Annotated in this window: 93 protein-coding genes, 2 tRNA genes and 1 pseudogene (1 of these 96 running past the window's edge); 29 read left to right on the top strand and 67 right to left on the bottom strand. The window is 40.5% G+C overall.

What is annotated here, in order from left to right; all coding sequences use genetic code 11:
* From OHT75_RS09150 to OHT75_RS09125, 6 genes are all read right to left on the bottom strand, one after another.
* On the bottom strand, positions 1 to 1128 hold the 5' portion of the coding sequence (locus OHT75_RS09150; protein ID WP_264726179.1) for a methyl-accepting chemotaxis protein. The gene continues 51 nt to the left of window position 1, outside the view; 1128 of the gene's 1179 nt are visible here — the first part of the coding sequence; its start codon is at positions 1126 to 1128; the stop codon falls past the left edge of the window.
* A gap of 181 nt (positions 1129 to 1309) precedes the next feature.
* Complete coding sequence (locus OHT75_RS09145) at positions 1310 to 1927, bottom strand: transglycosylase SLT domain-containing protein (protein WP_264726178.1); 618 nt, start codon at positions 1925 to 1927, stop codon at positions 1310 to 1312.
* Between the two features lie 62 nt (positions 1928 to 1989).
* On the bottom strand, positions 1990 to 2445 hold the full coding sequence (locus tag OHT75_RS09140; RefSeq protein ID WP_264726177.1) for a hypothetical protein: 456 nt from the start codon (positions 2443 to 2445) through the stop codon (positions 1990 to 1992).
* 18 nt (positions 2446 to 2463) lie between these two features.
* Entirely contained in the window at positions 2464 to 4089 is a 1626-nt protein-coding gene (gshA, locus tag OHT75_RS09135) for a glutamate--cysteine ligase (protein ID WP_264726176.1), read from the bottom strand.
* Positions 4090 to 4275: 186 nt separating this feature from the next.
* The gene (locus tag OHT75_RS09130) at positions 4276 to 7134 is read right to left on the bottom strand and encodes a M16 family metallopeptidase (protein ID WP_264726175.1); all 2859 of its coding nucleotides are present in this window, start codon (positions 7132 to 7134) and stop codon (positions 4276 to 4278) included.
* Positions 7135 to 7192: 58 nt separating this feature from the next.
* Entirely contained in the window at positions 7193 to 7615 is a 423-nt protein-coding gene (locus OHT75_RS09125; RefSeq protein WP_264726174.1) for a YqaA family protein, read from the bottom strand.
* Positions 7616 to 7901: 286 nt separating this feature from the next.
* Here OHT75_RS09125 and OHT75_RS09120 point away from each other — a divergent pair, with 286 nt between their 5' ends.
* Positions 7902 to 9152: a dicarboxylate/amino acid:cation symporter gene (locus tag OHT75_RS09120; RefSeq protein ID WP_264726173.1), complete on the top strand. Its 1251-nt coding sequence runs from the start codon at positions 7902 to 7904 to the stop codon at positions 9150 to 9152.
* A gap of 405 nt (positions 9153 to 9557) precedes the next feature.
* Entirely contained in the window at positions 9558 to 11474 is a 1917-nt protein-coding gene (locus tag OHT75_RS09115) for a choice-of-anchor I family protein (protein WP_264726172.1), read from the top strand.
* Positions 11475 to 11765: 291 nt separating this feature from the next.
* On the opposite strand, the gene OHT75_RS09110 is transcribed toward OHT75_RS09115, so the two are convergent.
* The 5 genes from OHT75_RS09110 to OHT75_RS09090 form a co-directional block, all read right to left on the bottom strand.
* The gene (locus OHT75_RS09110) at positions 11766 to 12578 is read right to left on the bottom strand and encodes a regulatory protein RecX (protein ID WP_264726171.1); all 813 of its coding nucleotides are present in this window, start codon (positions 12576 to 12578) and stop codon (positions 11766 to 11768) included.
* A 580-nt stretch (positions 12579 to 13158) separates the two neighbouring features.
* A complete protein-coding gene (locus OHT75_RS09105) occupies positions 13159 to 15066 on the bottom strand; it encodes an HD domain-containing phosphohydrolase (RefSeq protein ID WP_264726170.1) in 1908 nt (635 codons plus the stop codon).
* Between the two features lie 310 nt (positions 15067 to 15376).
* A complete protein-coding gene (locus tag OHT75_RS09100; protein ID WP_264726169.1) occupies positions 15377 to 15865 on the bottom strand; it encodes a hypothetical protein in 489 nt (162 codons plus the stop codon).
* Positions 15866 to 15885: 20 nt separating this feature from the next.
* Positions 15886 to 16335: a hypothetical protein gene (locus tag OHT75_RS09095; protein WP_264726168.1), complete on the bottom strand. Its 450-nt coding sequence runs from the start codon at positions 16333 to 16335 to the stop codon at positions 15886 to 15888.
* On the bottom strand, positions 16332 to 16709 hold the full coding sequence (locus tag OHT75_RS09090) for a hypothetical protein (protein WP_264726167.1): 378 nt from the start codon (positions 16707 to 16709) through the stop codon (positions 16332 to 16334). The genes OHT75_RS09095 and OHT75_RS09090 overlap by 4 nt, the downstream gene beginning before the upstream one ends.
* Before the next feature lie 360 nt (positions 16710 to 17069).
* Here OHT75_RS09090 and OHT75_RS09085 point away from each other — a divergent pair.
* From OHT75_RS09085 to OHT75_RS09070, 4 genes and pseudogenes are all read left to right on the top strand, one after another.
* A pseudogene (locus tag OHT75_RS09085) lies at positions 17070 to 17298 on the top strand (IS4 family transposase); the annotation flags it as partial.
* 194 nt (positions 17299 to 17492) lie between these two features.
* Positions 17493 to 17915 (top strand): STAS domain-containing protein, encoded by a 423-nt coding sequence (locus OHT75_RS09080; protein WP_264726166.1) that lies wholly within the window; start codon positions 17493 to 17495, stop codon positions 17913 to 17915.
* Positions 17916 to 18003: 88 nt separating this feature from the next.
* Positions 18004 to 18984, top strand: a complete 981-nt coding sequence (locus OHT75_RS09075; RefSeq protein ID WP_264726165.1) for an ATP-binding protein — start codon at positions 18004 to 18006, stop codon at positions 18982 to 18984.
* Positions 18981 to 20642: a putative bifunctional diguanylate cyclase/phosphodiesterase gene (locus OHT75_RS09070; protein WP_264726164.1), complete on the top strand. Its 1662-nt coding sequence runs from the start codon at positions 18981 to 18983 to the stop codon at positions 20640 to 20642. The genes OHT75_RS09075 and OHT75_RS09070 overlap by 4 nt, the downstream gene beginning before the upstream one ends.
* Positions 20643 to 20672: 30 nt before the next feature.
* Here the strand turns inward: OHT75_RS09070 and OHT75_RS09065 are convergent, their stop codons facing one another.
* On the bottom strand, positions 20673 to 20945 hold the full coding sequence (locus tag OHT75_RS09065; RefSeq protein WP_264726163.1) for a hypothetical protein: 273 nt from the start codon (positions 20943 to 20945) through the stop codon (positions 20673 to 20675).
* 267 nt (positions 20946 to 21212) lie between these two features.
* On the opposite strand from OHT75_RS09065, the gene OHT75_RS09060 reads away from it, so the two are divergent.
* From OHT75_RS09060 to cas6f, 4 genes are read left to right on the top strand one after another with little or no spacing between them, the layout of a single operon-like run.
* Entirely contained in the window at positions 21213 to 22391 is a 1179-nt protein-coding gene (locus tag OHT75_RS09060) for a TniQ family protein (protein ID WP_264726162.1), read from the top strand.
* Positions 22391 to 24337, top strand: coding sequence for a type I-F CRISPR-associated protein Csy2 (locus OHT75_RS09055; protein WP_264726161.1), 1947 nt, complete (start codon positions 22391 to 22393; stop codon positions 24335 to 24337). Before OHT75_RS09060 ends, OHT75_RS09055 begins: the two co-directional genes overlap by 1 nt.
* Positions 24297 to 25334, top strand: a complete 1038-nt coding sequence (gene csy3 / locus OHT75_RS09050; RefSeq protein WP_264726160.1) for a type I-F CRISPR-associated protein Csy3 — start codon at positions 24297 to 24299, stop codon at positions 25332 to 25334. The genes OHT75_RS09055 and csy3 overlap by 41 nt, the downstream gene beginning before the upstream one ends.
* A gap of 2 nt (positions 25335 to 25336) precedes the next feature.
* Complete coding sequence (gene cas6f / locus OHT75_RS09045; protein WP_264726159.1) at positions 25337 to 25936, top strand: type I-F CRISPR-associated endoribonuclease Cas6/Csy4; 600 nt, start codon at positions 25337 to 25339, stop codon at positions 25934 to 25936.
* A gap of 638 nt (positions 25937 to 26574) precedes the next feature.
* On the opposite strand, the gene OHT75_RS09040 is transcribed toward cas6f, so the two are convergent.
* The 11 genes from OHT75_RS09040 to recA all read right to left on the bottom strand — a co-directional run bounded on the left by OHT75_RS09040 (position 26575) and on the right by recA (position 39855).
* A complete protein-coding gene (locus OHT75_RS09040) occupies positions 26575 to 27555 on the bottom strand; it encodes a TniB family NTP-binding protein (protein ID WP_264726158.1) in 981 nt (326 codons plus the stop codon).
* A gap of 13 nt (positions 27556 to 27568) precedes the next feature.
* A complete protein-coding gene (locus tag OHT75_RS09035) occupies positions 27569 to 29392 on the bottom strand; it encodes a transposase family protein (protein ID WP_264726157.1) in 1824 nt (607 codons plus the stop codon).
* On the bottom strand, positions 29385 to 30065 hold the full coding sequence (locus tag OHT75_RS09030) for a TnsA endonuclease N-terminal domain-containing protein (RefSeq protein WP_264726156.1): 681 nt from the start codon (positions 30063 to 30065) through the stop codon (positions 29385 to 29387). The genes OHT75_RS09035 and OHT75_RS09030 overlap by 8 nt, the downstream gene beginning before the upstream one ends.
* Positions 30066 to 30202: 137 nt before the next feature.
* The gene (locus OHT75_RS09025; RefSeq protein WP_264726155.1) at positions 30203 to 31333 is read right to left on the bottom strand and encodes a sodium ion-translocating decarboxylase subunit beta; all 1131 of its coding nucleotides are present in this window, start codon (positions 31331 to 31333) and stop codon (positions 30203 to 30205) included.
* A gap of 9 nt (positions 31334 to 31342) precedes the next feature.
* Entirely contained in the window at positions 31343 to 33121 is a 1779-nt protein-coding gene (gene oadA, locus OHT75_RS09020) for a sodium-extruding oxaloacetate decarboxylase subunit alpha (protein ID WP_264726154.1), read from the bottom strand.
* A gap of 21 nt (positions 33122 to 33142) precedes the next feature.
* The gene (locus OHT75_RS09015; protein WP_264726153.1) at positions 33143 to 33376 is read right to left on the bottom strand and encodes an OadG family protein; all 234 of its coding nucleotides are present in this window, start codon (positions 33374 to 33376) and stop codon (positions 33143 to 33145) included.
* Positions 33377 to 34485: 1109 nt separating this feature from the next.
* A tRNA-Arg gene (locus tag OHT75_RS09010) sits at positions 34486 to 34562 on the bottom strand.
* 13 nt (positions 34563 to 34575) lie between these two features.
* Positions 34576 to 34667 (bottom strand) — tRNA-Ser (locus tag OHT75_RS09005).
* 484 nt (positions 34668 to 35151) lie between these two features.
* Complete coding sequence (csrA, locus tag OHT75_RS09000; RefSeq protein WP_188840632.1) at positions 35152 to 35346, bottom strand: carbon storage regulator CsrA; 195 nt, start codon at positions 35344 to 35346, stop codon at positions 35152 to 35154.
* A gap of 420 nt (positions 35347 to 35766) precedes the next feature.
* Complete coding sequence (gene alaS, locus OHT75_RS08995) at positions 35767 to 38391, bottom strand: alanine--tRNA ligase (RefSeq protein ID WP_264726152.1); 2625 nt, start codon at positions 38389 to 38391, stop codon at positions 35767 to 35769.
* A 402-nt stretch (positions 38392 to 38793) separates the two neighbouring features.
* Positions 38794 to 39855, bottom strand: coding sequence for a recombinase RecA (gene recA, locus OHT75_RS08990; RefSeq protein WP_264726151.1), 1062 nt, complete (start codon positions 39853 to 39855; stop codon positions 38794 to 38796).
* Positions 39856 to 40182: 327 nt separating this feature from the next.
* Here recA and mutS point away from each other — a divergent pair, with 327 nt between their 5' ends.
* Positions 40183 to 42765 (top strand): DNA mismatch repair protein MutS, encoded by a 2583-nt coding sequence (gene mutS, locus OHT75_RS08985; RefSeq protein ID WP_264726182.1) that lies wholly within the window; start codon positions 40183 to 40185, stop codon positions 42763 to 42765.
* 88 nt (positions 42766 to 42853) lie between these two features.
* Here the strand turns inward: mutS and OHT75_RS08980 are convergent, their stop codons facing one another.
* The 15 genes from OHT75_RS08980 to rlmD all read right to left on the bottom strand — a co-directional run bounded on the left by OHT75_RS08980 (position 42854) and on the right by rlmD (position 57553).
* Positions 42854 to 42979: a hypothetical protein gene (locus OHT75_RS08980; protein WP_264726150.1), complete on the bottom strand. Its 126-nt coding sequence runs from the start codon at positions 42977 to 42979 to the stop codon at positions 42854 to 42856.
* Positions 42980 to 43300, bottom strand: coding sequence for a hypothetical protein (locus OHT75_RS08975; RefSeq protein WP_264726149.1), 321 nt, complete (start codon positions 43298 to 43300; stop codon positions 42980 to 42982). It abuts the gene before it with no gap.
* A gap of 116 nt (positions 43301 to 43416) precedes the next feature.
* Positions 43417 to 44379 (bottom strand): RNA polymerase sigma factor RpoS, encoded by a 963-nt coding sequence (gene rpoS / locus OHT75_RS08970; protein WP_264726148.1) that lies wholly within the window; start codon positions 44377 to 44379, stop codon positions 43417 to 43419.
* Positions 44380 to 44456: 77 nt separating this feature from the next.
* Positions 44457 to 45380, bottom strand: a complete 924-nt coding sequence (locus OHT75_RS08965; protein ID WP_264726147.1) for a peptidoglycan DD-metalloendopeptidase family protein — start codon at positions 45378 to 45380, stop codon at positions 44457 to 44459.
* Between the two features lie 32 nt (positions 45381 to 45412).
* Positions 45413 to 46048, bottom strand: coding sequence for a protein-L-isoaspartate(D-aspartate) O-methyltransferase (locus OHT75_RS08960; RefSeq protein WP_264726146.1), 636 nt, complete (start codon positions 46046 to 46048; stop codon positions 45413 to 45415).
* Complete coding sequence (gene surE / locus OHT75_RS08955; RefSeq protein ID WP_264726145.1) at positions 46045 to 46794, bottom strand: 5'/3'-nucleotidase SurE; 750 nt, start codon at positions 46792 to 46794, stop codon at positions 46045 to 46047. Before surE ends, OHT75_RS08960 begins: the two co-directional genes overlap by 4 nt.
* Before the next feature lie 29 nt (positions 46795 to 46823).
* Positions 46824 to 47888 (bottom strand): tRNA pseudouridine(13) synthase TruD, encoded by a 1065-nt coding sequence (truD, locus tag OHT75_RS08950; protein ID WP_264726181.1) that lies wholly within the window; start codon positions 47886 to 47888, stop codon positions 46824 to 46826.
* Between the two features lie 14 nt (positions 47889 to 47902).
* Positions 47903 to 48382 (bottom strand): 2-C-methyl-D-erythritol 2,4-cyclodiphosphate synthase, encoded by a 480-nt coding sequence (ispF, locus tag OHT75_RS08945; RefSeq protein WP_264726144.1) that lies wholly within the window; start codon positions 48380 to 48382, stop codon positions 47903 to 47905.
* Between the two features lie 13 nt (positions 48383 to 48395).
* The gene (gene ispD, locus OHT75_RS08940; protein WP_264726143.1) at positions 48396 to 49097 is read right to left on the bottom strand and encodes a 2-C-methyl-D-erythritol 4-phosphate cytidylyltransferase; all 702 of its coding nucleotides are present in this window, start codon (positions 49095 to 49097) and stop codon (positions 48396 to 48398) included.
* 4 nt (positions 49098 to 49101) lie between these two features.
* On the bottom strand, positions 49102 to 49404 hold the full coding sequence (gene ftsB / locus OHT75_RS08935; RefSeq protein ID WP_261297267.1) for a cell division protein FtsB: 303 nt from the start codon (positions 49402 to 49404) through the stop codon (positions 49102 to 49104).
* Positions 49405 to 49499: 95 nt separating this feature from the next.
* Complete coding sequence (eno, locus tag OHT75_RS08930) at positions 49500 to 50801, bottom strand: phosphopyruvate hydratase (RefSeq protein ID WP_264726142.1); 1302 nt, start codon at positions 50799 to 50801, stop codon at positions 49500 to 49502.
* Positions 50802 to 51075: 274 nt separating this feature from the next.
* A complete protein-coding gene (locus OHT75_RS08925) occupies positions 51076 to 52713 on the bottom strand; it encodes a CTP synthase (protein WP_264726141.1) in 1638 nt (545 codons plus the stop codon).
* 161 nt (positions 52714 to 52874) lie between these two features.
* Complete coding sequence (mazG, locus tag OHT75_RS08920) at positions 52875 to 53702, bottom strand: nucleoside triphosphate pyrophosphohydrolase (protein WP_264726140.1); 828 nt, start codon at positions 53700 to 53702, stop codon at positions 52875 to 52877.
* 41 nt (positions 53703 to 53743) lie between these two features.
* Entirely contained in the window at positions 53744 to 55948 is a 2205-nt protein-coding gene (relA, locus tag OHT75_RS08915) for a GTP diphosphokinase (RefSeq protein ID WP_264726139.1), read from the bottom strand.
* A 216-nt stretch (positions 55949 to 56164) separates the two neighbouring features.
* Complete coding sequence (gene rlmD, locus OHT75_RS08910; RefSeq protein WP_264726138.1) at positions 56165 to 57553, bottom strand: 23S rRNA (uracil(1939)-C(5))-methyltransferase RlmD; 1389 nt, start codon at positions 57551 to 57553, stop codon at positions 56165 to 56167.
* Positions 57554 to 57654: 101 nt separating this feature from the next.
* Between rlmD and barA the strand changes: the two genes are divergently transcribed.
* The 5 genes from barA (at position 57655) to OHT75_RS08885 (ending at position 65511) form a co-directional block, all read left to right on the top strand.
* Positions 57655 to 60522 (top strand): two-component sensor histidine kinase BarA, encoded by a 2868-nt coding sequence (barA, locus tag OHT75_RS08905; RefSeq protein ID WP_264726137.1) that lies wholly within the window; start codon positions 57655 to 57657, stop codon positions 60520 to 60522.
* Entirely contained in the window at positions 60515 to 61114 is a 600-nt protein-coding gene (locus tag OHT75_RS08900) for a YjaG family protein (protein ID WP_264726136.1), read from the top strand. Before barA ends, OHT75_RS08900 begins: the two co-directional genes overlap by 8 nt.
* A gap of 382 nt (positions 61115 to 61496) precedes the next feature.
* The gene (locus OHT75_RS08895; RefSeq protein ID WP_264726135.1) at positions 61497 to 62465 is read left to right on the top strand and encodes an AEC family transporter; all 969 of its coding nucleotides are present in this window, start codon (positions 61497 to 61499) and stop codon (positions 62463 to 62465) included.
* Positions 62466 to 62593: 128 nt separating this feature from the next.
* Complete coding sequence (gene recN, locus OHT75_RS08890) at positions 62594 to 64252, top strand: DNA repair protein RecN (protein ID WP_264726134.1); 1659 nt, start codon at positions 62594 to 62596, stop codon at positions 64250 to 64252.
* A gap of 71 nt (positions 64253 to 64323) precedes the next feature.
* Positions 64324 to 65511, top strand: a complete 1188-nt coding sequence (locus OHT75_RS08885; RefSeq protein WP_264726133.1) for a hypothetical protein — start codon at positions 64324 to 64326, stop codon at positions 65509 to 65511.
* A 16-nt stretch (positions 65512 to 65527) separates the two neighbouring features.
* On the opposite strand, the gene OHT75_RS08880 is transcribed toward OHT75_RS08885, so the two are convergent.
* The 9 genes from OHT75_RS08880 to glyA all read right to left on the bottom strand — a co-directional run bounded on the left by OHT75_RS08880 (position 65528) and on the right by glyA (position 72983).
* Entirely contained in the window at positions 65528 to 66025 is a 498-nt protein-coding gene (locus OHT75_RS08880) for a phosphatidylglycerophosphatase A family protein (RefSeq protein ID WP_264726132.1), read from the bottom strand.
* Complete coding sequence (thiL, locus tag OHT75_RS08875; RefSeq protein ID WP_264726131.1) at positions 66025 to 66981, bottom strand: thiamine-phosphate kinase; 957 nt, start codon at positions 66979 to 66981, stop codon at positions 66025 to 66027. The genes OHT75_RS08880 and thiL overlap by 1 nt, the downstream gene beginning before the upstream one ends.
* 87 nt (positions 66982 to 67068) lie before the next feature.
* A complete protein-coding gene (gene nusB / locus OHT75_RS08870; RefSeq protein ID WP_264726130.1) occupies positions 67069 to 67473 on the bottom strand; it encodes a transcription antitermination factor NusB in 405 nt (134 codons plus the stop codon).
* 11 nt (positions 67474 to 67484) lie between these two features.
* Positions 67485 to 67964, bottom strand: coding sequence for a 6,7-dimethyl-8-ribityllumazine synthase (gene ribH, locus OHT75_RS08865; protein ID WP_188840609.1), 480 nt, complete (start codon positions 67962 to 67964; stop codon positions 67485 to 67487).
* Positions 67965 to 68085: 121 nt separating this feature from the next.
* Positions 68086 to 69189, bottom strand: a complete 1104-nt coding sequence (ribBA, locus tag OHT75_RS08860; RefSeq protein ID WP_264726129.1) for a bifunctional 3,4-dihydroxy-2-butanone-4-phosphate synthase/GTP cyclohydrolase II — start codon at positions 69187 to 69189, stop codon at positions 68086 to 68088.
* Positions 69190 to 69269: 80 nt separating this feature from the next.
* Complete coding sequence (locus OHT75_RS08855; RefSeq protein WP_264726128.1) at positions 69270 to 69926, bottom strand: riboflavin synthase; 657 nt, start codon at positions 69924 to 69926, stop codon at positions 69270 to 69272.
* 57 nt (positions 69927 to 69983) lie between these two features.
* On the bottom strand, positions 69984 to 71120 hold the full coding sequence (gene ribD / locus OHT75_RS08850) for a bifunctional diaminohydroxyphosphoribosylaminopyrimidine deaminase/5-amino-6-(5-phosphoribosylamino)uracil reductase RibD (RefSeq protein ID WP_264726127.1): 1137 nt from the start codon (positions 71118 to 71120) through the stop codon (positions 69984 to 69986).
* Between the two features lie 30 nt (positions 71121 to 71150).
* Positions 71151 to 71600 (bottom strand): transcriptional regulator NrdR, encoded by a 450-nt coding sequence (nrdR, locus tag OHT75_RS08845; RefSeq protein ID WP_261297285.1) that lies wholly within the window; start codon positions 71598 to 71600, stop codon positions 71151 to 71153.
* Positions 71601 to 71729: 129 nt separating this feature from the next.
* Complete coding sequence (gene glyA, locus OHT75_RS08840) at positions 71730 to 72983, bottom strand: serine hydroxymethyltransferase (protein ID WP_264726126.1); 1254 nt, start codon at positions 72981 to 72983, stop codon at positions 71730 to 71732.
* A 507-nt stretch (positions 72984 to 73490) separates the two neighbouring features.
* Here glyA and ettA point away from each other — a divergent pair.
* The 4 genes from ettA to OHT75_RS08820 all read left to right on the top strand — a co-directional run bounded on the left by ettA (position 73491) and on the right by OHT75_RS08820 (position 80413).
* A complete protein-coding gene (ettA, locus tag OHT75_RS08835) occupies positions 73491 to 75158 on the top strand; it encodes an energy-dependent translational throttle protein EttA (protein ID WP_264726125.1) in 1668 nt (555 codons plus the stop codon).
* Positions 75159 to 75702: 544 nt separating this feature from the next.
* The gene (locus OHT75_RS08830; RefSeq protein WP_264726124.1) at positions 75703 to 76782 is read left to right on the top strand and encodes an efflux RND transporter periplasmic adaptor subunit; all 1080 of its coding nucleotides are present in this window, start codon (positions 75703 to 75705) and stop codon (positions 76780 to 76782) included.
* Entirely contained in the window at positions 76782 to 79904 is a 3123-nt protein-coding gene (locus OHT75_RS08825) for a multidrug efflux RND transporter permease subunit (protein WP_264726123.1), read from the top strand. The genes OHT75_RS08830 and OHT75_RS08825 overlap by 1 nt, the downstream gene beginning before the upstream one ends.
* A gap of 35 nt (positions 79905 to 79939) precedes the next feature.
* On the top strand, positions 79940 to 80413 hold the full coding sequence (locus OHT75_RS08820) for a LabA-like NYN domain-containing protein (RefSeq protein WP_264726122.1): 474 nt from the start codon (positions 79940 to 79942) through the stop codon (positions 80411 to 80413).
* Between the two features lie 265 nt (positions 80414 to 80678).
* Here OHT75_RS08820 and OHT75_RS08815 read toward each other — a convergent pair whose 3' ends face one another.
* Complete coding sequence (locus OHT75_RS08815; protein WP_264726121.1) at positions 80679 to 81104, bottom strand: OsmC family protein; 426 nt, start codon at positions 81102 to 81104, stop codon at positions 80679 to 80681.
* Between the two features lie 338 nt (positions 81105 to 81442).
* On the opposite strand from OHT75_RS08815, the gene OHT75_RS08810 reads away from it, so the two are divergent.
* Positions 81443 to 81910: a thioesterase family protein gene (locus tag OHT75_RS08810; RefSeq protein ID WP_264726120.1), complete on the top strand. Its 468-nt coding sequence runs from the start codon at positions 81443 to 81445 to the stop codon at positions 81908 to 81910.
* A gap of 5 nt (positions 81911 to 81915) precedes the next feature.
* On the opposite strand, the gene OHT75_RS08805 is transcribed toward OHT75_RS08810, so the two are convergent.
* Together OHT75_RS08805 and OHT75_RS08800 are read right to left on the bottom strand one after the other, a co-directional pair.
* Positions 81916 to 83406 carry a putative bifunctional diguanylate cyclase/phosphodiesterase gene (locus OHT75_RS08805; protein WP_264726119.1) on the bottom strand — a complete coding sequence of 497 codons (1491 nt, stop codon included), beginning with the start codon at positions 83404 to 83406 and terminating at the stop codon, positions 81916 to 81918.
* Between the two features lie 64 nt (positions 83407 to 83470).
* A complete protein-coding gene (locus tag OHT75_RS08800) occupies positions 83471 to 84313 on the bottom strand; it encodes an HDOD domain-containing protein (RefSeq protein ID WP_264726118.1) in 843 nt (280 codons plus the stop codon).
* A gap of 285 nt (positions 84314 to 84598) precedes the next feature.
* Between OHT75_RS08800 and trhP the strand changes: the two genes are divergently transcribed.
* Entirely contained in the window at positions 84599 to 85966 is a 1368-nt protein-coding gene (gene trhP, locus OHT75_RS08795; RefSeq protein WP_264726117.1) for a prephenate-dependent tRNA uridine(34) hydroxylase TrhP, read from the top strand.
* A gap of 3 nt (positions 85967 to 85969) precedes the next feature.
* Positions 85970 to 86221 carry a YfhL family 4Fe-4S dicluster ferredoxin gene (locus tag OHT75_RS08790; RefSeq protein ID WP_188840596.1) on the top strand — a complete coding sequence of 84 codons (252 nt, stop codon included), beginning with the start codon at positions 85970 to 85972 and terminating at the stop codon, positions 86219 to 86221.
* A 119-nt stretch (positions 86222 to 86340) separates the two neighbouring features.
* Here OHT75_RS08790 and ubiT read toward each other — a convergent pair whose 3' ends face one another.
* Complete coding sequence (ubiT, locus tag OHT75_RS08785; protein ID WP_264726116.1) at positions 86341 to 86841, bottom strand: ubiquinone anaerobic biosynthesis accessory factor UbiT; 501 nt, start codon at positions 86839 to 86841, stop codon at positions 86341 to 86343.
* A gap of 140 nt (positions 86842 to 86981) precedes the next feature.
* Between ubiT and ubiU the strand changes: the two genes are divergently transcribed.
* Both ubiU and OHT75_RS08775 read left to right on the top strand, forming a co-directional pair.
* Positions 86982 to 87995, top strand: a complete 1014-nt coding sequence (ubiU, locus tag OHT75_RS08780; RefSeq protein ID WP_264726115.1) for a ubiquinone anaerobic biosynthesis protein UbiU — start codon at positions 86982 to 86984, stop codon at positions 87993 to 87995.
* A gap of 9 nt (positions 87996 to 88004) precedes the next feature.
* A complete protein-coding gene (locus tag OHT75_RS08775) occupies positions 88005 to 88895 on the top strand; it encodes a U32 family peptidase (RefSeq protein WP_264726114.1) in 891 nt (296 codons plus the stop codon).
* A 403-nt stretch (positions 88896 to 89298) separates the two neighbouring features.
* On the opposite strand, the gene OHT75_RS08770 is transcribed toward OHT75_RS08775, so the two are convergent.
* Complete coding sequence (locus tag OHT75_RS08770; RefSeq protein ID WP_264726113.1) at positions 89299 to 89985, bottom strand: hypothetical protein; 687 nt, start codon at positions 89983 to 89985, stop codon at positions 89299 to 89301.
* Positions 89986 to 90458: 473 nt separating this feature from the next.
* Between OHT75_RS08770 and OHT75_RS08765 the strand changes: the two genes are divergently transcribed.
* A complete protein-coding gene (locus OHT75_RS08765) occupies positions 90459 to 91817 on the top strand; it encodes a YjiH family protein (protein WP_406682001.1) in 1359 nt (452 codons plus the stop codon).
* A gap of 590 nt (positions 91818 to 92407) precedes the next feature.
* The gene (locus tag OHT75_RS08760; protein WP_264726112.1) at positions 92408 to 92773 is read left to right on the top strand and encodes a PilZ domain-containing protein; all 366 of its coding nucleotides are present in this window, start codon (positions 92408 to 92410) and stop codon (positions 92771 to 92773) included.
* Positions 92774 to 92792: 19 nt separating this feature from the next.
* On the opposite strand, the gene radA is transcribed toward OHT75_RS08760, so the two are convergent.
* Complete coding sequence (gene radA, locus OHT75_RS08755) at positions 92793 to 94157, bottom strand: DNA repair protein RadA (protein WP_264726111.1); 1365 nt, start codon at positions 94155 to 94157, stop codon at positions 92793 to 92795.
* 217 nt (positions 94158 to 94374) lie between these two features.
* Here radA and OHT75_RS08750 point away from each other — a divergent pair, with 217 nt between their 5' ends.
* Complete coding sequence (locus OHT75_RS08750) at positions 94375 to 96765, top strand: PilZ domain-containing protein (RefSeq protein WP_264726110.1); 2391 nt, start codon at positions 94375 to 94377, stop codon at positions 96763 to 96765.
* 18 nt (positions 96766 to 96783) lie between these two features.
* Here OHT75_RS08750 and OHT75_RS08745 read toward each other — a convergent pair whose 3' ends face one another.
* Together OHT75_RS08745 and serB are read right to left on the bottom strand one after the other, a co-directional pair.
* Positions 96784 to 97695, bottom strand: a complete 912-nt coding sequence (locus OHT75_RS08745) for an alpha/beta hydrolase (RefSeq protein ID WP_264726109.1) — start codon at positions 97693 to 97695, stop codon at positions 96784 to 96786.
* A gap of 362 nt (positions 97696 to 98057) precedes the next feature.
* Complete coding sequence (gene serB / locus OHT75_RS08740) at positions 98058 to 99095, bottom strand: phosphoserine phosphatase SerB (protein WP_264726108.1); 1038 nt, start codon at positions 99093 to 99095, stop codon at positions 98058 to 98060.
* 139 nt (positions 99096 to 99234) lie between these two features.
* On the opposite strand from serB, the gene OHT75_RS08735 reads away from it, so the two are divergent.
* Complete coding sequence (locus OHT75_RS08735; protein ID WP_264726107.1) at positions 99235 to 99894, top strand: AhpA/YtjB family protein; 660 nt, start codon at positions 99235 to 99237, stop codon at positions 99892 to 99894.
* Positions 99895 to 99947: 53 nt separating this feature from the next.
* On the opposite strand, the gene deoD is transcribed toward OHT75_RS08735, so the two are convergent.
* The 12 genes from deoD to nlpI all read right to left on the bottom strand — a co-directional run bounded on the left by deoD (position 99948) and on the right by nlpI (position 115152).
* Positions 99948 to 100658, bottom strand: a complete 711-nt coding sequence (gene deoD / locus OHT75_RS08730) for a purine-nucleoside phosphorylase (RefSeq protein ID WP_264726106.1) — start codon at positions 100656 to 100658, stop codon at positions 99948 to 99950.
* Between the two features lie 102 nt (positions 100659 to 100760).
* On the bottom strand, positions 100761 to 101978 hold the full coding sequence (locus OHT75_RS08725) for a phosphopentomutase (RefSeq protein WP_264726105.1): 1218 nt from the start codon (positions 101976 to 101978) through the stop codon (positions 100761 to 100763).
* A 9-nt stretch (positions 101979 to 101987) separates the two neighbouring features.
* Positions 101988 to 103319, bottom strand: a complete 1332-nt coding sequence (gene deoA / locus OHT75_RS08720; protein ID WP_264726104.1) for a thymidine phosphorylase — start codon at positions 103317 to 103319, stop codon at positions 101988 to 101990.
* A 118-nt stretch (positions 103320 to 103437) separates the two neighbouring features.
* Positions 103438 to 104211, bottom strand: coding sequence for a deoxyribose-phosphate aldolase (gene deoC, locus OHT75_RS08715; RefSeq protein ID WP_264726103.1), 774 nt, complete (start codon positions 104209 to 104211; stop codon positions 103438 to 103440).
* Between the two features lie 325 nt (positions 104212 to 104536).
* Positions 104537 to 105373, bottom strand: coding sequence for an outer membrane protein OmpK (locus OHT75_RS08710; RefSeq protein ID WP_264726102.1), 837 nt, complete (start codon positions 105371 to 105373; stop codon positions 104537 to 104539).
* Between the two features lie 341 nt (positions 105374 to 105714).
* Positions 105715 to 106989 carry a NupC/NupG family nucleoside CNT transporter gene (locus OHT75_RS08705; protein ID WP_264726101.1) on the bottom strand — a complete coding sequence of 425 codons (1275 nt, stop codon included), beginning with the start codon at positions 106987 to 106989 and terminating at the stop codon, positions 105715 to 105717.
* A gap of 183 nt (positions 106990 to 107172) precedes the next feature.
* A complete protein-coding gene (locus OHT75_RS08700; protein ID WP_264726100.1) occupies positions 107173 to 107949 on the bottom strand; it encodes a TatD family hydrolase in 777 nt (258 codons plus the stop codon).
* A 74-nt stretch (positions 107950 to 108023) separates the two neighbouring features.
* A complete protein-coding gene (gene prfC, locus OHT75_RS08695) occupies positions 108024 to 109613 on the bottom strand; it encodes a peptide chain release factor 3 (RefSeq protein WP_264726099.1) in 1590 nt (529 codons plus the stop codon).
* A gap of 895 nt (positions 109614 to 110508) precedes the next feature.
* On the bottom strand, positions 110509 to 111876 hold the full coding sequence (locus OHT75_RS08690; RefSeq protein WP_264726098.1) for a DUF4056 domain-containing protein: 1368 nt from the start codon (positions 111874 to 111876) through the stop codon (positions 110509 to 110511).
* Positions 111873 to 112787 (bottom strand): alpha/beta fold hydrolase, encoded by a 915-nt coding sequence (locus tag OHT75_RS08685; protein WP_264726097.1) that lies wholly within the window; start codon positions 112785 to 112787, stop codon positions 111873 to 111875. The genes OHT75_RS08690 and OHT75_RS08685 overlap by 4 nt, the downstream gene beginning before the upstream one ends.
* A gap of 4 nt (positions 112788 to 112791) precedes the next feature.
* Entirely contained in the window at positions 112792 to 113670 is an 879-nt protein-coding gene (locus OHT75_RS08680; protein WP_264726096.1) for a virulence protein, read from the bottom strand.
* Positions 113671 to 114255: 585 nt separating this feature from the next.
* Entirely contained in the window at positions 114256 to 115152 is an 897-nt protein-coding gene (nlpI, locus tag OHT75_RS08675) for a lipoprotein NlpI (RefSeq protein ID WP_264726095.1), read from the bottom strand.
* Between the last annotated feature and the right edge of the window lie 191 nt (positions 115153 to 115343).

The following is a 115343-nucleotide window of genomic DNA, read 5'->3' as shown; positions in this document are numbered from 1 at the left end:
TTGTGCATTCGCACCTTGTGTTGCGACCTTCAACCCATGGGACACATCTTGGCTTAAACGGGAGATTTCATTCGCTCTTTGGTTAATGCTTTCGGTAGAAGATTGTTGCCCTTGAATGCTGTGAGTCATATTACTCGCCACATTGTCGAGTAATCTATAGGCTTCTTCAATATCTTTAAATGCTTTGGTTACACGCTGGCATTGTTCAACACTTTGTTGACTAATGCGCTGGCTTTCGCCAATCCCTGTGACGGCATTTTTAGCTTTATGTTGCAATTGTTCAACAATGGTTTGGATCTCTACTGTTGATTCTTGGGTACGATGCGCCAGAGCCCTAACTTCATCGGCGACCACGGCAAAACCTCTTCCCTGCTCTCCCGCTCTTGCCGCTTCTATCGCAGCGTTTAGGGCAAGTAAATTAGTTTGCTCGGCAATACTTTTTATCACCTCTAAAACATGACCAATTTTTAGGCTGTCATTGTTAAGTAGGCTTAAATCATCAACCATGCTCTCAATGCCGTTAGCAAAATCTGTCATGGCGGCTTGATTATCGATAGCGTCTTTATTGCCAATTTGCAGTAGTTGATGCACTTCTGCTGAGGTGGATTTTAAGTCATCGGCATTACTGGATAACTCATTTGCTGTATGAGCAATTTCTTGCAGAGATAAGGTTATTTGCGCATTTTCTTGGACACTTTTATCAACTGAATTTTCAGCATGATGCATTTGTTCCGTTAATACCTTGGCTTCTTGTTTGAAGGTTTTTGCATCGAGACGGATTTCGTCAAGCACCACTTTTAGCCCTTCAATAAACTGACTTAAATCGTTGGTAATAGTGGCAAGTTCATCGGTTTGATGATCTTTGAGCGGCGCTTCTGGGGCTTTTTCAGTATTCACAACTAATTGCAAATATTGATGTAACCTCGCCAGACGAGACTGTAAATAATGTTGGATACTCCACAACCCCACCAGCCACTGGGTAACCACTAAGCCAATCAATAATCCAATCACCGTGGTTTTACTGACATTGCTATCCAACATACTCACCAACAGTATAAATGGCACAACAATGGTTATAATGGGGGCTAACAATTTACGGTGAATCGATTTTTCAAAAGAGGTCTGCATAATAATTTTCCGATCATATTGTTATTATTGTGTAAGTCGAAACAGTTGGTAAATAACATTTTACAAATCAGTTACATTGTATCGGTAAATTAGCGGTAATTTAAAGCAATAAAAATCGATTCAAAAAAATACCACCTTACTCAGGTGATATTATGGGAATGTGAATGAGACAGGATTGGTACTAACCAAAAAATAAGCGCCATAACCAAGATGAATCAAGGTCATCTTTACAACCATGATATTGTTGAGCATAACGCTTAGCTCGGCTATCGACTTTTTGCGCCACAGGCACTAACCACTTTTTGGCTTTGTATGAGCCGCGCTTATAGCCGCCCCAACCTTCGTGATAGTTCAGATACTGATTCTTCGCATCCCATTTAGACACGCCATTTACTTTATTGGTTTTATAAATAAACCAGCCCATAAAATCCATTGCATCATCAAAATCGCTGCGACTAGACCAAGAATTACCCGTTTCTCTGACATAATCATCCCATGTTTGTGTTTTTGCCTGAGCATAACCATAGGCATCGCTTGCCCGACCGATAGGAATAAATCCCAAAAAATATTCCATTGGCGGCGCAGCATTATGCTTAAACGAACTTTCTTGGTACATCATGGCTAAGGGAACATGAACAGGCACCCCCCATTTTTCTCGGGTGTTCACTGCAGCTTTATACCATGAGCGATTTTCTTTGAAGATGGAACAAAGGTTTTCGGGTTCAGCGGGTGGAGGCGTTGCACAACCGGACAATACAATGGCACAGCATAAACTCATAATGTATATAAGCGGTTTCATAACACCTCAATAGTCAATAAAAACAAAAAGTCAGTGTCACATCAATAAGTGCATAATGCAATTTACGGCAGAGGATCTATTTCACATTGATGTGATTCTTGTTGAAAAACCACCGGTGCCCAAAAGTCACTGTTACGCCCAACGTAGATTTTATCGGTAAACATTTGCGCACCTATATGGTAACGCTGATCGGCTTCAACATTGATGGTCAGTATTTTAGTGCCCCGGGCAGACAGTGACACTTTCAATTCTGGTGAATTGATTAACTCAACCACAGTGAATTGATGTTCGCCGACCGGTAAAACATAATTTGGTCTAGAAATAACCGGCACACCGTCGAGGTGGGTGACTATGGTTCGGTAAAGGTATTGCCCAGTATCAGGCTTAAGATAAGCCGATACTGTGCCACATTGATTGGCATTATCCGATGAGGCACAACCTGATATTAAGCCAATAATCGCAATGATGGTGAAGACCACTTTTACTGACCAAGGATTATTCGAGGTTGTGTCATTCATTCAACTAACTGCCATTAATTAGGCTTTACAGCCACTGTACAATTCAGGAGAAGCCACTTCTTTAAAGTATTCTTGTAAAAATACATCAAAGTTTGGCATCGATTCCATTTCAATTTGATGTTGCTTGTTAAGTGATAACTCAGCTTCATCTTTATACTGCTGCTCGGTTTCGGGACTTAAAGGATATGTGGTTAAAAATTCATGATAATTATTGGCAAGTTGACTCACCCATACACCATGGTCCACCCCTTTGGTAATAATTTCATTCAATACTCGGCCAGATAATGTCAGGCTTGGATCATCAATGGCGGCCGCCCAATGGTTTAGCGCATTTTGATAACCATGTTCATGCTCACCATCTAACAATATCGCCAACCTCGATAAGTCTGCAAATATCTGTTTAAGCCATAGCTGTAAACTTATGTCGTTGCCATTTTGTGTTAACATTAATCCCGGTTTGCGCCCTTCAAGTACCACGGCTTTTAAATTAGCCGCAATTTCTTTTTCGCCGAGTTCATCGGTCAGTGCCGATGGTGACAACAAACAGTAAAGTAAAAACAAATCTAAAAAGCGTACTTGAGTCGCATCAATGCCTACTGGACTAAATGGATTAACATCTAAAGCACGCACTTCAATGTATTCAACTCCGGCACGCATCAAAGCTTGTGAAGGTTTTTCTCCAGCCTTAGTCACTCGTTTGGCACGGATTGGTGAGTAAAATTCATTTTCAATCTGCAAAATATTGTTATTTAGCTGGCGGTATTCGCCATCCACTTTTACGCCAATTTTTTCAAACTGCTTGGATGGCATTTTAATCGCAGCTTGAACACCCGCTAAATATTCAGGCAATGAGTTATAACTGATATTAAGCGTATCTTGTTCTTTATTGGTATAACCCAAATCACTCATGCGTAGTGAAGTGGCATAAGGTAAATACAAAGTGCCTTTACCGGTTTTTTCAAACTCAAAGTCAATGGTTTGATCTTTAACAAAGGATGAGCATAAAGCTGGAGATGAACCAAATAAGTAAGGCAACACCCAGACTAAACGGCGATAATTACGGATAAGTCCAAAGTAAGATTCTGAAATAAACTCACAGCGACTTAATGAATCTGAACGCATTTGGGGGTTGTTAGACAATTTACTGTCAAACAAACGCTGCCATAACTCAGCTGACACTGAAAAATTAAAATGCACCCCAGAAATAATTTGCATTAACGCACCATAACGATGGGTTAAGCCTTTTCGATAAAGCGTTTTCATCAGGCCTGTATTGGAGGTGCCATATTGCGCCAGAGGAATATGGTTCACATCGCCAACATAGCAAGGCATGCTAACAGGCCAAAGTTTTTGGCCGTTTAAGTTACGTACTGTATAAGCATGGGTTTGGGTTAATCCTTCCAGCAAAGTATCAATATTGTTATTTACTGGGGTAATAAACTCGAGAAGTGCTTCGCTGTAATCGGTAGTGATCCTTGAATGCGTTAACGCTGAACCCAACACATGAGGATGTAAATCTTGCGCAAGCTGGCCCTTGTCATCAATACGTAAAGCTTCACGTTCGATACCACGTAACATACCAAGTAAGGCTTTACGCCCTTCACTGTCGCCTAGTTGGTCGACGATTTCATTGAAAGATTTCAATATACTATTCTCTACTGATGGACTCGCATGATTAACAGCTAGACCCGATAATACCCGAGATTATTACCAAATTGGCAAAAAAACTGTAAACAAAAACGGCAACAGAGATTCTGCCACCGTTAACACTCACTTCTTGATACTGATATTGGGCTAAATAGGTTTAATTCAACCCAATGATTTAATGAATTAATTTATTACTTGAATTGGATATCCTAATGGGGCCAATTGCGCTTCGATTACATCTTTATCACCCACGACCAATATCACCATAGTATTGATATCCAATAGCGATTTAGCAAGTGAGTTTAATTCAGTGGTCGTAATAGCATTAATTATCTCAGCTTGTTGTTGGGTAAATTGAGGATCTAATTGATAGCGCTGAATTCTGCGAATAAACCCAGCCTTTTGGTACGGGGTTTCAAAATCCAATGCTTGGCCTTGAGTAATAGAGTTACGTAAAAAGGCTAACTCTTGTTCATTCATTCCCGTTTGTTGATAGGTTTGAATTTCTTTAATAAACTCAGCAATTGCTGCACCTGTAACATCCGTTCTCACACTGGCTGAGGCAATAAATTCACCACTATCTTCTTGGCCGCTAAACTGCGTTCTTGCGCCATAGGTATAACCTTTATCTTCGCGTAAATTAAGGTTAATGCGACTATTAAAGGCGCCCCCTAGAGGATAATTCATCAAATTAGCCTTAAAATACTCTCCGGTGGCATCGAAGGACAACGCCCGTTTACCAATATTAATTTCCGACTGGGCAGCATCCGGCTTATCAATAATGTAAATGGTGGCTGGTGCGGCATAAAGCCGTTTATTGATGGGTGATAACTTGGTTGCCTCTCCGCTCCACTGACTGAATCCACTTAACATTGGCATCAGATTATCTTTGTCTAAATCAGACACAACCACCATCTGTGCACTGCCAGCGGTATATTGTTGTTGATAAAAGGCTTTAACGTCATCAAGGGTGAGTGCTGAAAGGGATTCAACCGTACCCAGTTGACTGCTGCCCATAACGGTATTTTTACCGTACAACAGCGCTGAAAAACCATTACTCGCTAAATAGCTCGGATTGGTCATAGCCTGCTGCAAGCTTTGTAATTGTTGCTGTTTTACCCTTTCAAAATCAGCGCTATTAAAGCCTGGGGTAAATAAACGCTCTTCTAAAATAGCTAATGTTGCAGCAAGGTTTTTAGACAAACTCGATACTTGTACATAGGACTGTGAGCTTCCGGCACCAAAACTGATACTAGAACCTAACATCTCAAGCTTATGGGCTAACTCTTCAGTGGTATGTTGGGTACTCGACTCCCCCATCATAGCGGCGGTTAGCTGAGCTAAACCCGCTTTTTCCGCTGGCACCGCACGATGTCCGCCTTCAAGGTAAATCACCAGCTCAGCGGTAGGTGTTTCTTCACTTTCTGTGCCCATTACCTCGATGCCATTATTCAATGATGACGTCCAAAGGCTGGGGACAGTTAACACAGGGGCTTTGCCCACTTGTGGTATTTTTGTACGATCAAAACTTGAAACCACAGGCTTAATATCAGTCAAGCCTGTCACGGCCTGCGCAGCAACAGGCAAAACTGTCGGTGAAAAGTTATCAGCCCTTGCCACAAGCTGTGATTGACCTTCAGGCACCACACTCATCACTACTTTAGGCTTGTCCTTGATGTACTGTTTAAACACCCGCATCACATCATCTTTAGACACACTACGATAGCGTGCTAAGTCTTGGGCAACCATATTAGGATTACCGTAAAAGGTTTGATTAGCCGCTAAAGTAGACACCTTGCCACGCACGCTTTGTAAACCAAAAATAGTGTCGGCTTCAAACTGTACTTTTACTTTTTCAAGATCTTCGTCAGTTACGCCGCGTTGTTCGAACTCAGCAATGGACTCATCAATTTTAGTTTCCAGTAAAGTTAACTGACCACCTGTGGCGGGGTTGGCCAGCGCATATAACGTAAATTGACACGCCAATTCCTGACAAGGGTGTCCAACTGATGCTTGAACCGCATACCCTTCTTTCACAAGGTTTTTATATAACAAAGATGTAGGGCCACCTCCTATGATATTCGCCAGTAAATCAAGAGCAGCTTCATCAGGATGGCCTGCATAAACTGTCGGCATACCCACATATAACAAAGGTAAATGCACTTTGTCTTCCATTGATATATAACGTGTTTTATCTAACGTCACTGGCACTTTTGTAGCAGAGTCAACTTGAGGGCCTGATGGGATCTCGCCAAAGTATTGATTCACCCATACCAAAGTTTGTGACTCATCAAAATCCCCCCCTATGGTTAAGGTGGCGTTATTTGGGCCATACCATCGTTCGAAAAAGTGTTTCACATCATCTAGGGTTGCGCGGTCAAGATCTTCAGGCCAACCAATAACCGGCCATGAATACGGATGGGCCTCGGGATAAAGGGCCTGTGCAAAGCGTTCACCTAAACGGCCATAGGGACGATTATCTATCCGTTGCGCACGTTCGTTTTTAACCGTCTCCCGCTGCACCTCAAACTTTTCAGACGTTAAAGCCGGTAAAAAGAAGCCCATTCTGTCTGATTCTAACCACAACATTTTCTCTAACTGATTGCTCGGTACGGTTTCAAAATAGTTAGTTCTATCTGAGTTTGTTGTGCCGTTTAATGTGCCACCTGCTTCGGTGACTAATTTAAAGTGTTGTTCATCACCCACATGCTGCGAACCTTGAAACATCATGTGCTCAAATAAGTGCGCAAAGCCACTTCGTCCGGCAAGTTCACGTGCCGAGCCGACGTGATAAGTCACATCAACGTGCACTAATGGATCTGAAGTATCTTGATGCAAAATGACCGTCAAGCCGTTGGCGAGGCGATATTTTTTATAGGGGATGCCAATTTCGCTGTCGGTGAGTGAAACCGTTTCAATTAAACTCACACCCGCGGGCAAGCGGGCTTGAGCAGTTGTGACGTCAATAGCATTATCTGTGCTTGATATTGCACACCCTGATATTGCCGCACTGATTGCGACCGCAAGTATCCACTTTTTCAAAACACTCTCCTTGAGTTTATAAACAACCTGAATTCTGCTTACACAGATAAGTTAGGAATTAAACCGTTGCCATAAAAGCCAACACAATCAGACTATAGCGAACCGTTTTGCCCAATAGAATAAGCAATGTTGAAGGCACAACCGGTAATTTAAGCCAGCCTGCAATTAAGCACAAAATATCCCCAATTAGAGGTAACCAGGATAATAATAATGCCCATACACCAAAACGCTCGAACCAACGCAGTGAACGTTGATAATGCTTGTTTTTAAAATCATCAGGCGATTTAGCAAACCGCCCTATTCGACCTAAATAATAACTGGTTAGGGCGCCGAGCGTATTACCCACACTGGCTACGACCAATAAAGCTAACCAAGGTTCACTATTGTGTTGTAATAAACCCAGAAGTAAAACTTCTGATCCCCCCGGTAACAAGGTTGCAGCTAAAAACGCCCCAGAAAACATAACCCACAATTCAGACAAAACGTATCCTTATGATTTGCAATAATTTTTAATTTACACATGCCATTATGAATAAAGTAACCATTTAGTGAATATTTATTATTCTATTAACATTGATACATATAATTATAAGTTATATCAAATTAACGTTGTTTGTCTGTACTTGCCTCTCTAGAATGCCATTAAATTTGCTTCATCTATCGAAATAACGAGTTTGCACAAACAGCTGAAGACGGATAAGTTAACTGCAATTAGCATGTACATCAAAAAAAACTGCTGAGTCACATAATAACAATGAGATCCCCCGATGATTTTAGACACATTTAAACGTATTCCTTTTTGGCAAAAAGTATTAGCAGGCTTCATTTTAGGTACCCTTGTGGGTATGGCATTAGGCAGCTCGGCGGTGGTTTTAAAACCCTTAGGTGATTTATTCATCAGCGCGATAAAAATGCTGGTTGCGCCGCTGGTTTTTTGTGCCATTGTTGTCAGCATCACCTCTTTGGGTGGCCAAACAAATTTAACTCGGTTAAGCATGAAAACCTTAGGTTTATTTATGTTTACCGGCACGATTGCCTCATTTATTGGCCTTACCGTCGGCAGTTTTATTGATATGGGCGGCTCACTGGAGTTAGCGACCACTGAAGTGCGCGAACGCGACATTCCGGGATTTGCTCAAGTTTTACTGAATATGATCCCGGTTAACCCGTTTGCTTCTTTAGCTGAAGGTAATGTATTACAAATTATTGTGTTTGCAGCCTTGGTAGGAATAGCAATCAATACTGTGGGCGAAAAAGCGGAACCACTGAAAAAAGTCATGGAGGCCAGCTCTGAGGTCATGTTCCAATTGACTCGCATGGTACTTAAACTCACGCCTATTGGCGTTTTTGGCTTAATGGCCTGGGTTGTTGGCGAATATGGCTTAAGTACATTGCTTCCACTGGGTAAATTTATCATTGCCATTTATATCGCCGCGTTAATCCATATTATTTTTGTCTATGGCGGTTTAGTTAAATTTGCGGCAGGTTTAAGTCCGGTTAAATTTTTCCGTAAAGCGATGCCCGCACAGCTTGTGGCATTTAGCACATCATCGAGTTTTGGAACCTTACCGGCCACTACGCGTTGTAGCGCATCAATGGGAGTGTCAAAAAATTACAGCGCCTTTGTATTGCCTTTAGGCGCGACGATGAATATGGATGGCTGTGGCGGAATTTATCCTGCAATTGCCGCTATCTTTATTGCGCAAATCTATGGCATCCCTTTAGATATGACTGATTACATGCTTATTGCAGTAACCGCAACCGTGGCCTCTGTGGGCACGGCTGGCGTGCCAGGCAGTGCTATGGTTATGCTAACCGTCACCCTAGGCGTAGTGGGTTTACCCTTAGAAGGTATCGCGTTTATTGCGGCAATCGATCGCATAATCGACATGATCCGCACCGCAACCAATGTGACAGGCGACATGATGACCGCTGTTGTTATCGGTAAAAGCGAAGGTCAACTAGATATTGAGCAGTTCAATTCTGAAGAAACCCACACGGAACAAAAAACAGCTTAACCAGATTAAAAATCATCGTATTGTTTCGCACTTTTTAGTTAAACAATCAATGCCAATATCACCTTAATGATATTGGCATTTTTTTTACCTTTTGTGAGTATGAATTCAGCATACCCAATGACTGACAATCAAACTTGACCTTGAACAGCTAACAGGGCGGATTTACGCATCAATAACGGGTCTTTGGCCGGCAGCTAACATCGCTCAACCGCCCTGTCTTTGACGGTCTTATTACAAATCAATTCAACGCAGTTAGCGCAACAAAGAGTCGCTCAATGGACATTTATCATCCCGTTCTGTGGTTATTAAGAGCATACAAATGAAATATTAAGATCATTAAACTGTCACGCTTGTTCACTAAATTGTCCGCTTTATATTACAGAATTCTATTTAGGACACGAGTTTATGAAGCGACTTACTCAAGGTAAAACAACACTTTTAGTCTCTGCAATCATGACCGCAATGTTATTAACCGCCTGCAATGGTGATGACGGACAAACCGGTGTAGCAGGGACTGATGGCGTAAACGGAGTTGATGGCAGTGCAGGATTGTCAGCATTAGTCACGGTAACCGCCATTAGTGCAGGTCATGCACAGTGTCCCTTTGGTGGCCAACAAATTGAAACCGGATTAGACACCAATAGGAATGGCGTTCTAGAGTCTGATGAAGTTGATAGTTTACAAACTCAATTGATTTGTCACACCGACCTAAATAGCCTCAGTGTTGATTTAGTCGGTCGATATCAATCGGGTGTATATGGGCTTAGCGCAGCTGAGATTGTTGACTATCACCCTAGCAGCCAAAGTGCATTTGTGGTGAATGCACAAAGTGGCAAGGTTGATGTGTTAGATTTATCAACCTTAACTCAGACTCCCGCTGAAGCGGAAGCGGGTTATAGTTTAAATAATATAACCAAAAAAGCTGAATTAAATATCAGCGGTGATACCGGGGTAACGCTACTCGGTGCCGTAAATAGTGTCAGTGTATCGGGTAATTTATTAGCCACGGCAGTTGAGCGTGCTGACCTATTAGGTAATGCGACTCAAGGTAATGGTATTGTTGCCTTTTATCAATTATCAGACAGTGGATTACCCGTCTACTTATCATATGTTGAAGTGGGTGCGTTACCTGACAATGTCACTTTTACCCCAGATGGCACTGTATTGTTAGTGGCTAATGAAGGTGAGCCAAACAGCGCTTATGATGTGGATCCTGAGGGTTCTATAGCACTTATACCCATCACTAATGGTGTGCCAGCAACATCGGCTACTTTAATTGACTTTAAAGATTTTAACCTCGGCGGTGAACGTCATGACGAACTTAACCCATTAATAAAAATCAACGGCCCAGGCGCTAGCGTCGCGCAAGACTTAGAGCCAGAGTACATTGCTGTCTCTGCAGACAGTCAATATGCTTTTGTTAGTTTGCAAGAAAACAATGCTATTGCAGTGATTGATATCAAGGCGGCTAAGGTAAAAAACCTGATTGCATTAGGGCTTAAGGATTTTGGCTTGGATGCAAATAAAATAGACGCGAGTGACAAAGATGATGCGATAAACCTACAAGCTTATGCGGGTGTTTATGGCATGTATCAACCGGATACAATAGCCAGTTATCGCTGGAATAATGCTGATTTTATCGTGACAGCCAACGAAGGTGATGCTCGAGACTATGCTGGTTTTTCAGAAGAAGCTCGTGCTGCAGACCTCAGTTTAGACACTAACCACCTACAATTTGCCAGTGCACAGGATAAAACTCAACTGGGGCGTTTAAAAGTGACCACCAGCATGGGCGATGACAACAATGACGGGTTAATGGATAAAATTGTTGCATATGGTGGCCGTTCGTTTTCAATTTGGACAGCTGACGGTCAACAAGTATTTGACAGCGCAAGTGACTTTGAGCGCATTACCGCTGCGTTATTAGGGATGAACTTTAATAACAACAACGATGAAAACAAAGGTGACAGTCGCAGTGACGATAAAGGACCTGAGCCAGAAGCTCTCGCTATAGGTCAAATTGGCGCTAAGACTTATGCATTTATTGGTTTAGAGCGCCTCTCTGGATTTATGATTTACGACATCAGTAATCCTTTTGCTGTGTCGTTCGTAGATTACATTCATAACCGTAACTTTAATGCTGATTTTGTCATCGATACGGACACTGGCGATGTAACAGGGGATGCTTCAATGGCCGGTGATTTAGGTCCTGAAGGGATGAAATTTATTGCAAGCCAACACAGTCCAACAGGTTTGCCGTTACTTCTGATTGGTAATGAAGTCAGCGGTACCACTGCGGTATATCAATTACGATTGGAGTAAGATTAACTTATCGCCTGATAACAAAACGCCAAACATAATATGCTTGGCGTTTATTTGTTATCAGGCGATAAGATAGTTAATTAAGTTAAGTGAGATAGTTAAGTTTCAACAAGATATAGTGACTGGATGAGTCTTTGGCTAATCCCAGTGACAGTGACAGTCAATAAGTGTTCAAAAATTGCGAGAATTACCTACCTGATAAAAAAGCAGTTTTTTGGTAATGGGTTATTTTACTATCTAATCAATTAACGCCATTATCGAGTATTTTCACAAGCCAGAATGAGCAGATATTTATGAGGATGGGTATAACTTCATCGCTTCTTGTATTTCATCACTGTCAAACCCTTTACGGGACAAATACGCATAAGCTTTGGACTTTTCTTTGTAATCCGATAAGTTGTAACGTTTTTTAGCTAGTTGATCTTTACAGCTTTGATAGAAATCAACCTCATCTATTAACATCAATTGGTAAAGGGCTTCTTCAAAATCTGTCACATCGATCAATCGCTGTTTAAGTTCCTGCAAGATAAGGGTTTTACCTTTGCCTTTTTTAAACAATTTGATGATTTCAGCGGTTAAATCTACTTTATCAGCTTTTATCGCCAGCTTAGTGCGTAGTGTGTCACTTTCAGGATGGTGAGATAACGCATGATCGATTTCTGCGCGTGAAAATCCTTTAGTCGTCATCTGGGTATAGACTTTTTCTTTACTGGTGCCATTAAAGTTTTCGAATCGATTAAGCAGTCTTGAGGTGGCCATTTCAAAGGTATCAAGCTGTTGCTCGTGCATAACTTGCTCTATCGCTTGTTCAATATCAGCTGCTGATAGGCCGCGCCGTAGTAATTTTCGTCTTATGGCTCCGGCGCCTAATTCACTGCTAAAGGCCGACTGACAATATCGTACAGCGAAATCGAAATCCTTTTTTAAATAACCACTTTCTACCAGTCTAGCCAGTACGATATCAATCCACTGTTGATTGTCAGTTTTACGTGCTAACTTGCTGCGGATTTCATTAATGGTGAAGTCCTGCTGACCAAGATACCAATAGGCACTATTAAACACATTTTCAATAGTTTTGGCTTGACGTAATGGGGCACGCTGCATAGAAATAGATCTTCAAATAACAAACATTTTCAAACAGTGTAGCAGTTATGGCTAATGATGATTAAACAAAAAATAAGGCCAGTACATCATGTACTGGCCTTAGTTTAATTATCTCGACACACATTGCTAAATGCAGCTTCAATGTGTGGATAGATGACTTTTAATCCTGTCGAAACAACCATAAATTGATATTTACCTTTAGGTTAATTATCAGGTAGATAGCATAAAAACAACCATAAGTTGATATTACCCAATACAACCATAAATTGATAATTTTGTGAAATTGCTTTTTTTAGTATAATTTTTATCTAAGAAAGTTTCATACAAAACAAGCTATAACGACACAAACACTCAAGATAAAATGCTAATCTGAATAAATAACTCTGAACTCTCATTAGCGACAAGCGGCTTGTGTTTTTTTGTTTTATGAGAATGCGCTTCTGCTAACTGTTTGTTGAACTCCAAGATTTGGCAAATGCAGATGTTCATTGGGAAAGTCAAAAAGCTCTTTAAACTCACTGCACATAAATGGAGCGAACTATTGTATGTTAAAAAGTGATTACCCAAATTTCAGAACACTTTATATGCATTCTGGCTGTATAGATAAAGCATTAGCTAGTATCTGCCAAGTGACAATTCCACAGACTTTATTATTTGCATTCTGCACCACTAAAAAACTTTGCTCGGTTTTATCCAAAATAACTTTTGCATCATTTAAAGTGGTATCTTCAGCTACACATTGAAACTTGTGTTCCATCACCTGATGAACACGCTTGTTAAGTAAATTGCGATCAACCAAACGTTCTGCAGCAGTATTAAGAAAAGGACTGTGCCAGAAAGCCATAATATGTTTGTCTATTACACCAATTGGTAAGCGGCTTTTTTCTGATAACACAATACCTACGTCCATTTTTGCTTTTTTAAATAAGCTTTCAGCATGTTCTAACGTGTAATATTCTTCAAAAAAAACTACAGGCTGCAATGGTAGAGCAGCCAGACATTTTTCAGTTTTAATTTCATCAGTAGATAATATGTCTAAACAGTAATCAACCACTTCGGCATCAAATTCAATATCACGACCCGCTAATAATATCGATGTTAAAGCATCCATTCCTAATGCAGCTCTGTAGGGCCGATGACTAAGAACCGAATCCGCAACATCCGCTACCGCAATAATTTTCGCTTCTAAGATAATCTCATCAGAGGTTAATCCATCAGGGTAACCACTACCATCTAATCGCTCATGATGCTGTCTTATCATTTGCTGAATTGGCCAAGGAAATTCAACTTCGTCAACAATTAACCCACCTTGTACAGGGTGTTGTTTCACTAATGCGAACTCAATTTCGGACAATTTTGATGGTTTAGATAAAATCTGGCTAGGAATAGCTAGTTTACCTATATCATGGATGAGAGCCCCCAATTTGAGACCTATTAAGCAATCTTCATCCAATCCCATTTTTTCGCCAATTTCGCAACTTAATTGAGCAACAGACCTTTGATGTCTTGCTGTATAGGCGTCTTTTAATTCTAAAGCTTCTGACATAGCTCCAACAAGCTGAGCTAAAATATGGCTCATTTTTTCTTGTTGAGCTTTAATAAGTTGCGACTGTTTATCCATCCGCTTTAAGGTTCGAAGCACCTCAACTGTATGCCACATAATAGTGGCATAAACGGTTAAAGATTTGGCGTCAATAACAGTAAAAGGCTTATCTCTGTTTGCCACCCCAATTAACCCGACAAAATTTCCTCTATAAAATATCGGAACACATAAGTGACGCTTAAAAGGAAAATAACCTTGTAACGCCTTCTTACCATCAATCTCAACCATGGGCTCATTTTGAATAACGGCTTTACCTGTTTTAATTACTTCCCCCCAGACACCTTCATTAGCTGAATACGTTTGATTCGGTTTAATTGTCACATGTTTATGTGCATTATTGCTCCACGCTGTAAGCCGTACCTCTCCTTTTTTCCTACCCAAGACATGTACATAACTAATATCGCTTTGAGTCAATATAGCTGCTTGTTGAACGGAAGTTTGGATAACTTCACCAGGTTTAGCACTCAACACCGCCTCTATTTGCTGTAACCACTCATCACTAGACTGTAATGCATGATTGTAATCTGGATGAAGCTCCATCAACCATTTATCATCTAAATTAATGGGGGATAGTAATATTACCCAATGTTGATCACTCTCCTTTATCGGGCAAATTGTTACTTTATATCCTTGACCGAAATCATCAATAAAGTTTAAGTATTGAGAAGAATGACGATTTTCGAGATCAATTTTAGCAACATCTAAACTAGAAAAGCTGCGTGACAAGTGTTGCTTTAAAATGCTCGCTATAGGCTTATTAATTAATTTATAAAGTGACTCGCTCAATTTTATTAAATCAAAGCGTTCATTAATCACCCCCCAGCATAACTCCAACTCTTTGGGGAGTTCGTTTAAATTCAAAAAATTGGGTTGATGACGATTCATAAATTAGCCTTAATGAATTTTAATTTAACCTGAGATCTGGAGACAACTAACTTGTTCTTCATCAGTTGCATCTAGGGAAACTTTTAACGAGTAAAAAATGCCCATCTAGCTTTAGCTGATAGGCAAAAATTAGAAAAACTGAGAGATTCAATTAGCAAGGAGCTAATCCCACCAACGGCATTAAGCTTAGTTTAATATTAAAAAAATGCATCAAATTCATCAAGACATATCTGGATGCACTGGGTGCTTGATTTCAGTATGAGTGAAGATACATGCGATATATATATTGCATCTGTCAATTTCCTAAATTTTAACTACCACAAATAACTACAAATGTAGTGGTTATATTTATATCACCATATGGGATCTCTTGATTACTGAAAGGAATTGTTACTTCAACATCTAAAGGTTCGTTTTTATTAATAACGGTACCACCGGTCGAAAAATCAGTAGAAGTTAAATAACCGTCTACTCTCCCTGCACCAGTCAAGGTATAGGCAATTGTATCACCAGAATCTAAACCCGTCGTAGAAAATAAATTAGTTAAAACAGAATCAAGAGTAGTAACAGCCCCAAGATTAAGTGTTGTTGTCGCATCAAAATTATCATAAGCCGTTAATTGGACACCATCACCAGAAAGAGTGTCATCTAATCCGATCACACCTGAGGCATCATTCATGGTAATTCCACATACGTTTGTGATAGTTGCATCAAACGATCCATCCGCTGTTGCTGAATGAGCAGAGGTAAAACAGATGAAAACTCCAACAAATATGGGGATTAAAGTAACTTTTTTCATTTAAATATCTCCAAAATAATTTATTGTTTAAAGTGAATTTGGCCTAAATTTTTTACACGTTCAAGTTCAGCGCGTAGAGCCTGCATTTCCACTAAGTGTTGTTGCTCCATTTGTTTTAGCTCCAAATTTTTTCTGGCTATTTCTATGTCAAATAATCTATTACAATCGACTCGTTTAGGGGTGCCAAGTTGAATTTGAATACCTGCATATATGCCTTTATCACCTCCATTAGACAGATTCCCACGACTCAAGAGCCAATCTTGTTCATATGAATAATTATTGAAGTCATTATCAGTTCCGTATATACCCATAACAAAACTGGTTGTGCTATTAACTGCTTGTTCACAAGAACTGCCATCTGCAGCACGTACTTTATCTGAACCATTAGGGTTTCGGATATCAAAACGAGGCGTAGCATAAGTATTTGATGTCATGAATAAACACACCAATATAATTAGAATTGTTTTCATCGACGCTCCATTTCTATTACTGAACACACTTTAGTTTTAAAAGGAACGTCTAAATCTAAAACAGTACACATTGTTTTTACTATATGAGTACTTGGTAATACGGTAAAATCAATTAGAAAACTCACATTTTCATGTGCTTTAATTGGCGGAATGGTTCCAATGTATTTTTCATTGGTTTGTTTGTTTGTTTTTCTATCATAGTCATAGGTATAAACTTTGAAACCAGCAGCATAACGGCTATCATTTTCAACGGTAAATGAATAGGTATTGACATCTTTGTAAACGTAATGATGTTTGAATCCGGTCGGACTATGTGAATGCGCAGTAGCATGGGCTGAAAATAACATCAGTAGAGCTAAATAAAAAAATTTCATAACTATTCTCCCTTAAATCAATAAATAAATTTAAATCAGCAAAGGAAAGGTAAACACAGATACTAATATATGATTATGACCACAAAAATAGCCATTTTGCTGTTTATGATGTTGAACACCAACACCTCAAACTAGTCCTTTAGTGCAATATCAACCTAAACTAAAGTTTAGTTGTTATTTTTAACTTACCACTAAAGTCTAGTACCTATTTTTTCAAGCGCAAGGTCAATGAGCTGAGAAGAGTAAATATTTTTAACAATATTCTTGAGGCAAAACCACTTAATAAGTAAGTGATTAATTTAACTAATTCTTGGTGTGTTAATCCTGTATAGATATAACCATTAAATGTAACTAACTGTATTATATTTATTAACCGCACTGATGTTACAGCTTATTTTTTGGCTAGCAGGATTGCACGCAATACAACAAGGTTGAGACCGGCACTTTCAAGCCAATACGAACAATAAATGTCTTATCGACAGTGCGTTTAGGTATGGAGGTCATGCGAAGGCCTGATTACCCTATTTGCCCACAAGAGTTGCTTGCGGCTGGTGCGTTGCTCCTTAAACAGTTACATCAATATAGCTAGGCACTTGGCGATTTATGAGGGGATCCCTCTGAACGTAATCAGCAAACTGCGTCTCAGGGAGGGATCGAACTTTAAATTATTCCCGCCCGAAGCATATACAGTCTTCAGCCATTAGAAAATAACATTTTTTAGACAAGTTAATAATATTGAACTAGCATTAATTAGAAGTAAGTGCTGCAAAAAAGGAACATATAATGGCACCAGATAAAGTCGCATTAAGCAGAAAGCAAATTGGCGGGGAAGTACCGATTGTTGTGTCAGAGATAACCGATTTTTGTCTATATACTGGTCTTTTTGGGACGATAGACTCTGTTAGGATGCAGTCAGTTTGTGACAAATTGACAGATATAGCTGATGATAAACAAACCGATATTGTTATTATCGATTTGTTCAATGTTGAGTCGATTGATTCTGCTGTAGCTGGATACATGCTTAGATTGGGTGGAGTATTAAGATTGGTAGGCGTTACACCTATTTTTTGCGGTATAAAATCTAAGTTGGCAACAACCATGGTGGCCGCAGGGGTGAATATGGATGGCTGTATTGTCACGCATAATTTAAAGTCGGCACTGAAGCTTTCTATGGAAATGAAAGGTTACTCAATGGAAAAAAAGTAATTTATAATATTTGCTCAGGCATGGTCAAGTAATTACCTAATCGTTGGTTTATAATTCCATAAATACCATTTATAAACATGGGGTTAATATGTTGCCTGAATATGTATATATAGATACCGAAAGCGATATTATGATTTTAATCAACTTGGTTAGACATATCTCACTAGAGTTAGGATTATCGCCATTTGAGTCTAGCCTCATTGCCTCAGCATGCTCCGAAATTGCGACTAATGTGATTCGCTATGCAACTAGTGGTGTTGCTGAAGTTAAATTGACCGATAATCGCATGGGTATTGAGATTAATATTCAAGATCATGGTAGCGGAATTCCTAATCTTGAACTTGCAATGACCGATGGTTATAGCACTTTCCCTACAAAAAGTTTGGGGCTAGGATTAGGTGCGGCTAAACGGTCTTGCGATGAAATGATAATTGATACAGGACCTAAAAGCACTAGCATAACCCTTAAAAAATATCTTCCGGTTTGCCAAAATGATATTGATATTGGAGTGGTTAGTTTTCCTGCTGAAGGTGAAAGTTCAAATGGTGATGGATATTTAATAGCTAAATATGGAGGGGATAAAGTATTTGTTGCCGTGTTAGATGCCGCAGGAAAAGGAAGCAAGGCAGCTAAAAGCACTAAAATACTACTCACTTTCCTTGGGCACAATTATAAATTGCCTTTTGAACAACTCATTGAAATTGGACATGATTTTTTGCTAAAAAACAATGAGTCGCGTGGCATTGAACTAGCTTTAGTACGTATTACATCACAAAAAATAGAAACGCTATTGCTCGGTAACGTATCTGCATCAGTTAATTGCTCCAATCACTCCATACCTATACAAAATGGCAGCCTTGGTTTATCCGTACCAGAAAAAATCTATGTGAATAATTTCGAACGTCCAAAAAACTTTTCAATGTTCATGCATACAGATGGCATCATTAAAGTAGATAGCCAACAGATATTTGAACGAATGAGTAGTGCACAATCGACCGCTGAGTATATTTTTAATAACCATGCGTTAGTTGATGATGATGCCACCATTGTGATGATAAATTGTCAATGAATACCTTCGATGAAAGTGTGCATTTAAGAAAATACCTAATTGGTATTATAGGTAATGCTCCCTTTGGCATCATTACCCTATCAGTAGACGGTGAAATAGGGATGATTAATGCAGAAGCTGTGACTTTACTCGGGTTTAACAATACAGCACCGTCAAAACTTATCGACCTTAACTATGCTGACGCGTTTATACACATTTCTGAATTGGCCGATGGATACCATAAGTTTATCCAATCAAATAAGAGCGCTGGCAAAGATATCACCTACATAAAAACTGAAAAACATGTGCTGAATATTAAAATAAGAACCATGTTTAATGGTTGGCTTATTATTATTGAAAACATTACCAAGCAATATCACCTTGAAGATCAATTAAGACGCCAGGCTAGTTACGATTACTTGACATCACTTTCAAACAGACAAGCATTTGAATCGCGTCTCGAACACCTTATCAAAAAATCAATAAGTAATAAAATTAAGAGTGTTGTTGTATTTATCGATTTGGATAGATTCAAAATAATTAATGATACTGCAGGCCATACTGCAGGAGATGAGCTGCTAAAACGTATTGCACAAATATTAAAAGACAAAATTAGAGGCCGGGATTTGGTCGCAAGGATAGGAGGCGATGAGTTTGCTATTTTATTAGAAAATTGCCCATTAAAGAATGCTGAGTTACTTGTTGAAAATATTCGTAGCACAATTAACGAGCTGATTTTCATCAATGATGATAAGCCTTACGAAGTTGGAATATCTGCAGGTATTTCTGTGATTGATGGCAAGATTGATAAATTTAAAGAAATAGTGATAGCTGCTGAAAATGCTTGTCAATTAGCAAAAAATGAAGGGCGTAATCGTATTCATGTTTGCAATGCTTCAAAGGCTGAATATCAAGTTCGCATCGATCAAATACAGTGGTTGCCGAAAATCAAAAGTGCTATTTCGAACAATGAATTCGTATTATATGGGCAAAAGATTCAGCCAACTAACAGTTCAACATCTGAAGAACATTTTGAATTGCTGATCAGGCTTAAAAATGCAGATGGCACCATTACACTTCCAGATGCGTTTATCCCTCCGGCTGAACGCTATGATTTAATGCCCTTGATTGACCGCTGGGTATTAGAAACGGCCTTCAAGCTAGCTCACCCAAAAACAAGTTATTCTATCAATCTATCGGGTCAATCTCTGATGGATGACTCTTTGGCTGATTTTGTCGAAATGCTTAGGAAAAAACATAAAATAAAAGCGAGCAATATCACGTTTGAAATTACTGAAACCGCTGCTATTCATAATTTTGACGTATGTATGAAATTGTTACGTAGACTAAAAAAAGTCGGTTTTAAATTCTCTCTAGATGATTTTGGCTCAGGTTTATCTTCCTTTACTTATCTAAAAAATATGCCTATTAATTATCTAAAAATTGATGGTTCTTTTGTTAAAGGAATCGCAAACGATGAAGTATCCTATGCAATGGTTAAAAGTATGAATGAAGTAGGCCACTTAATGGGGTTAAAGACCATTGCAGAGTTTGTTGAAAATAAACAAATTTTAGAAAAATTAATAGAGATAGGGGTAGATTATGCCCAAGGTTATTATCTGCATAAACCTGAAGATATGTTAATGGCATCGCCAAGCCAGCGTCAAGGAGACACCTAGCTAAAAGGTTACATACCATAGGCATTATGTTCACAGATTCATGCCGGTTTTATGTATTAACGACTCTACATTTTGAGAACCAAAATCACTTAGCATAGAAAGAATGGCTTGTTGATAGTAAGTTAAATCATCTCGTGATGCATAACGATGAAGAAGCTTAAGATTCTTAAGAAGTTGAGCATCTCTGATTTCTGACTCCTTCAGTAGCACTAACGGAATCCCAAGTTGTTCAGCAGCATACTTTTTTGCTTGAAATTCGCGTTGAAATCGTTTGGAGTCGACAATTTCACTAAATTTAGACAATGAATCATTTAATCTATCTCATGAAATTGCCCAAGGTTCTAGTAGCAACGCCCTGTCTGATACTTACGAGAAGATGATTAATATTGTCGGTAAGTTCAAGGATGAAGCTATTGATTTAGGCTTAATTTAGATAAAAAGTGCAATAGATTAGAAGGGCTACTATGCTGAAAGTATCAATATACACAATCAACCTTAAGATGCGTGTTCAGTGAGAATTAATTGGTTATAAACGTTCGCCTCGCTAGCAAAAGGACTGAAGGTTCATTCATGTTTTTGCAAAGACCAAAGCCATTTAACGATGAAACCCTTGAAAGCTTTTTTATACGCGTAGCCAACAAAAATGGATACCGTGACATTCACCGGTTTCTGTTGGCTACAAAAAAGTTTTTACAAGAAATAAACCACCGTATGTTTAGCACTTTTCCCACAGATATCACCTTAATCAATCCTTGTTCGTCAAAAAATCATTCCACTGCTCGTACCCATAGCCTTTTGAAATTAAGTCAGCTGACTTTTAATGAACCATCAGAGCTTTTAGGTTTAGCGATAAATCGCTCATCTATAAAATTTTCGCCCGACTCTTCAGCACTAATCAGAGGCTCTGAAGTTTTCCCCAGATATATTTTACGTACAAAGCAAATACCATGCTGCCCTCTATGCTTGTCTGAGCATGGATACGCAAATTACTTATGGCATTTGTCAGGTTACGACTATTGCCATAAACACAAAATTAAGCTTATACATGAATGCCCTTGCGGAACGATTTATGATTATAGAAAAGCAGGATTATCTGGCATTTGTATAGACTGTGGTAAACCATTAGCTTTGGATAAAAGTAAAGGAGATGAAGACAAAATTGCTATTGCATCCTGGTTAGCTGGAAACGATGTTCCGCCTCTACCGAGTGTACCTGCTAGTCATCGTTGGGGAATATTGTACTGGTGGCAAAATATTACAGAGGCCAATGATGTCAAAAGCTTATTACTATTTTGGCATCATTGGCCTCAATCATTTGACGCAATTATCGATGAACGCATTCAATTTAATCTTGATTACGCTGTTGTTGAAAGGAATCAATTGAGACTAAAAGATCTACTAGGTTCTTTGTTTTATAGCTCAATCAATCTCCCTAGTAGGGATTTAAAGTCAAACTTCATTTTAAAACAGCTTTTTGATTATCTTGAAAAACATCTCTGGGAAGACTTGGGGTTATTGGCTGAACTAAGAATCAATGCATTAGATGCTTGCTTGCTGCTCAATTGTTCAATCGATCAAATTGCATCAATGGTTCAGCAAAAACTGCTCACACCAAACTGTCGAATCAACAATAAAGTACCCTTAAATGTAAGTAGTTACATTTTTAATCTAGGCGATGTTTATTGTCTCTGGTTGTCTGAATTTCAAACACCTGAGTGTAATAGATCTCATTATATCTCGAGGTGGTAATGACTACACTAAAAGAAATTATTGAAAGTAATACAGATGATCTTTCCAAGACACTAAGAAAGGCTTTTCGCCCTCTATCATCTGCTATAGACATTTCAGCAGATCCACAAACAGCATTAACAATTCTTATCAATCTAACTGACAAAGTTAATCTACATAAAAATTTGCTTAACCCCGATACATGCAAAGCTAAATTAAGAGATGAGAAATGGTGGTCAGATTGTCTTGAGACAGCATCAAATCGCCAAAGCCATAATGTCAAGTTTCCTGATATTCGCACCACTGGAGTAATAAGGGCTATCCCTATCGGTGAACTACCTCCTTTTGCCCTCTCATCTAGTAATCTCCCACAAATTGATTGGAGTTATTCTAAAAATTCTAACAATGTAAACCGTGCAGTATTCTTAACTAGCGAATTTATATGGAATGGCCAACAAACCTGCTTGGCACTCATACTTAAAGACGTTAATCACCCTCTTTGGGCAAACTTGAAAAAATTAGGATGCACTAAAAAGAGACAAACACAAACAGCAAACTACTTATCTAAAATACCAAATCAAGTAATTGAAGTTGAATTGAAGTTTAACTATTTAAAACAAATCGTCTTTCCTGACGACACTAATTCATATGTAACGTTATCTCCAGTAGCATCCCAATCACTTCAAAGCCATGTATATCAAGCTCTTGAATCTCAATACCGGCTAACAGCTAAAACTTGGTTTGATAGAGCTACCAATATGGGATGTATAGCGATGACGTGCGGTGGAGCTTTTAAAATGATAAAAAGCCTCCCAAAGATTGATAAGAGTCGCCCCCATTACGTAAAAGCGGCTCCCTATTGGTTAACTAAGTCAGTATTTAAATCTCTTAGCCTGTATGTCGAAAGTAAGCAATGGCTTCTGACTAAAAAGGATTTCAAGCAACAACTAAATATTGTTATTGATGATATTAAATCCGCATTAGGCATTTGGTTGGACCAAGTAAATTCAGATAAAAAATCTGCATCTCAGTTAGCTGAAGAACTCAACTTTGAACTGGCGTCGTCTCCATTTTCTGCAAATCTTGCATATGACGATAAGTTGACGAAACTGTTTATGCATATTTTTAATCAACTCATGATTGATAGTACACTAAGGCATTTAACATTCGACAACTCATCAAATGGTCAATATTTACTATTACCATGTCTGAATGTCAGGGCGGCATCAGCATTAAATACCCCCTATAGCATAGGGATGCCCTCTATGATGGCTTTTTTTGGGTTTATTCATGCTTTTGAGCGCAAGTTATCAGAATTTAACTCAGAATATAAAGTTGATAGTTTTGCTATCTGTATCCACTCAATTAGTTTACACAAACGCGGCCTTAGTAAAGAATCAATTCTCAAAAATAATGTAAACATTTCTCCCCCTGCAATACAGGACGAATGGCAATGTGATTTAGAAGTGAGTGTTTTGATCAAGTGCAAGACTTATCTAAATATACCTAGCACGACACTTTTTAAAATTATGCCTAAAACACTGGCTAGAGGCTCAGTGAAAATCCCGAACAATAAAATTGAAACCATAAAAACATACTCGTCTGCAAAATCTGCCATTGACGCCATAGAACAAACCAAAGGTAACTGGCTCTTACTTCACGATAAGAAAAAGCTAGAAAATATTAACGACATATTTGAAGAACTAAAAAAAGATAAAAGGTTGTTCCTAAATACAATCGGATATCACCTACTTGAATCCCCCAAAGAAAAGCAACTATCTTTGAAGGGCTACAAACATGCATTTTCCGAAAACATCTTAGCATTACTCAAAGTCGTATCACTTAGTGATAAATCCAATTTAGATAATATTTTTTGGCAATACAAATATGAGCAATCCGGCCCAAGTCTACTAACAAGGAGTAAATATGCAACTGCCTATACACCTAGCGTATCAAGCATCAATTGACCCATCTGATGTTATATTTTTAGTAGTTTGGCCGGATGGCAGTAAATCACCATTAAAGATTCATAGCCGAAAGATAAATGGCATGAAGGAAGGGATTCGTTCTGCTTATAAAGAAAATGGCGATATTGATACCACAATAAAAGCTGAACAACTCGCTGAAGGTAACATCCATGAAATTGATTTCTGCAACGTACCTTATGGAGCAAAAGCACTTGAATGCTGCTTTTCTGTATCTTTTCTTCCAAAGTTACTTGAGCCATTAAAGTGCTCAGATAATCTGGTGAAGCAGCAACTCTCTAAATTGTTCTTTCTATACCATAAGAAAATCGGCTTAAAAGAGCTCGTGAATCGTTACTTGATCAATATTTGTAATGCGAGTTGGTTATGGGAGAACCCTTCAAGAGCTTATTCAACTACCATCGAAATCTCACCCTGGCCTTGGGAGGATACCACGTTAGTTTTTGAAGAACTGAGAAAAAATTACCCTGACCCCAGCAATTATAGAGACAATATGCTCTGGAATGAGCTAGTACAACTGGTTATCAATACACTGACGACATCAAACGAACTTTGCGTTTTAGAAGTTAAAGCCACCATGCAATTTCCAACATGCGCCCCTATTCGTCCTAGCCAAGTTTTTAAAGAGTCAACAAAGGGTGAAAAGAATCGCCAATATCAATCCACTGAAATTGATAATCAGATTTCTCCAATTTTTGGCTGTTTCAAAACAGGTGCTGCTATTGCAATGATCGATAATTGGTACCCGAATGCGGAAAAAATGATCAGGGTGGGCCATTATGGTGTCGATAAGCAAAATACAGTATGTTATCGCGCGCCAGAAACAGGTAAAGACTTCTTCTCATTACTCAAACGATCGGATGAATTTATAGAAATGCTAAATAGTGAAGAAGACCTAACAGATGAGATCATCAACGATTTACATTTTGTTATTGCAAATTTGATCAAAGGTGGACTTTTTCAGCAAAAAGGAAGTTAATTATGCAATGGTATTTTAAAACCGTTACTTTTTTACCTGAGAAAAGAAATAACGAGTTATTAGTTGCACGCTGCCTCAAAATTTTGCATGGATTTAATTATCGGCATAATACAAGAAAAATTGGTGTATCTTTTCCTTGTTGGGAAGAGCAAACCATTGGTAGAAAAATATCTTTTGTTAGCACCTCAAAAGAAATTCTTACCCAACTGCTTACTCAGCAGTATTTTTTACAGATGCAAGAAATGAATTATTTCAGTATTTCTGAGCTTCAAACTGTGCCTCATAACTGTCATTATGCTTCGTTTAAACGCTCTTGCTATGTTGACAAATTTACACCTTCCGCAACGGCAAAAAGATTGAGAAGACTTGAAAGAAGGGCTCTGTCCCGAGGTGAACATTTTGATCCTAAGAAATACGATTCAAACACAAGTGTTTCGATTGCTCACTACCATGTAATTCAAAAGCACAGCCAAAGTAATGACAATGAATTCCGAATCAATATTCAGATGTATCAACGTGACAAAATAGAAGGCTCTGGGGTCTTCAGTAGTTATGGTCTTGCGAATTTTGATAACTCGTATCAAAGCGTTCCTTTCGTTTAACTTAACCTTTATTTTTTATACCATCTTAACCCATTGAAATTTATTGAAAAGGCAAGTATTTATGAACAAAGGGTTGTAAAACCTATTTCAACAAACTAAGCTAAAAATCAAGCGTTTAAGTAGTGTCCGTTATAGTGCTCGGCCGCATAGGCCGCTAATAATTGTGCTTGAGGTCTTAGCAAAGACAGATACCGGTGCTCGGCCGCATAGGCCGCTAATAATGAATTCAAAAGTAATTTTGATGGGATCTCAATGTGCTCGGCCGCATAGGCCGCTAATAATTTATACGAAAAGCTTTTCAACGAGCATTGTGCGTGCTCGGCCGCATAGGCCGCTAATAATATGGGACCCAACGTCGCTGGTGTTCTAGGTTGGAATACGGCCGAATAGGCCGATAGTAGCTACTGATACCATTGATCACAGTAAATAAGTGGCCAGAAATAGCGTAGGAAAATGCGTGATAACAAGGCAGATTTTTTTGATAAGTAGTTATTCTACAATCAAAAAATATAACGCAGTTATCAGGTATTTTCACAACCTAGAATGATCAGTTGTTTATTACGATTTGTATAACAAGGAAAAAGCATTAAAAGACCTTGAGTATTTAGAGTTCTTCATCAACCAGAATAGCTTAAGTATTAGATAGTTAAGTCAGAATGGACTTTGGCTTTTCTATTTCGGTTATTCCTAAAATAATCTTCCCAACCAATAGTGTTAGAGGGGTCAGCTAGCATATCTTTCGTAACTGATGTTTTAAATGGATTTTTCCAAGTCGATGACTTATCTCCTGAAGATAGCTCTGAAGCATAAAGAAAATCAACTTCTGTGAGGCAATCTTCATTATTCTCAATAGCATGAACTGAAGCATGATAAATCAGATTTCTCAATGAACGCATATTCCCTTGAGAAAACGCATAAAGCTTTTTCTGCATTAATGCAGTGTCCAAGCCTGAGCGTTTATTAAATGGTAACGCTTCATCAAGCCTTTTAAGAAAACCTTCAAAAATAGCCTTTTCATTTAGATAACTAAAAGGTCTTAGATGAAACTGAATTGGAAATCTCCCATTGAGTTGAGTATTTGCATCTAAAACCACTTTAGAATATGGCATTCCAAACAAAATAATAGGACATTTAGATTTATTGATGAGCATCTTCAACCAATCACCTACCCGAGCTAATATCTTGTTAGATGTTTTTTCCACCAAATGTTGGAATTCGTCGATGATTATGAGCTCAACTTTTAAGTCTTTAACCAGCTGTATTATTCTATGGGTCAATAATGCGATATCGGTTTCATATAAAGCTAAAGGGTCATTAATTGCAAGCAGCATTTCTCTGGCAGCGTCAACAGGTTTAGCGTTTTCTGGAAGCTCTATATACCAAACAGGAAGTACGTCACCAGTTGGCGTAGAATCACCTGGATTATTTTTTAAATACTTTTTTATTATTGATGTTTTTCCAACACCAGATGCCCCGTAGACCATCATGCATGATGGCTCAGAATCGCGATCAGAGTATTCTCGACAACGCTCTATAAGCTCTAAAATTTGTGTAACAATAGGCGTAGAAATGAAAGCTTTTCTCGCTTTTTGAGCACGAATATAATCATCATGTTCCATAACTTATCCCCAGCTAAACATAATCAACATCCCAGTCTGAGCTATCAATATTATCCGTATTGTTGATGCCTCGATCCTTATTGGGTGGAGCTACTTCAGCTTTTTGTACCGATTTGGCTCGAGCCGAATTCTCTTGGTAGCGAGCTCCACGTCGTTTACTTCTGAGGGCTGTTTTCTTTTTAAGGATGGAATCATCGACAATTTTATCTATCGTTAATTCGGCATCAATTTCATCATTTATATTATATTCAAATCGATTAAGTTTCGCTTTAATTTCAAGGTTTTTCTTATGTTGCCAATAAGATACCTTACAAGCATATTCGTACTCTATAGCAGGTACTTCAAAATATTCTTCATTATCTTCATCTTGAACCCAAATAACCCCCATATTTTCAGGGTTATATTTCAAGTTCACTTTATGGTCGCCTTTTTTACCTCGATACTCAGCAAGTCTCTCACTGCTGTATGTGAGTCCTGTGCAAACAGTGATACCCTCTTTTCGGAGTGTTTTTATATCTAACTTAGCAAATCTAAAATCAAGCTCCTGTGGCGTACCTTTAAATTCGTTCGGTTCCCACATTTTGCAGCCTCGTCTCCAAGCTACATTCGGACAGTTTGTTCCTCGTGTGTTCGACTTTTTATGATAAATATCAATTAACCAAATCAAATAAATTCTTGTTATATCCGTAATTGTTAACGATGCTTCACTAACTGAATCATAACCTTCGCGTTTCAAGTAACTACTAAAAGCTTTCCCTGGAAGGTCATCAAGTAAGGATGTATTACTAGTACCAAATTGACGTTCAACAGAAGCTTTGTTATCAGGGGTTTCAACTTTATTTTGATGAATGTTAATAAGTAAACTTTCACAAGCCTTTGCAAACCCATCTGAGAGAAACTCTTTTCCGTTATCTGTTACCACCAAGTCTGGAATACCGTAACAAAGCCATTCATTTTTTACCTCAGGAAATCGAGAAAGTAACTCGTCTTTTGGTAAAATGGTATTTTTCAATGCTAATGCAACAGATACGTAACTTGGTGGTTCAAAACCCAAATAAAATCCCACCACAGCTTTACTATAACAATCAACTAGTTGAGTTAAATATGGACGTCCAATAGGAGCTCCACTAACATCATGAACAGCAAAAAGATCAAGCACAGTGTGATCTATTTCAACTCGCTCCATTACATAAGAAGTTAAAATTTTCTTGCCCATTCGACGAAACTCACGTTTCGCCACTCGCTCTCCCTTCAGCGCAACAAGCTTTTCAAAAGGAGTAATCTTATGAACACGCTTACGGATCGATTCATAGTTGGGATATTTTAAACTTGTTTCGTGAGATAAGTTATATACTCGGATTTTTTTCCTGACTCTACGCAATGCAGCAACAATGTTGATCTGTTTCGCTGAAATAACAGCGTCAATAGCTTGATCCATAAACTCTGAAACAATCGCTGGTACTTTAATATCTCGATTGCCCCGCTTCTTAATATTTGGTGCTAAAGAAACTGAATCATAATTTGATTTTTTGAATATAAGCCACCAACGATAAATCGTGATTGCACTTGGAATTTTTCTGTCACATTCCCTTTGCAATTCAACTCTAAGTGGCTCAATTGATTTGGCAGTAATATTTTCACATCTTCGATGTACCAACATTAATAGCTTTAATCTAAATCTTGCTTCATCTGAAATCTCATCACTAAACGCCGTAAAATCTTTGTAAGTTCTACCACCGATTTCTTCGTTTATTTCTTGAGATAAATCAAAGGCATCATCTTTTGAGCACGATTCTGAGTTTTTAGGATTGAACCGAGCTATAGATGTTTTAGGCATAATTTAATACAGTCTGATTGGTTAATGGCATCGCCAAGTCAGCGTCAAGGAGACACCTAGCTAAAAGGTCACATACCATAGGCATTATGTTCACACGATTCATGCCGGTTTTATGTATTAACGACTCTACATTTTGAGAACCAAAATCACTTAGAATAGAAAGAATGGCTTGTTGATAGTAAGTTAAATCATCTCGTGATGCATAACGATGAAGAAGCTTAAGATTCTTAAGAAGTTGAGCATCTCTGATTTCTGACTCCTTCAGTAACACCAACGGAATCCCAAGTTGTTCAGCAGCATACTTTTTTGCTTGAAATTCGCGTTGAAATCCTTTGGAGTAAGCAGCTGAATTAGTCTTCACCTCAAAGAGGACAAAATCTCCATCATTAAACTCCGCGAGAAAATCTGGCACATAGCTTCGCTTTTTTTCATCTAAATGATAATTGTATCTAATCGGTTGAGAACAAAACCTTTTGATACTTTTATCAAAGTCAAAATGAAAGCAGGCATCGAACTCAAGTGTAGATTCAACAGAAATCCTTTGTCCCATCTTAGTACTTGCATATCTGTGTATATTTTTCCCACGGGACTTAGTTAAACTTCTGGCAGGTTCATAAAAAGCACTTTCAAGCGCTTCTTTTACATTTTCTGGAGAGAATAAATATGTATCCATTAATATTGCCTCTTTCACCATATGTAGTAAACTTACTCAAGTATGGTCAAAAAAGAGGCAATATCAAGTTATGGTTGGATAAAATATCAATTTATGGTCGTAAATATCATTTTATGGTTGTATCGACAAATCCGCTATTAGCCTAAAACGGCTAATAAGACCCCTGCAGCAACTGCACTGCCTAATACGCCTGCCACATTCGGGCCCATTGCATGCATCAACAAGAAGTTTTGATGATTAGCTTCAAGGCCAACTTTATTCACCACTCGCGCGGCCATTGGCACTGCCGATACACCCGCTGCGCCAATGAGGGGATTAACTTTACCACCAGATAATTTACACATTAACTTAGCCATTAATACCCCTGCTGCAGTACCAATAGAAAAGGCTACCGCCCCTAGCACTAAAATCCCTAAGGTTTCGATGCGTAAAAACTCGCCGGCAGACAATTTCGAGCCAACAGCCAAGCCTAAAAATATCGTCACAATATTGATAAGCTCATTTTGGGCGGTTTTAGACAGACGGTCTACCACGCCTGACTCTCGCATTAAGTTACCTAAACAAAACATGCCCACTAAAGGCGTTGCTGCCGGCAAAAATAGAATGGTTAAACCAACGACCATTAGCGGGAAAATGATCTTCTCACGCTTACTGACCTCGCGCAGTTGTTCCATCTTGATACTGCGTTCAGCGGGTGTTGTCAGTAGCTTCATAATAGGCGGTTGAATCAAGGGAACTAATGCCATATACGAATATGCTGCAACCGCAATAGCGCCTAAAAGATCAGGAGCAAGCTTTGAGGCCAAGAAGATAGCCGTAGGTCCATCAGCACCACCAATGATCGCAATGGCCGCTGCATCTGTCATAGTAAATTCAAAACCTGGCACTAGGTTAAGCGCAATGGCCCCTAATAAGGTCGCAAAAATACCGAATTGCGCAGCTGCACCCAGTAATAAGGTTTTTGGATTTGCTATCAATGCACCAAAATCAGTTAACGCCCCCACGCCCATGAAAATAAGCAGCGGGAAAATCCCGGTTTCAATCCCCACGTGATACGCATACCAAAGTAAACCACCCTCTTCGGTAAAACCTGCGTTAGGAATATTGGCTAAAATAGCGCCAAAACCAATTGGCAATAATAATAATGGTTCAAAACCACGTGCTATGGCGAGATACAGCAATAAACAGCCAACACCCATCATTAACAACTGGCCCGCTTCAAAATGTGCAATGCCTGTTTCAGCCCAAAAGGCCATTAATCCTTCCATAATGCCCTCTTACGCCAAATCAAGTAATGTTGAACCCACGGTCACGCTGTCACCTTGCTTAACCGCAAGGTTGCTTACCACACCATCTTCATTGGCTCGCACTTCAGTTTCCATTTTCATTGCTTCAAGAATGATTAGCACTTCACCGGCTTTGACCGCTTGACCATTGGCGACTAATACTTTGAAAATATTACCTGATAATGGCGCCTGCATTGTTGATTTCACTTCACCAGCAGAGACTACAGCAGATGGCGTTGCCACAGCAGATGATTGCGCAGTTGATGGAATGATTTGAGTAATATCGCCACCTTGACTGACTTCAACCACAAAACTTTGCCCTTCCACATTCACCGTGTAAGTTTCAGGACCTTTGTCAGTTGCCTTGACCACTAAATCATCCGCTGATGGGACGGGTTCAAATGCATCAGGATTTCCACGGTTTTGCAAAAACTGTAGACCAATTTGGTTGAACAATGCGTAAGTCATCACGTCATCATCCGTTTCTGCTGCCAGTGTAAAGCCAAGCTCTTTTGCTTTGCCGGCTAATTCAACACGTAACTTATCCAGCTCAGGTTCAATAAGATCAGCAGGACGGCAAGTGATCGCTTGGGCGCCATTAAGCACCCTGGCTTGTAATTCTGCATTAACCGGCGCAGGTGTTGCACCATATTCGCCTTTTAAGACACCTTCGGTTTCTTTCGTCATCGACTTATAACGCTCGCCCATTAGTACGTTAATGACCGATTGCGAACCGACAATTTGTGATGTGGGAGTCACTAAAGGTAAGAAACCTAAATCTGCGCGAACACGTGGAATTTCCTCAAGAACCGCATCCATCTTATCGGCAGCGCCTTGTTCTTTTAGTTGGTTTTCCATGTTAGTTAACATGCCGCCAGGTACCTGAGCACGTAAAATGCGTGAATCAATCCCCTTTAGTGCACCTTCAAAGCGGACATATTTTTTACGTACTTCACGGAAATAAGCGGCAATCTCTTCTAACAACACCATATCGTAGTTTGTGGCACGTTCTGTATCCTCAACCATGGCAACAAGCGTCTCTGTTGCACTGTGACCGTATGTTTGGCTCATTGATGATATCGCGGTATCTAACACATCAACACCAGCCTCAATGGCCTTTTGGTAGGTTGCTGTACTTAAACCGGTTGTCGCATGGCAATGCATTGAAACCATTAAGTCAGTTTGCGACTTTAAGCGGCTGATAAGTTCAAACGCTTCCATGGGTTTTAGCAAACCCGCCATATCTTTAATACATAGTGAATCAGCGCCCATGTCTTCAAGGCGTTTGGCCATATCCACCCAAGTATCTAGGGTATGCACAGGGCTAGTGGTGTAAGAAATCGTTCCTTGCGCATGGCCACCTACTTGCTTAACAGCCTTCACCGCAGTTTCGAGGTTGCGTACATCGTTCATTGCATCAAAAATACGGAATACATCTACACCATTGGTATGCGCTCGCTCAACAAAGCGGGTAACAACATCATCAGCATAATGGCGATAGCCTAATAAATTCTGGCCACGAAGTAACATCTGTTGTGGTGTATTTGGCATGGCTTTTTTAAGTTCGCGGATACGATCCCATGGATCTTCGCCTAAATAACGAATACAAGAATCAAAAGTGGCACCACCCCATGACTCTAAAGACCAGTATCCGACTTTATCAAGTAATGGCGCGATGGGTAACATGTCGTCAATACGTAAACGAGTTGCAAGTAAAGATTGGTGGGCATCGCGCAGGGCGACATCGGTTAAGGCTAACGGCTTGCTCATAAAAACTCCCAAAAATAAAACTTACGCACGGTATTGGTGAATAGCTGAAGTAATTGCAGCAACTAACTTAGGATCTAATCGATTAGTGGCGATTGGACTTGGTAATGCATCCGGTTTTGCAACGACAGGTGCTGGACACAATTTTGCGACAATGCCAATGCCGACGATAAGTACACTTAAGAAAATGAATACTAAACCCATCCCCATTATCATTATGCCAAGTGCATCAACTAATTGATCGCTGATCGATGTCATACTTCCTCACTGAAATTAAACGAGAAACATTAAAAGATCCTCGTAATTAAAATTACTGAATGGTTTTTATCTGAAAAGTCAGTTAAATCGCACTTTTATTGGAACCCGGCTAAAAGCAGCATAAATATTCAATAAAAGTTATTTTTTATTTCTTAATATTCGGGTATCTAAAATAGAGTGAAAGCCGTTCAAGGCTGATTTAGGTTACAAAATATAAACAATGTATACCAAGAATACCATTCTTTTGTAAAATGGTCTTACCAAAAATAGTTATCACAATTCAAAACAAATGATTTATTCTCATTTTTTCTGGCAATTAATTATACATTTCTCATCTAAATAATAAAAATCTTAACCAACAGCAACTGTTACTCAAATGTAAACAAGCGCAGATCACTAATATATTGGCTTGAGTGACAAAATAGTTTTCCTGCAACAAAGGTGAATAAAAATTTACATGGCTCAACAAAAACGAACAGGCTGGGACATTTAGCTAGAAAATGGTGATGAGTCATACCAATCACCATAAATAAGGATTCAGAAATAGACTGGTAAAAAGACCTGATAACAAGCCAGGACTTTAGGATAAGTCTTTATTCTACAATCGAAAAATCAAACCCAGTTTTTGAGTATTTAACAATCTAGAATAAGTCGTTATTTATAACGATAGATATATTGTTGATAAGGGCAAACAAGCCATTGAATAGGGCTGAAGTGGCAAAAACGAGGTTGTATCAAATAAAGCGGTCATCTCACGACAAATCAGTTAAATGTGCAACCTCAGCTTGGGATAATAAACGCTTACTAAACAGCTCTTTACCTTGCTAACTTCGTTTCATTTACGGGCAATAGACCCGCTACTGACGTGTTAATACGCCTTGTTGTCAAAACAAATGACAAGCTTGCTACAAGATAAGCTCAATCTGTTGAATTCAGCTTATTGAGCCCAACTCTATAACCCGAGTTGAGGTTAGGTAAAGACAATACATCATAGACAACAGGCTAAAGCGAAATTCATCAGCTGAGGCTGAAACTCAATTTTTGACATGAAGATAAGATGTTTAAAAATAGCAAAAAAAAAACCTGCATCAAATGCAGGTTTTTTAATATGGTGCGCGTGGGAGGATTCGAACCTCCGACCGCCTGGTTCGTAGCCAGGTACTCTATCCAGCTGAGCTACACGCGCAAATTTATCAAAATGGCGGAGAAGGAGGGATTCGAACCCTCGATGGGAGTTAAAGCCCATACTCCCTTAGCAGGGGAGCGCCTTCGGCCACTCGGCCACCTCTCCGTTTTCTTGGCGCACATATTACTGTCTGGCGGAAATAAGTCAAACCCTTTTTAGGAAACCGATTGTCATTTGAACTGTTTTTAATCACATTGTGGAGTTAAACGGCATATAAGCCTGAAAACTCTGTTCTGATGAATGAATAAATATAATGAATATGGCCACAGTGAAATCCGAGTGTAAAGAATTCACCTTCTGAAGAAAGTGGCTTTGCTATCACTCCCTAAAGGGGAGCTTTCCTACCGCGCGTTAACAAGACGCCGTAAATATATCCCTATAGGCTCTACTAAATCATCCCTGATTTAGAAGCTTGTATCGCACCACTAGCAAAGCTCACGTATCACTTGAGTTAATCCGCTATTGAACATCCTTTAGGCAAAGTCTAATTGATGATAACCCCCTACTGAAGTAGGTGGTTTAGGGGCTGAAAACAAAAAAGCCAGCTAAAGCTGGCTTAATCATTTTAGTAAATCTAATCAATAATCGATTAGAAGTTACCACCTTCAGATGAATCTGATTTTTCAGATTGAATTCTTTGGTAGATCTCTTCACGGTGAACAGATACTTCCTTGGGTGCGTTAACACCAATACGTACTTGGTTGCCTTTAACACCTAATACAGTGACAGTGACTTCATCACCTATCATCAATGTTTCGCCGACACGGCGAGTCAAAATTAGCATTCGGTTGCTCCTTTAGTTCACACTGCATAACACGCTTTGTCCGTAATATGCGTTTATTATAAGGTCTGCTCAGTAAAAGTCATAGTGTCTTCAAGTACGAAGTTTGACGATTAAGTGCACACAATTCAAAAAGTAACAATTAGCTTAAGACCAAATAAAAGTTACCGAACTGCACCATTAAAAATGATTTTGGTAACGAGCCGTTTATAAACTGGCTAGATACAATAAATATTTTAAAGCAATTCGTCCAACTTAAGCTAAAGAAAAACGCGCTGTGAAACAGACCAGCAACAAAACTTTGTTTACTATGCCAAAAGTGCTTAACACACTCAAGCCCTAAAGCAGAATAAGCACTTTAAGGCTTGAATTATCAGCAACAAAAGCTAAACAAGTGTAACGTTAATCGATTATTTTTTACAATTAGTTTAAACGTTGCGCTAACCAAGGTTGCACAAGCGCTAATGCTGCATCTAGATTTTCAGGTTGTGTACCACCGGCTTGAGCCATATCAGGACGTCCACCGCCTTTACCGCCAACCTGCTGCGCAACCATAGCCACTAACTCGCCAGCTTTTACTTGCTTAGTTAAATCATTGCTAACACCTGCAATTAAATTAACCTTACCTTCGCTTGCAATACCCAGCACAATCACCGCAGATTTTAGTTTCTGTTTAAGCTCATCTTGTAACCCACGTAATGAACCCGCATCAACCCCTTCAAGCTTTTTAACTAGCACTTTGATGCCATTAATCTCAATCGCATCACCAGCGAGATCAGCACTGGCCGCTGCGGCCAATTTATCTTTCATTTGCGATAAATCTTTTTCTAACTGCTTCACTTTATCTAACTGTGCTTTTAGCTTTGCTATGACCGAAGCGCTGTCCGATTTTAGTAATGAAGCCGCCTCTTCAATTTGGGCTTGCTGTTCTGCTATATAGGTCATTGCTGCTGCGCCAGTAACGGCTTCTATACGACGAACACCTGCAGCGATACCACCTTCAGAGGTTATCTTGAACAAGCCAATATCACCAGTACGTCCCACGTGTGTTCCACCACAAAGCTCGATAGAGAAATCGCCCATAGTCACAACACGTACCTGCGCGTCGTACTTCTCTCCAAATAACGCCATAGCGCCTTTTTCTTTGGCTTCATCGATAGCCATTTCAGCAGTTTTTAGTTCATGATTGCGACGAATTTGTACGTTAACTAATTCTTCAACGGCTTTTAATTCTGCAGGTTTAACCGCCTCAAAATGCGCGAAGTCAAAACGCAGTCTTTCTGGGTTAACTAACGAGCCTTTTTGACTCACATGTTCACCTAACACTTGACGCAAAGCGGCATGCAGTAAATGCGTCACAGAATGGTTTAGCTCAGTACGATGACGTAATTTTTTATCAACTTGAGCCGTAAGCACTTGGCCCACCTTAAGCTCACCAGATATCACTTCGCCTTCATGTCCAGTTGCAGGACCAAATTTTTGCGTATCAGCCACCTTAAACACAACGCCGTCAGCCATTAATTGGCCTTGATCGCCGACTTGACCACCTGATTCTGCATAAAATGGCGTGTTGTTTAACACAACCACACCCGTTTGGCCTTGAGTTAAATGATCAACCTCTTTGCCATCTAGGTACAGTGCTTTTACGGTGGCATTGCCGACAAGCTCTGCGTAACCACAGAAAGTCGTCTCGGTATCAATAATCAAGTTACTGTTATAATCTGCGCCAAAATTCCCAGCAGCTTGTGCACGTTTACGTTGTTCAGCCATAGCGGCTTCAAAACCGGCTTCATCCACTTGAATATCACGTTCACGACAAACGTCTGCAGTTAAATCAACAGGGAAACCATAGGTGTCATATAACTTAAATGCCGTTTCGCCATCTAAAGTCTTAGTGGTTAATTCATTTAACGCTGAATCTAAAATTTGCAATCCACGCTCAAGTGTGCGAGCAAATTGCTCTTCTTCAGCTTTTAAGGCTTTTTCGACAATCGCCTGCATTTTACCAAGCTCTTTTGCCGCATCCCCCATTACCGAAATCAGTGTAGGTACAAGTTTGTAGAAAAAAGATTGATGCGCACCTAACTTATTACCATGGCGTACTGCGCGGCGAATGATTCGACGTAAAACATAACCACGTCCCTCATTCGATGGCATCACACCATCCGCGATAAGAAAAGCACATGAGCGAATATGGTCAGCAATAACACGTAAAGACTTATTCTCTAAATCGGTAACGCCAATAATTTCAGCTGTTTTTGCTATGAGGGTTTTAAAAATATCAATTTCATAATTTGAATGGACGCCTTGCATAATTGCAGCAATACGTTCAATCCCCATACCTGTATCGACTGAAGGTTTTGGCAGTGGGAGCATTTCACCATCAGCTTGACGGTTATATTGCATAAAGACGATGTTCCAGATCTCAATAAAGCGATCGCCATCCTCTTCAGGTGTGCCAGGACGGCCACCCCAGATATGCTCACCGTGATCGTAGAACACTTCTGTACATGGACCACATGGCCCTGTATCACCCATTTGCCAAAAATTATCAGAAGCGAAAGCTGCACCTTTGTTATCGCCGATGCGAATAATGTTCTCAGCCGCAACACCAATTTTTTTATTCCAGATTTCAAATGCTTCATCATCTGTTTCATAAATCGTGACGCATAAACGTTCTGTAGGCAATTTTAAGGTAACGGTTAAGAATTCCCATGCAAAACGGATAGCTTCTTCTTTAAAATAATCACCAAAGCTGAAGTTGCCGAGCATTTCAAAAAAAGTGTGGTGACGGGCGGTATAACCCACATTGTCTAAATCGTTATGTTTACCACCAGCGCGAACACAGCGTTGTGAGGTTGTTGCACGTGTATAGCTTCGTTTATCCATGCCCAAGAACACATCTTTGAACTGGTTCATACCCGCATTGGTAAATAACAGTGTTGGATCGTTCGCTGGCACAAGCGAACTACTATCTTCTACCTGATGTCCGTTATCTTCAAAATACTTTAAAAAAGCACTTCTTAACTCTGCTGTGGTCTGAAACATGGAATTGTCCTGAAATAGAGTATACAAAAGTTGTCAGCCTGCAATGCAAGCCACTAAATGTGGGTATTATATACTGAATTTACTCTAATATGCGAGATGAGAGAATGGATTAAGCTAACCATAAAAAGCGATAATATTTATCAACAAAATTTAGCTTATTTGACTTAAATGCGTAATTGCAAGATTGAAGTTTATCCAAAGGCTAGCAAGCTTTATGAACAACAATTTTGAGGCGAGCTATGATGTAGCTAGAAGCTGAAAAGCCAAAAGAGACTTTAAAATAAACCTAAGTTTTTATCCTGAAAAGGCTGACTGAATTGGGTTAGCGCTTTATGCAGATTAAATGGCGTGGATAATCGCGGCGCACAAAATGCGCTACCGCGATAAATATGACTGACCAGTTTAGAATACTTCGCCAGTTTCTAAATCGATATTTTCATCAATATCAGAAGCTGAGCTTGCACCCGTGCCTGAACTTAACAACATAGCACGTAGTGTAGTATCAATTTCTTTTGCCACTTCAGGATGTTCAATTAAATATTTACCTGCATTAGCACGACCTTGACCAATTTTATCACCTTTGTAGCTGTACCAAGCGCCCGCTTTGTCAACTAACTTATGTGCAACACCTAAATCTACAAGTTCACCTGTACGGTTAATGCCTTGACCATAAAGGATTTGGAATTCAGCTTGCTTAAATGGTGCTGCAATTTTATTTTTGACCACTTTCACTCGAGTTTCGTTACCAACGACCTCATCGCCTTCTTTAATCGCACCTGTACGGCGAATATCAAGACGAACTGAAGCGTAAAACTTAAGCGCATTACCACCAGTCGTTGTTTCTGGGTTTCCAAACATCACCCCAATTTTCATACGAATTTGGTTAATGAAAATAAGTAAGGTATTGGATTGTTTTAAATTACCAGCAAGCTTACGCATGGCTTGGCTCATCATACGAGCTGCTAAGCCCATGTGAGAATCGCCGATTTCGCCTTCAATTTCTGCTTTAGGTGTTAATGCAGCAACCGAGTCAACAATAATCACATCAACGGCACCACTACGGGTTAACGCATCACAAATTTCCAGTGCTTGTTCACCCGTGTCAGGCTGTGAACAAAGGAGGTTATCAATATCTACACCCAGCTTTTTGGCGTAAATGGGGTCTAATGCATGCTCTGCATCAATAAAGGCACATGTTTTACCTTCGCGTTGTGCTGCAGCAATAACTTCTAGAGTAAGTGTTGTTTTACCTGATGATTCTGGACCGTAAATTTCAACGATACGCCCCATTGGTAATCCACCAGCACCTAACGCAACATCTAATGAAAGTGAGCCGGTAGAGATAGTTTCAACATCCATTGTGCGATCTTCGCCCAACTTCATAATTGAGCCTTTACCGAACTGTTTTTCAATTTGACTTAACACTGCGGCAAGTGCTTTCTCTTTATTTGGATCAGCTTTCATTTTAAACCCCTTCCAGACAGTAACTGCATTGGCAATTAATGAATAATATGCATTTTATAAATGTGTTGTTAACTGACATTTTTAACATCAGTCATCTCAATATGTTGTTCAGTATACTGTATAATCATACAGTATCAAGTCCTGTGATTAATTTTTTTTATTCATTAATTAAATTATGAACTTAGTAAATTAATGGCAATATTGGGTATTTGTATTTTTCTAATCAAGGCAAATTTTGCTAAGATTAGCCGCTTTAAACTAGCATGCTAATTCAGTGATAGATTCAACGAATTACGACCAGTAAACATAAAGAGTATGACATTGCCAATGACCGCACTTGATAACCTTGATTTAGAAAAGCACACTCCAATGATGCGTCAATACCTGACCATGAAAGCGGCTCATTCAGACATGTTACTGTTCTATCGTATGGGCGACTTTTATGAATTGTTTTATGAGGATGCAAAAAAAGCATCCGAAATGCTCGGTATTTCTTTAACTGCACGTGGGAAAAGCGGTGGAGATCCAATCCCAATGGCAGGCATTCCATACCATGCGGTCGAAGGTTATCTTGCCAAGCTAGTCCAAATCGGCCAATCCGTTGCTATTTGTGAGCAAATTGGCGATCCCGCAACCTCAAAAGGTCCTGTTGAACGCCAAGTTGTACGAATTGTGACACCCGGTACCCTAACCGATGAAGCATTACTGCAAGAGCGCCAAGACAATTTATTAGCGGCACTTTATCAAGGAAAAGTGGGCTATGGTTTTGCCACATTAGATATTTCATCAGGTCGTTTTGTTATTTCGGAATTAGCATCAAGGGAAGCTTTAGAGGCGGAAATCCAACGCACCCGCCCAGCTGAGTTACTCTACAGTGAAGATTTTACTGACATGCTTTTAATCAATCAGTTAAAAGGGATTCGACGTCGACCTGAATGGGAGTTCGATTATGATACCTGCATTAATTTATTATTAGCCCAATTCGGTACAAAAGATCTGCATGGATTTGGTATCAGCGACGCTCGATTAGCTTTGCAAGCTGCGGGTTGCCTAATGCAGTATGTCAAAGATACCCAAAAAACGGCTTTACCCCATATCAATTCGATTGTGCGTTTCAATCAAACTGACTCCATTATTTTAGATGCGGCAACCAGAAGAAACTTGGAGTTAACTCAAAATCTTTCGGGTGGGCGTGAAAACACCCTTTCATGGGTATTAGATAACACTGCAACCCCTATGGGTAGTCGCATGCTCCAGCGCTGGATCCACCAGCCGCTTAGAGATCGCCAGCAAATAACCCTGCGCCACACTGCGGTGAATGAGTTAATTGAGCAGGATATTTATCCACAGCTGCACGATCAGCTTAAGGCTTTAGGTGACATCGAAAGGATTATGGCGCGTCTTGCGTTAAGAAGTGCCCGTCCGCGTGATTTTGCCCGACTAAAGCAAGCATTAACTTTACTGCCAGAGATTAAACACACGTTGCAAATTTGCCAGCAACCACATTTGAACAATTTAGCTATTCTGTTAGGCGAATTTCCCAACGAACACGAGTTACTTGAACGTGCAATCATTGATAACCCACCGGTTCTGATCCGTGATGGCGGTGTGATTAAAGATGGTTACAATAGCGAGCTAGATGAATGGCGTAAACTAAGTGAAGGAGCCAGTCACTACCTTGTAGAACTTGAGGCCCGCGAGAAACAAGAAACCGGCATTAACACGCTTAAAGTCGGTTACAACCGAGTACATGGTTATTATATAGAAGTCAGCCGATTACAATCCGATCGTGTCCCGATGCATTATCAGCGTCGCCAAACGTTAAAAGGGACTGAACGCTATATTACGCCAGAATTAAAAGAGTACGAAGAAAAGGTCTTATCAAGTCAAGGAAAAGCCCTTGCATTAGAGAAACGACTATGGGAAGAGTTATTTGATTTGCTGTTACCAAAACTGCAAGAGTTACAACAGTTTGCTACTGCCGCCGCAGAACTTGATGTCATCAGTAACTTTGCTGAACGTGCTCAAACGCTTGGTTATCATTGTCCATCCATGACCAATGATATTGGTATAGACATACAAGCAGGTCGCCACCCTGTCGTTGAAAGAGTCAGTCAAAGTCCCTTTATTGCTAACCCAGTTTGTTTATCACCTGCTCGTAAAATGTTGATTGTAACGGGTCCTAACATGGGGGGTAAATCAACCTATATGCGCCAAGTCGCCCTAATCACGTTAATGGCACACATTGGCTGTTTCGTTCCGGCTCACAGTGCTTATATTGGCCATATTGATCGAATATTTACTCGAATTGGTGCTTCAGATGATCTTGCATCAGGCCGTTCAACGTTTATGGTTGAAATGACCGAAACGGCTAATATTCTTCATAATGCGACCAAACAAAGTTTAGTGTTAATGGATGAAATTGGCCGCGGCACATCGACTTATGACGGCTTATCATTGGCATGGTCCGCCGCTGAATACTTGGCACAAAAAGTTAATGCGCTAACCTTATTTGCCACCCATTATTTTGAATTAACCCAGCTACCTGAGTTGTTAGCTGGTGTTGTAAATGTGCATTTAGACGCCATAGAGCATCAAGACACCATTGCCTTTATGCACGCGGTTCAAGAAGGGGCTGCAAGTAAAAGTTACGGCTTACAAGTTGCCGCATTGGCGGGGGTGCCTCAGCATGTTATAAAAGCCGCAAAACATAAACTACATCAATTAGAAAGCCGAGATAACAAGACAGCAATCAGCGCAGATGACATGACTCAAATGGCACTTGAGTTACCCCAAATCGATTACTCACCCTTAGTGGAAAAGTTAGCCGTAATCGACCCAGATGACCTCACACCAAAGCAAGCGTTAGAGCAGTTATATCAGCTTAAGCAGTTAGCTAAATCACTCTGATTCTCACAGCAACAGCAGCAAACACACAAAGCCTGTGCTCGATTTTATCGGCACGGGCTTATCGTTTCGATTAAACGAAACCGTTAAGCTATTGACCTAAAAATTCAAGCCCTGAACTATCAACCCCTTTTATTACTTCGGTTTCTAAGGCATGTTTACTGGCAATATCATTGGCTTTGCGTTGTTCTTGCCGTTTTTGTTGCTCTATTGCCATTCAGCTTTGACGTTGAATAGACTCTTGCTCTATTTCACATTGGCGAAAGCCATCACTCCAACCTTGTGCATAATCGGTATCGCTGTTAAACCAAGTGATATATTTTTGAATAGATCGAACAGGCTCCACCCGCTTTGTTACCACTGTCGCAACCATCTTGAAAACCATCTGCATAGGCCAGCGGATTACCTTGTTCAATAATCGAATCTCGGGCTCTAACACAAACGATATCGATTTAAGGAACAAATCTAAGTCATAATGGACATATAAATTGGCATGAAAATCTTCCAATAAAAAAGACATGTTGAATAGTTCAATCATGTCCTTTCTTTGTTGAGTATAGCTTGAATGGTATCGTATTTAGATTGGCAAACACCTGATTATTGTTCATCGATTAAAGTGTTAATGCGTTTAATTCTCAAATTTGCTTTGGTTAATTACTCTCTAAATAATGCTTCAACAGATAAGCCTTGTTGACCCAACAAATCTTTTAAACGCTTTAATGCTTCAACTTGAATTTGACGCACTCTTTCACGCGTTAAGCCGATTTCAGCACCAACATGTTCTAACGTTGAAGGCTCATAGCCAAGAAGACCAAATCGACGGGCTAACACTTCACGTTGTTTGGTATTCAGCTCATTTAGCCAACCTACGATTGAGTTTGATAAGTCTTCATCTTGGACTTTATGATCAGGTCCGACAGAATCATCATCAGCAATCACATCAAGCAGAGCCTTTTCATTGTCGCCGCCAATAGGCATGTCTACTGAGGTGATACGTTCATTTAATTTCAGCATCCGACTGACATCACCCGTAGAAACATCGAGTTTTTCAGCGATTTCTTCCGCTGTAGGTTCGTGATCCAGTTTTTGTGCCAGTTGTCTGGCTGTTCGAAGGTATACATTTAATTCTTTCACTACATGAATGGGTAAACGTATAGTACGGGTTTGATTCATGATGGCACGCTCGATGGTCTGACGGATCCACCAAGTCGCATAAGTTGAAAATCGGAAACCTCTTTCGGGATCGAATTTCTCAACAGCGCGAATTAATCCTAAATTACCTTCTTCGATAAGGTCGAGTAACGCTAAACCACGATTGTTGTATCTTCTGGCAATTTTTACAACAAGGCGAAGATTACTTTCGATCATGCGGTTACGTGACTTTTCGCAACCTTTGAGGGCTTTACGTGAAAAAAAGACTTCTTCTTCAGCCGTTAATAGCGGAGAAAAACCTATTTCACCTAAATATAATTGAGTGGCATCTAAATTTTTATGTAAGTCTTCCTGGACTTTTTCTTCTATGTCTAATTGTTGAACTAAAGCAGTATCAACGTCTTGTGGTTTTTTAGCTTGATCAACAGATAGTTCTGCCTTCGCAGCGCTTATTTTCTGGCTCATAATTGCTCTCCCAAACCTTAATTGTGATGTTATAGATCTACACGTTCTTATCCTCCGTTATTAATGTTGCTAAACAATTACTGCTTAGGTAGATATCGTAATGGGTTAACAGACTTACCATGATAGCGAATTTCAAAATGCAACATCACTTGGTTTGCCCCTGTACTGCCCATTTTTGCAACTGTTTGGCCTGCGCTAACATATTGCTTTTCTTTAACCAGAATTCTGTCGGTGTGAGCATAAGCACTTAAATATTCATCATTATGTTTGATAATGACTAAGTTGCCGTATCCACGTAACGCATCTCCTGCGTAAACGACTCTTCCATCTGCGGCAGCTTTGATAATATCGCCGCGATTACCAGCAATCTTTATCCCCTGATTGCCTTGCTCGCTAGAAGAAAAATATCCAATAATCTTTCCTTTCACGGGCCAGTACCACTTCTGCACTTTACTGGGTAAATCTGCTATCGGTGGATTATCACCTTGGTTAATTTTTTGCTGGGTAGTTGTTACAGAATACGCAGGCTTAGCTTTGTGATCAAGCTCTTTTTTCGTCGTCGTTGATTTTACCGTTTGCCCAGGTTTTATAGGGGTTTGCTGTTGATTAACTTTAGAATTTTTACTCGAATCAGCACCACTATATGGCGGGGTAACCGTCCCCACACTCACGCCTGAAGTACTATTTTTATTAACATTTGTCGTGCTTTTTGATGACGCTTGAGACAAATTGAGCCTCTGACCAGGATAAATAGTATAAGGCGCTTTAAGATTATTCAATTTTGCGACTTCAGCAAAATGACGCCCTGCCCCCCAAGAAATAGAATAAAGCGTGTCGCCTTTTTTAACGATATAGTCAGAATGGGATAACGAACCACGATGATATTTAGGCTGGTGAGTTGAAGATGAGATGTTTTCAACAGGTGCTGGTCTATGTGCCTGAAAACTGCAACCGGATAAAGCGATAATGACGATGAAGAGTCGCAGCCAAACCATATACATCAAATTAAATCCTATCACTGCTGTCAAATAGATTAGGCGAGATCGCCATTAATTAGTGGCACAAATTTTACGGCTTCGATGACCTGAGAACCGTATTCATTACCATGACGCGTAATTTTTAACAGTTGTTGGGTGTCATCGCCAACAGGAATAATCAACACTCCATTATTACTTAATTGTTCGAGTAAGGCCTGTGGCACACTAACTGCGGCGGCGGTTACCATAATGCCATCAAATGGCCCTCGATTGCTCCATCCCTTCCAACCATCACCATACTTGAAAGAGACATTATGTAAATCGAGCTTTTTAAGCCGCTGCCTCGCTTGAATTTGCAATGACTTAATCCGCTCAATGGTGCAAAGTTCTGGCACTAATTGCGCTAAAACCGCAGCTTGATAACCCGATCCCGTACCAATTTCAAGGACGCGTTGCGGTTTGGTTTGCATCAAAAGTTCAGTCATTCTTGCCACGATATATGGCTGAGAAATGGTTTGTCCCTGCCCGATAGGTAAAGCGGTATTTTCATAAGCTTTATGCGCCAAGGCACCATCAAGAAACAATTCTCGTGGTGTATTTGCGACCGCGTTTAACACGGTTTGATCCTTGATCCCTACTTCAGTTAATTTTTTGGTTAAATTAACTGCTCGTGCAGATGAAACACCTGTCATATCTTCGTTACCCAATCAGCTAGCGTTGAAAGTTGATTGTATGCAGTTAAATCAACTGTTAACGGCGTAATAGAGACAAAGCCAGCAGCAATTGCGCCAAAATCTGTACCTTCGCCCGCATCTTGTTCCCCCCCCACAGGCCCTAACCAATAAATGTCTTTACCAGCTGGATCAGTTGTTTTAACCATACCCTCTGCTTTATGCCGTGCACCAAGACGAGTCACTTTAATCCCTTTAATTTGATCAAGTGGCAAATCTGGTACATTCACATTTAAAATCTGGTTTGACTCAATTGGGTGCACTAACAGGCTTTTTACGATTTTAACCGCATAATATGCGGCGCTGTCATAATGCTGCAATTTTTTACCCGCCAATGAAATAGCAATGGCTGGTAGCCCTAAAAAACGACCTTCCATTGCCGCAGCAATCGTACCTGAATATAAGGTATCATCACCCATATTAGCGCCAGCATTAATACCGGACACCACAATTTCAGGTTCAATATTACAAAGCTGCCTAATAGCTAAATGCACACAATCCGTTGGCGTTCCATTAACTGAAACATATCCATTTTCTAAGTTATTAATTCTTAATGGATTAGTCAAGGTTAAAGAATTACTTGCTCCTGAACAATTTCGATCTGGTGCAACGGTCAACACATTCGCAAAGGTTTTTAATGCTGTCGTTAATGCGATTATCCCTGGTGCATTAACGCCATCATCATTACTGACTAGAATATTAATCATGAGAGGCTGATCCCTTAGGTAATGAACTGTTATTTAGGTGTTTGTGATTGTTGTTCCACCATAGTTTTCCAGTTCATGTCTTGTACGTCCTGATAATCGACTAATTCACGTAACACTGATGTTGCATAGCTACCAGCAGGCAACATAAACTCAATAACGCAAACATCTTCATTGACTTGCCATTTCATTGCCTGCGGCTTAAGTAACAATAGACGACGTTCTTGGCTCAAGCCTGCATTCTCAAGCCCAGTCAGGTCTTCTTTATATTCATTGAGTGCCAACGCTTCCATTTCTGCTGCATCAGTCAATGCCAATGGTGAGCCTCTTCCCCATAGCGGGGCAGAAAAACCAATATCCTCTTCGGCCAAGCGGTTTAGTAATAATTGATCCCATTGCTCTGCCACAAAATAACTTTTACTGCCAGCTAGCATGACACAGTCACCCGCTAAAGGCGTTAATTGATGATGAGCAAGACGGTAAGAGACTACCTGATTAAAAATATGCGATCGTACGGCTGATAAATACATACTTTTCTTGGCTCGGTCATGCACTTTACGAGCACCAGAAAGCATCTGCCTGCCTTGCTCTAAGTTTTTACCATTATGACCAAAACGTTGCTCACCAAAATAATTAGGCACTCCAACTCTAGCAATTTGATCAAATCGCTGCTGCAATGCTTCAATATTGGTCACATTCCGCAATGTGAGGGTAAATCGATTACCTAAAAGCGCACCAATACGTAACTTTTTACCATGACGGTGGCTGGATAAAATCGTTAATTTATCACTATTAAGTTGCTGCCAATCTGGGGTTTCTTTACCTGGAATACGAATTCCGAACCATTGCTCAGTTTGCGCATTTTTATCTTTTTGACCCGCATATGTGACTTCTTTAGGATGTACTTTAGCAAATTTTGCTAAAGTCTCAGCAACATGGCCGGTGTTTAATCCCTCTTTTCGAATGTGAAGCATATGATGCTCACCTTCGCCTGTAGGCGAAAAGGGTAATATCTCTTCAACAATGAAATCACTATTATAAGTGCGTAAATCGGCAGTACTTGTTGGCTTTGAATGTAAATAATGTAACTCAGATATCATGGGTAAGCGCTCTATTTTTGAACCATTAATACGACAGACTCAACAGCAATACCTTCTTTACGACCAGTAAAGCCTAATTTTTCGGTTGTTGTCGCTTTAACATTAATGTCTTCGATTGCGGTGTTTAAATCCGCAGCAAGGCAGCGGCGAATTGCGTCAATATGCGGTGCCATTTTAGGTGCTTGAGCAATCACAGTGACGTCTAAGTTACCTATGCTGTAGCCTTTTTGTAGCGCTAAATCATAACAGTGGCGCAATAATACACGGCTATCGGCTCCGGCAAATTTAGCATCTGTATCAGGAAAATGTTTGCCTATATCACCAAGCGCCATCGCCCCTAATATAGCATCACTGATTGCATGCAAAACCACATCACCATCTGAGTGCGCGATGAGCCCTGTCTCATATGGGACGGTTACCCCGCCTAAAATAAGGGGTTTATCTGAGCCAAACTTATGCACATCGAAACCATGGCCTATTCGCATTTTCATTGGATAACCTTATTTATTTCAAAATTGTTTGTTGGTTTAGAAACAACTGCGCTAACTCTAAATCGTCAGGATGAGTCACTTTGATATTATCAACACGACCTGCAACTAACCCTGGGCTAATACCTGCCCACTCCATAGCGCTTGCTTCATCTGTAATAGTGGCTTTGGCTTGCAACGCCTGCTGAAGATTAAGCTTTAGCGCAGACACGGGAAAAAGTTGAGGTGTTAATGCATGCCAAAGCTGATTTCGCTCGACAGTTTGCTCAATGGTGCCATCAGCTTTAGCGCGCTTCATCGTGTCTCTCACTGGGGCTGCTAATATTGCACCTTGTGGAAACGAGTTAATTGCATAAATAAGTTTGTCGATATCACTATGCGTTACACAGGGGCGAGCCGCATCATGCACTAAAACCCAGGCATCATTTTCCACAACTTGAAGCCCTGCCAGCACAGAATCTGCACGTTCAGAACCACCAATAACTTGAGTCAGTTTTGGGTGTGTTGCCTGCGGTAATTGCGAAAAAAAATCATCTTCAGGGTGTAATGCCACAATGACCTGTGAAATAGCGGGATGTGTTAATAAACGCTCTAAGGTATGAGACAAAATAGTCTCTTGTCCTAATTTTAAATATTGTTTAGGGATGGCTGCGCCCATTCTACTACCAATACCTGCAGCAGGAACGATAGCGACAATGTTAGGAATAGTTGCTGTCATTTGATTAATGGCCAAAACGATTTCGATCTCGTAATTCTGCACCGACTACACGATAAAACGTTTCTCCCTCTTTGACGAGGCCTAACTCGTTTCGGGCTCGTTCTTCTATCGCTTCGGTGCCGCTTTTTAGATCGATGATTTCTTCTTTAAGAATTTGATTTCGGGCAATCAATTTGGCGTTACTTTCTTGCTGAGCTTGAATTTGAGTTTGCAGCAGAAAATATTCAGATAAATTATTTTCGCCCATCCACAATCTGTATTGGAGTAACGCTAACAGGAACGTTAAAGCGAATAAAAGTTTCTTCATAGTAGCTAAGCAAATTATCCGAAATGATGAATAAGCTTATGATACAACAAAAAAGGCCACCGAGTGGTGGCCTTTTTAATCAGCAAAGCAAAATATTATGCTTGGCCTTTAACTTCTTTAAGACCGTTGTAAGGTGCTTTTGAACCTAACGCTTCTTCAATGCGTAATAATTGGTTGTACTTAGCAACACGGTCACTACGGCTTAGTGAACCCGTCTTGATTTGGCCTGCAGCGGTACCTACGGCTAAATCAGCAATAGTTGAGTCTTCGGTTTCGCCACTACGATGCGAGATAACAGCGGTAAAGCCGGCATCTTTGGCCATTTTAATCGCCGCCAATGTTTCGGTTAACGAACCAATTTGGTTGAATTTAATCAGGATAGAATTGGCAATACCGTTATCAATACCGCGCTTAAGGATTTTAGTGTTGGTTACGAATAAATCGTCACCCACTAATTGAATTCTATCGCCGAGTAATTTGGTCTGGTGAGCAAAGCCATCCCAGTCAGATTCATCTAAGCCATCTTCAATAGAAACGATTGGATACTGGTTAACAAGATCTTCTAAGAAATGGTTAAACTCTTCTGAAGTAAATTGCTTACCTTCACCTTTAAGATCGTAAATGCCTTCTTCTTTGTTATAAAACTCAGATGCTGCACAATCTAAAGCTAGGGTGATGTCTTTACCTAATTCATATCCCGCGTTGGCAACCGCAATTTTAATTGCAGCAAGCGCAGCAGCGTTTGATTCTAGGTTTGGCGCAAAACCACCTTCATCACCAACAGCTGTTGAATGGCCTTGAGACTTAAGTACTTTAGCTAGGCTATGGAATACTTCAGCACCCATACGTAAACCTTCACGGAAAGTTGCTGCACCAACGGGCTGAATCATAAACTCTTGAATGTCTACTGAGTTATCAGCATGCTCACCGCCATTGATAATATTCATCATAGGTAAAGGCATTGAATAAACACCAGGGGTGCCATTTAAATCTGCAATGTGAGCATATAAAGGCACTTTTTTAGATGCTGCAGCAGCTTTAGCTGCCGCTAAAGACACAGCAAGAATGGCGTTTGCACCAAAGTTAGCTTTGTTTTCTGTGCCATCTAAATCGATCATGATTTGATCAAGTTCAGCTTGCGCTAATGCATCTTTACCGATTAATGCTTTTGCGATTGGGCCATTGACTGCTGCAACGGCTTTTAACACGCCTTTACCTAAATAACGTGATTTATCACCATCACGTAATTCTAATGCTTCACGGCTACCTGTTGAAGCACCTGATGGCGCCGCAGCCATACCAATAAAACCGCCTTCTAAGTGCACTTCGGCTTCAACTGTTGGGTTTCCGCGTGAATCCATGATTTCGCGACCGATGACGTTAATAATGTTAGCCATAATTCCCTCGTAAATAATGTCAGTAATACTGAAAGTTTAAAATCAAATAAAAAATTAACACCAATAAAAACCCATTTATAAGCTTTTTTAAGACTTTTTATTGGTATTAACTTTCATTTTGGTAATTTAAATTCATGACCGCTAGGATAAATCGAATTCAACCTGACAGCAACTATCAATTTATCGGCAAGTCGATCTAGCGCAAGCTGTAATTAAGTTTATCTAGACTCAGTAACAAAAAAGCCGCTGACATTATAGTCAGCGGCTTGATTTATTAGTTCAAATCTTTTTTCTGATACGCTAAAGAAGCAGAAATAAAGCCTTCAAATAATGGGTGACCGTCGCGAGGTGTTGAAGTAAATTCTGGGTGGAATTGACCCGCAACAAACCAAGGATGATTTGGAAGCTCAATCATTTCAACCAATTTACGATCAGACGATAACCCACTAAATACTAGGCCAGCTTTTTCTAAACGTTCAACATAGTTGTTGTTGACTTCATAACGGTGACGATGACGCTCAATACACGTAGCACCTTTATAAGCCGCAGCCGCTTTAGAGCCATCCAGTAAATGACAAAGTTGTGCACCTAAACGCATAGTGCCGCCTAAATCTGAAGCCTCATGGCGCTGCTCAATATCACCATCTTCATTAATCCATTCAGTGATTAACCCAACCACAGGATATTCAGTGTCTTTGTTGAATTCAGTTGAATGAGCCCCTTTTAGGTTAGCCACGTTGCGAGCAAACTCAATAAGCGCTACCTGCATACCCAGACAAATTCCGAAATAAGGTAGATTATTTTCACGCGCAAATTTTGCCGCTAAAATTTTGCCTTCTACGCCACGCTCACCGAAACCACCAGGCACTAAAATACCATCAAGACCTTGTAATACTTCCTCACCTTTGGCTTCAACAGTTTGTGAGTCAATATACTTAATGTTAACGTTAACACGAGTTTTCAATCCGGCATGTTTCAACGCTTCGTTAACTGATTTATACGCATCAGGTAATTCAATATATTTACCAACCATACCAATGGTAACTTCGCCATTTGGGTTAGCTTCTTGGTAAATGACATTTTCCCACTCTGATAAATCTGCATCAGCACAATCAATGTTGAAACGCTTGATGACTAAATCATCTAAGCCCTGAGAGCGCAGAAGTGCAGGAATTTTATAAATACTGTCTACGTCTTTTAACGAGATAACCGCACGTTCTTCAACATTACAGAATAATGAAATTTTAGCCTTTTCATTAGCTGGAACCGCGCGATCACCACGACAAACTAACACATCTGGCGCAATACCAATTGAGCGTAGTTCTTTAACTGAATGCTGAGTCGGTTTGGTTTTTATCTCACCCGCAGCACCTAAGAATGGTACTAAGGTTAAATGAATAAATAGGGTACGTTCACGTCCTAGTTCAGCACCTAATTGACGAATAGACTCTAGGAATGGCAGTGATTCGATATCACCTACCGTACCGCCAATCTCAACAATCGCCACATCATGACCTTCACCACCCGCAATCACTTTTTCTTTAATTGCATTGGTAATGTGAGGAATAACCTGAATGGTTGCACCTAAATAATCACCGCGACGTTCTTTACGCAACACTTCTTCGTAAATAGAACCAGTAGTAAAGTTATTACGACGGTTCATTTTAGTGCGAATAAAACGCTCGTAATGACCTAAGTCTAAGTCAGTTTCAGCACCATCTTCAGTCACGAACACTTCACCGTGCTGAGTTGGGCTCATGGTGCCCGGATCAACGTTGATGTATGGGTCCAGTTTCATAATGGTTACACTGAGGCCACGAGCCTCTAAAATTGCTGCTAACGATGCTGCTGCAATGCCTTTACCTAGTGATGAAACAACGCCACCAGTAACGAAGATATACCTTGTAGTCATGCTGAACCTGAGAAAATGTGTTGGAAAATACGTGCTTGTAAGAAAGCACTAGGACGGGGCGATAGTATACCAAAGTGATGACGATTCGACAAACCTAAACAGCGATAATTTCGCCGATATACACTTTGCCAATTGCAACATATAGGTGTTAAGTCAGAATTTTATCTTTTCTCTTGGCGTTTTACTTGCTCCCAATAGCCATCGAGTTGTTCAATGCTATGGGCCTCAAATGCTTTACCACTTTGATTAACGCAGTGTTCAACACCTCTAAATCGTCGCTCAAATTTATTATTGGCCTGACGTAATGCCTGCTCTGGGTCCACATTTAAGTGACGAGCGAGGTTAACGACGGCAAACAATAAGTCGCCCATTTCATCCAACACTTTAGGCTGGTAATGTTCTGGATTTGATGCGACTAATTTTGCTTCAACAAGTACTTCATCAACTTCCTCGTAGATTTTGGCAACCACAGGCTCAAGCTCTGGCCAATCAAATCCCACTTTTGCCACTCTTTTTTGAATTTTAACGGCTCGCTTTAATGCAGGTAGCGCTTGAGGAATATCATCCAGAAAAGACAGCTGAAGTTTATCGGCACGTTCTTGTGCCTTTATAGCTTCCCAGCTTTGTTTTACCTGATTAGCGGTTAGCTCAGGTGACGTGATATGTTGCGCTTGAAACACATGCGGATGTCGACGAATAAGCTTGGCGCAAATTCGCTCAACCACAGTAGAGAAATCAAACTTTCCCTGTTCAGTGGCCAGCTGACAATAAAATACCACTTGAAACAATAAGTCGCCAAGCTCATCAGGCAGTTCATCCCATGCGGTGCGTTCAATTGCGTCGGCAACCTCGTAGGCTTCTTCTATGGTAAAAGGCACAATACTTTTAAAATCTTGCGCCAAATCCCACGGACACCCCTCTACAGGATCACGCAATTTTTGCATGATATTAAGCAAAGGTTGTATTTGCGTATTGTGCTTTGTATCCATAACGACTTAAGCCAACTAAGGTAGCAATGTAAATGGGTGAATTACAAACGTCGTGATTCAATCACGCCATCCACCTGCGACAGTTTAGATAACACTCTCGATAAATCGTCGACATTATATAACTCAAGCTCTAACTCGACAGTGGCCGTTTGCGATTTAACATCAGAGGTTGAACTCATGGCCATCACGTTCGATTTTTCGGCGGCAAGCACCGTGGTCAAATCGCGTAATAATCCACTGCGGTCATGGGCAATCACTTTCACCCGAATACGGTAACCACCAGAGTAATTTTCTCCCCATACCACCTCAACAGCACGTTCTGGATGAGTACGCATTAACTCTTTGACTTGTTCACAATCACTGCGGTGCACCGAAATACCCCGCCCCATGGTGATATAGCCAAAAATTTCATCACCAGGAACCGGTTGACAACAACGAGCAATGTGGCTGAGTAAATTACCAACACCATTGACTTCTACTTGTCCTTTGCCTGGCTTTTTAGGACGATGAACGGCTTTCTTTAAAATGTCTTCGACCAGATCTTCTTCCGATGTAGGCTCAACACGCAGCTTACTTTCAATAAAGTTAACCACCTGATTTAAGCGTAAATCGCCCCCACCAATTGCGGCCAGCATGTCATCCATGCCGTTTAAGTTAAATCGTTCTACCGCAATATTGGCATCTTTGAGTTTTAAACCCACACGATGCAATTCTGTTTCCAGCATCTCTTTACCTGCGATAATGTTCTTATCGCGATCTTGCTGCTTAAACCAGTGCTGAATTTTTGAACGTGAACGAGAAGACTTGATATAACCTAAATTCGGGTTTAGCCAATCACGTTTAGGATTCGCTATTTTGGAGGTGATAATTTCAATGCGTTCACCCGTTTCAACCTGATATGTAAATGGCACAATTCGGCCATCCACTTTAGCGCCAATACATCTGTGGCCAACTTGTGAGTGAATGTAGTAAGCAAAATCTAAAACCGTTGAGCCTAACGGTAAATCGACCACCTCACCGCTAGGAGTAAAGACATAGACCCGGTCTTCGAACACTTGACTTCGGACTTCATCAACCAAATTACCACTTTCGGCCACATCTTCTTGCCATTGTAAGATTTTACGCAACCAATTGATTTTTTCTTCGTAGCCGCTTTGTTTAACAGTATTAGCACCCTCTTTATATTTCCAGTGCGCGGCAACCCCTAGCTCTGCATCCTGGTGCATTGCTTCGGTACGAATTTGGATTTCAACGGTTTTACCTTCAGGGCCAACAACGACAGTATGGATAGATTGGTAACCGTTGGGTTTTGGGTTAGCCACATAATCATCAAACTCACGTGGGATGTGGTGCCATAAATCATGCACGACACCTAAAGCGCCATAGCAGTCTTGCAGTCTGTCGGTCACAATGCGCACGGCCCGCACATCAAATAACTCGTCAAACTTAAGATCTTTACCTTTCATTTTGCGCCAAATACTGTAGATATGTTTGGGCCTACCGTAAACTTTTGCACGGATCTGGTCTTCATCTAAACGCTGTTGTAGTTGAGTCACAAATTTATCGATATAAACTTCACGATCCTTACGTTTACCATCCAGTTGCTTGGCAATATCTTTATAAACCGTTGGATGAAGATAGCGAAAAGAGATATCTTCCAGCTCCCATTTTAATTGGCCAATCCCCAAACGGTTAGCCAATGGCGCGTAGATATCCGCAATTTCCCTTGCAAGTAACACCCGAGTTTCTTCATCGGCATTTTTGACGGCGCGCAATGAACATACTCGCTCGGCTAGTTTAATCACTACCGCACGAACATCTTCAACCATGGCCAGTAACATTTTGCGAATATTATCAATTTGTGGCTCGGCGCTGCGGCTATCGGTGACTTTCAAGGCCCCAATGGCATTCATGGTGACGACACTGGCGACTAATTTGGCTAATGAGTCTCCGTAAACCTCGTTGATTTTATCTTCGCTAATTTGCCCAGTTTCTAGAATGACAAATAGCAATGCAGCTTGAAGCGTTTCTAGATCCATATTTAATGGCGCTAAAATTTCAATCATTTCGCGAGCACGAGTTAGCAATTGAGTATGTGCGAACTTATCTTTAATAGGCAATGCTTCGATTTTCCTGAGCATATCGAGGAGCATTTGTGCATCATTGACATCGTCGATGTACCTTGCCACCCAATCTTCAAGATTGAAATCATTTGTATCGAAATGCGCTTCGCGAACTGAAACCATGTTTTTTCCTTACCCATTGCCGTTTACCCAAACAGCAATGTTATTAACTTTTTTGCCAAACGGACCATAAAGTGAATACGGGCTAATCTGCAAATAAAAATGGCAGTAAACCAAGGTAACATTCACATTTAACGGTCAACAGCACCCAATGTTAGAGGGACTATATTGAGCGTAACGGTTTTATTTATCAATTCAATAAAGTGTAAATGACTATGTTTACGACACATTCAGTTCAAATAACGCCATTGCTTCAATATGATGCGTTTGTGGGAACATATCGACCATCCCTATTTTGCTAAGTTGGTACCCTTGCTCAATTAACACTTTACTGTCGCGGGCTAAACTGGCGGGATTACAAGAAACATAAACCACCTTTTTAGGGCGCATTTTTTTAAGCCATTGTAAGCTTTCAAAGGCCCCGGCCCTTGCGGGGTCTAAAAGCAGCTTGTCAATTTTACCTAACCATTTTTCATGGGTAAGGTCTGCGCTCAAATCGGCATGGTGAAACGATAAATTGTCTAATTGATTTAATACTGCATTGTTTTTCGCCTGCTGAACCATATCAGGCACACCTTCCACCCCAATGACTTTTGCCGCACTGGACGCTAACGGAAGCGAAAAATTACCTACGCCACAAAATAAATCAAGTACCCGTTCATCCACTTGAGGATCAAGCCAATTAAGTGCCTGAGCTACCATATCATGATTAACCGGACCATTAACTTGGACAAAATTACCCGGAGTAAACTCACAGCGAACCGTTTGTTGCAGCGGCTTTTCAATCGCTAACGAGTAAAAAGGCAATATCACCTTCCCAGCCTCCATGTTAGTCGATAATTGAGGGTGCAATTGAGTCAGGTTATTGTCATTGTCTTGTAGCAATAAACAAATGTCGTAGGTGGCAGCAAACTGAGCCAACCAACGAATATCAGAGGCGGGTAAGGTTTTCGTTACTCGCAACACGGCAAATAACCCATTTTCAGCTTGGCTTAATTCTAAATGACCTAAATGTGATTTTGACTTTAATTGGTTCAAATTGGCAGCAAAAGGTGTGATCAAATCTGATAATGGTTTTGCTAGTACGCTGCACTGAGTAATTGAGGCAATTTTACTTGAAGCTGTTTGCCTAAAGCCTAACTGCAAATGGTGAGTGTTTTTATCAAAAACAGTCGCTAAACGGGCTCTGCGCCGATAATGCCATGCATCACCAGTAATAGCGGGTGCGACTATGTCGTCGCTAACCAGATCTTGACCAAGCTTGCTCATTAAATCAACTAACGCATTTTGTTTATGCTCGCGTTGCGCCTCGACATCTAAATGTTGTAAGTCACAGCCACCGCATTCAACATAATGAGGACACTTTGGTTCACGGCGCTGCGCAGATGCTTGCTCAATTTTAATCAGCTTGGCCTTGGCATAATTTTTCTTTTGCTCGGTTAATTGCAGCGTCACCTTTTCATCAGGTAATCCACCGGCAACAAACACCACCTTCCCTTGATATTGGGCCATGCCTGCGCCTAAATGATCCAGTTGAGTGATATCAAGACTAAGCTTTGAGGATAATTGCTTAGATTTGTTTGGTTTAGCTTTAAAAAATTGTGCCATTTCGGCCTCTAAAAAAGAATAAAACACTAGTCAAGAGTGCGTAATTTCTGGCAGTCTAGACTGAATATCAACAATATCTTGTAGGAACGTAAGCCCAAAACATGAAAAGTACCGAAAATATGACTAAATACAGCCTACGTTCATGGGTACTGGTACTGGCATTGGCTCCTACCGTTGTGGTGGGTATTCTACTTGGAAGTTACTTCACCATAAACCGCTTTTATGAACTTGAAGACACACTGATGGCAAAAGGTAGCAGTATTATAGAACCTTTAGCGTTAGCCAGCGAGTTTGGGATTATCACTCAGGATCGCATTTCAACAAAAAAATTGCTTTCGGCTTCACAGATGAAAAACGCATCATTGGTATTGTCTTTAGCCGTTTTTGATAGTCAAAATCAGTTATTTGTTACCTCTCATTACCACAAAGATTTTGAGATCATGCGTACTCAGTTGCCGTTATCTGAGTTAAATGAAACCGAGTTTAGTACCCTTGATGATATTTTAATCATCCGCAGTCCCATCATCGCAAATACAGATCTCGATCCGCTGGCATTTATCAAAAATGATCCGAGCCATTATTCTGTCGAAAGCGGTTTTCAACGCAACCACCTTGCAGAGCAAAGTATAGCCAAGCCCATTTATAATAATAAACAAGAACAAGTGCTGGGTTATATTGCCATTCTAGTTAATAAAGAAAGTGCCTTACTTGAACAACATCGCGCTGCCATTGCGGCGTTCATAATAGTGTTGATTGGCGTGCAGTTTAATTTATTTTTCACCTTTCGCTTGGTCAAACATGTTAACCACCCCATCACGGAAATGGTACGTGTGGTTGCCAAAATTCGAGAAGGCAAACTTGATACCCGCCTAGACGGTAATTTAATTGGTGAGCTCGATTTATTAAAACGTGGTATTAACGCTATGGCGGGCTCATTAAGCGAGTATCACGATGAAATGCAGCAAAATATCGATCAAGCTACATCTGATTTACGCGAAACCTTGGAACAAATTGAAATTCAAAACGTAGAGTTAGATTTAGCCAAAAAACGAGCATTAGAAGCCAGTCGGATCAAGTCCGAGTTTTTGGCCAATATGTCTCACGAATTACGTACCCCGCTGAACGGTGTTATTGGCTTTGCAAGACAACTTATCAAAACCCCGCTGCATTCTAGCCAGCTAGATTACATCAAAACGATTGAACGAAGCGCCAGTAACTTACTGGGGATCATCAATGACATTTTAGACTTCTCAAAACTTGAAGCCGGTAAAATGGTTTTTGAGAAAATGCCTTTTGCGCTGAGAGAAACCTTAGCTGACACATTAAATATAATTGCCGGTAGTGCACGTGAAAAAGGTATAGAACTGGTCATTGATATTGATTCAAACGTACCTGAAAGCGTCAGTGGTGATGCGATGCGAGTGAATCAAATTATCACCAATCTCGTCGGTAATGCGATTAAGTTTACTGATAAAGGGAGTGTGATCCTCAAAATTACCCAAGTCGGTTCAACAGAAGATAATGTCACTTTAAGGTGCGAAGTTATCGACACAGGAATAGGTATTGACGAAAGTAAGCAAGAGTATTTATTCCAGGCATTTGGGCAGGCAGACTCATCAATTTCCCGCCGCTTTGGTGGTACGGGTCTTGGTTTAGTCATCACTAAACGACTAATTAACCAAATGGGTGGCCAAATTGGTTTTACATCCAGTCCGAATAAAGGCTCTAACTTCTGGTTTATTTTACCGTTGAGTATCAGTCAGTTTGACATTGGTGAAGTGCTGCCAATGGATGTGTTATCAGGGAAATCAATACTCTTGTTTGAGCCTCGCGAATTAACCCGTGATGTATTGAATCAGCGTTTAGAAGCGTGGCATTTAAAACTGACCAGTGTTGGACAGTTGGATCATCTCAACACAACGTTTGAACAGCCCAACATCCATTTTGATTATATATTAATGAGTTGTCATGGATTTAGTGATCCAGAACAAATTACATCCACGCTAAAACGAGCCAAGCAGCATACTAACTGCCTTATTTTATTACACGATTGTATTGATCAAGAGGTGATTATTAACCACCTCAAACCTAATACTGATTTATTGATCACCGTCCCTATCAGTGATACTCAGCTGGCAAGACATCTCATTTATCCACCTACACCTAAAACCTTACAGCAGCAAATGCCTTTAGTTGCAGAAAATAACAATGAGCGATTAAATGTTTCTGTACTCGCTGTAGATGATAATGTTGCTAATTTGAAGTTGATTGATTCTTTACTGCAAGAGTTAGTATTTAGTGTTACCACAGCTAAAAGTGGTGAAGAAGCGATTAAATTGGCTAAGTCTAAAAGCTTCGAATTAATTTTCATGGACATTCAAATGCCTGGTATTGATGGTATTACAGCCTCTCAAAAAATCCGTCATGAATCGATGAATCGCCATACTCCCATTATCGCCGTCACCGCACATGCTATTGCAGAAGAGCGGGCAAATATTCTCGCATCGGGTATGGATGGCTTTTTACCCAAACCGATTGATGAGTCCTCATTAAAGAAAGTGATTAATCGCTGGGTAGCGAAACCTAAATTCACCCACTTTGATCTTCATACACTCAATTGGGACTTGTGCTTACGACAAGCAAATCAAAAGCCAAATTTGGCACTTGAGATGCTTAACATGATGCTTGAATCCATTCCAGAGACCATCACCACCATAAATTCTGCTTTGCAAAATAAAGACCAACAGGCCATGCTTCAAGCGGTGCATAAATTACATGGTGCAAGTTGTTATTGTGGCGTACCTACCACTCAAAAACTTTGCCAAGAAATTGAATCGGCGTTGAAACATAAAACCCAAATCAGTGAACTAGAACCAGAAATACTTGAGTTACTTGACGAGCTAACTAAGGTAGAATCAGCAGCAACTCAAGTATTAGAACAGTTATCAATGGACATCAAGCATGACTAACAAACCTGGATTTTTTAAACGTTTAAAGGCGTTATCTTTACCTCAAAAGCAATTATTTGCTGTCGCCTTATGCCAGCGTATGTTGCCAAATTATGAATTATTTTCTGAAGTATGTGAGTTTGGTCAACCCATGGTGCTATCAACAGCTTTAGAGCTATTGTGGCAAAGCCAATATGATAAAAAAACCAAATACAATGTCGACGTGCACCTTCAACGCATTGAAGAAAACACTCCCGATCCTGCTGATTTTGAAGCTTATGGTGTGTATCCGGCTATGGACGCAGCGGTAGCGATTTCAACGCTAATGAGTGCCATTTCCGCAAAAATGGAAGATGATATTATTAATATCAGCAAACTGTCTTCAAGTACCGTTGCTAATTATATTGAAGCAATAAGCGATGAGAGTCTGATGGACGAAGCCTTAGATGACTTTGTTTTTGCTCACCCCGTAATGCAAGAGGAAAAAGAGTTACAAGAGATGCTGCTGGATATTATTGAAGCCAATCCAGACATCAATCCAGAGTTAGTCAAAGGGTTAAGAAAAGACATTATTGATGCGGGAGTCTCTAATATTGGTATTAGTATGCAGTAGCCATTTTCAAACTAATATCAAATCATTACCCCATAAATCCTTGCGACTAATCAGTATACAGCCAGAAATAACTTTCTGGCTTTTTTATACCAAACATAATCAATGAGTGAACCTTAACTCGGGTTAATAGAGCTGAGGTGAGTGACTGAGATTGGTATTAAGAGCAAATTGCCAGTCATTAACCCCACGTCTAGTAACGTAAGCCAAGCTGAAATATATCACCACGCAGGCTCCCGTAGCGACTCACTCAACGTCATATCAATTTAATGCGCACATAGCTTAAAGCAATTACCTATCGGCTTTAAGCATTAGTCTAATTGCATCACAACAATCAAAAGTAGTAATGTGGCAACACTATCATTTTGCTAGGGATTCACTGGGAATGTCGAGTGCATTAACGCCACTATTCGCTGTATTCACCATAATGTTACTCGGTGGACTCGTTCAAAAATTGAAAATATTGCCGCAGGAGACGGATCTCATCCTCAATCAATTTGTTTATAATATCGCCTTCCCTGCTATTTTATTGATTATATTAGCCGAAACTCGAATAGAGGATATTATTCAATGGGGATTTATCGCGGGTTTTAGCTTAGCGATGATCATTACTTATATCGTTGTCATTGTTATATCTTTATGGAGAACACCTAAAAATCAAGCCATTGCAGCTATGCGGGCCCTAAACTCGACATTTGGAAATACTGCATTTATTGGGATTCCATTGTTAAGCATCATGTTTCCGAATAACAAAATGGCACTCGTCGCTGCTGCTATTGCAAGTTTACTCTCTGTCATTATGTTTGCATTTGCGCTGGTATCGATAGAGCTTGCCAGTAAAAATAAGCCAAATTCAAAATCTGCGATGTGGATTATGGCGTCGGCGTTAGCTAAAAATCCAATTTTTGTTGGCAGCCTGATTGGCATCACCTTATCAGCTGGTCATTTGGAACTCCCTGCCAGTATTTCATTGATGCTACATCAACTTGGTAACACCTCAAGTCCTTGTGCACTATTCGCTATCGGCATGGTGCTGGTAAAAGCGTTACGCCAACAGGGCGGCAATAAGCTATTTACCGCTAGCCTTGTTGCTGAATTGAATGCAATTAACGTATTAAAACTTATTGTTCAACCTATGATTGCATTCGCATTACTCAGCTCCTTTGGTGTAGCACAAGAGCTCATCGCCATGGGGGTCATTTTAGCAGCATTGCCCACTGCAGCGAGTGTTTACTTACTGGGAGAGCGTTATCAAGTGCATGCCAATGTTAGTGCTCAAGCTATTCTGTACGGTACCTTGATGACTTTTTTCAGTTTGCCAATACTTGAAACGCTTCTAAAATCTTATGGTTAAATATCACCCGCACACAGACTAACAAACAACCAAAGATAATTTTTCTTCAACCACTTTACTGTATAAAAAATCAGTATATACTGTTTATCAATACAGTGGTTTGGTAGTTTCATTGACAGGAATTCATTATGCTTTGCCAACTCAGCATCAACAATTTTGCCATCGTACGTTTTTTAGAATTAGATTTTAAAGCCGGTATGACAACCATCACAGGTGAAACTGGTGCCGGTAAATCTATTGCTATTGATGCACTTGGCCTATGTCTAGGCAACCGCAGCGATGCTAATACGGTAAGACCTGGCGCGAGCAAAACTGAAGTCAGCGCCAGATTCACATTGCATGATGTTCCATTAGCAAAACGTTGGTTAGAAGATAATGATCTGGATAACGACGAAGACTGCATTCTTCGCAGAACCATTAACAGTGATGGCCGGTCCCGTGCTTATATCAATGGCAACCCAGTGCCAATTACCCAGCTAAAAGCCATTGGCCAATTGTTAATTGGTATTCATGGCCAACATGCCCACCATGCTATGCTTAAAAGTGAGCATCAACTGACCTTACTTGATAGCTATGCCAATCATAAATTGTTAATTGATACTGTGCAGGCAAGTTACCAGCGCACAAAACAAGCTGAAAACGATTTAAAAAGTTTAGAACTAGCACAACATGAACGTATTGCTCGTAAGCAATTACTGCAATATCAAGTTGAAGAGTTAGATGAATTTAACTTAGCTGAAGGTGAATTTGTCGAAATAGAGCAAGAACATAAACGTCTTGCAAACGGCACTGAACTTATCGAATCATGTCAGGCAAGTTTAGCGTTATTGTCTGAAGATGATGAAGTCAATATTGAGTCATTGCTAAACAAAGTTATTCATTTAGCGGATAACTTACAAACGGTAGACGACAAGCTGGCTCCTGTTGCCAATATGCTTAATGAAGCATTGATTCTTATACAAGAAAGCTCGGGCGAAATTGAAGACTACCTTAGCCGTTTAGAATTAGACCCAGAGCATTTTGCATATTTAGAAAAACGCTTATCCAGTGCGATGCAATTGGCGCGTAAACACCATGTTAATCCAGAGGATTTATCGACATATCACGCACAACTGAAAGCGGAGTTACTCGAACTGTGTGATGATGAAACAAAATTAGATGAAGTCAGACAAGCATTAGCGGCTAATCGCGAAGCCTTCTTAGCGCATGCACAAAAACTGAGTCAAAGTCGCACTCGCTATGCAAAAGAGCTTGATAAACTAGTGACACAATCTATTCATCAACTCAATATGCCTAAGGGGCAATTTAAAATTGCAGTCAACTTTAATCCCGAAATGCATAATAGCTTAGGGTGCGACCAAGTTGAGTTTTTAGTGACCACTAACCCTGGCCAACCTTTACAACCCATAGCCAAAGTGGCATCAGGAGGGGAGCTGTCAAGAATAGGCTTAGGTGTACAAGTCATTACTGCAAAAAAAGTATCAACACCCACCTTAATATTTGATGAAGTTGACGTGGGGATTTCTGGTCCAACCGCAGCTGTCGTAGGAAGGATGCTAAGAAGCTTAGGTGAATCGACCCAAGTATTTTGTGTTACTCATTTACCGCAAGTCGCTGGAAATGGTCATCAACACATGTTTGTAAACAAGTTTAATAAGGCAGGTCAAACAGAAACCACAATGCAAAACCTTGATAAAGAACAGCGGATTAATGAGCTGGCACGTTTATTAGGTGGAGATGCCATAACAGAAAACACCTTAGCCAATGCCAGAGAATTATTGCAATAGCATTGCAATAACGATACCTTAAAAATCAGGGGCATCTGCAAAATAATCGTAAACTAACTCAAGGAAGAACAATGCTAAAAAAAATAGCAAAAATAGCAGGTTATACCCTAGTTGCGTTTACGAGTATTTTTGCGCTTTTATTTTCAAGCCTAGTGTATATCAATGCCCAAGATAGATTTCTTTCGGTTAATAGTCAGTTAATGGAAAAATGGGCTCAATTAGCCGAACAGGACGTTGAACAAATCAATGGGGCTGATAATGCTTTCAAGTTTTCCCAGAAAATAGTTGGCACTCAGTTAGCTCCGATTACATTGCCTTTATCTGAGGCTGAAAACCTTACATTAACCCAATACAAACAAGCTTGTCACCAAGCTTCGATAGCCCAATGCCAAGCTTTTATTGCTGATAACCTTGCACAAATGCAATTAATGGTGCAAAACCATGCTGAGTTAATTAGTCAATATCATCAATTGATGACTTTACCCGTCTGGCATGAAGAAATCGATATCAGTATTGAAAGGCCACAACTGAACTTCGCTGCATTATTAAAAATACAGCAAATAACAGAGATTAATGCGCTGCTTTCTTCTCGTGCAGATAGCCCAAGTATCATTAATGACTTCCTCAATGATGATTATCGTTTTTGGCACAATGTTTTTCACTCTTCCTCATATCTTATTACTTTTAGCCTAGCGGGTAACATGATGAAAAGTAATTTAGAGCGAGGGGTGAAATTCCTTTCTGTTGAAGATCCTGACAAAGGCACTTATCCGATATCCTGGACATTGAGTAATGAGTTAACGGCAGAAAGTATTCAACGTGTGTTTGCTGGTGAATACATTTACGGCAAAAGAATGATGAACAATTTACAAGAAAACACATACCAACTGACGGATTTGGCATTTTATTCACAATGGATGTTGGGTCATTTTTTTAAAGTCAATGACAGCTTGAATATGCACTCAGAAGTATTACTGGCACAATATCAAAAAGTGATGTTAAAAAAGCAAAATTTGGATAATAAGACAAATAACACAGATATTAATGCAGAATTTGAGATTATTGACGATGACTTAATCCAAAGATTTGCCTATTGCCAAATGGAGTCAACGATTGAGCAACTATGGGCACTCACATACAATCCGATCGGTAAAATGCTAAGCTGCTCTCACCCATCTCTTGATCAATATTTTGATATGACTCAGACCATTACAGATCTTCAACAGCAAACAACAAATCTACGAGTCAGTTTAAAGTAAACCATTTCAACAATGGTTATGCTCCAAATGTATAAACCGCTATTTGCAAACAGATAGCGGCAAAAACTCCCGCTAAAACATCGTCAATCATAATACCAAACCCACCATGTACTTTGGCATCTAACCAGCGAATTGGCCAAGGCTTAATAATGTCGAAAAACCTAAACAGTATAAAACCAACGACTAACCATAATAAACCAGCTGGCGCTGCAATCATGGTGATCAGTAATCCTGCCACTTCATCCCAAACAATGGCACCGTGATCATGCACTTGCATGTCTTTGGCTGCCTTATCACAAATATAGACACCAATCACCACACTAAAAAGCGTTAATAGCAGGTATATAGGTAAACTCAAATGACACATAAGCAAATAAAGCGGAACGGCCGCAAGTGTACCAAATGTACCTGGCGCTTTAGCCGCTAAGCCACTACCAAATCCGAGCGCAAGAAAGTGAATAGGGTTTGAAAGTCGTAAACGTTTTACGGCTGGGTCTTGGGAGAATAACTTCATCAGAAATGCTCAAAACCTTTAAATTCAGGGGTAAAAGGCTGGCCATCTAAGGTAAACTTGATTTTATTGCCTGAGCATATTTGACCAATTTTAACAAATTTTACCCCAGCATGAAGCAATGCGGTATCAATGGCACCACGTTGTGATTCGGGTACAGTAAAAAGTAACTCATAATCTTCGCCGCCAGTTAATGCATAAGCCAAGGCTTGATCAACACCAACACTCTCGGTGAGTGAACTAGATAACGGAATAGCATTAGCATCGATCACCGCACCAACATTAGATGCTTTGAGGATATGAGATAAATCTGATACTAAACCATCAGACAAATCTATGGCACTTGAAGCTAAACCTTTTAATGCCTGTCCTGCTAACACTCGCGGTGTCGGATAATAGTGGCGATTAAGAAGATATTCTTTGAATTCAGGTTTAATGACTTGTTTATTACGCAGCATATCAAGACCGAGGGCTGAGTCACCCAAGCTACCTGTGACAAATACCCAGTCACCTATTTTGGCACCGCTGCGTTTTAGCGCCTTCCCTTTTGGAACCTGCCCATGAATAGTCACATTAATACAACGGGGACCGCGAGTGGTGTCACCGCCAACTAATGCGACACCGTAATATTCAGCAGCTTCAAATAAGCCACTACTGAAATCAGCAAGCCATTGTTGGTCAACATCAGGTAAAGAAAGTGCTAGCGTCATCCAAGCTGGCTCGGCTCCCATGGCAGCCAGATCTGAAAGATTAACCGCAAGAGATTTATAACCCAGTGCATGCGCAGGCATATCTGCAAAAAAATGCACCCCTTCAACTAAAGTGTCGCATGAGATTGCAATCACTTTACCTTCAGCTGGTTGAACCAAAGCACAATCATCGCCAATGCCGAGTAGCACATCACGACGTTTTTGGCCTTTGTTCTTAAAAAATTGTTCGATAAGTTGGAATTCTTTCACGCTAACTCCGGTGCGGATCCCCGCCCAGCTAACCTTGATGCATTTTGATACAAATAAAAACGGTATCCGAAGATACCGTTTTTAGCATTACTTGTTTTTAACGATCTTATCTAATAAGCCGTTAACAAACTTATGACTATCATCAGCACCGAAGGCTTTTGCAAGTTCGATACCTTCATTAATGGCAACCTTAAAAGGGACATCTTTTTTGAAAGTCAGTTCAAATGTTGCTAAGCGTACGATGGCTTTTTCTACGGGTGACACTTCACTAAAATCACGATCTAAGTGTGGTTTTAATAACTCATCAATCTGAGCGACTTTAGCAGTTACGCCTGCTAATAACTCACGAAAATAAGCAACATCGACACCGTCTAAACTTTGTTCAGTTAAGAATTCATGTTCAACATCTGCAACATTGTTGTCTGACAGTTGCCATGAATAAATAGCTTGAACGGCTAAACGGCGTGCCTTACGGCGCTCTGAAGGCTTCATTAAATTTCCTACTATACCAACTGTTGTTCTAACTCTTGCAGTACGTTAACCATTTCTAACAGACTTAATGCAGCTTCGCCGCCTTTGTTGCCTGCTTTTGTACCCGAGCGCTCAATAGCTTGCTCAATGGTATCTGTTGTTAACACACCAAAAGAAACGGGGATATCATACTCTAATGCTACTTGAGCAAGTCCCTTGTTACATTCACCGGCGACCATGTCAAAGTGAGGCGTACCACCACGAATAACTGCACCTAATGAAATAATACCGTCAAATTTACCACTTGCTGCAACACGACGGGCAGCTAAGGGTAATTCCACTGCGCCAGGTACACGCACAACAGTAATGTTGTCATCTTGAACCTGACCAAAACGTTTTAAAGTATCAATTGCGCCACTGAGCAGGCTTTCAACAACAAAGCTATTGAAACGCGATACGACGATCGCCACTTTGGCATTTTTCGCTTCGATATTACCTTGAACTACGTTCATTTTTATCTTACCTAATTTAGCTAAAGCACCCAGCTTGGGCGAAAGAGGCGGTATGATAACACAGCCGACCACTCTGAGCGCAATGCAATTATTGAAATTGTTAAACGGAAAGGGTTAATTTTTACTCTGAAACATATTCAGTCACTTCCAGACCAAAGCCTGATAATGAGTGATATTGTTTAGGCGAACTCAACAAACGCATTGATGTTACCCCTAAACTAGACAAAATTTGTGAGCCCACACCCACGCGGCGAGACGTGCCCTGCCATTGCGCAGGAGCCGTTGCTTCACCGTTATCTTGCGCTTCAAATGACTTAACTTTGGCTAAAATATTACTTGTATGCTCTTGGTTACCCAATAACACTAGCACCCCACCTTCTTGGGCAATGCGCGCCATGGCTTTTTCCAGTGGCCAACTGCGCTTTTGATCGCGCTCTGAATGCAATAAATCATTGAAGGTATTTTGTAAGTGAACACGCACCAAACAATTTGCGGTGATTTCACCTTTTATCAATGCATAGTGCAATTGATTATCAATGGTGTCTCTAAATGTGACCATGTCAAACTCACCAAAACGCGTCGGTAAGTTACACTTAGCCTCGCGCACGACGGTGGTTTCTTTATTATTACGATATTCGATTAAGTCTGCAATGGTGCCGATTTTAATCCCATGTTTTTCACTGAAAACTTCTAAATCTGGGCAGCGGGCCATAGTGCCATCATCATTTAAGATTTCAACAATAACGCCTGAGGGTTCAAAGCCCGCAAGACGAGCAAGATCACATCCGGCTTCAGTGTGTCCGGCACGAATTAACACGCCACCATCTTGCGCCATTAATGGGAATATATGCCCAGGCTGAACTAAATCAGCAGCTTTGGCATTTTTGGCCACGGCAGCTTGTACAGTAACCGCTCTATCGTGGGCAGATATGCCGGTGGTTACCCCTTCGGCCGCTTCAATTGAAACGGTGAAATTTGTCGAAAACTGCGCGTTATTATTGGTGACCATTAAAGGAAGATTTAGCTGTTGGCAACGGGCTTTGGTCATGGTTTGACAAATTAATCCACGCCCATAGGTTGCCATAAAATTAATCGCTTCTGGCGTGACACACTCAGCAGCCATGATTAAGTCACCTTCATTCTCTCTATCTTCATCATCCATTAAAATAACCATTTTGCCTTGGCGGATATCTTCGATGATTTCTTCTATGCTATGTAAAGCCATGGGGGAACCTTTAATCGTTATTAATTATGATTGCTTGTGTGGTCGAACTTTAGGTTTATTTTTAACTGTTGTGACCCTGTTTATTTCATAAATCCGGCATTCGCTAACATCGCCATTGTCACGTTTGATTTAGGCTGATGCTCAGCTTGCCCCTGCATTAATCGTTCAAGGTATCGAGCGATTAAATCAACTTCAATATTAACGCTATCACCCGCTTTTAAATTGATCAGTGTCGTTTCGCTAGCAGTGTGCGGAACTATCGTTAATCTAAATGCGTTCGCTTTGACCTCGTTTACGGTCAAACTGACGCCATCGATAGTAATAGAGCCCTTATGCGCAATGTATTTTGCTAACGTCACGGGAGCGGTTAACCAAAACTCTATGGCCTGACCACGATGCTCACATGAATCAACTTTAGCAATACCATCAACATGACCACTGACCATATGCCCCCCTAAACGGGTGGTTGCGGTAACCGCTTTCTCTAAATTGACTTGTTGGCCCACTTTGTACTGGGCAAAACCGGTTAATGCAACGGTTTCGGCAGAGACATCGGCAACATAGCCGTCGGCCAGACATTGCACCACGGTTAAACAAACACCATTGGTGGCAATGCTGTCACCTAATTTAACATCAGATAAATCAAGCTTACCGCTAGCCACGGTCAAGCGAATATCATTACCTTTACGTTCAATTTTTCGTAACGAGCCTAAGGCTTCAATAATGCCAGTAAACATAATGACTCACTTATATAGAGAATGCTCAACACAGTTGAGCATGTATAATTAAATATTTTAGCCTAAACGAAATATCAATCGTGTGTCTTGACCGACATTTCGCTTATCTTTTAAGACTATTTTTGGCAGCATATTCATCGTTTGATAATTGGGCAGTAACAGCATGTCTCGCCCTTCACTGCCCATTATTTTATTCGCTTGGTACAACACAAGCTCGTCCGCTAAATCCTGTTCAATAACACTGCCTGAAAGCGTTGCACCTGCTTCAATCATCACGCTATTACAGCTAGCACCAAGATGTTGTAGGACTTCCAGCAAACAAACACGGCCTTGTGAGTTAGCCTTTACTGTCAGCAAGCTGACATGTTGCCCAAAAGTACGTTTAACCTCATCGGAATAATCGCTAGTCGATACCAATAAAATTGGACTTTTAATATTAAATAACTTGAATGATGAGGTCAGGCGGGCTTTTGAATCCAACACCACCCTTAATGGCTGATGTAGAGATGAGGGTAAAAGTGAGCTTTTCAAGTCACCTAATTGTTCATAACGTACATTGAGGCTGGGATCATCGGCGAATATGGTTTCAACGCCAGTAATAAGTGCACAATGACGAGCGCGCATTTTTTGCACATCATCACGGGCAGCAGCGCCAGTTATCCACTTAGATTGACCATTTTGAAGTGCTGTTTTGCCGTCTAAACTGGCTGCCACTTTTACAGTAACCCAAGGCAATCCGGTTCGCATGCGTTTCATAAAGCCTAAATTTAGCTCAAGTGCTTCTGCTTCTAATAAACCGACGTCCACTTGAATACCAGCGTCTCGTAACAGGTTAATGCCGTTACCCGCGACCTGTGGATTAGCATCTTTAAGGGCAATAACAACCCGAGCAACTTTGGCATCAATTAAGCCTAATGCGCATGGCGGTGTACGTCCATAATGACTACAAGGCTCTAAAGTAACATAAGCCGTTGCACCTTCGCTGCTATGGCCATCAGCTATCGCTTGGGCTAATGCATTAACTTCAGCATGCCCTTGACCGGCAACTTGATGGTAGCCTTCACCAATAATTTGTCCACTTTTAACTAAAACACAACCCACGCAAGGATTTGGCCGAGTGGTATAACGCCCTTTGCGAGCCAACTGAATTGCTCGACTCATCATTTGGATATCAAAAACACTAACGCTGATCATAAACAAAAATACTCAGTGAATATTACACATTTACTTTTGCAACTTAGCGATAGCCTCGCCAAATTGTGAGACATCTTCAAAGGCTCGATACACAGATGCAAAACGAATATAAGCGACTTTATCTAGGCTCATTAACTGTTCCATCATCAAGTTACCAATCATCTCAGAGTCAATTTCACGCTCACCCGTCGCACGTAAGGTTGATTTTATTTTGGTAATAGCCTGCTCAATCTCATCCATCGAAACGGGACGTTTTTCAACCGCACGGAGCATTCCACCACGCAATTTTTCTTCGTCAAAAGGCTGACGACTGCCATCACGTTTTATCACTCTGGGCATAACTAATTCAGCCCCTTCAAATGTAGTGAAACGCTCATGGCATTCAGTGCATTCGCGACGACGGCGAACTTGATGACCATCTGCCACCAAACGCGAGTCGATAACTTTAGTGTCTGTCGCGCTACAAAAAGGACAATGCATTGAACCTCCACAAAATAAAATGGCCGCTAAAGTTAGCGGCCATTAAAGTTTATCCTATTTGTTCATCAAGGTTAAGCTTACCTTTGGCTCAGCTAATACTCTGAACAGACAATCAAGTCTACAACAGGATTACCCGTAAACGGGGAATTTTGCGCATAAAGCCAGTACTTGGCCTTTAACACGATCAATCACAGCATGATTTTGAGCATCATCTAAAATGTCACAAATCCAACCGGTTAACTCTTTCGCTTCAGCTTCTTTGAAACCACGACGTGTGATGGCAGGTGAACCGATACGGATACCTGAGGTCACAAATGGTGAACGTGGATCGTTTGGTACTGAGTTTTTGTTCACAGTAATGTTAGCACTGCCTAACGCGGCATCGGCTTCTTTACCGGTTAAATCACGGCCGATTAAATCAACCAGCATTAAGTGGTTTTCGGTACCGCCTGAAACAATTTTGTATCCACGCGCTAAAAACACTTCAACCATGGCTTTAGCATTTTTAACCACTTGCTGCTGATACACTTTAAACTCTGGCTCTAATGCTTCTTTAAAGGCTACCGCTTTGCCCGCGATAACATGCATTAGTGGGCCACCTTGGCCGCCAGGGAACACGGCTGAGTTTAACTTTTTATATAAATCTTCATCATCAGCTGCAGAAATAATGATACCGCCACGTGGGCCAGCTAACGTTTTATGAGTTGTAGAAGTCACAACGTGTGCGTGTGGCACTGGGTTTGGATAAACACCTGCAGCGATTAAACCCGCTACGTGAGCCATATCAACAAAGAAGTATGCGCCAATTTTATCCGCAATTTCACGCATTCTAGCCCAATCAACAATCCCAGAATAAGCCGAGAAACCACCGATCATCATTTTAGGCTTGTGTTCAACCGCTAAACGTTCCATTTCGTCGTAGTCAATTTGACCAGATTCATCGATACCGTAAGGAATAATGTTATATAACTTACCCGAAAAGTTAACTGGAGAACCGTGCGTTAAATGACCACCGTGAGCAAGGTTCATCCCTAATACGGTATCACCTGGCTTCAACAATGCCATAAATACAGCACTGTTTGCTTGTGATCCTGAATGAGGCTGAACGTTGGCATAGGTTGCGCCAAATAATTCTTTAGCACGCTCAATCGCTAACGTTTCAACTACGTCAACATACTCACACCCACCGTAGTAACGCTTACCAGGATAACCTTCAGCATACTTATTAGTTAACTGAGAACCTTGTGCTTCCATTACACGTGGACTGGTGTAGTTTTCAGATGCAATTAATTCGATGTGCTCTTCTTGGCGACAAGTTTCATCTTCAATGGCTTTAAATAATTCTGGATCGTAATCCGCAATATTCATCGCTTTCTTAAGCATGGTGACTCCAACGATAGGTTTTATATAAGTAGGGTTGCGCGGTATTCTACTCTGCAAATGCAAACAATCCCAGCTTTACAGCATGAATTTAGTTACTTAACAGCAATAGAAAATCTCATGCGAAAAGGAAATAGCTGCTTTTATTCATAAACTTAATGTTTTTATTGTAAAAAATATTTGCTGATTTGATTCATAGATAGCTCAAAACAGTCACTAAAAACACTGTTCTAATTTTGATACCTAAAAGGGCTAGTGAGTGAAGAAAACCGCTTGAATGTGTCTGCCTACAAATCCGGCATTATGCACTTTTTTACCAACTCATGTTCAATACCTTCATGGTCTATTGCTTATTAACCTGAAGTATTATGTACAGAGTCCGAGCGTTCAAGATTTCATTAATGATAAAAACAACGCCAATTACATCTGAAGCGATAAAATCCGATTTAAGTTAGATTCAGATTCCATTAGAATCACATCTATTCAGTGTCAACCAAATAATGGGATCCCATGGCTCAATTTGTATATAGCATGCTTAGAGTGGGCAAAATTGTTCCGCCTAAAAAGCAAATTTTAAAAGACATTTCGTTAAGTTTTTTCCCTGGTGCAAAAATTGGGGTACTCGGCTTAAACGGTTCAGGTAAATCAACATTACTGCGCATTATGGCCGGTATTGATACTGAAATTGAGGGTGAAGCCCGCCCTATGCCTGGCCTTAAAATTGGTTACCTACCCCAAGAACCCAAGCTAAATCCGAATCAAACCGTGCGTGAAGCTATAGAAGAAGCGGTAAGTGATGCCAAAAACGCTTTAACCCGTTTAGATGCCGTGTATGCGGCGTATGCTGAGCCCGACGCCGACTTTGACGCATTAGCCAAAGAGCAAGGTGAATTAGAAGCCATCATTCAGGCACAGGATGCGCATAATTTAGAGCACATTCTAGAGCGCGCGGCTAACGCATTGCGTTTACCTGACTGGGATGAAAAAATCGAAGTGCTATCAGGTGGTGAACGTCGACGTGTTGCGATTTGTCGTTTATTGCTTGAAAAACCAGAAATGTTATTACTTGATGAGCCAACCAACCACTTAGATGCTGAATCAGTGGCTTGGCTAGAGCACTTTTTACAAGAGTATAACGGTACCGTAGTGGCAATTACCCATGACCGTTATTTCTTAGATAATGCTGCGGGTTGGATTTTAGAACTTGACCGTGGCGAAGGTATTCCTTGGGAAGGTAACTACTCTTCTTGGTTAGAGCAAAAAGACGCGCGTTTACAACAGGAATCGGCAGCTGAGAGTGCACGCCAGAAGACCATTGCCAAAGAATTAGAATGGGTTCGTCAAGGGGCGAAAGGTCGCCAATCTAAAGGCAAAGCCCGTATGGCGCGCTTTGAAGAGTTGAACACCAATGACTATCAAAAGCGTAATGAAACCAATGAATTATTTATTCCACCAGGACCTCGTTTAGGTGATAAGGTAATTGAAGTAACTAATTTGACAAAGTCCTATGGCGACCGCGTTTTAATTGATGATTTATCATTTACCGTCCCTAAAGGTGCAATTGTCGGTATTATCGGTGCTAACGGTGCGGGTAAATCAACTTTATTCAGAATGATTTCAGGTTCGGAACAGCCAGATAGCGGCAGCATTTCCATTGGTGAATCGGTACAAATTGCATCTGTTGAGCAGTTCCGTGATTCAATGAATGATAAAAATACCGTTTGGCAGGAAATCTCAGGCGGTCAAGACATTATGAAAGTCGGCAATATGGAAATTCCAAGTCGTGCTTATGTTGGCCGTTTTAACTTCCGTGGTGGTGATCAACAAAAAATTATTGGTACGCTGTCAGGTGGTGAACGAAACCGAGTTCACCTTGCCAAGCTGCTTCAAGCCGGTGGCAACGTATTACTCCTCGATGAACCCACCAACGATTTAGATGTTGAAACCCTGCGCGCACTGGAAGTAGCTTTGCTTGAATTCCCTGGGTGTGCGATGGTGATTTCGCATGACCGTTGGTTCTTAGACCGTATCGCAACTCACATTTTAGATTACCGTGACGAAGGTAAAGTGAACTTCTATGAAGGCAACTTTACCGAGTACTCAACCTGGTTAAAAAATACCTATGGTGCGGATATCGTCGAACCCCATCGCTTAAAATACAAGCGAATGAGTAAGTAGTTATAATGCGAATAAAACAGGAGCCTCGGCTCCTGTTTTATTCGTTCGATATAAACACTTTGCCCTACCAAAACAGAGTAAATACATATTCAAAAGCTTGAATATTATCAATAGCGTGTTTTTCACTAGGCTAATGTTAAACCGTAAACTAGCTATTGCCCTGCCATAACGCTATTTGTTGACTCCGTTCAGTAATAAGCTGTAGTTTCATTTTGCCTTCATCTCTTTGCTGGTTGCTATCGGCATTTTCTGGCTGTTAAGCTGTTGTAACGACTTTATCAATGAGGCTCAGATAATGTGCAACCTTAACTGTGCACCTCATAGTTCAACCAATAACCAACCATACAATTCAATCAAGAAAAACCAACAAGACGTTAAAGCATAAATAAAACCGTTCACAGATTTGCATCATCATTATGTTTAGAAACAAAAAAAGCGCAGAGTTTTACACTCCTTTACGCTCTAATGATAAAAATTGAATACAATACCCCCATTAAACTCAGATTCGTTTTGTTGGCTAATCCTCTTATTGAGATCGCTTTTTATGAAAAAAATTATCATCCTTATTATTTTACTCACTGCTGCAATTACTGGGATGGTGCTTAGTAAAGATAAGCCACAGCCCAAGGGAAAACCGAATTCAAGAGTGATCCCGGTAATCACAGCAAAAGTGGATAACCATTCATTAGCGCAATCCATTACGCTTGTAGGTAAATTAAAAGCCAAGCAATCGGTCTTGCTCGCCCCGCAAATCAGCGGAAAAATCGATCAAATTAATGTTAAATCAAATCAATATGTCAATCAGGGACAAGTGCTAATCACCATTGAAAATGCCAAAGCCACCGCCAATATGTCCGAAGCCAAAGCATACTATGCGGATGAATTACGCATTCAAGATGAGTTTGGCCGACTTATTCATGTCAATGCTATAACTCAAACCGAAATTGAAGCACAAAAAGCCAAAGTGGATATCGCGTCTGCAAGATTAGCGGCAGCAAGTGCTGATTTACAATACCACACTGTCATCGCCCCGTTTTCAGGCAACGTAGGCTTAATAAACTTCAGTAAAGGAAAAACGGTTAATACGGGTGAGTCCTTACTGACCTTAGATGATTTAAGCCAGTTATACCTAGATCTTAATATTCCTGAACATTACCTGTCTCTCTTAAGTACTGGCATGACAATAAATGCGACCAGCAGGGCCTGGCCAGATAAGACATTTTCAGGCCAGGTGACCGCGATTGACCCAAGAGTGAATGAGGACACGTTAAACTTAACCGTGAGAGCCTCTTTTACAAATGTAAAAAACCAGCTAAAACCCGGAATGATGATGTCTGCAACGATGATTTTTCCAAGCGTGTCATCACCTATGGTCCCGGTTCAAGCACTGGAGTACTCAGGTACTAAGCGATATGTTTACGTAGTAGACAAAGAGAATATTGCCAGAAAAACCGAAGTAGAACTTGGCGCACGGATCGACAATGAAGTACTGATCAATGCCGGTGTCAATATCGGCGATAATATTGTGGTGCAAGGTTTAGTCAATATGCGAGATGGCATAAAAGTGAATGACTTATCCGATGCCGCTAATCCCCCATCACCTCAACCTCAGGAGCAACGCTAATGTGGTTAAGTGATACCGCGGTAAAACGCCCTGTCGTTGCGATTGTGCTGAGTATTTTATTGTGTGTTTTCGGCCTAGTGTCATTCTCAAAATTGTCTGTCCGAGAAATGCCCGACGTTGAAAACCCTGTAGTCACGGTAATGACAACCTATAACGGTGCGTCTGCAACGATTATGGAAAGCCAAATCACCAAAACTATTGAGGATGAATTAACTGGGATCAGCGGTATTGACGAGCTGACATCTACCACCCGCAACGGTATGTCGAGAATTTCTATCGCATTTAAATTAGGCTGGAATTTGACCGAAGGGATCAGCGATGTGCGAGATGCGGTAGCCAAAGCACAGCGAAGGTTACCCGACGAAGCTGATGATCCAATAGTCTCTAAAGATAACGGCACGGGTGAGCCGTCTATTTATGTCAATCTTAGCTCAAGCAAAATGGATCGTACTCAATTAACTGATTATGCCCAGCGTGTGCTTGAAGATAAATTCAGTTTAATTACAGGTGTGAGTTCTGTCAGTATTTCTGGAGGCTTGTATAAGGTAATGTATGTCCAATTACAACCCCAGTTAATGGCCGGTCGTAATGTGACTACCAGCGATATTATTAACGCCCTCAGAACAGAAAACGTCGAAACACCCGGTGGTGAAGTACGCAATGATACTACCGTCATGACAGTAAGAACCCAACGCCTTTATCATACCGCGGCCGATTTTGATTATTTAGTGGTCAGAAATAGCAATGATGGTACACCCATTTACCTTAAAGATGTGGCACAAGTATTTGTTGGCGCAGAAAATGAAAACTCGACCTTTAAGAGTGACGGCGTTGTTAACCTAAGCTTGGGGATTATTCCACAATCCGATGCTAACCCATTAGATGTGGCTAAAAATGTTCACCAACAAGTGGCAAATGTTCAGCAATTTTTACCAGAGGGAACCCAATTAGTTGTCGATTATGATGCAAATGTCTTCATTGATCGTTCAATCAATGAGGTTTACAACACGCTATTTATTACTGGCGTTTTAGTTATTTTGGTGCTGTATATCTTTATCGGTCAAGTCAGAGCGACTTTAATCCCCGCGGTGACAGTACCTGTATCACTTATTGCGGCGTTCATGGCGGCTTACACTTTAGGTTACTCGATCAATTTATTAACCTTAATGGCGCTTATTTTAGCGATTGGCTTAGTCGTCGATGATGCCATTGTGGTGGTAGAGAATATATTCCATCATTTAGAAAAAGGAGAACCGCCACTACTCGCCGCCTACAAAGGCACTCAAGAAGTGAGTTTTGCCGTAGTATCAACCACACTCGTACTGGTTATGGTGTTTTTACCCATTTCATTTATGGATGGTATGGTAGGACTGTTATTTACTGAGTTTTCCGTCATGCTGGCAATGTCGGTTATCTTCTCTTCGTTAATTGCCCTCACGCTCACCCCCGTGCTCAGCAGTAAACTATTAAAAGCCAACGTGAAACCTAACGCATTTAATCAGTGGGTAGATGCGCGTTTTAATCGCTTAGAACAGCTTTATCGAAAAGGGGTCACATGGGCAATCCATTGGCGAGTTGCCGCCCCTTTTGTCATCATCGCATGCTTGGGCGGAAGTTATTTATTGATGCAACAGGTTCCCTCACAGCTGGCACCTCAAGAAGACCGTGGGGTACTGTTTGCCTTTATTAAAGGTGCTGAGGGCACAAGTTATAATCGCATGATTGCCAATATGGACATTGTTGAACAAAGACTCATGCCATTACTAGGGCAAGGTACGATTAAATCATTTAGCGTTCAGGCTCCTGCATTTGGTGGCCGTGCTGGAGACCAAACGGGTTTTGTCATCATACAATTAGAAGATTGGGAAAATAGAGACACAAACGTGAAACAAGCTTTGGCGCTTATTTCATCATCCCTTAAAGATATCCCCGATGTGATGGTGCGCCCAATGATGCCAGGTTTTAGGGGCCAATCTAGCGAGCCTGTACAATTTGTTTTAGGCGGGTCTGACTACCAAGAGTTATTTAAGTGGGCGCAAGTTCTAAAACAGGAAGCTGACGATAGCCCTATTCTTGAAGGTGCCGATTTAGATTATGCAGAAACAACCCCTGAGTTAGTGGTGACTATCGACAAACAAATTGCCGCCCAACTTGGGTTAAGTGTAGCAAGTATTTCAGATACCCTTGAAGTCATGCTGGGTGGACGCAGTGCCACAACCTTTATTGACAGAGGAGAAGAGTATGATGTCTACCTTAGAGGTAATGAAAACAGTTTTAACAGTGTAGCTGATCTTAGTAAGATTTATTTACGTTCAAACAAGGGCGAACTCATCACCTTAGATACGGTAACCCATATCGAAGAAGTCGCCTCACCACAAAAGCTAAGCCATACCAATAAACAAAAATCGATTACCCTAAAAGCGAATTTAGGCGAAGGTTACACCTTAGGTGAAGGATTAGATTTTCTTGAAAAGCGAGCTATTTCATTATTACCAGATGATATTTCAATTGCTTACACAGGTGAATCTAAAGACTTCAAAGAAAACCAAAGCGGCGTAATGATTGTTTTTGGCCTTGCCTTGTTGGTTGCTTACTTAGTGTTAGCAGGACAATTTGAAAGCTTTATCAACCCTTTGGTCGTCATGCTAACGGTACCGATGGGCATATTGGGTGGCTTTATTGGCTTAACACTCACAGGTCAGGGGATCAATATTTACAGCCAAATAGGGATGATCATGCTTATCGGTATGGTGACCAAAAATGGTATTTTGATTGTTGAATTTGCTAACCAGCTCCGAGATAGAGGACTGAGCTTAAATCAAGCGATTATTGATGCATCTGCACGCCGATTACGCCCTATTCTGATGACCGCTTTTACGACTTTGATCGGTGCTTTGCCGCTCATACTATCAACAGGTGCCGGCAGTGAAAGTCGAATTGCCGTAGGCACCGTGATATTTTTTGGTATGGCCTTCGCGACATTCGTCACTCTGTTTGTTATTCCTGCTATGTATCGCCTGATTTCGGCCTCAACCAAATCACCAGGATACGTTGCCGCTCAATTAGATGAAGCAATAGCAAAACAGCAAAAGTCGAACAATGAGTGTGTTAACATGCCCTAACTCAGCCCATTTACTCACACATTGTAGGTTAATAAATGTATAAAATTGCCGTTTTTGTGGATGTTCAAAATATTTATTACACCTGTAAACAGGCTTTTAATCGTAGCTTTAATTACCGTGAATTGTATAGGCAATTAAAAGAGCGTGGTGACATAGTCCACGCCATTGCCTATGCCATAGCGCCCAATGATGATGGCCAGGTTAAATTTCAGGATGCGTTAAAGCATATTGGTTTTACGGTTAAAACTAAACCTTATATTCAACGCAGCGATGGTTCATCAAAAGGTGACTGGGACGTTGGAATTACCATTGATATGTTAGATTATTCCGCCGACATAAATGAAGTTATCTTACTGTCTGGTGATGGGGATTTTGATTTACTGATACAAGCCATAAATCGTAAATATGATTGTTTAACCCATGTGATCAGTGTGCCTCAATTAACCGCAAAATCATTAACCGATCAATGTCAATTACACACTCCTATTGATGATCATTTGCTGCGTTAGCACTTTTATTAGTCATACCAATTACGACAAATAAGATAACAGAAATAGCGTAGGGAAAATGCATAACAACAAGGCGGGTTGTTGTGATAAGTCGTTAATCTACAATTTAAACATCTCACGCCATTATCAAGTATTTTCGCAAGCTAAAATGAGCTGTTATTTATTACGATGGGTATACTGGTTTCCCGTACTGGTTAATAACCTCAATACGGCTTAGCACAATACAAACGACGATTTAATAACAGCGTATACATCGCTACAGCAATTAGTTGGCACTATGAGTGACTAACGTTGGCTTTAATAAGTTATCGTGCACAGGACAACGATGACAGACTGCATCAAGAAAATCTTGTTTTTGCTGCTCATCTAAATCAGCATCAATGCTGGCAACTAAATCTATTTGCTTAAATCCAACAGGATCATCCGTTTGCTGACCAGAAAGCCCCGCGGTATTAAGTACGCCTTTCACCTGCACATCAAATTGACGAATATGAATTTTTTTGTCACGAGCCACCATTTTAGCGATGGCAGAAATGCATCCCGCTAACGAAAACAAAAATGTTTCTAACGGATTGGCACCTTCGTTGCCAGCTGTTGGCTGATCAATAATTAACGTATGCTCACGAATTTGCGCAGTGACTTTCCAGCTTTCACCCATGGTGGTGTTAACTTCAACAATTTTATCAGCCATATACTGTTCCATTAAAAAAAAATTAATTAGAAAAATCTTATTAAAATTGTACCGTTGAATTGATTTCATTTGCAATGCAAATTTAAAAAATCACAAGGGATAAATTAACTGAAATAAAGCTCAAAATCCTCTACACTGCCCATCGCTTATTTTAAACCGTATTTATACCAATCACAGCAAAGCAATAGCATAGGAAAATGCATGATAACAAGGCTGATTTTTATAATATGTCGTTATGCGACACCGTAAAAATTTAACGCCGTTATCGCGTATTTTCACCAGCTAAAATAAGCAGTTATTGATCACGATGGTATTACACACTAATAGTTAGGAACATCATGCTTAAGCCAAGTAATAGTAACGCGTTTATCTGGAGTGAAATGGCCCACTTTGCGGTGCAAATTTACTATGAAGATACTGATTTTTCAGGCGTGGTCTACCACCCGAATTTTCTGAAATATTTTGAACGAGCACGCGAACATGTGATTGGTGCAGATGTTTTACAAACATTATGGAATCAACAAGGTTTGGGATTTGCCGTCTATAAAAGTGACATGATTTGCCATGACGGTGTAGAGTTCGCAGATATCATCGATGTGAGAACGCAATTTTGTTTTGAAAGTAAATATCGCACGATTTGGAAACAAGAAATTTGGCGCCCAAACGCCACTAAAGCTGCCGTGACCGCTCATATTGAAATGGTGTGCATGAACAATAAAAGACAACTCACTGCAATGCCAGCGGAATTAATCGCCTTGCTCAACCAAACCTGCCCAGTTAACACGCATGATCGATGCAAGTATTGACCAGTTTATCCCTGAGATAATTTGGGGTAAATCAGCGTGAACTCAGTTGCATCGCAAGGTTTTGAAAAATATTCCCCTTGAATTCTGTCCGCGCCAAATTCAGCAAGCGTTTGCAGGGTGCTGAGGGTTTCCACGCCCTCAACCGTCACGTCAAAGCCTAACTCTTTGGCTAGCACAATGGTCATTTTTACAATACTTTGTGCTTGTTTTTCTTGTTGAAATCCCTGCAAAAAAGCTTTATCGATTTTCACTTCGTTTACGGGTAAATGACGCAAATAAGCAAGTGAAGAGTGCCCGGTGCCAAAATCATCAATGGCCACTTTTATCCCTAGCGTTTGCAGTTGCTCAATGGTATTGATGACCTGTTCATAGGAAGCCATCAATGCACTTTCAGTGATTTCAATCATCAAGCATTCTGCGGGAACTGAGTAGTGCTTTAATAGATTAGTGATGTCGGCCACGATATGTTTACCATGAAGATCATCACTGGAAAGATTCACTGCAACCTTGACATAAATGCCTTGTTCACGCCATTTTGCTTGTTGAGAGATCACTTTTTCAAGCACCCAAGCACTGATTAAGCTGATCATACCGGTATGTTCAGCCAAAGGGATAAATTCATCAGGAGATATCTCGCCTAATCCCTCATGATGCCAACGGATTAATGCTTCCACCTCAACACATTTTGCGCTTTTTATATCCAGTTTGGGCTGATATACCATAAACAATTGATCTTGTTTCAAGGCTTTAGGCAGGCTGTTAATAATCAGCAATTCGCGATATTGCTTTTTATCATCATCTTTGTCGTAATAAGCAATAGCTCTTTGATCTAATTTCGCTTTTTTCAATGCTAAATCTAATCGGCGCAGCATTATACTCACATCAGCATGATGCTCCGTTAAGGTTAATACGCCTAGTTGTACCGTCACACTAATGGGTTGTTGTTCTATTTCGAACGGTTGCTGGAGTTCATCCTTTATCGCAAGTAGTTGTTCATGCTCAATTACCTCAGAAAAAAATAGCAAAAACTCATTGCCATTCATTCTGGCAACAAACTGCGCTTTTATCGATAACGAATTCACTCGCAAGGAAAACTCTTTCAATAATGCGTCACCAAATACGAAGCCGAAAAGATCGTTTACAAAACGAAACTGTTTAATATCAATTAATAAAATCATTCCATTTTGAATCGGCATGCGACTTAACATTTTACGTTTAAAGCCAACTCGATTGGATAATCCAGTTAATTTATCGCGTTCAACATTAAAGGGAATGGATTTCTGTAAATTGATAAGAGCGGTGATTAAAGGAGTGAATACTTGAGGGATAGAGCCAAAATCAACAGGTGATACTGTTTGTATTTGACGCTCTAAGGTATGCGTTAACTGCTGTAAATAGCGTTTTTGGTGCCAATAATAGATCCCCGCGGCAATCAACATGACACCCAGGAATATGGCTAAAATCGTCACACAAAACAAATACATTGTCTGAGTCATTAAAAATGTCTATTCACAGTTTGGCCTATCGGAAAATAAGTATCACAAACCAGCGTAATCATACTTATTGATAACTTTCCTTAATCGAATGATATAAATCAGTAAATAAATCGCTACCTAAATCTTCAGGAGTGACAGGTAATCCGCGTCCGACAAAAATATCAAGGCGTTGCTCTAATTCTTCGCCAGCCCGTAATTCACCGGTATAAAACGCTGCTGAGCGGATAAAATCTAAGTAGGTAACCTGTTCGGGTAAATAATGTAGATCAGCCCAGCGCTCTACAACTTCAGTGACTTCTGGGGCAAAATCCCAGCTTTTAAGCACCGCACGACCAATCGGCCCCTGCATTTTTCGCACTAAACCACGGAGTTGATCTATGCTGGTAAACAGTTCAGGATGCACCTCAGCTTCAGATAACACTGGCAGTGCGCCAATGTTATGGACTAAACCGGCTAACGTTAAAGTTTCGCGGTCTAATTTTTTACTTGGGTTGCGCTTGTTATAAATTTCTAACATTGCACATGCCGATGCAGTCACTTCAATGGATGTTTGCCACACTTCATCCATAACCTCCCATACCATTTCATTAGTAGAAATAAATAACTGTTCCATAGCGACAGAGGTAGTAATACTTTTAATTTGCACTAAACCGATACGATTAACTGCCGCTGAAATATTCTCGGCTTTATTGCCTCTGGAGTATAGTGCGCTATTGGCGACTTTAATAATTCGGGCAGAAATTGCCGCGTCTTGACCAATAATGTCACCCACTTGCTTCAAACTAGAGTCAGGGCGCGAAACCACTTCTTGTACTCGCATGGCCACTTCTGGCAATGTGGGTAATACAAGGGCATCGGCCTTTAGTTTTTTTAATAAGCTGACCAATAGTTGATGTTCTGTAGACATGCTGTCTCCATCAAAAGTGAAAAACATAATGGTAGAATTGTATACTGAATAAAGCACGTTATGCGAGCTAAGCAGAAGAAAATCAGCATAATTTCAAAACTTATTACAAAAGCATAGTTCAATGACTCCGAATCTCCGCTGAATATTCAACAATACCGATTAAAAAAACCAAAAAGAGATTCGCCTCACAAAAAGAAAGGACTTACTTGCTCTGCTATTATAAGTTAAGTACGATCGCGCCCCCGCAACTTGCGCGCTTTTTTTATCGTTAGATTGAGAGTAATTATGTTTAAACCAGAGCTTTTGTCACCTGCTGGAACCCTAAAAAACATGCGTTATGCCTTCGCATATGGTGCTGACGCTGTATATGCAGGCCAACCTCGCTACAGTTTACGAGTCAGAAATAATGACTTCAAAATGGAAAACTTAGCCAGCGGCATTCAAGAAGCGCACGATTTAGGCAAAAAACTCTATGTAGTTAGCAATATTGCGCCTCATAACGCCAAATTAAAAACCTACTTAAAAGACATGGAACCCGTGGTAGCAATGCAACCTGATGCATTGATCATGTCAGATCCCGGTTTAATTATGATGGTGCGTGAAGCCTTTCCCGATCAAGTGGTACATCTTTCAGTTCAAGCTAATGCCATTAACTGGGCATCGGTAAAGTTTTGGCAGCAACAGGGCATTAAACGCGTGATCTTGTCACGAGAATTATCATTAGATGAAATTGAAGAGATTCGTCAACGTTGTCCTGATATCGAGCTCGAAGTGTTTGTTCATGGCGCACTGTGTATGGCTTATTCTGGCCGCTGCTTATTATCAGGCTATATGAACAAACGCGACCCAAACCAAGGAACTTGCACCAATGCTTGTCGTTGGAAATACGATGTTCACGAAGCTCAGCAAACTGAAACCGGCGACATTATTGCGGTCAATCCTGCCGTTCAAATTGAAACACCGCCTACTTTAGGCGCTGGCGCACCATCAAGTGAAATCGTGTTGCTACAGGAGCCTGGACGTCCTGGTGAATACATGCCAGCATTTGAAGATGAGCATGGTACCTACATTATGAACTCAAAGGATTTACGTGCAATTCAGCATGTTGATCGTTTGACTAAAATGGGCATTGATTCATTAAAAATTGAAGGCCGTACTAAATCGTTTTACTACGTGGCACGTACCGCACAACTTTATCGCCAAGCCATTGAAGATGCAGTAGCAGGTAAAGATTTTAATCGCACCTTAATGCACAATTTAGAAGGATTAGCCCATCGCGGTTACACCGAAGGCTTTTTACGCCGTCATGTGCATGATGAATATCAAAATTACGATTACGGTTATTCGATTAGTGATACCCAGCAATTTGTGGGTGAGTTTACGGGTAAACGCAATGCTGCTGGTTTAGCTGAAATTGACGTTAAGAATAAATTTATTGTAGGCGACAGTGTGGAAGTCATGACCCCACAGGGTAATTTTAACCTAACAATTAAACAATTAATGAATCGCAAAGGCGAAAGTGTTGAGGCGGGATTAGGCTCAGGCCATTTTGTATTCCTTGAACTGCCTGCTGAAGTCAACACAGACAAAGCTATTTTGATGCGCAATCTTCCACAAGGTCAGGATACACGCAATCCTCATCAGGCAATTTAAATCATGGCTTTACTCATTGACGATAGCTGTATTAACTGTGATATGTGTGAACCTGAGTGTCCTAACTCAGCCATCACTATGGGTGAAGAGATCTACGAGATCGATCCAGATTTATGTACCGAATGTGTCGGGCATTATGATAAACCCACCTGTGTGTCAGTCTGCCCAATTGACTGTATCGATCCTGATCCGGCTCATGTGGAATCACAAGATGCATTGATGGTGAAATACGGCATCATAACGGGAAAAATTTAGCATAACGTGATACAAAAACGGCGCTTACAAGGCGCCGTTTTTATATGCGGTCAATGGTTATCTGTCTTCTGCGCTGGGTATTACCCCAAACGGCATTCGAGCTACTGTTTCTCAATCAATTATATCGATTGGTATTGTTGTAATGTCTGCAGCGTCACGGCTAACTTTTCTATTGCTAACTTCGCCGCCGTTGGCAATGAGTCAAGCTCAATCCCCAAAAGTAAATTTTTAACTTCAAGCCCTAATTCTGTATCGCCATCAATGAGTAACTTTCGCTGAAAAAACAACGTATCAGGATCCTCTTTCCCTGCAGCGACCAAAAGTAACTCAGGGACATTCGCTGTAAAAGTAACATCCGCTTGCTGTGGATGAGATATACGCAATTTGCCATCAAAACTCATTTGAAATTGTAATCCAATATCCGCCACAGAGATGGCCGCCCACTTTCCCTGTAAAAAATCAAGTTCAGCCTGCTCAATTTGCGGCTTCAACATTAAATTTAAAAGCTTAGATAATAAATCTAACTTCAGATTATCTGGCACTAAAGCCAACGATTTTTTACTCACTCGAGGGGCAAAATGTAAAACATGCGATGCTAATTGCTGAGAAATTCCACTCACCTAATATGTCCTTTGAACTGTTGATTCACTTAATAACCTAAGTTTAGCGATCTTTTATCAACAGAAACCTGTCCTAAATCAAATCATGTCGATTGAATCACTTCTACACTCTGCTACTTTAAAAATACTAGGATAATCCAATGGAATTGTTGTGTCCTGCGGGCAATTTAGCCTCACTAAAAGCGGCATTCAACGCCGGAGCTGATGCGGTATATTTGGGGCTAAAAGATGATACTAATGCCCGATCTTTTGCTGGCCTAAATTTTTCTGCGGCTCAAATAAAACAAGCGAGCCTATTAGCTAAACAGCAAAACCGTAAGCTGTTTCTAACGCTAAACACCTTTGCAAAACCTGGCCATGAAAGTCGTTGGCAGCAAGCTATCGATTTAGCCGCTGAGTTGCATTTAGATGCCGTGATTTGCGCAGATATATCGCTATTAGATTACGCCAACCGAACCTATCCAGGATTAGCACTGCATTTATCGGTTCAAGCCAGTGCGACCAACGTGGCAGCGTTATCTTTCTATAAACAACAATTTAATATTGAACGAGCGGTATTACCCAGAGTACTGTCGGTTAAACAAGTCAAAGATTTAGCTAAAATCAGTCCGGTTGACTTAGAGGTTTTTGCCTTTGGTAGCTTGTGCATTATGGCCGAAGGTCGTTGCCAATTATCAAGTTACGTTACCGGGCAATCACCCAATACTGGAGGTTCATGCTCGCCCGCCAATCATGTGCGTTGGCAAGATGTTGGCACAGATAAATTAACTCGGTTAAATGAAGTGCTGATCGATAAGTCCAGCCAAAATGAGCAATTAGGTTATCCCGTGGTATGCAAGGGGCGTTATCAAACACACGCTGAAATGACACCTGAATACATGCTCGAATCACCAACCAGTTTAAACACCATGAGTCTCATTCCTGAACTGGCTCAGGCGGGTATTCGTTCACTCAAAATTGAAGGGCGTCAGCGAAGTCCAGCTTATGTTACCCAGGTCACTCAGGTATGGCGACAAGCCATAGATTGCTATCTGCAGTCTCCTGACACATTTGCCGATACCCTCCAAAAACAACCTCAATGGCATTCAGCTTTAGATAAAGTATCTGAGGGTCAGGTAACCACTTTAGGTGCATACGAACGTCAATGGCAATAGGTATTTGATATGAATTTATCCCTCGGACCACTCACATACTGCTGGAATAAACAGGCGACATTTGCATATTATGAAGCCATTGCAGACACGCCAATAGACACCGTTTACTTGGGTGAAGTGATTTGCAGTCGCCGCCGCGAATTAAAATATAAAGATTATCTTGAATTAGCGAGATTATTAAGCAACACAGGTAAAAGGGTCATTCTGTCGACATTGACCTTAATTGAGTCAGCATCAGAATTAGTTGAACTGAAACGTATCATCGATAATGCTGAATTTGCGATAGAGGCGAATGATATGGCAGCGGTGAACCTCGCCTTAGAAGCTGTAGTCCCATTTGTGGCTGGTCCAAACTTGAATCTCTACAATCGCGCCAGTCTGGATATTATGCAAAAAGTGGGCATGACACGATTTGTAATGCCCTACGAATTATCAAAACAGTGGTTGCAACAGGTGTTGGCGGAAAAATCACATGAATTTGAAACTGAAGTGCTCGGTTATGGTTACATTCCCTTGGCACATTCTGCTCGATGTTTTACAGCCAAACACCATCAAAAGCCCAAGTTAGATTGCCAAATTATTTGCCAACAATATCCCAAAGGCATACTAACCCAAACTCAAGAGTCGCAACCATTACTAAGACTCAATGGAATACAAACTCAGTCTGCCGCCAAAGTAAATTTGATTAACCAAATGGCCGCAATGTCTGCTATGGGGGTAAATTATTTTAGGATATCGCCATCAGGATTTGATGATATCACGCTAATCAAACAGATATCTAACCGCGATGAAATTGACCTAACAAGCATAAACCTTGTGTGTCCATCCAAAGAGTGTAATGGCTACTGGTATGGTGAACCAGGAATGCATCTACAAGACAATGTGACTGATACTCATTGATTTTATAGATTTTTTTGCAGCGAGTTGTCTGCACACGCTGCGATATTAGGCGGCTAAAAAGGTTTGGGACTTTATTGAATCAGCTGTGTAAAAAGCATAACTTGGATGATAAGGCTCCCACCCACTCGCTGCAATAAAACATTGTTAAATCAAGTAAAGTTCAACCGACAAAGGGGCAACAGCACCTTTAATCGCCACTTAGATGAGATATAAATAACTGAGCCTGATTGATACAAGATACATTGAAGTACTCACCCTCAAACCGATACGTTAGGCAAATACTAAAGAGGATAGATGCGCGTATCGCCCATTCCAGCATAACTAAACGCGACTAAAACCAAACACTATTCATAATTATCAAACTTGAATATAAACGCACACTCATTTGGCGTTATATCAAAAGTTATAATTTTCTCACCCAAGAGAGCAGCGATAATACCCATAACACCAAAATGATATCACTGCCCCATTGTGTTAAAGCCTGCCACCATAAATTGGGTTTAGGGGATAATGTCGCCGATGAAGCAATGATGTCCATGTAATTTGCGGTTACAGATGGCGCTGAAGTGAGTCCAGCATAAGGTAAAATAAACACACTAACATTAAGGCATAAGCAAATAAAAGACAGCAGCAAAGGCAGTTTAACTTCTCGCCATCCTATCTGAATAGCGTACGCCATAAAGGTAATACTGGCACAACACACAAAAATGAATAAATAGCTTAAACCATGAAGGTGCAAATGATACACATTTAACGGGAATAAGCCTGTTGCGGCTAAAGCCAAAAAGCTTGCGGAGAAACTAAGCCAAAAGGGATATTTAAGCCAGCCTTTAGTCACCTGTAATGCAAATAAGTTGGCCAGAGCAATAGCTAAACTGCCAAAAAATAGCCCTCCGTTAAGCAGGAGTGCTGCCTGTGAATGCCCATAATAACCCAGTTCACTGATACTCTTTTTAAACAACAAAAAACCATCAATATTAGCATTTACTGATTCTATGACGATCGAAATAGCTAAACCTAAGAAAAGGCCAAAACACCCCAACAAACCAAAACGTATCGCCAGTTGTTTGATTTTATCTTTGTTTGTCATAACACCAATTTATACAAGTTACCCACAGCAAGTTTATGCCATATATTTATTAAATACTGCGTTATCCACGACAGAATGTTAAACCATATCACTGCAATATGTGAATAAACGGCAGATTTATTGAATATCATAACCTCATAACCACAATAAAGATGCCAAAAATAATGCTTCAACGGATAACTAAAGATCTTTCAATCACACATCCTTGATGCAACACCTTTAAAAAGCAAAACACACAAACTTAACACATTGATTACAAATTAATTTATCATTACAAATGCCTATTTTTGCTTTACAATATAGTTAATCAAAAATAAGTGATAACTATGCATTTATGTGATTCATTTTACTTAGACTGAAATTGGCGGTAACCTTGCCGCACAAAAATCATGACGAACTTTCAGTAAGCGCCTCATGGACGGATTAGATAATTATTCGCTGCCAAAATGGGTAGATTTTAAGGTACAGAAACCGTGAACCAACAAAAACCAAGACATAACTTAAAAACGATACTGACTTTTATTATCCCTTCTTTAATTGGTCTGTTACTTTTTATCATGCCGGTCACTACTGAAAATGGGTTAACCATCCCAATTGCTATCGTTTCTAAAGCGTTGCAATCGGCAATGGGAGGCTCAATACAACTTATTGTTACGGGCATCGTCATTTTTATGGCCATTATTTCAGTATTAGCCGCCATCATCCGCCCCGCTTTCGTTCGTAAAAGCCACTTTTTAACCGCGTTACTGAACGTATCGGGCTTTTGGTTATTGATGCGCGTTGTCGGAGCCATATTTATTACCCTAACTTGCTTTAATATTGGCCCTGAAATGATTATTTCAGAGAATACTGGCAGCTTAGTGTATAACGACTTACTTCCAGTTTTATTTTCAGTATTTATCTTTGCCGGTATGCTATTACCGCTATTATTAAATTTCGGTTTGCTTGAGTTTTTTGGCACCATGCTAACTAAAATCATGCGCCCAATCTTTAATTTACCTGGGCGTAGTGCAATCGATTGTATCGCTTCATGGCTAGGTGATGGCAGTGTCGGCATTTTGATGACCAGCCAACAATACGAAACGCGTTTTTACACCCAACGAGAAGCCGCAGTTATTGGTACCACATTTTCAGCCGTGTCAATCACCTTTAGCTTGGTGGTCATTTCTCAGGTTCGCTTAGAGCACCTGTTTGTGCCCTTTTATCTGACAGTTTGTTTTGCAGGCATAATGGCTGCGATAATTGTTCCCAAATTGCCGCCATTATCATGGAAAAAAGACCACTACATTGATAACACCCCCCGTCACCCTGATGATGAAATAGTCCCACAAGGACATGGGGTGTTTTCATGGGGATACCATCAAGCGCTCAGCCGCGCATCACAAGCCACCAGCGTGAAAAAAGTTTTTACCGACGGCTTAAAAAATGTTGTCGATATGATTTTCGGTATCATTCCAGTGGTTATGGCAATTGGCACTATGGCTCTTATTCTTGCCGAATATACGCCTATATTTAACTATTTAGGCATGCCGTTTATTCCGTTACTGGAACTATTACAAATTCCAGAAGCCACTGCAGCATCAAAAACCATCGTTGTCGGATTTGCTGATATGTTTATCCCTTCAATTTTAGCAAGTTCAATTGAATCAGATCTCACACGCTTTGTAATAGCAGCCTTGTCTGTCACACAGCTCATTTATATGAGTGAAGTGGGTGCATTACTGATTGGCAGTAAAATTCCGGTCAACTTTTTAGAATTATTTGTGATTTTCATTTTACGCACCATAGTGACGTTACCTGTTATTGCCTTAATGGGACATCTCATTTTGTAAAATTTGAATGATAAAAACTGCAAAGGAGCCAATATGGCTCCTTTTTTATTTTTTCAAATCAGCACCAATTAGCATTTCCTTGATTTAGCTATAAACTTAAATATCACAATACAAATGACAAACAAACGCGACTCTTAAGTGAGCGGATAACATTCAACCAGCAAAATTCAACAGATTTGAGAGTCCATTTATGATGGTCTAAAAACTGTCTCTCGCCAACATCATTAACGATCTAACAGTGCTGATGATAAAGTGGGTGAGCTTGCTTTAATCTTAACCTGTAAAGCTTAAAAATCATTAATTCTGAAGATGGTTGCGGTATATTGGCCGATATACCAGCACAAATATTCAGCCATTCTTTTCCACAAAATGCGGCCAAGATTATAGAGGAATGAGATATGGTTTTTAATTTGGTGGTACAAGTAGTTGAAGGTCAGGTTACTTTAAACACATCACCAGACCAAGGAGTCGGATTATGTTTCATACTCACGGAAGAAATAATCACCTATTAGGCGAAATGATTACTGTTTTATAGACAAAGGTAACGTATGCTAAAGTTAGCCATGCGTTAAATTATTAAGGACTGACCAATGGATGAAAGACGCAAGTTTTCTCGAATTTTATTTGATGCTAATGCTTATCTTGCTCAAGATGATTCGACTTGGCGCACCACAATTCTTGATTTAAGCCTAAATGGCGCACTGGTTGAAATTCCAGAACTTTTCACCGGCGAGCTACACAGCCGTGTGATATTAGAGTTTGTGTTACCCGACTCAGATGTGCAACTTGTCATGCATACTGAAGTGGTTCATAAAACCAGTCATCATTTAGGCTTGCGTAGCTTGCATATTGATGTTGAAAGTATCAGTCATTTACGTCGAATTATTGAGCTTAACCTTGGTGATGCTGAATTACTTAACCGTGAACTGGAAATGCTTATTCAACCAGAAGAATAAGCATCATTATAAACGCACTTTATAGTGCGTCTAGCGCTTCAGACAATTTACTTACCCCTATCACTTCCATTCCTAATGGCGGTTTTTTAGGTGCATTGGCTTTAGGCACTATAGCGCGTTTAAAGCCATGTTTAGCGGCTTCGATTAACCGTTCTTGACCATTCGGTACGGGTCTAATTTCACCCGATAGACCTACCTCACCAAATACAACAAGATCGCTAGGCAATACTTCACCACGAAAACTCGACACCATTGCCAACAGTAAGGTGAGATCGGCACTGGTTTCAGTGACCTTTACCCCGCCCACCACGTTTACAAAAACGTCTTGATCAGACATCAACAATCCACCATGGCGGTGCATAACGGCCAGTAGCATGGCTAAACGGTTCGCATCCATGCCTACCGCAACTCTTCGAGGGTTGGACATGGCAGAACTATCAACCAGCACTTGCAACTCGACCAATAATGGACGCGTGCCCTCCCACACGACCATGACTAATGAACCCGATGCCGCTTCCTCGCCTCTGGATAAAAATATGGCAGAAGGGTTAGCCACTTCTTTTAATCCTCGCTCGGTCATCGCAAAAACGCCTAACTCATTAATCGCACCAAAACGATTTTTATGGGAGCGTAGGGTGCGATAACGACTGTCGCTGTCTCCCTCAAACATCACCGAGCAATCAATACAATGCTCTAACACTTTAGGGCCAGCCAAACTGCCATCTTTAGTGACATGACCAACCATAATCACTGCGATGCTATGCTGCTTTGCAAATCGTGTCAGATAAGATGCCGATTCTCGTACCTGTGAAACACTGCCAGGCGAAGATTGAATGTCGCTCATGTGCATCACTTGAATCGAGTCGACAACAATTACTTTTGGCTTTTCTTGTAAAGCCACATCACAAATAGCTTCTACGCTTGTCTCTGACAACATACGTAAATTTTGTGTCGGTAATCCCAATCGATGCGCGCGCATAGCCACTTGCTGTAAAGACTCTTCACCAGTGACATAGAGTGCCGGCATAGTTTGCGCAAGCTGACACAGGGTTTGTAATAACAGTGTACTTTTACCGGCCCCAGGGTGTCCGCCAATTAAAATCGCGCTGCCTGGAACAATACCGCCGCCTAATACTCTGTCGAGTTCAGCAAATGTACTGGCAATACGGGGTAATTCATTTAAGTCAATTTGATCAAGTGTTTGCACTTTTTTGCTGGTCTCACCAGCATAACCACTAAATTGATGAGTTCGCGTTGCACTACTCGCGCCTAAACGCACCTCAGTAATCGTGTTCCATTCCTGACAAGCATTACATTGACCTTGCCAGCGGGGAAAATCTTGACCACATTCGTTACATACATATGCTGTTTTATTCTTTGCCATAATACTCATCAGTAAATATGATTAAAAGGTCACAAATGAACGTTATCCCGTTCTCTGTAAATAAACGCCCACACTATAATTGTTTGCTAAACTTTATCATTGATTGGAATTCAGTATAGAATCAGATTTAAACCAAACAATTGATAAAGCGATATCTCTTCATGCCGATAAGATTAACAGCCAGACTCACGAGAAGCATTAACAACGATAAAAGAAGATGAGCCTAGACAATCACAGCGCGCTAATAGAACAACTCAAACCCCTGCTGATGGAACCTGACTTTCAGGAACTGTTCGAAAGCTTCACGGCTGATGAGTCGAATTCTACCCGTTTTTTACTGAAAATGGAGCTTAATCGTATTTCGGCACCTTGTACGCGCATAATTGATTTACGAGATAAAACCGAGCTGCCTTGCGAAGAAGTTGTGATTGGTAAACAAAGACACTTTTTAGATGCACCGTCAAAAGAAGCCCTTGAACAAGCCTTACCCATTTATCGTAATAAATACACTTTAGGCGTTTACGAAAATGTGATTAAACAGCACAAAATGCGTAAGCAACAAAGACAAGAATCTCCAACTCAAGAAATCGTCACCGGCACCTTCCCGTTTATCGTCCCTGGCATAGTATTAGGCAGTTATTTTAATCGTAGTGAAGAGCGCATGAACTACAGCATTAAAATCTCAGCATCACAATCAGGCAGTGCAGAAGTGTTAGGCGCAACCCTCGACTTATCCGTAGGTGGCGCAAGAGTAAAATTACCTGTTAAACATAACTTTCAAACCGAAAAGCCCTTGCGCGTAAAGTTGCTTGATTTGAATGAAGAGTTTTATTTTGAAGATCTACAACAAGGTGTTGATTACCAAATTGTTGATATACAAAATAAAGATGACAACGCCATCTTCAGATTAAAGCGACTTGGGGTCGGCGAAGAGCTCGATAAGGTGATTACCCAGCTAATTCAAGGATACAAGTTTCGCTATAAAGTGGATGTTAACGATGTCATTGTTAACGCCACTGGATTAGGGTTTGAGCGGCATTATTTGCCTTTGCAACCACATTTACCTTTGTATATCTCCATCAAAGAAGGCAAACCACACATTACCCATGCCTTACTTGGGCGCGGTAACCATTCTTTGATGCATTTATTCCAAGATGAAAGAGATGTCAGCCAACTTCCCGGGATGCTGACCAATAATCGTTTGGTGCATCTGATAAAATCGCCCGACATAGCAGAGCATCAAATCATTTTTTGTTTTACTCACGTCGCCAACGGTAAAGTGCACTTTTATTCAGCCAGCCAATTTGAGTTAATCCAAAATGGTCACTTAGGCTTGTTCTTGGGGTTTGGGTCCAAAAAGCCAAGTTGGCGTATATTTAAACTCACCAGCCAACGAATCGATCATCAACAAAATTATAAAACCTCAACCCTACCGGGTGATGATGCTCGCTACGGGGCATTAACAGAGCAGCAATTAGCCAGTTTTAGTCATATCGTCCAAATCTGTGACCTCACCAACAGTCAGGTCAATTCACAGTATCAATCCTGGTTTAAAGACCAAGATGTTAACCAACTGAAGGTATTTGCCCAGCGAAAAATAAATGCCAATAGCATCAAAAAAATATCGATGCCATTTACAGAGCGTCGCCACGAGTCACGCTTTGCTTTTAAAACGTTAGTCACAATTAAACAAGGAAATAAAACCGCCTCAGGTATTACCCATGATATTTCAAGTCGTGGGCTACAAATCACCCTAGATGAACCGATGGACTTTACCACCCCAGCATCAGTAATTATTAGTTTTCCTCGCTTACAAGCGAAAGCGGGTAAAACAAACTTAAATAACTTGTCATATCAACTGATACGTACTCGGTCTGATAGTAAAGTGCTTCATTTAAGCGCTTTGATTGGTCATGATCCCCATATGGGAGTAGAGTTTTTAAGTAAACTCATCAGCCATAATCAAGACAAACTTGAAAAATTGTCAGACAAAGACGGCGAACAAAAAGAGCTGGCCGATGGCATGAAAAACCTGATGATGCGTGAAATAGCTAGCGTGCCCTACTTTGTCGAGAAACACAGTAAATCCTTTAGTATCTCAGCGATTGGGATTGGGACTAAAGTGGATGAAATCAGTCATTTATTCTCACAAGATACTGAACAAATTATGCAGTATAACCTCGCACCAATAATGGAAAATGGGGTTTTCAAAGATCGCATCCTTGAGCCAATCAAAGCCATGAAAACGATCACAGACTTACAGTTTTTTGAAGTGTTTATCCAAATAACTCGCCATGCGCGCGGCACGATTAATCTTAATTGTAAAATCACTTCCGATTTAACTACTGAAGAGCAACTTGCCTTCATTGCACAAGGCCAAAGATTAGGCCGATTTATGGCTTTAAGGGTTTACTTTGGTATGGCCGACAAACCCGATATGACCTATATTCGACGTGAATTAGCTTACATTCAAATCCATGCTAACCACAAAGCCAAACAACTTGAAGAACAACTATGGCAAGTCATAGGTTTAGGTGAGTTTCTCGATATCAGTCAAGAAGTTTTGTTACGTTTCCCACAATTAACCAAAGTCAAAGAACCCAGTTAATTTGAAACATTCGAGCTGCTAATCCGATTGTGCTAAGTACCAGTGCTTCACTTTAATAAAGTGATCTTCACTTGCCTGCTTATGGGTCAACATATCCGCATGGCCATAATCGTATAAATAGCCATGCTCTTTGGCCAGCAAAGTATATTCAGCGTGCTGAAAACCACACTCTGCCATCATATCTTGTACATCCGCAGGGTTACCCAGTACGGTGTCATTTTTCCCCGCAATAAACCATGTGGTTGGCCAGATTGTCTTTTGAGCGGCTATGGCATAATTAAAATGATCATCATGATCAATCCACTCACCTCTTACCCAGTCAATGGATTGAATCAAAGATAGATGGCTTTCATTATCCATACCAAAGCGATAACGATAAGCATCAAAAAAACCCTGCTTAGTGGCAACAAATGGCGCGAATCGATTCCAAAAAAGGTCAACCATTAGCCATTTGCGCAATGATTTAATTTTAATGGTACGTTTGGTGCCAAAAGTTAAAAATGATGCCACACTCGCTTGTAAATCAGTAAAGCGGATCAAACTACTTGCCATCAATACGCCGCCCCAGGAATGAGCGCACCAGTGCACTTTTGCCGCTAAAGGATGACGTTGTAAAATAAATGACTGTACTAAGGGCAATTGCTCTCTGATGACTTCCCCCTGGCCTAGGCCATAATGCTTGTCAATCAATGGTGTACTCTTACCCCTTCCTGCGGTATCGAGTACATAAATATCAAAACCTTGTTCAGCAAGAAAGCAGCCTAAACCACGACCAGAATCACTATAAAAAACCCGACCGTTCGACATCGCGCCATGTAACATCAAAATGGGAGTAAGATGTTTATTCGTCCCTGTTGCTGGGATAAAACGCACATGCAATTGCCCTTGTCGATAAGGGATAAACAAAGACTGTTGAATGGGTGATTTCAAAGCGCTATCTATTTTTATTGAAGATACAGGTTTAAAACTTAATCATATCGGCCGTTAATATCAACCCAAATAGAGCAAATATCCTAAATAAAGTTTTTCATTGTCAGTAAACAAAGTATATTTCTCAAAGAAAATAAGTTTTAAGTGGAATGGCCTGAGCCACAACACTGGTAGTAGTGCTGTTAGTTTTGATAGAGAACTGATTGTGGTTCAAAGAAGGCATTAAATACTGAATGACATACAAAATCAAAAGCACTATAACCACTCCCCCAAAAATATGACTTTTTTGAGGGGGGAGTTTAAATACATTTGTCGTAAAAAACTTCAGCTTAGCTGATGCATCAGTAACGTTATACTTAACGCTACCCTTGCAGGCAAAATACCAATGCCCTTAAATCTAGCTGGCTTACCGCTAAATTGGCCGCTGCTATCAGTTTGGGTTTGGCATGAAAGGCAACCCCTAAATCAGCAGCCTGGATCATTGGGATATCATTCGCACCATCACCAATGGCCACAACTTGCCCAGCTTGTATTTGCCACTTTTGGGCACACTTGCCGATAACATTGGCTTTGTATTGTGCATCAACCACCTCTCCTGTCACTTGCCCTGTCAACTTGCCCTCTTCGATGACTAATTCATTAGCAAATGCCGCATCTAACTTTAACTGGTGCATAAGATGATTCACGAATGGCGTAAAGCCACCAGAAGCAACAACGACTCGCCATTGGTTGGATTGCAACTCCTCTAAAGATGCGGTCAAACCAGGCATTAAAGGTAAGGTTTTACACAAGGTATCAATGATAGTCGCATCAGCATCAGCTAATTTGCTGACTCGTAAGCGCAAGCTTTGTTCAAAATCTAGCTCACCTCGCATCGCACTGGCCGTTACGGCAGCCACTTCATCACCAACACCTGCCAAGGCGGCTAACTCATCAATACATTCAATTTGAATGGCGGTTGAATCCATATCCATCACAAGTAACCCTTTTTGATGGAGCAAGGGTAGTGGTTTAGTAATGACTAATAACTCAGCAGCCAAGCCTTTTTGAGAGATAGTTTGCTCAAAGGTGGCTATCAGTTCATTGAGCGGCTTTTGAGTTGCTATCTCAACCCCTATTAAATCATTATTACGCGAAAGTAATGCAAAACTTGCAGTCACTGATAATGAGTCTAACCATATATCGATGTGTTGTTGAGCAGACTGCTCAAACACCACTCGAACACGCTCAGAAAATGATGCTGCAACCTGATTATGATAGTCGGACTCGTGATAACGCTGGCATAATTGACCATTATGTAGATATTCGTTTATAGAGGATGACAATAACCACGTTAGAATAGTATCTCCATTCTTATTGACTACGCTTTGCGTAGGCGATGCTGTGCGATGATTGTGCATGGGTCTAACCTCTTTGATTACAACTATCTACTGATGAGTTTTTAGATTAATATAATTTCCACACCACAAACCATTGAAAAATGGCAGTCAGGCGCTATTGAAAGCGTTTCATTAAATAGAAAAATGACTAAGGATTAAAGTGATTTTTGTTAAAGGTCTCAAGAAAAGACAAAAAATTAGCAGGATCATTCAAGTTATTCTTGCCATATGTTTAGTATTTGGACTAATCAACCTGTGGCAAAGTAGCTTGAAAAACGGTCAAAAACTGCTGAGTTCACAAACACAGCTGATGGCTAGAACCCTTGCCCAGCAGGCGGCAAATGGTGCAGCACCAGCCATGTTTTTGCAAAATGATGAGCAGTTGCAATGGCTAGCGTCTACTTTGGCAGCAGATCCCAAAGTGATGTCAGTGAATATTTATAATTCACAGGGAGTGAGATTGGCTTTTGCCCAGTCAGTAACAACGGATGATTTAGGTCCTGATTCAGAGGCATTACGACAATTACTGGCAGGTTATCCACCTTTAATTGAAAATGTTATGCAACAAGATAACAATTTGGGTTATGTTGAAGTGCGCTTAGATCTCAGTATATTTTTTGATGAAATTAAATATTTACATCAAAAAAATATGGAGTTACTAAAGTGGATGCTATTAACGGCTTGCTTTATCGGCTTTTTGCTGTCGCGGGCATTATCATTCAAACGTGCTGACTTTGATCGTCGTAAAACACGGATTAAACAGTTTAAGAAGCATTTTGCAGCACAAGAAACAACTGACCAGAATGAACCTCAAAAATAACCTACAAAAATGGGCGCTATAAGCGCCCATTTTTTATTGAAGCTTTAACAATATTAAAGTGTTAATGCAGCATCTAAAGTCATCACGATCATGTCGTTAAAGGTGGTTTGACGCTCTTCAGAAGAGGTTTTTTCACCGGTACGAATATGGTCAGACACTGTAACAACGCACAATGCTTTCGCACCTAATTCATGCGCAACACCGTATAAACCCGCCGCTTCCATTTCGACACCTAACACACCCATTCTTTCCATAACGTCAAACATTTCAGGATCAGGTGTATAGAACAAGTCAGCAGAGAAAACATTACCCACTTGAATTTTAGTACCGTGGGCTTTAGCTGAGTCAACAACAGCACTTAATAGGCTATAATCGGCAATGGCTGCAAAGTCTTGGTTTTTAAAGCGTAAACGGTTAGCTTGAGAGTCTGTACATGCACCCATACCAATAATTACGTCACGTACCTTTACATCTGTGCTAATAGCGCCACATGTACCAACACGGATTAAGTTTTTAACGCCGTATTCTTTGATTAACTCATGGGCATAGATAGAACAAGATGGAATACCCATACCTGAACCCATAACAGAAATACGCTTACCTTTGTACGTACCCGTGAAGCCTAGCATATTACGTACATCAGTTACCTGCTCAACATTTTCTAAAAATGTTTCTGCAATATACTTGGCACGTAATGGATCACCTGGAAAAAGAACTGTTTCAGCAAACGCGCCTTCAACTGCATTAATATGTGGTGTAGCCATGTTAAAACCCCTATGTCTCTATTTTATTTAGTACCGCTTAATTATGTTGATAGTTTAACAAACACATTAAACTTTTTATAGAACCGCCGTTCGAAAATGTGACTAATTTAAGAAAGATTCACCATATTCCATCGGTTCTAACTTGAAATAGCTTGCAATTGACTGTCCCATATCAGCAAATGACTTACGACGGCCTAAAGAGCCGGCTTTTAATCCTGCACCATATGCTAAAACTGGCACGTGTTCACGAGTGTGCTCGGTCCCTTTCCAAGTTGGATCACAACCGTGATCGGCTGTCAGTAATAGGAAATCATCTTCAGATAAGATAGCTAACAACTCAGGTAAACGTGAGTCGAAATATTCAAGCGCCTTGGCATACCCCGCGATATCGCGGCGATGACCATAGTGAGAGTCGAAATCAACAAAGTTGGTAAAAACAATGGTATTATCACCCGCACGTTTTACCTGCTCTAAAGTTGCATCGAACAGTTGTTCAAGACCTGTCGCTTTATATTGCTGAGTAATCCCGCAATTGGCATAAATATCAGCGATTTTACCAATACTTACGACTTCACCACCTGCGGCTTTAAGCTTATCTAACACGGTTGGCGCGGGTGGTTGAACCGCATAATCATGGCGATTACCTGTACGCGCAAAATCAGCAGGCCCCGTGCCCACAAATGGACGCGCTATAACACGGCCAATATTATAAGGCTCAAGTTCTTCACGGGCTATTTCGCATAGGCGATACAAATTTTCTAACCCGAAAGTTTCTTCATGACAGGCGATTTGGAACACCGAATCTGCAGAGGTATAGAAAATTGGCTTACCTGAACTCATGTGCTCTAGGCCGAGTTCTTCTAAAATGGTCGTACCTGAAGCATGACAATTGCCTAAAAAACCATCCAATCCCGCACGGGCTAGAATTTTATCTGTTAGTTCTTTAGGGAATGAGTTTTTCAAATCACTGAAGTATCCCCACTCATAAAGCACAGGAACACCTGCCATTTCCCAGTGACCACTTGGGGTATCTTTACCGGAGCTGAGTTCTTCAGCATGACCGTAAGCCCCAATAACATCCACATTGTCACCAAACCCTGCGGCAAACTGGCCGGTCGACTCAAAGCCTGCGTGCCCTAAGCCTAAACGCGCTAAGTTAGGTAATTTTAAGGGGCCTTGGCGGCCCACATCCGCTAAACCTTCTGCACAGGCTTTCGCTATATGGCCAAACGTGTCTGAACCGACATCGCCAAATTTATCTGCATCACTTGCAGCGCCAAGACCGAATGAATCTAACATTAATATGATTGAACGTTTCATACCTAACTCCTATAAATCTTCAGCACGAATATAGCGATATATTTCAGGTGTTTTTTCAGGTTGCGTATCACCAATATGGATAGCCCCTCTAACCGCTGTAGCCGCTTCTTCAAATGCTTGCTCAGATTGAGCATGGATCATGGCAAGTGGCTTATCTGCGCTAATCTCATCGCCAAGCGCGCAGACTTCTGTTAAGCCAACACTGTAATCTAGTGCATCACCAGGTTTACGACGACCGCCCCCCAAAGTGACTACTGCCAAACCTAATTCGCGGGTATCCATACTGTGTGCAAAACCAACTTGGTCTGCATAAACAGGACGAATAATTTGCGCATGGGGTAGATACTTGTCATAGGCCTCAACAAAATCGCTTGGACCACCAAGACCACTGACCATTTTACCAAAAATCTCAGCAGCTTTACCGTTATCTAATACCGCATTTAACTTGGTACGAGCCTGAGCATCATTTTGTGCAATGCCGCCCAAAATAAGCATTTCTGAACACAAGCCCATAGTCACTTCATACAATCTGGGATTACGATATTGGCCCGTTAAAAAGTTAATCGCTTCACGGACTTCAACAGCATTGCCGGCACAAGATGCTAGCACTTGATTCATGTCAGTTAATAACGCGGTAGTTTTTGTCCCAGCACCATTAGCAACAGCTGTAATGCTTCTAGCAAGCTCTTCAGAAGCGGCATAAGTCGGCATAAATGCGCCACTGCCGACTTTAACATCCATAGCTAAAGCATCTAGCCCTGCGGCAAGCTTTTTAGACAAAATTGACGCAGTGATGAGTGAAATTGACTCAACCGTGGCCGTGTTGTCACGAATCGAATAAAAACGTTTATCAGCAGGAACTAAATCGCCAGTTTGCCCGATAATTGCCACACCGGCTTCTTTTACAACTTTACGAAATAGCTCGCTAGATGGCTCTGTCTGATACCCTGGAATCGCGTCAAACTTGTCTAAAGTGCCGCCGGTATGACCTAAACCACGACCTGAGATCATTGGAACGAAACCACCACATGCTGCAGCCATAGGGCCAAGCATTAAGCTAATCACATCACCAACACCACCGGTACTGTGCTTATCAATAATAGGACCGTTTAATGATAAACCACTCCAATCAAGTACAGTGCCAGAATCACGCATAGCGGAAGTTAACGCAATTCGCTCATCCATATTCATATCATTGAAATACACCGCCATACCTAGAGCAGCAATTTGCCCTTCTGAGACAGTATTGTGAGTAATGCCGTTTACAAAGAATTGAATTTCTGCAGTGGAAAGTGCTTCACCGTTACGCTTTTTACGGATAATTTCTTGTGCGAGGAACATAATATAACCTCCATCTAGGCAATCCATTATGAGCTAGAGTGGGATCGCCAAAAATATCTGTAGCGATGAGGTTGATTGTCGATAGACAATAAACCTCAGCTACCACATTGAATTGGAATTAATAGCCTTGAGTAGGCTTTGGCGCGTCAGCTAATTCTAACGTGTGTAATAAACTGTTAAGCAGGCTAGAAGCACCAAAACGGAATGTCTCAGGCGTGATCCATTCCTCACCTAAAATACTGGCTGCAACCGCTAAAAACTCAGCTGTTTTTGCTGCATCTTTTACGCCGCCGGCTGGTTTAAAGCCGACTTTACGGTTCTTTTCACTGATCACGGTTAACATGATCTCAGCCGCTTCTAGGGTGGCATTAACAGGGACTTTACCAGTCGATGTTTTAATGAAGTCAGCACCTGCATCGATAGATAATTCAGAAGCCTTGCGAATTAATGCTGGATCTTTTAATTCGCCAGATTCAATGATGACTTTAAGAATAGCTTCATCACCACAGGCTTCTTTACAGGCTTTAACCAGCTCGAAACCCACAGTTTCGTTACCCGCCATTAATGCACGATATGGAAAAACGACATCTACTTCATCGGCACCATAAGCAACCGCTGCTCGGGTTTCTAATACTGCAATAGCAATATCATCATTACCATGTGGGAAGTTAGTCACGGTCGCGATTTTGATGTCTTCACAGTCAAGATCATTCAAGGTTTTACGTGCAATAGGAATAAAACGAGGGTAAATACAAATCGCAGCGGTATTACCTGCTGGCGTTTTGGCTTTATGGCACAAGTCGATAACTTTTTGATCGGTATCATCATCGTTCAAAGTGGTTAAATCCATTAACGAAATACCCATTTGTGCCGCTTTTTTTAAATCAGTCATTTTTGCTCTCCGTAAATAAAATCAGTAGATAATTTTTGTCAGGGCAACAAAGTGAAGTGGCGTATGATTATAGTTATGGCCGAGTCTTCATATATTGCCAGTAAATATAAATGATTTACTAACCTAAGTATTCAATCTGATAACGAGTACCACGACTTGAATCCTTGAAGACCGGAAAAGGCAAAATAAAAATTATTTTAGCAATTTCCGCGAAAATTCCATTTTAGCGCGTTTTACTTATGCTTAATAAAAGACATTGAAACTTAGATAATGCCCTTTAGTAAGGATAAAGTGGAGCCATGCAAGCATGGCTCCAAAGCACAAATTAGAAGTTGTACTTAGCAGAGAAAATTGCTGCATTTTGATAAGCTGGCGTACCTAGCTTGTTATCAGCATAACGGTACTGTAAACCAAGAGTGAACTTAGAAGTCGCGTTCCACCAAAGCGCTACCGCACCATTTAGACCAGTGCTATCACCGTTAGTTTCAACCCAACCAGCATCGCCAGGGCCAGCACAAGTATCTGCTGTGCAGAAACCACGGTACTCATCAGCACGTGCAAATTCGATTTCATTCCAGTTAGTGATCATGAAGTCTTGACCACCAAGCTTGAAGTTATAACCTAGTACCCAACCAGCCATGCCGCCGTTGAAACCAGCACCAATGAAGTTATTGTGTACATAGTGAGCACCTAAGAAAGGCTTAACCCATAGGCCGAAATCAGTGTTGATGTCGTAGCTAACACCTAATACGATGTTTTGCTCATAAAAACCTGAAGAATCAGAAATACTGTATAGGTGACCGTAGTAATTCCAGTTAGTTTCACCGATGTTTACCGCTACAGAACCTTTAGCTGCAATACGGAAGGCTTCAGCAGCATCTTCACCAGCATCGTAACCCCAGTCACCTTTAGTTGGATTTTCGAAATCGATAAAGCCGTAGACATCACCCCAATCGTAACCAGCGCCACCTTCAACTTCAAGATATACGAAATCAGCTTTTTGGCCACCTTCAGCAGTAGAACGGTCTACAGTACCACCAGACCAATCTAAATAGTTTACTGATACGTTAGCAAAACCGTAGTACTGTTCAGCTTGTACTGTACCAGTTGTCATTGCAGCAACTGCTGCAGCAATTAAAGTTAAAGTTTTAACGTTTTTCATCATCAACCCCATTTTTCATTGTTTGGCCATCTTCAAGGACAGCTTTTGTTTTAAGCAAGCGCATTCTACCGTTATTGTTGTAAATCACAATATTAAATCAGCAAAAAACGAATACTAAATTCTATTCTGTGAACAATGTCGCGACTTTGTTGCAACATCGCACTAACAAGTTATTGTCACTCTAAAGTGTCATGATCAAAGCCATTAACCTTGGCTCAATCATCACTATATGTACTTTGGAAACCGGTGGATTAACGCCAATCATTATGACAACGTAATCTCAAATATCGGGCTTTACGACTAAGCGCCTGTAAAGCCCGCTTTCTATGAATATCCAGCAATTATAGCGCTAAGAATAAACCAGCAAGTGTCGCACTCATTAAGTTAGCTAATGATGCAGCGATTACCGCACGCACACCTAACTTAGCTAAGTCATGACGACGGTTAGGAGCCATTGAACCTAAACCACCTAATAGAATTGCAATTGAAGATAAGTTAGCAAAACCACACAGTGCGAATGAGATAATCGCTTGAGTACGATCAGTCATTGCTTGACCTGTTGCTTCAACCAACATGCCACCATCAGCAACATCTTTTAAGTAAGGAGCAAAGTTTAAGTAAGCCACAAATTCGTTAACAACAATCTTTTGACCGATGAAAGAGCCAGCCACCATAGCTTCGCTCCAAGGCACACCGATTAGGAATGCTAAAGGCATAAAGATATAGCCAAGAATTAACTCTAGTGATAGACCTTCAAAACCAAACCAGCCACCAATACCACCAAGCATGCCGTTAACCATTGCAATCAAACCAACGAAAGCAAGTAACATAGCGCCCACGTTTAATGCTAAGTGCATACCAGACGCAGCACCTGATGCAGCAGCATCAATTACGTTTGCAGGCTTATCAGAGTCTTCCGGTAAGTCTGTCATGTCGTTGTTAGTTTCTTCTGTTTCTGGGTGCATCAGCTTCGCCATCATCAAGCCACCTGGTGCCGCCATAAATGATGCCGCAACCAAATACTCAATTTTAACGCCCATACCAGCATAACCCGCTAATACCGCACCAGCGATTGACGCTAAGCCACCAACCATGATTGCGAATAACTCAGAGTTAGTCATAGTAGGAATAAAAGGACGGACAACTAAAGGCGCTTCAGTTTGGCCTACGAAGATGTTTGCTGTTGCAGACATTGACTCTGTGCGGCTTGTACCAAGTGCTTTTTGTAATCCACCACCAAGAAACTTAATTACCATCTGCATGATGCCTAGGTAATAAAGAACCGCGATTAATGAAGAGAAGAAAATAATGACGGGTAATACGCGAACCGCGAATACGAAGCCAACGCCATTACCAAACATTGCGTCAGTACCTAAACCACCAAATAGGAAGTTGATACCCGCTTGAGAATAACCAATCACATCAGCAACAGCCGTTGAAACACCGCCTAATACTTGTTGACCAATTGGCACATACAATACGAAACCGGCAAAGAACGCTTGAATTGCTAAAGCGCCACCTACGGTACGTACGTTAATAGCTTTTTTATTTGTCGATAGTAAGAAACCTATCGCTAGTAGGGTGACCACCCCTACTAAACTCATAATTATATCCATTAAACATCACCCTTATTTAATTGTTAACAGTTCTTATTAATCTTGTTAACTCACCTTATTTCCGAGACAGATTATAACCGAGCATTTGAGGAAAAGCGTCGTTTTGATCAAACTTTTAGAGTTTAGTTTCATATATTTACGCGAGATAACTTTACAAAATAGAGATCGTTTTAAAAAAAACAATTAAAGCTCATATAGTTGCAAAGTGTTTTTATTAACCTGTTCTAATATAAGAACAGTTGATTTTTTACGCAAAAAAGCCATTTTTTCGATAATCGCGGGCAAAATAAGCGGTGAATTCCGCTTTTCAGGTGAATTTATTGGCGTCATACTTGGCGAATCTGTCTCGATGATGAACATGTCTAATGGCAGTTCTGATACCACATGATGTAACTTTTTTGCCATCGGATTGAGCAATAAGCCGCCAATTCCTAATTTAAACCCTAAAAGTTGGTACTGCTTTGCAATCTCAACACTGCCATAAAAGCCATGAATAACTCCGCCATGGGGTAACTTTGTTTTGGTCAATAAGGCAATTAATTCCGCATGGCATTTAACCGCATGCAAGATCACGGGTAAATGATATTTTTTTGCTAATAGGAGCTGTTGATGGCACAACTCAACTTGTACGGTAAAGTCCGAACGAAGCTTATCTAATCCACATTCTCCGATTGCAACAAATAAGGGATTTGAAAGATGTTGGTTAACTTGCGCTTCGAGATGAATTATCGCTTTATCTAAATCGGGCGGTATAAACCAAGGGTGGATCCCTAAACCAAAAAAACATTGATATTGATTGGCGATTTCTAACTGACGTGACCATCGTTCGGGACTCACACCTGGAATAAGTACCCTATCAATTCCTTCAGCTTTCATTTTAATGAATAATGCTTCACGGTCATGATCAAACTCTTCAAAGTCTAGATGTGCATGGGAGTCAAAAAAGGTCTGCTTCATCATCTGCTCAAAAATGGATATAAAAAAGGCAGTATTCACTGCCTTTAAAAGTTTAAGTAAGCCTAGTTGAAAAAGTATTAATTTTCGCGGGTTTTAGCAAACTCAACATCAGGATAACGCTCTTTAGACAGGTTAAGGTTAACCATTGTCGGTGCAATATAAGTTAAATTATTGCCACCATCTAACGCTAAGTTAGAACTACACTTGCGACGGAACTCTTCTAACTTGCGCTCATCCTTACAATATACCCAACGAGCCGTTGACACACTAATACCTTCATAAATAGCTTCAACGTTGTATTCACTCTTTAAACGGCCAACAACCACTTCAAACTGCAGTACACCAACAGCGCCGACAATGAGGTCGTTAGAGTCTAACGGCCTGAATACCTGCACCGCGCCTTCTTCAGCAAGCTGAACCAAACCTTTCAGTAATTGCTTTTGCTTCAAAGGATCTTTTAAGCGAATGCGGCGGAACATTTCTGGGGCAAAGTTAGGAATACCGGTAAATTTAAGCGATTCACCTTGGGTAAACGTATCACCTATTTGAATGGTACCGTGGTTATGCAAACCGATGATATCACCTGGATATGCCTCTTCAACCTGCTCACGATCACCTGCCACAAAGGTCAAGGCATCAGAAATACGTACATCTTTACCAATACGCACATGATGCATTTTCATGCCTTTCTCGTATTTACCAGATACCACACGCATAAATGCAACACGGTCTCTATGCTTGGGATCCATGTTTGCTTGAATTTTAAAGATAAAACCAGAAAAATTAGCATCTTTCGCCGTAACTTCACGCACATCGGTATTTCGAGGTTGTGGCTTTGGCGCCCATTGGACAAGGCCATCTAGCATATGGTCAACACCAAAGTTACCTAATGCAGTACCAAAATACACTGGTGATAGCTCGCCTTTTAAAAATGCATCAAGATCAAATTCATGTGAAGCACCCACTACCAACTCCAGCTCTTCACGCAATTGCTCAGCTAATTCGCTACCAATGGCTTTATCAAGTTCTGGGTTATCGATCCCCTTAACAATACGGACTTCTTGGATTGTATGACCTAGACCACTTTGGTACAAAATCGCCTCTTCGCGGTGAATGTGATAAACACCTTTGAATGATTTACCGCAGCCTATGGGCCAAGTGATCGGCGCACAGGCAATTTGAAGTTCGTTTTCAACTTCATCCATCACGTCCATGGGATCGCGAATATCACGGTCACATTTATTCATAAAGGTGATAATGGGGGTATCACGTAAACGGGTTACTTCCATTAATTTACGTGTCCGGTCTTCAACACCTTTTGCGGCATCGATAACCATCAAACATGAGTCCACAGCCGTGAGTGTACGGTAGGTATCTTCAGAAAAATCTTCATGACCTGGGGTATCAAGTAGATTGACCAAGCATTCGCGGTAAGGGAACTGCATGACTGATGTGGTAATAGAAATACCACGATCCTTTTCCATTTCCATCCAGTCAGATTTAGCATGCTGTTTAGACCCACGACCTTTAACCGTTCCGGCGGTTTGAATTGCCTGCCCAAATAACAATACTTTTTCAGTAATGGTAGTTTTACCCGCATCAGGGTGCGAGATAATAGCAAAGGTTCTGCGACAATCGATTTCATCTAGAAAATTTTGGGTTAGCATCAATAAATTCTTTTAGTTAATACACGGATATACAGATCCACTTACAAGCGCTGTGTTGCGGCTCGGGAAACAAATCCGTTATGTTAATCGTAATTGGTCGCTATTTTCGCTTATCTAAGCTTTATAAACAATCAATGCTTGTAGAATCGTTGGGATAAAATCGCTATTCAATCATATTTTATAAATAGCCACGGGAGTTATAACAAAACAAATAAAGCAGACGGCTCATTTTTAGGGCGGATAAAAAGTTTGATTAATATTAAACTGTATCCCTCTCCCAAAGCTAAATTTAAATGTATATTGTCTGTGGGTTTAACCTTTAAACGATAGCCAATAGCGATATAGGGCAGTAACTTATCAAAAAACAGGTTAGAAACTATCTCTCTCTACGCCTTGCATTTACCCGATAAGCCAAGGTGGAGCGACTAGCTAAATGCTGCTCGATATAATGCAACCTCAAACTCACCGATGACTCTTTTACGGGGTGTTCGCAGATGTTCATGGGTACCACGACTGATTACTAAAATGATCTGCGATTTCTGGCACTTTCAGCGAATCAATCAACATAGATATCAGTTGAAACAGTATCAAATTGGTAGTCATTTACATTAGTGAAATCGAATCCTCTAGAAAACTTAGGCAAGAAATACATAGTAGAAACGTGGGTAATTTGAAAAGGTTTAACATTAAAAATGCTTCTCCCCCCCCATGAGAATATTCAAGGCTATTGGATGTTGTTATATGAGGCCGATTAGCTTCACTGAATCCAAATCTGTCAATTGCTAGCTTGCAGCTTGTAAATGGACCTTATCAGCAGCTTATCCAGTCGCCATTACTGGAAATATGAAAAAAGGTGGGTATACCTGTAAAAATCAAGCTTATGACACTTTGTATTTTATTCATTTAAAATGGATTGATTTATTGGCTGATATACCTCTTTTTGATGCTCTGCCGCTATTTCATCAGGTGGTAAAGCTTGGTGGGTTAATCGTGTATTTTCTGATAAATATTCCTGTAATAATCCATAGTCCACAACAGCATCATATTTAGCAATCTCAACAAATTGGGTATGTGAAAATCCATTTACCCATAAATGTGCAGGGATATGTTCAAATGAAGCGCGAAAGGCTTCATCAACAGTAACATGTTGGATTGCCACTTCATCAAAATTGATACCAAACATTTCCCCAGTTAAAGATAAGTGTTGTGGTTCAATCGGCTTTTCAAAAAACTTAGCCAGCTTATCCCAAAGCCCACTGCTTTGTGCTTGAGCTTGACTGACCAGAAATGGTGCTTGCTGCATGCCTAATTTGTAGTGACGTTTTAGTACAACAAATTTATGGGGTAAAGGTTCATCTGAATTCCACCAATCACGGTCCACGGCACTAAAAAATGCATTAGTTTGCTCAGTAGACAAGGGCTGAAGCCATGATAAAGTTCCGTGTAGCCAAGCTGTCATGTGATAATTATATTGTTGACGATTTAACGCTAAATTATTAGTTATAATAGCTAACGCTATTTTTGCTCCCAGCATATTAGAATATAAATCTTCGAGTGAATAAGCCGATACCGCTTCTGTCCATGGCGCAAAACTGCGATAACCATGCCACTGAGATATTTCATGTGCTTCTGCCATACTAAAGGCTAAACGAGCGGCTAACGCTGCCGCTAATTCCCAACGTTGACCCGCAGACAAGTGATCAACCTCAAACGCAGAAATCTCAATGGTTCTATGACCAATTTCAAAAGGTAAACTTATAGATTGAGCCTGCCCCAGCTTAGGTTTAATTTGATAAAATAAAGCAACGGTATTATCAGCGGTATCCCTAACATGCGCTAAGTCGATAAATCCCCCTTTCAGGGTATACAGCATGCCGTTATGTTCAGAACTTTTACCACTGTCCGGTGCTGACTTTTGATAACTAAAAATACCTGCATCAAAAGCATGAGCACCAATATCATCAAGTTCTACGGTATTGGCAAGACGAAAAAATGGAATAGGTAGCGAGCCTAAAGCCACTTTTTGATCAAACCCAAACGCGCAACAAGGTCTAACACTTTGGGGTAAAAGTAATTGTGACTCCTCTGGAACCAAAATGTCTCGAACCAAAGCTTGATCAGGAAAATCATCTAAGGCAGCAACAACAGCCACATCTGTTGGAACAGCTTGAATTTCCCATTCATTGCTGGAACAGGCACTTAACGCTATGGATAAAAGAAAAAAAAAGGCCAATGTTAAAAAAGGCGTTGATATGTGTTTCATTGAATAAAAGACCTGATTTCTTGTGTAATTTGCTGTGGAAAATCATTACTTAGCCCGTGAGCACCATTGGGAATAATAATGATAGGTGCATTTAGATAATCCGCAAAGTATTGACCATTTTGTATAGGAAAAACGTTATCATTCTCCCCCCAAATAAGTAATGTTGGGGGTAATGAATCAAAAATAATTTCAGAGGCGAGTACATCACGATATGCAGGTAAAGTAGTGATAAGCGACTCTTTCTCAGCAAGGAAGTCAGCAAAATAATACTCATAGACGTCTTCATCAATGAAACTTGGCATCCAAGGGTAGTCGACAAATGTATTTTCGAGTAATAAACGGACTTGTACACCATTTTTAGGAACAAAAACGTCTTGAGGTTTTTCAGCACCAAAGCGCTGAGTCATTGCTTGTAAGTCGACATCAGAGAAAAAAACGCCAGGACTTGCTAACATTACAACTTTATCAACCTTAGGCTCGTGTACCATTAAATCAAAGGTGACAAAACCGCCAAAAGAAATCCCCACTACATTCACTTTTTGAAGAGCTAAAAAGTCAATTAATTGTTGTATGGCTTCGGTTTCAGTCTTTATTGTGGCTGGCGCATGACTAAAAGAGTCACCAAACCATAATAAATCAGGCACGATAACATGATAATCCAGAACCAAATCACGCATGATTTCATACCAGCTGGTGATCCCTGTTCCACCAAAGCCATGAAGCAGTAAAATGGCTGGAGCAGATGGGTTTCCCCCTTGCCAATAATGGAGTTCACCGCCCTCATTTAACTCTATTTGATGGCGTTCAAAACCTGCATTAACAACATTATTTTTTTGATGGTGATCAACAACATCAACTATGCTGCAGCCACTGGTTAATAAAAATAATAAACTGACTACAATGAATTTCATTTTATCAAAATCTGTAACCGACACCCGCCATAAAACTAGTACGCGTACCAAAACCAGCTTCAAGCAATAGATCAAATCCATTGCCAATCGTCATTTGTCCGCCAAAAACGCCATTCCATTTTTCAGCTAAATGTTGATCAACCTGAAACTTGGCCCCTGAGATTGGAATGCCAATATCCACCAAATACCCAGCAAAACTCTGATCTACATCTTGGTACATACCACCAATCCATACCTGAGTGTTACGATCATAAATCTTAAATTGATAACCTACACGGGGGGCAAGTACTAACGAGCTAATTTCGCCATCTAAAATATCTAAATCAGTTTTAGTATAATTAATATCAATTAACGCAAACCAGTCACCAACCCCGCCAGCAATAGTGGTACCTATACCATAGGTTAGACCTTCGAAGTTTAATTCAAAATCAAAAGGGTCAGACTCAATTGGCTTAAATGGAGGTAAAATATCAACTTCCACTCTGACGTTAGCAATGCTACTTCCTTTGGTCTTACCTAAAATGCCATAAACATTAAAAAATGGCAGCACCCACAAATCTGCTCGCAAAGTAACTGTTTTGGAATCTTGATAAGCTTCGTTACCTTTAATAGTGACGCGATCATCTATGGTTTCACCTAGTCCTGAAAAACTGACATTATCAACAAATAATGGCTGTTCCATAGACATATAGGTAATACCTATTCCATATGGATTGGGTAATTCATAACCTAAATCAATGGCTTCTTGGGCCCAAATCGGAAAAGTTTTTTCATATTTTTTGGGAACTTCTATTTCATCTAAATTAGGTTTATCTGCAATTTCTGTCGCAAATGAAAGACTAGGAATGACCAAAAGGATGGCTGATAGATAAATTCTGTACATAAAAGGCCTTCAGTAAAACAAACTACTTACGATTAGCTACTGCATTTACAATGACGAGACAGCATATTTAAACTGAAAAAACAACAAATTAAAATTGCAAGGTAATAATTCGTCAATGCTAAATAAAATCAACATTAATGTAAACTCTATAAAACAAAGATTAGCACGCCCTAGTCAATATTGTTTTGAGAAAATGAAAAATGATCATTAAGTTTATACATAAAACTCGAATGGTGAGTTAGATTGGCATACCCTTGATATCAAGCAGTTTAATCAACTCGGAGATAGGCGGGAGCCAGTTTTTAGCTTTGAGTTATTCTACACTGACTAATTTGACCAAGAGCACCCAATGTTCTAGTGGATCGTTCTCTTGCATCCTACAAGCTATGACAGCGGTTATAGGATCGGTAAATATTTTACCGTCATTGATAGCTAACTCCTCAATAACAATGAGAATCAAGGACATCCCATTAATAAAGATGGCGTGTAATGGCTGAATTCGCGACATAAATCCCGCTGACGTATCATCGACAGGATTTTGATTGTGAAAAACCATTACACTTAGATGAATAGTAAAATACCTTATTAGGGTGTTGATTGCTCAATGACTTGCTTAACTTTTGCTAATTCAATACGAGCATAACGATGCTCAACAAAATCATAAATATTGGTAGCTAAAGTTAAACGATAGTAATTAGCAGCATCTTGATACTGTCCAAGTTGTTCAGCGCGTTTACCTAAGTAAAAATAAGCTTCACATAAACGTTCTGCATATTCTTTAGCATCACGTAATTCCACTTTAGCAGCAGAAAATACCTGTTGTTTAGACAACTTACCAAGATAGTAATCAACTAAGACACTTGACCAAGATTTGTCTGCCAGTTGCGTACGCTGATTAACTAATGCCGTTAAAGCCGCTTCGGTATTGACTTGTGATGACATCAAATAAAGCCATAACGCACGATAACCATCCGATGGATCGCGCGCATAGAAATCTTGCATATCTTGAACAGCTAATTCATAGCGCTCACCGTAGTACAAAGCAATACCTCGGTTTAAAAAAGCGTAATCGTATTCTGGTGCCAGTTCTAATACACCATCGAATGCTTCGTATGCGCTTTCAAACTCGCCTTCTTGAGTATAATAAATACCAAGAAAATTATAAGCATCGGCAAGATCAGGCTGTAACTTTAACGCTTGATGAAAGTCAATTCGACCTAATAAACGCAGCCCCACGCTATCGTAAATGACACCACGATCATAATGAAATCGTGCTCGTTGCTCATCTGTCAGCTCCATTGTAGCCAAAATTTCATTTAATTTGGCCAATGTCACTTCAAGTTTATAATCTGGCATGACAGGGGCAACAACCATTTGCCCAGAAGCAGCATCATTTGAACCCGATGTTGCTGCACAGCCTGAAAGCAACAAGCTAGCACCTGCCATAATGGCTACAAACGTGGTGCGTAATTTAAATTTCATCCACTTTACTCTAATCAGGTTCAACAGTAATCAGCATCATAGCAACCTAGCGGAATTAGTGCTATTTGCTATTCGCTAAATTTGAAAAAAAATAAAAAAAGGAGACCAAATGGCCTAATGCCGATCAGATAAGCACTTTTTAGATCGGTTGACCGATCTACTGGTTGATGTATAAAGGCCTGCAACAGAGA

Origin of the sequence: Shewanella subflava (genome assembly GCF_025971955.1) — a bacterium.
Lineage (GTDB): Bacteria > Pseudomonadota > Gammaproteobacteria > Enterobacterales > Shewanellaceae > Shewanella > Shewanella subflava.
This window is presented reverse-complemented; position numbering and strand designations above follow the sequence as displayed.

Excerpts from the sequence above, each read along its gene's own strand:
- oadA (WP_264726154.1), bottom strand. The coding sequence starts at position 33,121 with ATGAGCAAGCCGTTAGCCTTAACCGATGTCGCCCTGCGCGATGCCCAC.
- OHT75_RS08700 (WP_264726100.1), bottom strand. The coding sequence starts at position 107,949 with ATGATGAAGCAGACCTTTTTTGACTCCCATGCACATCTAGACTTTGAA.
- OHT75_RS09120 (WP_264726173.1), top strand. The coding sequence starts at position 7,902 with ATGATTTTAGACACATTTAAACGTATTCCTTTTTGGCAAAAAGTATTA.
- OHT75_RS08855 (WP_264726128.1), bottom strand. The coding sequence starts at position 69,926 with ATGTTTACTGGCATTATTGAAGCCTTAGGCTCGTTACGAAAAATTGAA.
- mutS (WP_264726182.1), top strand. The coding sequence starts at position 40,183 with ATGACCGCACTTGATAACCTTGATTTAGAAAAGCACACTCCAATGATG.
- OHT75_RS08680 (WP_264726096.1), bottom strand. The coding sequence starts at position 113,670 with ATGTACAGAATTTATCTATCAGCCATCCTTTTGGTCATTCCTAGTCTT.
- OHT75_RS09090 (WP_264726167.1), bottom strand. The coding sequence starts at position 16,709 with ATGAAATTTTTTTATTTAGCTCTACTGATGTTATTTTCAGCCCATGCT.
- OHT75_RS09095 (WP_264726168.1), bottom strand. The coding sequence starts at position 16,335 with ATGAAAACAATTCTAATTATATTGGTGTGTTTATTCATGACATCAAAT.
- OHT75_RS08810 (WP_264726120.1), top strand. The coding sequence starts at position 81,443 with ATGCTTAAGCCAAGTAATAGTAACGCGTTTATCTGGAGTGAAATGGCC.
- OHT75_RS09035 (WP_264726157.1), bottom strand. The coding sequence starts at position 29,392 with ATGCCTAAAACATCTATAGCTCGGTTCAATCCTAAAAACTCAGAATCG.
- OHT75_RS08825 (WP_264726123.1), top strand. The coding sequence starts at position 76,782 with ATGTGGTTAAGTGATACCGCGGTAAAACGCCCTGTCGTTGCGATTGTG.
- OHT75_RS09060 (WP_264726162.1), top strand. The coding sequence starts at position 21,213 with ATGTTTTTGCAAAGACCAAAGCCATTTAACGATGAAACCCTTGAAAGC.
- barA (WP_264726137.1), top strand. The coding sequence starts at position 57,655 with ATGAAAAGTACCGAAAATATGACTAAATACAGCCTACGTTCATGGGTA.
- OHT75_RS08800 (WP_264726118.1), bottom strand. The coding sequence starts at position 84,313 with ATGTCTACAGAACATCAACTATTGGTCAGCTTATTAAAAAAACTAAAG.
- OHT75_RS09145 (WP_264726178.1), bottom strand. The coding sequence starts at position 1,927 with ATGAAACCGCTTATATACATTATGAGTTTATGCTGTGCCATTGTATTG.
- OHT75_RS09025 (WP_264726155.1), bottom strand. The coding sequence starts at position 31,333 with ATGGAAGGATTAATGGCCTTTTGGGCTGAAACAGGCATTGCACATTTT.
- OHT75_RS08725 (WP_264726105.1), bottom strand. The coding sequence starts at position 101,978 with ATGAAACGTTCAATCATATTAATGTTAGATTCATTCGGTCTTGGCGCT.
- OHT75_RS08895 (WP_264726135.1), top strand. The coding sequence starts at position 61,497 with ATGTCGAGTGCATTAACGCCACTATTCGCTGTATTCACCATAATGTTA.
- cas6f (WP_264726159.1), top strand. The coding sequence starts at position 25,337 with ATGCAATGGTATTTTAAAACCGTTACTTTTTTACCTGAGAAAAGAAAT.
- eno (WP_264726142.1), bottom strand. The coding sequence starts at position 50,801 with ATGGCTAACATTATTAACGTCATCGGTCGCGAAATCATGGATTCACGC.
- OHT75_RS09075 (WP_264726165.1), top strand. The coding sequence starts at position 18,004 with ATGTTGCCTGAATATGTATATATAGATACCGAAAGCGATATTATGATT.
- deoD (WP_264726106.1), bottom strand. The coding sequence starts at position 100,658 with ATGGCTACACCACATATTAATGCAGTTGAAGGCGCGTTTGCTGAAACA.
- OHT75_RS08830 (WP_264726124.1), top strand. The coding sequence starts at position 75,703 with ATGAAAAAAATTATCATCCTTATTATTTTACTCACTGCTGCAATTACT.
- OHT75_RS08965 (WP_264726147.1), bottom strand. The coding sequence starts at position 45,380 with ATGTATATGGTTTGGCTGCGACTCTTCATCGTCATTATCGCTTTATCC.
- OHT75_RS08790 (WP_188840596.1), top strand. The coding sequence starts at position 85,970 with ATGGCTTTACTCATTGACGATAGCTGTATTAACTGTGATATGTGTGAA.
- OHT75_RS09110 (WP_264726171.1), bottom strand. The coding sequence starts at position 12,578 with ATGCAGCGTGCCCCATTACGTCAAGCCAAAACTATTGAAAATGTGTTT.
- rlmD (WP_264726138.1), bottom strand. The coding sequence starts at position 57,553 with ATGGCACAATTTTTTAAAGCTAAACCAAACAAATCTAAGCAATTATCC.
- OHT75_RS09015 (WP_264726153.1), bottom strand. The coding sequence starts at position 33,376 with ATGACATCGATCAGCGATCAATTAGTTGATGCACTTGGCATAATGATA.
- ubiU (WP_264726115.1), top strand. The coding sequence starts at position 86,982 with ATGGAATTGTTGTGTCCTGCGGGCAATTTAGCCTCACTAAAAGCGGCA.
- recA (WP_264726151.1), bottom strand. The coding sequence starts at position 39,855 with ATGAAAGCTGATCCAAATAAAGAGAAAGCACTTGCCGCAGTGTTAAGT.
- OHT75_RS09070 (WP_264726164.1), top strand. The coding sequence starts at position 18,981 with ATGAATACCTTCGATGAAAGTGTGCATTTAAGAAAATACCTAATTGGT.
- OHT75_RS08760 (WP_264726112.1), top strand. The coding sequence starts at position 92,408 with ATGGATGAAAGACGCAAGTTTTCTCGAATTTTATTTGATGCTAATGCT.
- nlpI (WP_264726095.1), bottom strand. The coding sequence starts at position 115,152 with ATGAAATTTAAATTACGCACCACGTTTGTAGCCATTATGGCAGGTGCT.
- OHT75_RS08775 (WP_264726114.1), top strand. The coding sequence starts at position 88,005 with ATGAATTTATCCCTCGGACCACTCACATACTGCTGGAATAAACAGGCG.
- OHT75_RS08820 (WP_264726122.1), top strand. The coding sequence starts at position 79,940 with ATGTATAAAATTGCCGTTTTTGTGGATGTTCAAAATATTTATTACACC.
- OHT75_RS09080 (WP_264726166.1), top strand. The coding sequence starts at position 17,493 with ATGGCACCAGATAAAGTCGCATTAAGCAGAAAGCAAATTGGCGGGGAA.
- csy3 (WP_264726160.1), top strand. The coding sequence starts at position 24,297 with ATGCAACTGCCTATACACCTAGCGTATCAAGCATCAATTGACCCATCT.
- surE (WP_264726145.1), bottom strand. The coding sequence starts at position 46,794 with ATGATTAATATTCTAGTCAGTAATGATGATGGCGTTAATGCACCAGGG.
- nusB (WP_264726130.1), bottom strand. The coding sequence starts at position 67,473 with ATGAAGCCTTCAGAGCGCCGTAAGGCACGCCGTTTAGCCGTTCAAGCT.
- OHT75_RS08885 (WP_264726133.1), top strand. The coding sequence starts at position 64,324 with ATGCTAAAAAAAATAGCAAAAATAGCAGGTTATACCCTAGTTGCGTTT.
- OHT75_RS09115 (WP_264726172.1), top strand. The coding sequence starts at position 9,558 with ATGAAGCGACTTACTCAAGGTAAAACAACACTTTTAGTCTCTGCAATC.
- OHT75_RS08975 (WP_264726149.1), bottom strand. The coding sequence starts at position 43,300 with ATGATTGAACTATTCAACATGTCTTTTTTATTGGAAGATTTTCATGCC.
- radA (WP_264726111.1), bottom strand. The coding sequence starts at position 94,157 with ATGGCAAAGAATAAAACAGCATATGTATGTAACGAATGTGGTCAAGAT.
- OHT75_RS08900 (WP_264726136.1), top strand. The coding sequence starts at position 60,515 with ATGACTAACAAACCTGGATTTTTTAAACGTTTAAAGGCGTTATCTTTA.
- nrdR (WP_261297285.1), bottom strand. The coding sequence starts at position 71,600 with ATGCATTGTCCTTTTTGTAGCGCGACAGACACTAAAGTTATCGACTCG.
- OHT75_RS08980 (WP_264726150.1), bottom strand. The coding sequence starts at position 42,979 with ATGGCAATAGAGCAACAAAAACGGCAAGAACAACGCAAAGCCAATGAT.
- csrA (WP_188840632.1), bottom strand. The coding sequence starts at position 35,346 with ATGCTAATTTTGACTCGCCGTGTCGGCGAAACATTGATGATAGGTGAT.
- prfC (WP_264726099.1), bottom strand. The coding sequence starts at position 109,613 with ATGCTAACCCAAAATTTTCTAGATGAAATCGATTGTCGCAGAACCTTT.
- ribBA (WP_264726129.1), bottom strand. The coding sequence starts at position 69,189 with ATGGCTTTACATAGCATAGAAGAAATCATCGAAGATATCCGCCAAGGC.
- OHT75_RS08685 (WP_264726097.1), bottom strand. The coding sequence starts at position 112,787 with ATGAAATTCATTGTAGTCAGTTTATTATTTTTATTAACCAGTGGCTGC.
- OHT75_RS08960 (WP_264726146.1), bottom strand. The coding sequence starts at position 46,048 with ATGACAGGTGTTTCATCTGCACGAGCAGTTAATTTAACCAAAAAATTA.
- OHT75_RS09055 (WP_264726161.1), top strand. The coding sequence starts at position 22,391 with ATGACTACACTAAAAGAAATTATTGAAAGTAATACAGATGATCTTTCC.
- mazG (WP_264726140.1), bottom strand. The coding sequence starts at position 53,702 with ATGGATACAAAGCACAATACGCAAATACAACCTTTGCTTAATATCATG.
- ftsB (WP_261297267.1), bottom strand. The coding sequence starts at position 49,404 with ATGAAGAAACTTTTATTCGCTTTAACGTTCCTGTTAGCGTTACTCCAA.
- deoA (WP_264726104.1), bottom strand. The coding sequence starts at position 103,319 with ATGTTCCTCGCACAAGAAATTATCCGTAAAAAGCGTAACGGTGAAGCA.
- OHT75_RS09140 (WP_264726177.1), bottom strand. The coding sequence starts at position 2,445 with ATGAATGACACAACCTCGAATAATCCTTGGTCAGTAAAAGTGGTCTTC.
- ispF (WP_264726144.1), bottom strand. The coding sequence starts at position 48,382 with ATGAAAATGCGAATAGGCCATGGTTTCGATGTGCATAAGTTTGGCTCA.
- OHT75_RS08710 (WP_264726102.1), bottom strand. The coding sequence starts at position 105,373 with ATGAAAAACGTTAAAACTTTAACTTTAATTGCTGCAGCAGTTGCTGCA.
- OHT75_RS09100 (WP_264726169.1), bottom strand. The coding sequence starts at position 15,865 with ATGAAAAAAGTTACTTTAATCCCCATATTTGTTGGAGTTTTCATCTGT.
- OHT75_RS08690 (WP_264726098.1), bottom strand. The coding sequence starts at position 111,876 with ATGAAACACATATCAACGCCTTTTTTAACATTGGCCTTTTTTTTTCTT.
- OHT75_RS08750 (WP_264726110.1), top strand. The coding sequence starts at position 94,375 with ATGAGCCTAGACAATCACAGCGCGCTAATAGAACAACTCAAACCCCTG.
- OHT75_RS08770 (WP_264726113.1), bottom strand. The coding sequence starts at position 89,985 with ATGACAAACAAAGATAAAATCAAACAACTGGCGATACGTTTTGGTTTG.
- OHT75_RS08705 (WP_264726101.1), bottom strand. The coding sequence starts at position 106,989 with ATGGATATAATTATGAGTTTAGTAGGGGTGGTCACCCTACTAGCGATA.
- rpoS (WP_264726148.1), bottom strand. The coding sequence starts at position 44,379 with ATGAGCCAGAAAATAAGCGCTGCGAAGGCAGAACTATCTGTTGATCAA.
- glyA (WP_264726126.1), bottom strand. The coding sequence starts at position 72,983 with ATGCTTAAGAAAGCGATGAATATTGCGGATTACGATCCAGAATTATTT.
- recN (WP_264726134.1), top strand. The coding sequence starts at position 62,594 with ATGCTTTGCCAACTCAGCATCAACAATTTTGCCATCGTACGTTTTTTA.
- OHT75_RS09030 (WP_264726156.1), bottom strand. The coding sequence starts at position 30,065 with ATGGATACATATTTATTCTCTCCAGAAAATGTAAAAGAAGCGCTTGAA.
- ribH (WP_188840609.1), bottom strand. The coding sequence starts at position 67,964 with ATGAACGTAGTTCAAGGTAATATCGAAGCGAAAAATGCCAAAGTGGCG.
- ribD (WP_264726127.1), bottom strand. The coding sequence starts at position 71,120 with ATGATCAGCGTTAGTGTTTTTGATATCCAAATGATGAGTCGAGCAATT.
- ispD (WP_264726143.1), bottom strand. The coding sequence starts at position 49,097 with ATGACAGCAACTATTCCTAACATTGTCGCTATCGTTCCTGCTGCAGGT.
- OHT75_RS09040 (WP_264726158.1), bottom strand. The coding sequence starts at position 27,555 with ATGGAACATGATGATTATATTCGTGCTCAAAAAGCGAGAAAAGCTTTC.
- alaS (WP_264726152.1), bottom strand. The coding sequence starts at position 38,391 with ATGTTTCAGACCACAGCAGAGTTAAGAAGTGCTTTTTTAAAGTATTTT.
- ettA (WP_264726125.1), top strand. The coding sequence starts at position 73,491 with ATGGCTCAATTTGTATATAGCATGCTTAGAGTGGGCAAAATTGTTCCG.
- trhP (WP_264726117.1), top strand. The coding sequence starts at position 84,599 with ATGTTTAAACCAGAGCTTTTGTCACCTGCTGGAACCCTAAAAAACATG.
- OHT75_RS08815 (WP_264726121.1), bottom strand. The coding sequence starts at position 81,104 with ATGGCTGATAAAATTGTTGAAGTTAACACCACCATGGGTGAAAGCTGG.
- deoC (WP_264726103.1), bottom strand. The coding sequence starts at position 104,211 with ATGACTGATTTAAAAAAAGCGGCACAAATGGGTATTTCGTTAATGGAT.
- OHT75_RS08880 (WP_264726132.1), bottom strand. The coding sequence starts at position 66,025 with ATGAAGTTATTCTCCCAAGACCCAGCCGTAAAACGTTTACGACTTTCA.
- serB (WP_264726108.1), bottom strand. The coding sequence starts at position 99,095 with ATGCACAATCATCGCACAGCATCGCCTACGCAAAGCGTAGTCAATAAG.
- OHT75_RS09105 (WP_264726170.1), bottom strand. The coding sequence starts at position 15,066 with ATGAATCGTCATCAACCCAATTTTTTGAATTTAAACGAACTCCCCAAA.
- OHT75_RS08925 (WP_264726141.1), bottom strand. The coding sequence starts at position 52,713 with ATGACTACAAGGTATATCTTCGTTACTGGTGGCGTTGTTTCATCACTA.
- relA (WP_264726139.1), bottom strand. The coding sequence starts at position 55,948 with ATGGTTTCAGTTCGCGAAGCGCATTTCGATACAAATGATTTCAATCTT.
- OHT75_RS08805 (WP_264726119.1), bottom strand. The coding sequence starts at position 83,406 with ATGACTCAGACAATGTATTTGTTTTGTGTGACGATTTTAGCCATATTC.